This is a genomic window from Methanoregula sp., from assembly GCF_028712425.1.
Classification (GTDB): domain Archaea; phylum Halobacteriota; class Methanomicrobia; order Methanomicrobiales; family Methanospirillaceae; genus Methanoregula.
On record NZ_JAQTQD010000009.1, the window covers coordinates 1 to 99430 of the forward strand.

Consider the following 99430-nt stretch of genomic DNA (forward strand, 5'->3'; position numbering starts at 1 on the left):
CGATCTTTTATTTGTCTCCTTACTAGTTGAGCACACATCTTGGTATGGAGACAATGTACCTTAGATCTTTTGGTCATTCGCCGTTCTCTTTTCTCTCGTTCAAAGCATTTCTACAGAGCAAAATTTTGTAACCAAGCTTGGCAATTATAATTTTTCAAAACAGGATCAGATGAGAATAATTCAAGCTCTCAATAGCAGAAAATCAATCGAATCGCTGGTCTTAAATAAAGAACGAGAGCTACAGCAAAAATCCCTCATTATCAGAGATCAACGAAAAGAAATCCGGATGACAGAAGCATTTTCTCTTAAGGCAAAAGATCCAAACAGCAGGATACCAGAGGGGGGTATTGTGAAATTCTCTTCTGATGGAATTACACGGGTTTTTAACGCCCAAGGCGAACAGATTCTTGACGTGAGGGATAGCAATGCTCAGATGGTGATGACACCCTCTGGAAAAATGATTCCCGCGACTCATGTGTTTTCAGTGCCTGAGGACGTCATCGTGTATAACTCAGGAAATCGTGATTACTATATCCGGGATGAAAAAATCCTGTTCATCAAGGATTTTGGGGACGAAAAGGACGGAGATTTGGTTAATAAAATCCAAGGTTTGCCCGGACCGTTAGGGAATACCTGGGTAGCATATGCAGAAAGCGATTCAATCACGAATCCGGCTATTCTTACATCCCAATTGGTTGTCCCTCATAGTCCGTCAACTTCTGTAAATATCTTATTCAATGGCCTGCAACCAGAGGATGGATCGTATATCGTTCAGCCTGTTGTTGCATTTAATTATAATCAACATAATGGTAATGGATTACGGTGGCAAAACCAATGGACCGGCGCTTCATGGTTATGCGATGAATCTGTTACATGTGATCACGGAGATCCAGTTCTTGCTGTTAATGAGGGGGATACTATTAATGGTGCTGTTGGTCGAGTCCCTCTTCCGGGACCAATTCCTGATTTATGGGTAATTACAACTACCGATATCACGTCAGGACAATCCACAACATATCTGAAATTCTATAAAACTACCAGTCCGAGCCAGGTTGTCACTACTTATGAGATAATTGAGGGTTACTTAGATCGGCTTAAAATATCCGATACACCTTTTACAAATATTGTGGCAAGAGATACCTCATTTAATTCAATCCCACTTACAATGCACGGGCAGTACCATCTCCTTGATCACCCTCATTTGACAGGGCTGTACGTTGATACTTCTCAGTCACCATCAAAAATTACAATTTTTACTGACTATTCATTTTCAATTACCACAACTACTGAAGGAAATGGTGAAATAAAACCAACAGAAGGAGAAATTATTCCTTCTGGGATTTACTCAATAAAAACAAATGAGGATAAAGAATTTACAATAACTCCAAATTCCGGATACATAATCGATAATGTCCTTGTAGACGGACAATCAAAAGGGCCTCTATCCACATACTCATTTAGACTTGTAAATCCTGAAGATATGAAAGACCATACAATCTCCGCTATCTTCAAGGAGAAGACCCTCCCCGCCATCGTCCCGCTCTGCCAGGCCGGCGAAGCATTTGATGCAACCCTCTATCCACAAGGCTGGCCGCAGTCCGATCCAATGACATTCACCTGCGACTGGGACGGCAACGGACGGGTGTACGTATCCGGCAGCAGTTCGGAGCTCATCGGTACGCATGCCGATGACGGGTTCACAGTTGATACACCAAATGGAATCCAGTTCGATGCCGAAGGCCATTACGCACATCAGCATGCGCCGTTGGATATTACCGAGGGCATGAACAGTGGATCAAACACCCTTACCCTCATTGTCAGGAATTATATGGGATTATCCATGAGTTACGGATCTTCAACCGGAATTGGAACCGATCAAGTACCGTATATCGTTGAGATTAATGATCCGTCAATGGCGGCTACAATGCGTTCAATCGTGTCAACGACACCGCAATTCACCCCGAACAGTACCTCACTTGAAGGAGCCGCATTTACGGAAAACGCATGAACGGCATAATGATTGGTGGAGACAAAAATCTTTTTTCGTCATTTTTTATGAACACCCTTGGGGCAATGGTGAAATCGCCCCTCAAGATCTCACGTCCCAAAACTCCCGAGCTTAACCTGGATCGTCGAGTCAACGAAATCGATCCTTCAGTGCAGGCCTTTAACTACCATTATTCAGGATTATCTTCGATTTTTTCAAGATTGTTACAAGTCCAATAGCTGCCGAAAGTGATTACGAAAAGTCACGCCTCATAACTCCCGAGCTTGGTCTGGTACGTAGCGTCCACGAAATCCACGTTGCAGGTCTTCGCCTGCTCGCCTTCGATAGGGAGCGGGTAACAACCGGTCAGGCAGCCAAGGCAGAGGTTCTCGCCGTCGAGCCCGGTCGCCCTGATCAGGCCCTCGAGCGAGATGTGGTGGAGGGTGGTTGCGGTGATGCTCTTCCTCACTTCCTCCTCGGTCCGGTTGTGGGCGATGAGCTCTTCCCGCGTGGGGAAGTCCGTGCCAAGGTAACAGGGAGCCTTGATGGCAGGCGAGCCGACCCGCATATGGATCTCCCGTGCACCGGCATCCCTGACAATGCCGATGATCCGCTTCGATGTCGTGCCCCGGACAATGCTGTCATCGACAAGGACAACCGACTTGTCTTTTAGGTGCGCCCGGATCGGGTTGAGTTTCATCCGCACTGCCCGCTCACGTTCCTTCTGCGTAGGCATGATGAAGGTCCTCCCGATGTACCGGTTCTTCATCATGCACTCGACGAACGGTATCTTCGAGCCCTCGGCATACCCGATCGCGTGTGCGGTCCCGGAGTCGGGGACCGAGGATACCGAGTCCGCTTTCACCGGGTCCTCTTCATACAGGGTTTTTCCGATCCTGCGCCGCACATCGTACACCAGCACACCGTCGATGATCGAGTCGGCCCGGGCAAAGTAGATGTACTCAAAGACGCAGTGCGCACAACGACCGGCCACTGCCACCTGCATGCACCGGATCCCCTCCGGATCGATCCGGATGAGCTCCCCGGGTTTTATATCCCGGAGAAACTTTGCGGAAAGGGCATCCATGGCAACGCTCTCGGAGGCAAGCATGTACCCGTTCTCGGTCTTCCCGATGCCGATGGGCTTGATCCCGAGCGGGTCGCGGAAGCCGTACAGGATCCCGTCGATCATGATGATAGTGGCGTACGACCCCACGAGCTTGTGCATGCAGGTCCTGACCGCGTCCTCGACCGACCCTGAGTTGCTCAGGGCGTTGATTAAGATCTTTGCGATGATCTCCGTGTCTGTGGTGGTGATGAAGATCTGGCCCGAACGTTCATACCCGGCCCGGAGCTCGCTTGTATTGATCAGGTTCCCGTTGTGGGCAATGGAGATGAAATGATCCTGGAACCGGAAGTTCAGGGGCTGGATATTTTCCGGAAGGTTCTGACCTGTTGTCGGGTACCGGACATGACCGATCCCGGTCGTCCCTTTCAGGTCATTTAAAACAGGAGGAGAAAAGATCTCGGCAACCAGACCGTTTCCCTTGAATTTATGGAGGCTGGTGCCGTCAAACGTGGAGATCCCGGCGCTCTCCTGCCCGCGGTGCTGGAGAGCATACAGGGCATAATAGAGCTGGATTGAGACACCGCCAGCATCCACGATGCCAACGATTCCACACATGGTACAACCCTGTTAATGCGTCGGGATTTTTGGTTTTTTCGTATCCCACTTGTGGCTTGTGATCTTCGTGCTCTTGCCAAAGCCGCAGGAAGAGCAGACTTTCTTGTTGGCGTGGAACGAGATCTTCCCGCAGCGCCGGCAGGCGATGTGAGTGAACTTGTTCCGCTTACCCATTGATGGAGTGCCTTTTGACATGTCGTTTCACCTTATTCGAGGGATGGAGAGATATAAATCACGTTGTCTCCGCGGACGATGAGCGTGCCTACTTTCTGGACCTGTCCGTTCTCCACTTCCTCGGCTTTGTCGAGAACGAGGTTCATGTGTACATCATATCCCTGGAGAACGCCCCGGATTTCTCTCCCGCCTTTGAGAGATACAATAACGGGCTGACGGTTCAGCACCTGATCCAAAATATCCAACGGCCTTTTGGTCATAATAATACCCTGTTACCATCGCTCTGGAGTAATATATGTGTGCGAGCGGATCACTTAAACATACCGTAGATCCCAGCATAGCAATAAAATTTCCTGCGCTGGCGTCCCCGGGCAGAGGTACGAAAAACGGCCGGTATGCAAATTTTTTTCATGCCTCCGCTCTGAATGATGTGCAGAACGATGAAAAAAATTGTCGTAAAGAAACGCCACTCGATCCGTAAGAGCCAGGCGCAGGATCTGCTCGCCCGCTTATCGGAGCAGATCGGCCCTTCGGCAAAGCTGTTCAGCGCCGATATGATCGAAGTCCTCGAGACCACGGCGAATGTCTCGCTCTACATGGTGAACAAGAAGCCGGTGCTGATGGCAACGGATGCGTGGGTCTTTCCTACGCTCAAAGGGGCGGTGCAGTACCCGTTCCCCGAGCGCCGTGTTGTTGTGGATGCCGGCGCAATCCCGTACGTGGTGAACGGTGCCGACATCATGCGCCCGGGGATCGTCTCGTGCACGGACGACGTGAAGGAAGGCATGCCGGTCCAGATCGTGGACGAGCGGCACGGTAAGGCGCTGGCCATCGGAATTGCCCTCTTTGATGCGCCCGGGTTGCGTGCAGCAACGACAGGAAAGATGGTGAAAAAGTTCCACCACGTCGGTGACGAGATCTGGAACATGGAAATATGAGCCGGATCAGGATCCGGCGGGCCTGCGGAAAAACGGCCGATTTGCTCTTTTTTTCCCAAAAAATCCCTTACCGGCGGGCTCTGAATAGATACTATTAAATAAATTCCTTCATTAAGTTTTTTTATGGTTAAGATCATAGACACCCTCCTTGGAAAAAGCGCCTCCCACGCGGACGACGAATACATGGAACTGGACCTTGCGTCGTACGAGGAACACGGCAGCGGTCCGGCCCTTCTTGTGAAGATTGCAACGATCAGCGACCTCAAGGACACGCCCCGTGTCAAGGATGAAGTCTACTCCGGTAACATTGTCATCGTGGACATCTCCCGGCTGAAGATGGACAAGATCTCGTACGAGCGTGTCTTAAAAGACTTAAAGGAAGTTGCAAAGGACGTCAACGGGGATATCATCGGCCTTGGCGACCAGCGCTATGTTGTCTTAACGCCCATGTCGGTGAAGATCTCCCGCGACAAGATCGGTGGATAATCGCGTGGAGAGAAAAGTCCCGGGACCGTGTCCAAGCTGCAATACTGAAATCGATTATCTCTACAAGACAGAGAATATTCCCTATTTTTCCGATATCCTCATCATCTCCGCCATCTGCCCGTCCTGCGGGTACAGGTTCGTGGATACCCAGCTCCTGAAGCACGGCGAGCCGGCACGGTACACGCTCGCCGTGGAGAAGGAAGACGACCTCGCAGTCCGCGTTGTGAGGAGCATGAGCGCCAGCATCGAGATCCCCGAGCTTGGCGTCCGCATCGACCCCGGCCCCCAGTGCCAGGGATTTGTCTCGAACGTTGAGGGCGTGCTCGACCGGATCGAGGAGGTTGTCAAGGGCGCTTTGAGATGGGGAACCGATGTGGAGAAGGAGAACGCTGCGGAGCTTCTCGCGGATATTGCCCGGGTGAAGGCCGGGCTGTACCCGATTACGTTGATCATTGAGGACCCGGGCGGGAACAGCGGGATCGAGAGCGAGCGGGTGACAAAGGAGAAGTACGAGCCGGAAGAGGAATAGTCTTTCAACTTTTTTTGATTTTTTTAAATCGCACACTGTATTCTGTGCGTTTTTTCATAGTTTCAGGGCCCTTACTTGACTATAAAAGCGATAATTCAAGGCACCATTAATGTATATTGATACTGGAATAATTCCTATGAAATTGGCTCAACAAGTACTGTACGCAATTGATGATGCAGGGGCGAACAAGTTTGAGTCTGCTTTACTACACGCATGCATAGCAATTGACACAACCTCAAAACGACTTACTCTCGCAAAAACAAAGGTTCGGGATAGATATGTTGCTTGTCTTCGTAACTACTATTGGATTTTGGAGCCAATGCTCGGACCAGGAATTAATTTGGTCGAAACAAAATTTGAAAACATACAATCGAAAAATAATTGTTCGCCCGACTTAGCTGAGATTATTTACGAAATTTTCCGTTGCTCCCATGCTCATGGTGATGAAGTTCCTATTGCGTTTTCTGTTACCCCAACTACAGATTCTGAATGTTCCAGATGGATTTTGGGAAATGGAGAAATACATATGCCGGATCGGATAATATGGGCTCTTCTTTCAGTAGCTGTTTTTTCGAGGGTCAACGCAAGTGAAAAGTCTGACGGAAATTATTATCTCTCGCTTGGCGATCACCGCTTTCTTCTTCGTGAATGGTGGGGGCGAGAAGATGATTTTCGCGTTATTGCCGCCCAATATAATCAGACAAGAGTCACGCTTGACAAACTCGGTAGATTAGAAAAAGGTAATGAAAATCCTGCGCTCGACAAGACTATGAATTTAGAAATAATCCAGCCTTATGCCACACAAAGGCGCACTTAAGCACTATCCTTGGTAATGCAATTCCCACTTGCGATATCTCGTAATACCCTCCTATATTTTTCCTCCGGGTAATACGTCATCATCGCCTCACAGGGGATGCCCACGCGGCGGGGGCAGAGCCCCCAAGAGCGTCAAACCAATTCTAAAAAAATTTCCAGACCGGCGGTTCTCATTATTAATCTAACCTCATCAATCTTGCAAATATAAATAATACTGTATCTTACAATAACAATGGAAATTTTCCGGCACATTCACATCGTCACGCCGCTATTCCCAGAACACCACTCAAAGAGCACCTGCCCATGATCACCAGCACAAATCACCAAACGGATCATTCATGAAACGCGGCCGGCCATCCACAACCGGAATCAACGATGCCGTTGCCATCGCAAAGAAACGCGGCTGCGTGATGAGAGTAACGTACTCTTCCGACAGCGTCTGCGATTTTTTTATCCGGACCGTAACGCACGTGACCTTTGTCCGGCTCATTCGTATTGAAAAGATCATTGCGCCCGCGAGCGAGATCGAGCACAAGTACCGCGAGATCATTGCCGAGCTCCGGCTGTTCCCACAATCACTGCAGATTAAAAGGGAGCTCTGGGTCTACAACAAGTACGGAACGTATCGTTTCTTCCGGCTGACTGATGATGGTCTGGAAGAGAGCCAGCAGAGTGGGGAGCCGGCCAAAAACGGCGAACCAGAACCCGATGCTAAGCCAGAAGGGGGGAACAATAAGGAAACCCCTGCGACGCCTCCGTCGTAGATAGTATTCTCCCCCCTGAAAAAACACCCTATCGGAGATGTTCCCCCGAAGATCCCGTATCGGGGATTCTACGTCGGAGAATTCTGACTCGACAAAACCCCTTAGGACTAAGTACCCCAAAAAGCAGGACTAAATCGCGAAAATACAGGACTAAGTACCCCCTTTTTCCATTTTTTACGTCGATAAAAAAAGACGCAAATAGCGCTAATACAGCCGCGAAAGTCGGGTCCGGACGGACTGGGGGATGTGGTTTTGGAAGAAACAGGGGGTCCGGATCGAGTCTGTCAACGGGAGAGACGCCCCCCCTTGCGCCATCCCGCCCCCATGGGGGCGTGGGCGCCGGTGATATCTCCGTATTACCTTCATGCGATCCACTCTGTTGTTGACAGGTAATGCAGAGGCATCGCCATGCGGGGGATGCCCACGCGGCGGGGGCGGAGCCCCCAAGAGCGTCAAACCTCTGTAAAATTTCAGAAAATTTTTCTTAACGAGTGATCATATTTTTTCTCAATCTTAATCGCAATTTTTTTTTTAAAATTATTTTTGAAATGGAAATAATCTAATTATTCCAACCCGATCAAATCATCAATCTTCATCGTCCGGCAAACAATACAATCACACAAAGGAGTTCCCCATGCCCCACCCCCTCACCTCAACCTGGCGCTGCCGGCTTGTCGGCGCCTTCCTGACCTGGCTCGTACCATTTGTCTGCGCCATCCCGTTCTACGGCCCGGATGGTCTCCTGATCGACCAGCAGCTCTTCAAGTCGCTGATGATCGTGGTCGGATCGATCACGGCAGCGATCCTGATCGTCCGGCTCTTCCGCACAATCGAGCGCAATTACATTCGCGAAGCGATCATTACCGGCATTGTCTGGCTGCTCGCCAACTGGGTGCTGGACCTTATTGTGCTCGTTGGCCTGCTGGGCATGACGCTGCCGGATTATGCTACGCAGATCGGGCTGCGGTATCTGGTGATCCCGGTGATGGTGATTGTGGCCGGGGTTGTGGCGGAGGAGACGGGGAAGGGAAAAACAGGAGATGTGTAAGGTTTTACACATTTTTCGCGGTTTTATCCGACCCTCCCGCACCTTTCCTGCGGTACTCCTCCAGCGACTTCTTCATCTCATTGATGACCGAACCTTTCATCTCTGTCTCAATCTCCGTCTTCCTCAATGCCCCGTAATGCAGGAGGAAGAGGAGCGCGATGAAGAGCACCGATACTGCGATGATCGTCCAGGGATTGATCTCGAGGATACCCAGCAGAATGATCTCGCGTAACACGGAGACAATGCCGACTTCGATCATGATGTCAACAGCTATCCGGTGTTCCCTGAGATAGATGATGAGGAGCCGGTAGATCTCGACCAGTACGAGGACATAGATGAGTTCCGCTGCAATTGCCCTGAACTCAAGGGGTTGCCAGAGGGATAATATCAGGCTTGCAATCACCTTCAGCATCAGGACGAAGAGCACAACGCAAATCCCAATAACGATAACGTCCTGGATATTCTCCAGCAATCGCCGGAAAATATCATGGATCCTTGTGTATAATACTTCCACGGCCATAGCAAAAATTAAGGTTTTTTCAAAAAAATATTTGAATTTTACGGGGGAGAATACCGCAGCCGGTTACAGACAGGACGGAAAGCAAACCAGGGAAAATCACTTAAAATTCAGATCTCTTTCTGGTACATCACCACGTCAAGGACCTTCCCGGACTTCTCCCGATATTTTTCAGGTGCGCACACTTCAAGAAGCCGGCCTTCTCCATCAGCCGGATGCTTATTGTATGAATGCATTACGATCGGGAGAGGCGGTCATATTCCGCCATGGCCACGATCGAAGAAAACAGTGCGAAAAATTATTTCTGGTGGATCTGCCTGATGAACCACGCGATGTTCTCGCCCAGCTGTTTCATCGTGTCGATCCCTTCCTCATCGGACTCGACATCGCCGGGTTGTAAGCCCTTGGCATTGTTCCAGTACCGGGAGCCGGCACTGAACATGCCGCTGATGCCGAAGTAGTGGTTGATGCAGTCCACGGCGCAAACCGCCCCGGACCGGCGCTCGGCCGCGATACCGGCACCGACCTTCTGCCGGAACAGGTCGCCGTTCGCCTTGGCAACGAAAAACGCCCGGTCCATGAAGGCCTTGATCTCCGGTGTCACACCGGAGAAGTACGTGGGCGTCCCGATGATGATGGCATCGGCTTTTACCATCTTCGTGATGCACTCGTTCACCATGTCGTTGTCCTGGATGCACTGCCGGTCAGCGTTCTCGAAGCATTTCCCGCAGGCCGTGCAGGGCCGGACATTCGTCCCGCCGATCTGGACCAGTTCGGTTGTGATACCTTCCTTCTCGATGGCGTCCAGCGTGTGCCGGATCAGCCGGTACGTGTTCCCGTCCCTGTTGGGGCTACCATTGAATGCGATGACGTTCATTCTCGTGTCTCCTTCCTCTTCCGGTATAACATCGGTAGTCTGGATATTAGAGTAACCGGTTACCGTGATGGTACCGGGTTTCCTGAAGGGTATCGTGCCTGTTCGGTGTAACCCTCCGGATCTTCATCCTCTCCGACTGCCTGCTCTCCCCCGGTGTCCCGGCCGCCCTGCTCCCGGTTCTGAACCTCGTCGCCTTCCTTGTTTCCCTTGCCGGGATCTGTCTCGTTATCCGCGAGAAGACTGCGTAAACAAATTAGATCAAAAAATTCCGGGGATTTCAGGTGATTTCCAGCTTCCCGAGCCACGCCCCCGGCTCCTTCACAACCGTACCCACAACCTTCGCCCTTTCGCTATCTTCATGATGCACGTCACGCTTTTCTCAGGCGCAATGTTCACTTATCCCATGCCCATGGTAAATTTAAATCTCCTTCTGGTACATCACTACGTCAAGGACCTTCCCGAACTTCTCGCCAATATTTTTCAGGTGTGCACACTTCGAAAAGCCGGCCTTCTCCATCAGCCGGATGCTTGCCCGGTTATCCCCGCAGATGTTCCCGGGTGAGTCGGGGAACGTGATTGGGTTTCATTTTGATTAACCAATTTGAGTCCAAAATATTAGTTTATGTCACAAAACAAAATAAAAAAATTAATAATAAAAAAGATCCTATTAAATTTGATCAGGACGATACCAAAGACAGTCGCCACCTGATATAACAAAAAAAGCTGAGCTCACCAAGCGACGAAACTGTGTTGAGCCCGCCTTGCCCGTAGGCATGGAACAATTCACTTCTGTACTGAAGAAGATTGTGGTCATGCCTCTAAAATCAAATCAAAGAGAGGAATGGAACACATGATCACCAGACTTTCTCTATTCCGAGGTATCATTGCGTTATTAATTGTGACATGTATTATGTCCGCAGTCAGTGCTGCTAACACAACAAATGCAACGTATTTCAGTGAGATCACTTCGAAGGATAAATTATCAACGACCGGATTTGAAGCGATTCAACAAAATCAAACTGAATGTCCTTCCCCCTCAATTACTGGGAGGCTCCTGATTTGTCGCTCCAATGAAAGCGTTATCGCTGTATATGATAGACACGGGAGAAAAATATTTACTGCCGAGGATTTGAAAAAAGGAGCATCTGAGAATGTCCTATCTCAATTTTCAACACATGTTAACGAGAGAGTATATGGCTCAAATCTTGTTGAACGTGCAATTAATGGCCAATTTGATCAGGTTAAGATAACCTTTGAACAGTACTTATCGTATATCGAAACCGGTTGTTGGGATCCTCCCACCCCTGCTGGATGGGCATTCATTGGAGATGAGGAAGATACTTCCATGTATTGGGAACCTGACGATTGGTCTTCAGAATCTCACTCAGATTACCATGCTGCAGTATTCTTCAGTCATTATGGACATCGAAGTGGAATTCAAACCACCCTTGATGCCTCTGGAGGACAGTATATACGTATAGCAGTTGGGCCCAAGGGAGATAACCCGTTAGAAATATTCCTTGATGACATTCTCATTGGAAATATAACTGATAATTTCTCGATTCAGCAATTTGATATTTCCAGCCAATCCTGGACAACAACAAGTATTTTAAAGATAGTTGCTGCCGGAGGAAGTGAGGAGTGGGGTACTGGTTCTCTGGTAGAGAACATATCCTTGATGGCGAGTGACTCCCTTAGTGACCCGGTATCTTTGTTTGATGGCAATCCCCTTTTTGGGAATGCCCCGCTTAATGTATCATTCACGGATACTTCTACCGGATCACCAACATCGTGGAACTGGTCATTTGGAGATGGCGGGATATCAACACTGCAGAACCCGTCTCATGTATATACAATGGCCGGAACCTACACTGTGAGCCTGACAGCAACGAACGCTGCCGGAAGCAATACAACAGTTCGCTCTGGATATGTGAATGTGACGGCCCCGGCACAAACAGCGTTCTATGTATATGCTGAAGGAGTCGGGATGTATCATAGCACGCAAAACGATCTGAGTCTGGGGAACCAAACCCCGGGACATTTCTATAATCTCATCAATGGTCAATGCGGGTCTGTCGATACTGAAAAATGCTGGTATGGGCGGGGGATATATCTCGATGACAATGCCGGTTCAGTTCATTGGAGTGCCGCCGAACAGGCAAGCAGCTATGCCGATAATGCGGATTTCTCTGTATTTGTCGGGCACGGATGGAATAACGGGATAGTCTTCGGCACACAGAATTCCGCTCTGGAATTATCCCGTTCAAATATGCAGTTTGGGGGCAACCGGGCGAAATGGGTGACGTTCTTTGCCTGCGATGTGCTCAACCAGAGCAGCCAAAGCAACTGGGAATCTGTATTTAACGGCGTGCACATCGTGAACGGGTTCGATACGCATGGGTTGTTGTACGATGGACAGGGAACGAAGTATGCGCAAAAATTGACGGGTGACGGAGCAGAAGATCGAAAACCAATCCGTACTGCTTGGAGAGAGACACTTCAGGAAACTATCAACAAAGAATACATCAAGGGGGCTTACATGTGGGCAAATCCCTGCGGTAGTGATTACCTTCCGGGTTTCGGTGATTATTGTTCCGCTCCAACAAAGGGCGGTCAGGGAGATTACGACATAACGTGGCGGAACTTCAATTGTACAATTTCCTAATGAGGTGAAAGCTATGAAAAAAGAATATGTTATCGGATTATGCCTGATCTTAGTAATTGCAGGAATTAGTGGATTTGTTCTTTGGCTTCAGCCATCAAGTAATCCTCAAAAAGGACTAACCAATGACTCTCTTCAAGAACAATTCCAGAGCATATCCGGGGAAGTGGCGGGAGGATCGTTATCCTATAAAATCGATTTCAACACCAAGAAACCAAATTCACCGGAAAAGATCGAAGTCTATAAGACGGTTCAGCCGAAGGTAACGAAAACCGATGCTATTGCGTTGGCACAAAAATTTAATATTACAGATTTTGCTGATATCAAGGAAGGTGATGAAAAAATATCAGTTTCTTCGAAAGACATGAGGTATTGTTTGCAGCTTTTTAAAACTGGTGGAATGTCCTATAGCGATTATAAACGATCCGACACACCAAATGGAATTGACATTGCGGAAAACCTCCCTTCCGATGAAGAAGCTAAAAAGATTGCCACATTGTTCCTGAAAGAAAGAGGTCTATTACCCGATGGTGCGAAAATGGGGGGAGTTATCCATGAGAAAGCGTATAAATCAAACAAGAGCAGCGAATTAAAAACGGTTGTCTGGGAAGATATCCTCGTCTATTACACCCGCGAGCTCAACGGCATGAAAGTCGAGGGAACCCAGTTCGAAGTGGAAGTTGGGGGGCATGGCGATATCATCCGGTTCTTCTCCAACTGGAAGGAATACGAGTCTGTCGGGGAGTATCCAATCAAAACCCGGGATTCTTCAGTCGAGACCCTGAAACAGAAAGGGATTTCAGCCGCAGCCGGTCCGGATAAACCCGACACCATCACCATCGATGAAATATACCTGGCATATGAGACAAACGCTGTTGCGTACAAAGAGGAGTATCTGGAGCCTGTCTGGGTATTCAAAGGAGAAGCATTGAAGAACGGAACTTCACTCGGGCCGGTAAAGGAATTTGTTCCGGCACTTACTGATGCCTCAAAGAAATCCCTCTCATCATAATTTTTTACACCGATTCTCAGTGTAACAAAGGAATCACCATGAACAACCGGATTCCAGTGTTGGTAATTACAGCGATACTCGTCATTACCGTTGTTTTCGCGTACGTCTGGATTTCCGGACCATCAGAGCAAAAGGGATCAATAACTATTGAAAAATCATTTATGAATAATTCTAATAAATTGGCCTTTGCGAATTCAAGCCTCATTTTTTCCCCCGGAGATAAGAGGTGATATCCAAACCTTTCAGAGAAATATTCAATCGATCTCGAATGGTGGGGATTCGATCCGTATTTTTCTGAAATTGATCTTATTGCAGTTGGTATCCATAATGCAAGTGTGATCAAGGAACTCCAAGGAAAAGAAATCGGGAATTAGAGGATTCATATTTTCAATGATACAGAGATTGAATCTACCCGATCAGAAGTCAGAGCATATTTAATGGAGCTCTATAAAAACCGGAATACCGGATTGGGCCTTTTGGCATGGATAATCACGGTTCAATTGTAAATCCAACAGGGTCCTATGTAGAGTTGTGGGTATACAAAATGACTGAAGAAAATAAAAAAAAGGATAAAACAATGATGAAGGGGTGGAAGATTCTCGTCTATCCGGTCTCTCCGCCGAGACCGGAAAGCAGAAATTCCTCGAGCAATGCCTCTCCGATACCACTCTAATAATTGCACCGACAAAAAGAGAATTGTAAGAAAAAGATACCCTAAGTAATCTCCATCTCCCCAAGCCACGCCCCCGGCTCCTTCACAACCTCGCCGACAACCTTCGCCCCTTTCACCATCTTCAGCACGCACGCAACGCTCTTCTCCGGCACCACGTACGCGAAGCCCATGCCCATGTTGAACGTGCGGTACATCTCCTCGTCCGCAATGTCGCCTTTCTTCTGGATCCAGTCAAAGACCTCGGGAGGCTTGATCGGGTTGTCGAAGACGAAGCCGTAGTTCGAAAGCCGCTTGAAGTTCAGGAGGCCGCCACCGGTCACGTGGCACATGCCGTGCACCGTGCACTTCGCGGTCACCTTCAGCACTTCACTGTAGATCCGGGTCGGGGTAAGGAGCTCGGCGCCGAGCGTCTTTTTGTTCTTCAGCTTCTCATCATAGCTCCCGTACTTCTCGACAACCCGGCGGGCGAGCGAGAGGCCGTTGCTGTGGATGCCGGTCGAGGGAACGCCGACAATCTTGTTGCCGGGCCGGATCTTCTCGCCCGTGATGATCTTCTTCTTGTCCTGCACGCCAAGACAGGCACCGGCAAGGTCGAGGCCGTGGACAAGGCCGCGGAGCGACGCGGTCTCGCCGCCTACGATGTCGATGTTCGCCTGCTTTGCGCCCTCGTTCAAACCCTTGCCGATCTGGGCCATCTTCTCCATCGAGAGTTTGTCGGTCGCGATATAGTCCACGAACGAGACCGGCTCCATGTTCATCACGTAGAGGTCGTTTACGTTCATCGCGATGCAGTCGATGCCGACCGTTGTCCAGTCCTCCTGCTGGTCGGCAACGAGCATTTTTGTGCCCACGCCATCCGTGGTCAGGGCGAGAGCAAGCGGGCCGAAGTCGATGAGGCCGGCAAAGTGGCCGACAGCGCCCATCATCGCGTATTTCCCCTTGCGCCGGTACTTCAGGTTCCTGATGAGGGCCTTGATCGCTGTTGCCTCAAGATCGATGTCCACGCCGGCCTGGGCATAAGCGCTCTTTGCCGGGGCGGTCCTCGCCGGCATTTTCTTCGCAGCCGGCTTTTTTCCTGCCGGTTTCGGCTTCTTTGCTATCGTTTGCTTGACGGTCATCTTCTTTGCCGCAGGCTTCTTTGCCATTGTCTTACTCATCGCTTGCCTCCGAGAGCTGGAACTCGTCGTGGAGCACACGGCAGGCACGCGGCCCGTCACTCTGGCTCACGACAAAGGAGATGTTCGCCTCGCTCGATCCCTGCGAGATCATCATCACGTTCACGCCGGCCTTCCCGAGCGCCGTGAAGATCCGGCCACCGGTGCCGGGCGCCCCGGCCATGCCGGCCCCGACAACGGCAACCGCACAGACATCGTGGTTGTGGGAGACCTGCCGGACAATCCCTTCCTTTGCCAGTTCCGAAAGTGCCTTCACCGCAGCTGAGACATGCGTCTCGTCCACGATGAGCGAGATGTTCGCCTCGCTTGACCCCTGCGAGATCATCATCACGTTCACCTCGTTGTCGGCAAGGATGGAGAAGATCGATTTTGCAACCCCGGGCCTCCCGATCATCTGGGCGCCGCAGATGTTGATGGCCGCAACCTTCTCGATGTATGTCAGGGCCTTGACAACCCGGTGGTCGCGTTTCCCGGTCCGGACAATGACCGTGCCGGGATGGGACGGATTGAAGGTGTTCTTGACCCGCACGAGGATGCCTTTCCTCATCGCCGGCTCGATCGAGCGGGGGTGCATGACCTTGGCCCCGAAGTACGAGAGCTCCATCACCTCGAGGTACGAGAGCGAGAGCATGACCCGGGCATCGTTGATCACGCGGGGATCGCAGGTCATGATCCCGTCCACGTCGGTCCAGATCCAGATCTCGTCTGCGTCGATGCCGGCGCCGATGATGGAAGCCGAGTAGTCCGAGCCGCTCCGGCCGAGCGTGGTCAGGATGCCTTCCCGGGTGCAGCCCATGAACCCCGTAATCACCGGGATCTCCTTGCCAAGGAGCGGGCCGATCCGGCGCTTGATCCGCTCATCGCTCTCCGGGAGGGCGGTGGACTCGCCGTGCTGGGGGGTGGTGAGGATGCCTGCCTCGCAGCCGTCCATCACCGATGAGGAGATGCCCCGCTGCCTGATTGCGGCGGAGAGGATCGGGGCGAGGAGCCGTTCGCCGAACGAGATGATATAGTCCTTTGAGCGGGGAGTGAGTTCCCGCAGGTTGTAGATCGCATTCAGGATGTTCTCGAGCCGGATGAGGTTCTCCTCCATCGCAGCCCCGACCTCAGCGACATGGTCGGGCGCTGCTCCTTCGAGCGTGGCGATGTGGCGTTTAGAGAGCGACTGGATCAGCGAGGCGATCGCACTGTTGTCCTTTGCCGTCGGGAGGGCGGTCGCGACCTCGATGAGCTGGTCGGTCACGCCACGCTGGGCCGATACGACCACGGCAAGTTCGTCTCCCGCTTTATGGTGTTGTTCTAAAATATCGACAACCTGCCCGATACGTTGTGCATCGGCAACGGATGTCCCGCCGAATTTCATTAAGAGTTTCATGCTCTTGCTCACTCGTGCTTTTTGCTATTTATTTATCTAACTATACGATCCACTCTGTAATAAGATGCGTGCAGATGAGGTCACAGACTGCCATGTTCTGGTGATTGGCAGCGGCGGTGCGGGAGTCCGGGCCGCGATTGAGGCATCGCAGTACGGGGAGACGGTCCTCATCTCCAAGACCATCGTGGGAAAAGGCGGGTGCACCACGATGGCGGAAGGCGGGTACAATGCGGTGCTCCGGGACGTGGACACCTGCGGGGGACACCTTGAGGACACGATGAAGGGCGGGGCGTTCTTAAACGATCCGCAGCTTGCCGACATCCTGGCACGCGAAGCCCCGCTCCGTATGGGCGACCTCGTGAAGTGGGGGGCCGTCTTCGATTTCACGGACACGGACGAGGTTGCCCAGCGGCCGTTCGGGGGCCAGCGGTTCCCCCGGACCTGTTATGCGGGCGACCGGACCGGCCACGAGATGATGATGACACTCGTTGACCGGCCCTCGTTTGTGATGGAGCACGCAAAGAATGTCACAGTCCTGCAGGAATACACGGTCATCGACCTGTTGAAAGACGGGGATTCGGTCATCGGGGCACTGGCGCTGGACGAGAAAGGCAACATCGTTGTCATGAAGGCGGACAGCACGGTCCTTGCCACCGGTGGCGGGACGCGGGTGTACGACATCTCCACCAACTCGTCGAGCGGCACGGGCGACGGGTACGCGATGGGGTACCGGACCGGCGCGGAACTGATCGACATGGAGATGGTCCAGTTCCACCCGACCGGCGCAATCATTCCGTACGATGCCCGGGGCCGGCTCGTGACCGAGGCGGTAAGGGGCGAGGGCGGGGTGCTGAAGAACGTATACGGCGAGCGGTTCATGAAGACCTACGACCCGGCACGGATGGAACTCTCCACCCGCGACGTGGTGGCCCGTGCCATTGCAGCCGAGATCCAGAAAGGCCGGGGCACAAAGAATGGAGGAGTGTATCTCGATGTCACGCACCTCTCCCGCGAGCAGATCGAGACCCGCCTTCCCGTGATGCTCGAACAATTCCTCAAATTCGGCGTGGACATCCGGACAACCCCGATGGAGGTCGCCCCGACAGCCCACCACATAATGGGCGGCCTCCGGATCACGCCCGAGTGCCGGACCACCCTCCCCGGCCTCTTTGCCTGCGGCGAGGTCTCCGGGGGAGTGCACGGCGCCAACCGGCTTGGCGGCAATGCCCTTGCCGAGACGCAGGTCTTCGGGAAACGTGCCGGAGAGGCGGCCGGGAAGGCCCCGGTGCGGAAGAAGAGTGTGGACGAGCGACAGGTGGATGCCTGCCGGAAGCGGCTCAATGCATTCCTGTCGGGCAGCACGAACCCGGCACAGGTCCGGACGAAGCTCCAGCTCGCGATGTGGGAAGGGGCCGGGATCTTCCGGACCGCGGTAGCGCTCGAAGAGACGCTGCACACGATCCGTCACCTCCAGACCATGAACCTGAAGGCCGCGTCGGCACAGAACCTTGCCGAGTGCTGCATTGTCCAGAACATGTGCCTGACGGCCTCGCTCATCTGCCGGTCCGCCCTGCTCCGCACGGAGTCCCGGGGGGCCCATGTGAGGACGGACGTTGCAAAGACCCACGAGCCGGAGAACTCACCGTTCGGCCACACCTTCGTCTCGCTCACCCGCGAAGGGATTGAGACAAAGGAGGTGAAGGCATGAAGGAGCTGACGGTCACCATCCGCCGGTTCGATCCGGAGACGGACAAGGAGCCCCGGTACGTGACCTACCGCGTGAAGGTGAACGACGGCGCCCGCGTCCTGAACGTGCTGCACGCGATCCACGACTCCATCGACCCCACGCTCTCATACCGCTACTCCTGCGCCTCAGGGCAGTGCGGCTCGTGCGCCGTGCGGGTGAATGGCGAGCCGGTGCTGGCCTGCATGGAAGAGGCAAAAGACAACATGAAGATCGAGCCGCTAAACCTCGACGTGAAAAAGGACCTCGTGACAGACCTCGTCCCCCGGCTCGAACAGATCGCTTCGCTCATCCCGAAGACGGAGACCGTGATGCCGAAGAAGGCGGACATCGATGCGATGAAGCCCTTGAAGGACTGCATCGAGTGCCTTTGTTGCGTCTCGGTCTGCCCGGCCGTTGACGTCACGAAGTTCGTGGGCCCGACGGCCATGCGCCAGCAGATGCGGCTCGTGCTCGACCCCCGCGACAGTGGCGACCGGATCAGCGACGCGGTCCGGGACGGGCTCTTTACCTGCACTACCTGCCAGGCCTGCTGGAAGGTCTGCCCGAAAGAGATCCAGACACCGGCAAAAGCGATCGAGAAACTCCGGGCCCACGCGAACCGCCGCGGGTTCACGCTGCCCCGGCACAAGGAAGTGGCGGCGATGGTGCAGGAGACCGGGCGGAGCATTCCCCGAACTTCCGAGTCGTTCCTGGAAAAAGTTCCCGATGTCATTGAGCCGGACGGTCCCGTGAAGGCAACGGTCGGGCTCTTCATCGGCTGCGTATACAACCTCCGGCAGCAGCAGTCAGCCCTCGATGCAATGGAGGTTCTGAAGAGAAACGGCATCCGGGTTATCATCCCGAAAGAGCAGGTCTGCTGCGGCTCGCCGCTCATCAGGACCGGCCAGCTTGGATACATCGACGAGCTGAAGCGCCGGAATATTGAGACCTTCACCTCCCGGAAGATCGATACCGTCCTCACCATGTGTGCCGGCTGCGGCAGCACGCTCAAGCACGATTACGAGACGCCCTTTACGGTCATCGACATCAACGAGCTCCTGACAAAATACGGGATCGAGCCACCGGCAAAACTCCCGATCAAAGCAACTTATCACGACCCCTGCCACCTGATGCGGGGACAGGGCGTGAAAGACGAGCCCCGTCAGCTGATCCGGCAGGTCGTCGACCTTGTGGAGATGCCGGCGATCTGCTGTGGTTCCGGTGGTGGCGTCCGGTCCGGGATGCCGGACGAGGCTGCTGCTCTCGGGAAGAAGCGGGGCGAGGAGATTAAAAAGACCGGTGCCGAGATCGTTATCACCTCCTGCCCGTTCTGCGAGTTCCACATTGCCGGCCACACGGACAAACCGGTCAAGAATATTATGACAGTGCTGCTCGAAGGCTACCGCGAGAAGGACCGGAAGAACGCGGAAAACTAATCCTTCCATTGCACCTTTGACCCGGCTCCTCAGCGCTGAGATTCATCGTCACGGTTTTCCGGAAATTTCCGGTACCAAATGCATAAATTTTCAGCCTGCGTTTTTCAGTACATGAAGGTCATTATCCCTCTCGTCATTCTCCATGTCATCGGCTGCATTGCCGCCGGGTGTAGCGCTCCCCCGCACAGCACGGCTCCGGCCACGACGGTTATTCCGCAGGAGACCCGCCCGCACTACGTCATCGGGGTCGATGCAGATCTCCCGCCTTTCTCGGTGCAGGACAGTTCCGGGAACTTCTCCGGCTTCGATATCGATGCCACCCGACGGGTTGCAGAGATCGAAGGGTTCGATGTGACCTTCGTGGCAATCCCCTGGGACAGCGCCATCTCCACCTTTGAGAGCGGGAAGATCGATATGATCTGGTCGGGCATGACGGTCTCACCCGAACGGAGCGCCCTCGTTTACTTCTCGGTCCCGTACTACCGCGTGACACGGAGCATTGCAGTCCGCGAGGGATCCGGGTTGACGATGCAGGATTTTAATCAGGGGAAGATCCGGATCGGGGCACAGATGGGATCGACCGAGCAGGAATGGGTTGAAGTGAACCTTATCGATACCGGCAGGATGCCGGTGGCAAACCTCTCCCTCTACCCGGACATCTCCGGCGTAACGGGTGCTCTCGTCAACGGCACAGTTGACGCCACCCTTGTCCAGGCCCCGACGCAGGCCCGCGCTGTCGAGGGAAAACCGCTGGTCATCATCGGGAACACCATGGACGAAGACACGTACGCAGTTGCAGTCCGGAACAGCGATACCCGCCTGCAGGCGACAATCGACCACGGGCTTGGCATCCTGATGAAGGACCCCGCGTGGCAGGAGATGAAGGCAAAACACGGACTGCAGTAGGAGGTAGAACCCGGGGTACGGGTATTCTCACGATCAGCCCCATTTTTCACCCTGTTTTTTTCAGTCATCCCCGGACAACGGGACTTTTCGCGGGTTCACCCTTTCCCACAGGCCCATGTGCCGCTCGCCGGCAGCGAAAGGGATATACTGCACAGAAGAAATGGATTACTGATGCCGGACAGCATTCGCGTCCTCTATGTTGATGACGAGCGCGACCTGCTTGAGGTAGGAAAACTCTTTCTTGAGGAGAGCGGGGAATTTTCAGTCACGACCATTGTCTCGCCGAATGCAGCCCTGGATCTCCTCCAAAAGGAGCATTTCGACGCGATTGTCTCGGATTACCAGATGGATGAACTGGATGGGATCCGGTTCTTGCAGGCTGCCCGCGAGCGGTTCCCTATCGTCCCCTTCATCCTCTTCACCGGAAGAGGGCGTGAAGAGGTTGTAATCCAGGCCCTCAACAACGGCGCCGATTTCTATCTCCAGAAAGGCGGAGATCCCGACGCGCAGTTCGCGGAGCTCGCCCACAAGATACGGCAGGCTGTCCGGACAAAACAGGCGGAGCAGTCCCTTGCAGAAAACCGGGATTATCTCGAGCGGATCTATACCTCTGTCCAGGGGGGGATCCTCATCATTGATGCAAAAACCCACGAAATCCTGGACCTGAACCCTGCGGCCGAGAAAATGATGGGGAGGACAAAGGACCAGATCATTAGCAGGATCTGCCACCAGTTTATCTGCCCGGCAGAACAGGGCCGGTGCCCGATCACGGACCTGCACCAGCCGGTGGACAACTCCGAGCGTATTCTCCTGACTGCTGACGGTAAGAAACGTGACATCATCAAGTATGTGGTCCCGTTCAATCTCCACGGCCGGGAATGTTTGCTGGAGACCTTCCTTGACAATACCGAGCGGAAACAGGCAACGGATAATCTGAAGGCGGCATACGAGAAGCTGACCATCGCCGAAGAGGAACTCCGGCAGAATTACGAAGCGCTCAGCAAAAAAGAGCAGGCGCTCAGGGAGCGCGAAACGCAGCTGGCAGAGACCAACACCTACCTCTCCAGCGTCATCTCGTATGCGGCAAACCCGATCGTGATTTGGGATGTCAATTCACGCATCACCGGGTTCAACAAGGCGTTTGAGAAGCTGACCGGTTTTGCTGAATCGAACGTGCTGGGGCGCGACTTTGATATCCTGTTCCCCGATGAGTCGCGCAAGAGCTCCCTTGATCTCGTCTGTCGTGCGCTGTTTGGCGAGAAATGGGAGGGCGTCGAGGTCCCGGTCAAGACAATCCATGGCGCGACCCGGACGGTAATCTGGAACTCGGCAAACATCTATGCCGAAGACGGGGTCACCCCGCTCGCCACTGTCGCGATGGGGACCGACATCACGGAACGGAAGATCACAGAGCAGGAACTGCTCGCAAGGAACAAGGAGCTCCATGAGGCGTACGACAGGGTTGCACGGGCAGAGGAAGAACTCCGGCAGAATTATGAACAAGTGAGCGCAACCGAGGAGGAGCTCCGGTCGAATTACGAGATGCTCGCCCACCAGGAACAGGCACTCAGGGAGAGCGAGGAAAAGTTTCGCACACTGGTAGAGACGTCCCCGGACGTCATCTGGGAAGTTGATCTCGAGGGAACGCTCCGGTATGTCAGTCCCACGGTGACAAGCCTGACAGGGTACTCACCGGAGGAGATGGTGGGAAAGACTATCATCGGGATTGTGGAGGAAGAGGCACGGCCCCGCCTTATGAAGGAGATAGAACGGGCCATTTCATCAGACGGGCCTATCCTCCCCATGCAGTTCCCTGCCCGTCATCGCGACGGTGACATCTTCACGGTCGAGATCCGCGTGGCCCGGCTTACCGGCCCCGGGGGAAAAATTGCCGGGTTCCGCGGGGTTGCCGTGGATGTCACGGAGCGCAGGAAAACCGAGGACGCCATAAAAGCGAGCGAAGAAAAGTTCCGCGCACTGGTCGAGAGTTCGCTTGACGGTATTGCGATAACGGACTTTTCGGGAATCCTGCTCTTTTCCAACGCCGCTGCCGGCCGCATTGTCGATGCTGACGATTACCCGGCCCTCATCGGGAAGAAGAACATCCTCGAATATATCGCTCCCGCACACCAGCCTGCGGTGCTCCGCGACTTTAGCCAGGTGATGGAGGGCAGGGATGCCTATCTTGTCACCTACCAGCTTATCACCGAGAAAGGGAGGATGATCTGGGCCGAGTGCATCGGGAGGAAAATTACATTCGGGAAAACCCCGGCAATGCTGGTCTCCTTCCGGGACATCACGGAACGAAAGAACGCTGAGGAGACGCTTAAAGACAGCGAGGAGTTTGTCAACACCATTGTAGAGAATATCCCGGATATGATCTTTGTCAAGGATGCCGTGGACCTCCGGTTTGTGCGGTTCAACAGGGCCGGTGAGGAACTGCTGGGATATTCGCGGGAAAACCTCTACGGGAAGAACGATTACGACTTTTTCCCCAAAGAGGAGGCGGACTTCTTTACGGAAAAAGATCGGGAAGTCCTGCGAAGCGGCACAGTAGTGGATATTCCCGAAGAGGTCATCCAGACAAAGAACAAGGGGGAGCGGATCCTGCACACAAAGAAGATCCCCGTCCTCGATCGGGACGGCAATGTCCGGTATCTCCTGGGGATCTCGGAAGACATCACCGAAAGCCGTCGGGCCGACGAGATACTCCGCGAGTCCGAGAAGAAATTTGCCACGGTCTTTCAGAACAATCCCGTTCCCCTCACCCTTACATCGGCAGATGGCGGAATGATTGCCGATGTCAATGAAGCGTTCTTAAGCAGTACCGGGTACCTGCGGGAAGAAGTGATCGGAAAAACCGCCAGGGAGCTGGGGCTTTTTGTCAACCAGGATGACATTACCAGGCTGGTGACAGAACTCCGTACAAAGCACCAGGTCAGTGGAATGGACATTTCCTGCCGGACGAAGAATGGCGAGATCCGTATCTGCCGGTTCTCCTCCCGTGTCATCATGATGGGCAGCACACCCCATGTTATCTCAACCGTTGAGGACGTTTCAGAGCGCTTGAAAACCGAAGAAGCGCTTCAGCAGGCAAACAAGAAACTCCACCTTCTCTCCAGCATCACCCGGCACGATATCAAGAACCAGCTCATAACCCTTGATGGATACGTCAGCCTCCTGAACAAAAAGAGGCCCGCCGGATGCGAGCTGGAGATTGCCCGGATCCACAAGGTGAGTAAAGAGATCACAGCCATGATCCAGTTCACCAAGGATTACCAGCAGGTGGGGATCGCAAGTCCGGTCTGGACGGATCTCAGGGCCCTGGTGGATGCTGCTGAAAAGGGGATTGCCCCGGGGGGTGTCACGGTGATGAACGATATCCCGGCCGGGACCGAAGTCTATGCCGATCCGCTCATCGCAAAGGTCTTCTTCAACTTAATGGACAATGCCGTGCGCCACGGGGGCAGTGTTAAAAACATCCGGTTCTCCCTCATGACATGCAATGGGGAGACCTGCATCACGTGTGAAGATGATGGCAACGGTGTTAATCCGGATATGAAAAAGAAACTTTTCCGGAAAGGATTTGGGAAGAACCAAGGCTTTGGGCTGTTCCTCTCCCGCGAGGTCCTCGATATCACCGGCATCTCCATCCAGGAGACCGGCGAACCGGGCAGCGGGGCGCGCTTCGAGATGACCGTCCCGAAAGAATCGGTCCGGACTGTTGCTGTGCAGGAGTGACCGTCCGACTTCTGCACCGAAACGAAAAAAGTCAGCGGCTTTGAGGCGACTGCCCCCGTTACTGCCCTGCCAGGTACCCGAAGGCTTCAAGCGCTGCTTTCGCGCCTTCTCCTGCTGCAATGATGATCTGTTTGCTCTTCGCGTTGGTCACATCGCCGGCCGCGAAGATGCCGGGGATGCTCGTCCGGCCGTTGATGTCCACGATGATCTCTTTTCTCTCGTTCAGGTCAAGGAGACCTTCGACCATTTCCGTGTTCGGGACCCAGCCGGTATCGACAAAGAGGCCGTCAATCGCGATCTGCTGCTCAGCACCATTGGCATCGCAGATGGTGATGCCTGACAGGAAGGTGTCGCCATGGAACGCCGTGACCTGAGTATCCGTGTGCACGGTGATGTTTTGTATCCCACCCAGTTTTTCCGAATAGACCGAATCGGCCCGGACAGCGCCCCGGGCAATCAGGCTCACGGACAATGCTATCCTGCTCATCTCGATAGCGGTCTGGACTCCTGCATTGCCACCGCCGACAACCGCGACCTTCTTTCCCTTGTAGAGCGGGCCGTCGCAGGTGGCACAGACCGAGAGACCGCGTCCCAGGAACTTCTCCTCACCCGGCACCCCGAGGTTCCTGTGGTGGTTGCCCTGCGTGAGGATGAGTGCCCGGGCCCGGTGGGTCTTTCCCGCAGCGGTCTTAATAGCAAAGTCCTGCTGCTCCCGCGTAACCGAGGTGACGCGGTCCAGTTCCAGCCGGATGTCGAGCGTTTTCACCTGCTCCTCGAACTTCTTCATCAGGTCCTCGCCCGTGATCATCCGGTAGCCCATGTAATTCTCGATAGCCCACGACTCCAGCGCCTGCCCGCCGATGTTTTCGCTGATGATCAGGGTGCTGAGCATCTTTCTCGCACAATAGACTCCTGCCGTAAGGCCTGCCGGGCCGGCCCCGACGATCAGGACGTCATACCTGTCGGGGGCCTCTTCCTTCCCGAAGAGTTCTGTCAGGCGCTCGGCATCGAACCCGACGATCACTTCGTCATCCACGGTAATGACCGGGACCCCCCGCTGGCCGGAGATCTCGATCATTTTTTGTGCCTGGACGGGATCGGCACCAACATCAATGCTCTCGTACGGTACGCCGTACTTGTCGAGGAACGCCTTGGCCATCCGGCAGTAGGGGCAGTTCTGGGTCGAGTAGACCGTTACGCGGGTCATTATGCCGGAAAGGGTTTCGGAATAATATAAACATATTGACGGCGGCAGGGCGCGGGATCGCGGCCGTCCTTATCGCAACCTTCTTTTTGCACAAGTCCCAATACACCTTTGGATACATCCATGGACTCCGCCTGTTCCGTTCCGGGGATGAGGAGATACGCCCTTTTCTTTCTTGTAACGCTTCTCGTTCTCTCCATCCACGTGACAGGGGCAGATCCCTCCCCTGCGCCAGACCCGGCACTATACCTCAACTTCAACGAGGAGGGAGGGATGATGGCTCTCGATGCCTCGGGCCATTACAACCCCGGCATTATCATGGGGGCCGACCGGACCCGGTCCGGGATGTGCTGGGGAGCGCTCCTCTTCAATGGCACGGGAGAGTATGTCAGCATCCCGTACACGGAGCGGAACCACCCCCAACAGAACATCACGGTCTCGACATGGTTTTACGTTGACTCGCACAATCCGCAGACACTTGTCTCCAGTTACCAGGACGGCGGGTACTGGCTGGGATTCGGTGACGGAAACGACCTGTGGTGGACTGTCAATACCGGTCGCTCGGGACCCGTCTCCGTTCCGGTCCTTCATGAGGGAATTGCACTCCGCCAGTGGCATCACGTGACGGGCACTTATGACGGCACATCCGCGAAGATCTACCTGGACGGCTCCCTCCGTAACCGGGCCAATGCATCCGGTCCCATCCACTACGAGTACCAGAACTCCATTCTCCTCGGGACGGATGCCGGGGAGGGACAGGCACCGGACACCGCCTGCCCGCGTTTCCTGAGAGGCGGGCTCGACGATGTCCGGATCTACGATGCGGCACTGACGTATTCCGAGGTTATGGAAGACCGGTTCCGCTGTTCCGCCGAGCCGGGAAAGATCCCGCGTGCTTTAGAGAACGAAACGTTCGCCCTCCCGTCCTGCCTCTCCAGTTCCGGGTCGCTCGTGCTTACTGAAGGGCAATCTGCTACGAGGACCCTCCTCTTCTCCGATATCGCGGAGAACGGGACCTGGTCCGTGTCCGTGCCGCCGGGTTCGGTCCTGGTCGTCAAGGCACGCGATCTCTATTCCTCGTTGTACCCGGATGCCTGGTATGTTGAGATCGCTGACGGGGACCAGCGCATTGACCGGTCGGTTGCCTTTCCGAGCACCAACAATGCACCGACAGACGGGGTGATTCCCTCCGGGAACGCCGTGGTCACGATCCGGTACTTTGACGGCAAGTACCGCTTCCCGGCCAGTGTCGAGGTGACGTTCGAATCCCGTGCTGCACCTCCCCTTCCCGTCCAGGTCATCCCGAAAAACATCCTTGCAAACACCGGGATCGTGATTTATTCTGCGTCGTGGGCAACCCTGATTGCCGTGCTGGTTGTCGTTGTCTGGCTGCACCGGAGAAAGGTTGCACGAAAGGCAGCCGCTGAAAAAGAGGGACCCTGTAATATGCCGGAAGAAACCGGAGAAAAAGAAGAGTAATCCCTTACAGGGTAATTTCCTTAAACTGCTTACCGAAAACCCCACAGATCGGGCACTTGTCGGGGACTTTACCAAGCTCGATGTTGCCGCAGACCGGGCAGAGGAACACCTTCTCCCGCCCGATGTCATGGCCGGCTTTGATGGCAAGAAGAGCCTTCTTGTAGAGTGCTGCATGGACCTGCTCGGCTTTCATCGCGTGCGTGAACGCCAGGACCGCATCGGTCTTCTTCTCGGCCTCGGCTTCCTTGACGAATCCGGGGTACATGGACTCGTACTCGTGTGTCTCTCCCCCGATTGAACCTTCGAGGTTGGCTGCCGTTGTGCCGACAGCGGACATGACTTTTAACAGCTTCTTTGCATGGATGGCCTCGGCTTCGGAGGCTGCTAAAAAGAGCGTGGCGACACCCTTGAATCCCTCCTCAGCGGCTTTCTCGGAGAATGCCTTGTACTTGCGGTTCGCCTGCGATTCGCCGGCATACGCCTCCTTTGCATTATCGATGGTTGCCATAGGGGAGGATATAGAAACCGGTTCACATAAAGATTCTTTATGCGGCAGGGTGCCACGAAAGAGATTATTCCTGGTGAAATAATTTAAAATGTATAAAATACAATCCTATGGTCATATCATGATCCGGGCGTCCATGAGGGTGATGGCATAAGAAAGATGAAAGATATCCCGGCGCTTGATCGCCCCCGGGAAAAGATTGCCCGGAAGGGTGCAGTAGCCCTCACGGACGCTGAACTCGTGGAGGCTATCCTCGGGAGGGGGACACGGCAGCGGGATGTCAGGGAGATCGCCCGGGACATCTGCGGCCTGCTGAAAGATCGGGAGCCGATCCGGTACGATGAGATCTGTGCAATCGATGGGATCGGGCCGACAAAAGCCTCACAGATCCTGGCCTGCTTTGAGATCGGGAGGCGGTACTATTCAAAGGACCATGATACTGCCCGGGTGACGCGACCTGAAGACATCCTCCCTCTCGTCGCCCACCTGCGGGACAAGCGGCAGGAGCACTTCTGCTGCATCACGCTCAACGGGGCGGGGGAGGTTTTGGGAAACCGCGTCATCACCATCGGCCTCTTAAACCACAGCCTCGTCCACCCGCGGGAGGTCTTTTCTGACGCGATCCTGGACCGGGCAGCCTCGATCATCTGCGTCCACAACCATCCCTCGGGTTCCCTTGAGCCAAGCTCGCAGGACATCGCCATCACTGCCCAGCTGAAGGAGGCGGGAGCTCTTGTGGGCATCCAGCTCATCGACCACCTCATTGTCACGAAAACGGGGCACCTGAGCATGCGGGAACGCGGGCTTGTGTAATGCGGAATGTTCCCTGAAATAAGAGGATAATCAATTCAGGGATTGAACGCTTTTCCAAAGGCCTGGCCTTTATTGTATGCGGCATCCAGCAGTTCCGGGTGCCGGGTGACATCGACGAGGGTGTCCATGTCGTTAATGAGAAGCTCGTCTGCGTAGCGGCAGTCAATGATATCAAAGAACGCCTTTGTCGTGAGCCGGGCGCCGACAAACGTCTCCGGGATCTTCATGCCGGAGATGCAGATGAAGAGCGCCCGCCTTGTCGCCCGTTTCTCAGCGGGAACGAGCGGTTCTTTCCGGAGATACTTGGCCATGTAGAAGACCTGGCACCGGTCCATGAAGGACTTGAGCTTGCCGGGGATGCCCATGCACATGATCGGCATTGCGATGATGATGCCGTCCGCATCCCGGATCTTCGGGTAGAGCTCCTGCATGTCGTCGTCCATGGTGCAGGTCTCATGGTCTTTGCAGAAGAACATCTCCTGGCAGTCCTCGAAACAGAGGGTTGCAAGGCTGACCTTCTCGACTGTGCAGCCTGCGTCTTCTGCCCCCTGGAGCGCCCGGTCGAGCAAACGGGCAGTATTTCCTTCAGTGAGCGGGCTCCCGAGGAACCCGATGATCCGGCCGGCCATACTACAACTGGAGGAAAAGAGGACATATAGTTTTGCAAAAACTCCCTTTCAGCCCCGTCGGAAACCTACGCCCGTGACTGGCATCAACACAACCCATATATATCATTCCGCCTGAGTGAAGTTTGGTGGTCCTTTTGACCGAACAGAAAACCTACAATGCCGGCCAGAAAGTAGGGCCTGGCAAATATGTCTGCATCGACTGCGGAAAAGAGCTGACGCTCGACAAGAGCGAGCAGGACCTCCGGAAGTGTCCGGCCTGTGCCTGCGAAGAGTACCAGTGCTTCCCGATGACGCACATCCGCCCGGACATCAAGTCCGCGGATGATGTCAAGAACCCGCCCAAGCGGGGAAAGAGCAACATTTAATCCCATATTTTCTTTTCGCACCGACCGTGTGAACGCTGGTGCCCTGCCGGGAATCGCCGGCATGAAGATGCGTACCAGGACCAGGCAGGATCATGGAGACAGCATGGTGAATGTTTCAAAGGAAGGACAGGTCTTCAAGTGCGAGATCTGTGGTAACGTTGTTGTGGTGAAAGAGGCAGGCGGTGGAGAACTGATCTGCTGCGGCGAACCCATGGTTTTGGAGGAGTAAACAATGGTAGTGAAGAAAAAAATTGTCAGAAAAACCCCCGCAAAGAAGCCGGTGGCAAAGAAAGTCCCGGTAAAAAAGCCGGCGGTGAAGGCAGCTGCGGGAAGGGGACTGAAGAAGCTTGAGACGAAGATTGGCAAGGTGCCGAAGTTCTTCAAGGAACTGACCACGAACGAGCCCGAGATGTTCAAGATGGTGATGCGGTTTGAGGAGCACATCTGGGACGACGGGGCGATCTCGAAGAAGACCAAGAAGCTGATTGCCATCGCGATCGCTGCGGCCCTCCGGGACCAGCACGCGGTCCGCGCCCAGCTGGCCGGCGCCGCAAACCTTGGCGTCACCAAGAGAGAGATCGAGGAGGCACTCCGCGTCACGTTCCTCCTCTCGGGCATGCCCGCCTACGTGTACGGCAAGGCCCAGCTTGATGAAGTTATGAAGAAGTAACAACCTTTTTTCGGTTTTTTATCCGGCAGATTCCCCCCTCTTCCGGAATCGCGGGGTTCATCTCTTCCCGGGACAATCCGGTACGGAAGACCATGGCAGAGAAGATCCCGGGAACAGATGACGCCGGCAAAAAACCGATCCTGACCGATCCGCCCTTCTATCTCAAGGAGTTCGAACAGTCATACCGCTACATCATCGACGAGTACGCGGTTGCACCAAAAGATATCGCCATCTTCATGCCCTGTGCTGTCAGAAAACCGTACAGTGCAAGCCCGAGCCACCAGTAGATCCGGATGGTCATCTCGCAGGTCTTTTCAGAGCCCCAGTACCATATCGTCATCTTCGGCACCTGCGGGATCGTCCCTGCTGAGCTCGAGGAGATGTACCCATACGCCCACTACAAGTACATGCTCGGGAAATGCAAAGACAAAAAGGTCCTGGACGACTTCCTCCGTATCGAGACCGACCGGGTGGCAGCATACCTGGAAAAGACACGGGACACGTACACGTACCGGATCGCGTACTGTATCGGGCTCTTCCGCGAGGCGCTCATCCGCGGATCGGAAAAGTCCGGCGTGAAGATCGACCTGCTCCTTCCCACCCGGGACATGATCGACAAGATCATTGAGGAGGGGGACTGTGTCTTTGAGGAGGGCAGCCTCTCGATGGGCGAGTACCTGGGTGAGTTCACCGACGAGCTTATCCGGTTCCGGAATGCGCATTGCGGGCAGGCCCGGAAGGACTGAGCACACACGGATGCCTCCCGACAGCATCCAATTGTTTTTGAACACGGATGACCTAGAACACAGTAATGACAATCAAGGTCCTTGCCTTTGCCGGGAGCCCGCGCCGGCACGGGAACTCAGAGACGCTGCTCGACTGGGTGCTTGCCCCGATGGCAATGGACCCGGAGGTAGCAGTAGAGAAAGTCCCGCTCACCGAGGCGAACATCAACATCTGCCGGGGGTGCAATGCCTGCGAGAAGCTGAACAAGTGCGTCCAGCGCGACGGGATGGACACCTATCACGATAAAATCGTCGACGCGGATATTATTCTCCTCTCTTCGCCGATCTTCTGCATGGGGATCGCTTCCCTGCCCAAGGCACTCATCGACCGGATGCAGGTCTTCCGGTCCCGGAAATTCGTGCTCAAACTCCCGGTTGTCCCACCTGAACGGAGAGGAAAGCGCCTCGGGGTGTTCCTCTCAACTGCCGGCCAGGACTGGCCCCATGTCTTCGATGCCGCCATCCCTTCCGTCAAGTGCTTCTACCATGTCATCGACATAAAAGACGCAGACATCAGCTACCTCATGATCAATAACGTGGACGAGAAGGGCGCAATCGAGAAACACCCGACAGCAAAAGGCGATGCCGAGAAGCTCGGGAAAGCCATGCTCGCCGAGATCAAAACACGGCTCGCTGCATAAGGATACCATGACCGTCACTGTTCTCGGGATATCGGGGAGCCCGCGCCGGCACGGAAACACCGAGACGCTGCTCGACAGTTTCCTGGACGGGGCAAAAGCCGCGGGTGCTGCAGTGGAGAAGGTTGTCTTAAAGGACCTCGATTACTCGGCCTGCCGGGGGTGCAATGCCTGCCACAAGGACGGCAACTGCATCGTGAAAGACGATGCCGTCCCGCTCTTCGAGAAGATGATGGCCACCGATATCGTGGCGGTGGCATCGCCGATCTACAGCATGGGGATAACGGCCCAGCTCAAGGGGTTCATCGACCGGGGGCAGTACCTCTGGGCGCGGCGGTTCGTGACGAAAACGCTGGAGTTCTCCCCGGAGCACCTGGCCCGGCACAAGGGGATCTTCATCTCCACGGCGGGGCAGAACTGGGACCATGTCTTTGACGGGGCATACCCTTCCCTCACGGCCCTCTTCCACGATGCGGGGTTCGACTACTATGACAATATCGTGGCCAACAACATGGACGAACACAAGGGGATCAAAAACCACCCGTCGGCCCTGAAAGAGGCATTCGACAAGGGGCAGAACGTCGTTGCCTTGTTAAAAGATATAAACAAAGAGAGAGGAGTGCTCAGATCAGCATCCAGAGATGGTAGTACGCAGCAACGAGCGTACCGAATGCTGCGATAATGAGCACGAAGAAGATGGGAATACTCCACGCAAACACTTTTCTCCCGTCGAGAATGCTGATCGGCAGGAGGTTGAACGCGGCGATCATCGCATTGATCTGCACGCCGGCAATGCCGATCATGGCAAGGAGGCTGCCGCTTAACAGCCCGGCTTTCCCTCCGGCAAGGAAGAAGAGGGCTGCAAAGACGACGCAGAGGAGGAGGTTCACAACCGGCCCGGCTGCCGAGATGATCCCGTTCTCCCGTTTCGTCAGGGGGCGCCCGTCCCGCGAATAGATGACCGTTGCACCCGGTGCCGCAAAGACAAAGCCGGCCAGCGCCGCCATGATAACCGCAACAAGGAGCATGGTGTTGTCCTTGACAAACTCCGTCCAGTAACCGAACCGGATCGCCACGAACTTGTGCGCCATCTCGTGGAGAATGAAACCGATCCCGACTGTCAGAAGAGAGATCCCGAAATATATCAGGGCCGTGACCGGGCTGATGGCATTAAAGGAGCCCATGAGGCCATACGGGGTGATGTTGATGATGGTAAACGATACTGCAATGGCTATCCAGGCAATAAAGAGATCCGCTTCTTCGCGCCGGCTGATACGTTCGAGCATGGTGACACCGGGATTCGTAGTTTTAGTCCCGTACGTTCTTTGGCGTCCCGCTTCGTAAGCATTACGTTTATGCAAAAGAGAAGAAGAGTACATGGTATGTCCCTCGATCATGTCCGTAACGAGATCGCGAAGGTGGACCGGGATATCATCGCACTCATCGCGAAACGGCAGGAGCTGGCCAAAAGCGTTGCGGCCATCAAGATACGTGAAGGGATCGCCATCCATGACGGGAAACGAACCGCCGAAGTCTTACAAACTGTCTTTGAGCAGGCCGTCGAGAACCGGATCGATCCCGTTGCCGTCCAGAAGATATTCGAGATCCTCATCGCCATGAGCGAGGAGCGCCAGCGGGAGTGCTCCGGGGACGGCAACCTGCCGTGACCTCCCGGAGGCCGGGCAGGACTTTTTCATTTACCAAAAAAGAGATGATGATTAGTAATACCGGTAGATCAGCCCGGCAATGCTCCCGAGATCGATCCCTACCGATGTTCCGTTGACTGTATCCGAGATCGGTACGTTGTTGACGTACTCAGCAAAGACAAGCCGCTTCCCGCTTTTAGTATCAACATAACCGGCAAGACCTTTTGATATCAGGATGTTCCGGCCTTCATTCAGGGGGTCCGGGTAGCTGTAGGTACCTGTCTTCGCGTATACGCGTCCGCAGGCCGGATTGCCGGGTGCACAGTGCTGGACAGTCGAGCCATCGACACCGAGGATCGGCTGGGCCCTGATATACTGGTCGGCATACGGCCGCTTGCTCACCAGAGTCAGCAGCTGTGCCACAGCAGACGGTGAGACAAAGTCCACGCGATCTCCTCCGGCGCCGTCGCCAAGCGACAGGGCAGTCGTATCGAGGCCCAAGGACCGGAGGACCCTGCCTTCTTTCAGCATCCCGTCATAATAAGCGGTCTTGTTGTCGGCAAGGGCCAGCAGCATGACGTAGTAGTTGGCATGCATGTTCTGTGAAACCTTGAGTGTCAGCTTCACATCCTCGGAAAGGGGCGGGGAGGTGAGTTCTGCCACTTTCTTTGCACCTGTGTAACTTCCTTCTGCCGGGAGTTTTACTGCCGGGTTGTCACCGGTCACCGGCGCGGTTACTGTGATGCCCTGCCGTTGTAAGGCCTCGATGAAGAGCGAGCGGGAGAATGCGGCAGGGTCCAGGATGGCGGCCGACTTGTTGACCGTACCAGCATCAGCGGCGATCGTCCCGACGAGCGTGATGGTGCCTAGGGGCACTTCCCCGGTATCGAGCAGAGTTTTTGACCCGGCCGGCCCGGTGGTTGCCTGGTTGTCAAATTTGTACAACGATGTCTGCGGGCGCATGACTACGGTCGGTGCGGTCCCGGGCGCACCCGGCGTAATGCTGAGGTCAACGATGTTCTCGTTGATGACGATCGGGGAGAGGAGAGCCATGACATCACCCTGGTAATTCTCAAACAGGCGGTCATCGATGACCACATCGGATACCTTCGTGATGCCGGCAGCCTTCACCTGCCGGGCAAGGTCGTTGAGACCTGATACGGGGTCGGTCTTTGTCAGGAGCGCGCCCGATTCGCTGTGATCGCTGTCTGTGAACTCGATAGTCCCATCGGGAAGCGTTCTCCCGCCCATGGTCGGGTCGCCACTTGCTACGAGGACGAGATTCCCGTCAAGGTTCCCGTTCGTGTCAGCCTTCCCCACAGCATAGACCGGGGTCTTGAACCGGTAGTCCGGGCCAAGGGCTTCAAGCACGGCGGCTGACGAGAAGAGCTTTGTTGTCGATGCCGGGATAAACATCCTGTCGGCATTCTTTGCGTACAGTGTCTGGCCGGTTGATGGGTCGACAACAATGAGCCCCCAGCTCGCGTGGGAATACTGGAGCGCCGAGGTGATCGCGGAAAGGTCTTTTTCGAACCCGGATTGGCTGGTTGTTGCAGGGTTTGCGGTACCGGAGCATCCCGCTGCTGCAATAAGCAGGACAAGCAGGAGGCCCATGGACAAGCCGGTCAGGTACCGGTCGTGCAGTTCTGGAGACATGACATCAGACTGTATCTCTTCTGCAATCTATCATAAATTATATGAAATGATTTTTTGCCATTTCCGATGAGAAAATTCTATTTCTGTCGAGAATTATGTCTTTTTTCAGGGATAAACCGATTATTTTATCATTATTTAATTTAATGATCAGGTGATTTATCATGCCCGGCAAGAGCACATTTCTCTTCATTGTAATCGTCATCGCACTCCTCCTCGCTGCAGGGTGCGCCCAGTCCCAGCAGGCATCCTCAAGACAACCGCCTGCCACGGCGGCTCCGACCGCGACAACTCCTTCTGTCACGATCACCGTCCCGTTCGGGCCCATCCCGGTCGAGAGCATGAACGGTGTCAACATTGCCTACGAACTCGAGTTTTCCGGTATGGAGAACATGTCCTTTGTGCCGGAGAAGGTCGAGGTCATCGACGCAGCCACCGGCAAGGTCCTGTACTCGCCGAACGCTTCGGTACTTGCCAAATTATCCCATCGCGCCTCCGTCCCGCCGCCGACAGCAGCCGAGATGCAGAATGGTACCGCCAGGATTACCAAACCCCGGATCTCCGTCTGGTTCGTAATCAGCCCCGACGCAGTGCCGGAACGGCTCACGCACCGGGTCACGCTGAACAGGACCGCCGACAATCTCACAGCACTCACCCTTACCGGAGGGGACGTCATGGTGCAAAAGAACCTCAAACCGGTTGTTGTCGACTCCCCGGTCCGGGGCCCCGGCTGGGCAGTCCTGGAGACGACCTCCCCTATGGTCCACCACGTTACAAGCCAGATCACCATGTCCGGCGTCACCCGCGTCCCCCAGCGGTACGCACAGGACTTCCTCTATCTCGACCCGGTTACCGGGAAGGCATACCATGACGACATGACCATCGCCCGGAACTTTTACGGCTTCGAAAAAGAACTTTTTGCCGTCAGTAACGGGACCGTTTCCTATGCCCGGGACGGCATCCCGGACATCGAGATCACCACGCAGAAACCGGCTCCCTCCTTTGACACTGCGCTGGGGAACGGGGTTGTCATTGACCTCGGAAACAACAAGTACGCATGTTACGGCCACATGGTCAACGGGTCCGTCCGGGTAAAGACGGGCGATACTGTTACGACAGGACAGGTGATCGGCCTGATGGGCAACACCGGCAACTCCGATGCCCCGCACCTCCACTTCCAGGTCATCACGGGCAGCTCGTCACCCCTGGGTGGCGAGGGTTACCCCATCGTGTACCGTTCATTCGCCATCACCGGTACATTCGACGAAGATGCTATTGTCGGCATGTCCTTTGCCACACCAATCCCCCAGCAGGAACGAATCATGGAGAACGATGTCATTGTGAGTTTTCCATGAACCCGCAGGCTAAACACACTGTTGTTCGTGCGGAGAGAAAATCTAAGGGGGAATCCAGAATGTCAGCGACGTTGCGGTTCCTTCCTGTTTTCCTCGTACTGGCGGCAGTGCTTGCCGCAGGGTGCACACAGCAGGGGTCTGCCCCGCAGCAGGTAACGGCACCGGCCATCACGCCCGCAGGAGCGGGCCAAGCGGCGGACGCAAGCCAGCTCATCCCGCAGTTCGATGCCTATGCAGAGAAGACGTTCAACCAGAGCGGTGTCGTGGGAATGGCGGTTGCCATTGTCAAAGACGACAAGGTCGTCTATCTCCGAACTTTTGGCGTGAAGAATGCAACAACGAAAGAACCGGTTGGCCCGGACACCCGGTTCCAGCTTGCCTCCATCTCCAAATCCGTGACCGGGACCATGATCGCGGAGATGGTCGGGAACGGCGAACTCTCGTGGGACGATACGATCGTGTCGGTGAATCCCGCGTTCCGGCTCTCCGACCCGTACGTCACAGAGCACGTCACGTTCCGGGATCTTATGTCGCACCGCTCGGGCCTGCCGGAGTACGGTGCCGACGATCTCCAGAATGACCTGAAGTACTCCCGGCAGGAGATCATGGACCGGCTCCCGTACCTCGGACTTACCGGCGCGTTCCGCTCATCGTACGCCTATTCCAATATCGGGATTACGATCACGGGAGTGACTGCGGCGATGAAAGCCAAAAAAACCTATGAGGATCTCGTTGCCGAGCGGATCTTCACTCCGGCTGGTATGTACAACACGAGCGCCCGGTTCAGAGACTTTATCGCATCACCAGACCGCGTGGAGCTGTACCCGATGCAAGAGGGGACTCCGGTTGCCGGGCCACCCGTGGACGATGACATCAACTCTCCGGCCGGCGGAGTGAGTTCCACGATCAATGACATGGTACGGTACGCCCGCCTGCAGGCAAATGGTGGTTCCCTTGACGGGAAACAGGTTGTCAATGCCAGCACCCTTAGGGAGTCACACTCGCCCCAGTACATCAAGAGTTATTCCGGGGCCGCGATGACCGGCTCCGGCATGGGCTGGAACACCTTCCTGGACGGCGGCCGCAGTCGTATTGAGAAGGACGGTATGTTCTCCCAGGGCACAGCCACGATCATCACGGTCTGGCCCGAAGAGAAGATGGCGCTTGTTGTCTTAACCAACAAATTCCCGGAAGGCAATGTCGTTGCAGGGAGTCTCAGCAATGCCTGGAACAACCTGTATTACAACGGCAGGATAGGGAAGGACTGGTATGCCGTGGCACAACAGGAACTGCAGGCATTTTTCGACAGCATGGCACACGAAACGCAGCAGAAACCGGTGAACCCGCAGCCACACCGCGACCTGAAGTATTACACCGGGTCCTACACGAAGGACTATTACGGTACGGCGAGGGTCGTGGAAGAGTCAGGTATTCTCCAGGTGTACCCGCCGGGCCACAGCACGACGCCGTTCGCCCTTGAACCATATGACGGCGACGCGTTCCGCGAAGAGATCTCGGGGGTCCTCGTGAAGTTCAGCGCCGGAACCGGTGCAAATGCCACAGGTGTCTGGTTCACGCGCTACGAGGCGCCCGGGCGGAGCGGGGCATTTATCCGGGCCGGCATGTAACCATCTCTCATTTCCCGAACCTTTTTTCCCTGTTCCCACCAGACCATGCCTTCAGGATATCGAGATCACGCTTCTTCGTCGCCCTGCTCAGCGCCTGGGCCCGGGTCAGCATCCGTTCCTGGAGGAAATCATACTCGCAGACGATCCGTGAATTCCGGAGCAGGGTTGCACGGATCGGGTGGTGCCGGAAGATCACGTCCTCTTGCCGGCTGACATACCATTCTACTCTCCGGAACGTGAGCCAGTCGAGCTTCATGGCCAGCGTTGCATGGAACTGGAAATCTTCGGCAGGGACGAGATCGTAATCCCGCAGCGAACAGTACGGTGCAAGGGCCTGCGACATGGCGTAGCGGAACTGCTTCAGGGTTTCGTCAGGGGTGACTGTGACATAGACTACCCGCGTATCGCCAAAAACACCATACCCCCCAAGCTCGTAGTTCGGAACCTTCCGTACTCCCGAGCAGGTCCGGGTGAAATCCGCCACCAGCCGATCTTCGTTGTCCGTTGAAAATGGACCCGCAAGGGTGATGTGGGGTGCGATCAGGTAGTTTTCAAGCCGGAACTGATCCCTGAGGCGGTTGGAGAGATCGCTGATCTGCTGTTTCACCGGCCCCATCAGGCGGATGTCGATAAGGTAGCGGGTCATGCCCCCGGGCTCCCCCTGTCGTGCATTCTTTCAGACGGAACTGCTGTCATGAGAAAAATGGCGGAGGATTACCCGAACCATCCGAGGAATACGACGATGCCAAGTGCAACCAGGACGAGCCCGATGACAAGCCGGAGGGAGCGCTTGTGTCCAGTCCTCCAGCTGTCCGCCTTCTCCATGGACATGCCATATGCCGCAAGGAGTGTCACAAGGACGAGCGGCAGGACGAAGATGATATTGTAGAGGAGGAGATATGGCAGGCCATCATAGAATGTCAGGCTCCGGCTTATCAGGGCAAGAATGCTGATGTAGATGCCTCCGGTACAGGAGAAACCGAGAAGACCGGCAAGGATGCCGAGCACGAACGCTGCGGGAATGGATGCGAGCCGGATATACTGCGCCATCAGGCCCTTGCCAGACTCAGAGACAGAGAGGAAGAACGTCTCCCTGTTCCGGATTACATCCGAGAGGGTGATGACACCAAGGATTACGGCAACCGCTGCACCGAGAAGCGAGAAGGCCTTTGAGAGCCCGGCAAGTGTAACGAAGGAGAAGATCCCGATGCCCATAAGGAGATGGAAGAGGAAGACTGCTGCGATGTACGAGCCGCCGATGAGGAGGATGCGCCGCCGGTTCGCTGCTGCTGCAATGGAGATGAGAAGGAAGACAAGAACGGAGAGGGCACAGGGATTGAGGCTGTCGATGAGGGCCGGGAGAACCACCATCTGGGGTGTCAGTGCAGTGGGCTCCGTGCAGGCCGGTTCCGGAGCCGTCTTAACGGGAGGGGTAGTGCATGAGAGATGCTGCTCCTTTTCAAGAAGGATCCGTTCTTCAAGATGTGCAATGATTTGTGCATCGCCCGCCAGCACCGTGTTGCCGATCACGACGAGCGGGATCCCCGCGTTCTTCAGCCCGTACTGCCGGCTCATCGCCGCAAACGTTTGCAGGTTGGTCTGGTTATGCCAGATCTCCAGTTCCTCGACATCGAGCTCCGGGTATTTCTGCCGGAGGGATGCAAGAACAGGCTTCACATTTTCGCAATGCGGGCATTCCTCGCCAAAGAAATAAATTGCACGGATCGCGCCGCCAGGAGAAGAAAGGGGGGTGCCGGAACCGGCACCGTTACCCGGCGAAGAGGGATTATTCAGGTTTTTTTTTTGAGATATTCCTGGATGAGCCCCTCGAATCTCTCCGGGATCTCCGGTTCACCCGTGAGGACGACTTTGCCGATAATGACCTGCGGGACAGAAGCATACTTTACCCCTGCGGCGATGTTTGCCTTCTGGTACAGGGCATAATTGGTCTGGTTATGCCAGACCTCAAGGATCCGGATATCGGCGTCCGGGTATTTCCTGCTCATATTCTGGACAAACGGGATCACGTTATGGCAGTAGACGCATTCTTCTCCATAGAAAAAGTATATCGTGTCCGTGGCCCTGATGCCGCTGTCGTTCAGTGCGACGGTGCTGGTAAAAATGAGGGCGGCACTGGCCACAACAACAAGGGCCAAGACTGCGATGACGATCTTTATGACCTTATCCATGACTCAAATTCCTTAACCTATTGTACTATTCCACTTGGTAATAATGCCTCTTTTAAAAAAATCAGGAGCGGGAGATCATCGTCCCGACACCGTCATTCGTGAAGAGTTCGAGGACAAGGTTGTGCTCGGTGTTCCCGTTGATGATGTGGGCAAAGCTGACACCATTCTCCACCGCTTTCATCACCGACTGGACCTTCGGGATCATACCCTCGCCAATGGCACCGGACTTCTGGAGATCGTTTGCCTCGCGGATGGTGAGTTTCCGGAAGACCTTTGTCCTGCCCTTGTCCATCACACCGTCCACGTCGGTCATGTTGATGAGCTTGTACGCGTTCAGGGCAATCGCGATGTCTCCGGCCGCGGTATCGGCATTGATGTTCAGGTTGCCCCCGTGCCGGTCAATGGCAATCGGTGAAATCACCGGGATATACCCGGTATCAAGGAGGGTATTCAGGAGCGCCGGGTCGATCTGTTCGATCTCGCCGACATGCCCGAGGTCCACCTCTTTCTGGATGCCACCGATATCGACTTTCTGGAGCTCCATCTTCCTCGCCAGGATGATGTTCCCGTCGCTGCCCGAGAGCCCGACACCGCGGGCACCGCACTTGGCGATCAGGGATACTATGTTGGCATTGATCTTCCCGACCAGCACCATCTGGGCGATCTCCAGCGTCTCGGCATCGGTCACCCGGAGGCCGCCGACAAAGACAGACTCCTTGCCCATCTGCTTCATCTTCTCGCTGATCTCCGGCCCGCCGCCATGGACGAGAACGACACGAATCCCCACGTAATGGAGGAGGACCGCGTCCCGGATCGCGTTCTCCAGCACCACGGGATCCACCATGGCATGGCCGCCGAGCTTGATGACAATCGTCTTGTTATGGAACTGCTGGATGTAGGGCAGCGCCTCCATGAGGACATCTTCGCGCTTCATGTTGTATACTTCCCGTTGATCTCTACGTATTTTTCGGTGAGGTCGCAGCCCCACGCGGTCGCCTCTGATTTTCCGGCCGCAAGGTCGAGGATGAAGACCACTTTTTTTCCGCCCATCGCGTTCTTCGCGGCAGCGAGATCCGCGATGATCTCGCCGGATTTCACCAGCGGGTGCTGCTTTTTACCGCCATCGCTGATCCAGAGCGAGATCGCGTCCGGATCGAACTTCACGTCGGCCCGACCAGCTGCGGCCACCACGCGGCCCCAGTTGGGATCTTCGCCATAGACCGCGGTCTTGACGAGCGGCGACTCGATGACTGTGCGGGCGACTTTCTCTGCTTCATCTTCCTTCCTGGCTCCCGTAACGGTGATCTGGAGCAGCTTGGAGGCACCTTCGCCATCGCGGGCGATCTGTTCGGCCAGTATCCGGCAGCATTCTTCGAGCGCTCCCGAGAACTCCTTTGCGCCGACCTTTCCGGCCTCACCGGTGGCTGTGCAGAGGGCGATATCGTTCGTGCTCGTGTCACCATCGACGACAACACGGTTGAACGACCGCCGGGTTGCCTGCTTCAGGGCGCTTTTGAGCTGCTCTGCATCGACCTTCGCATCGGTGTAGAGGAAGGCGAGCATGGTCCCCATGTTCGGCGCGATCATCCCGCTCCCCTTGCAGATCCCCCCGACCGAGAAACCTTCTTTCTCCACGAGAGCGTACTTGGGGAAGGTGTCAGTGGTCATGATCGCCCGGGCTGCCATAATCTCTGCCTCCTCGGTACGGTTGATCTTCGGCGCAACTTCCTCGCACTGGTGTTGGATAAGGGGGAGATCGAGATACCGCCCGATAACGCCGGTGCTCGCAACGCCGATCCGAGACGGTTTCTTGCCAAGCACTTCCCCGGCATATTCCGTCATGGTCACGGCGTCCGCGTAGCCGCGTTTGCCTGTGTACGCATTGGCACACCCGCTGTTGACAATGACGGCCTCGAGTTTTCCGGCCTTGATCTGCTTCCGCATCAGCTGGATCGGGGCTGCCTTCACCAGGTTCTCAGTGAAGACGCCCGCCGCTGTTCCTTCTGCTTCGATGAGTGCAAGGCCGTACTTTCCTTCCTTCATGCCCCAGGCGTTTACCCCGGGGACTGCGCAGATACTCTGGTATGACATCTCTTGACCTCCCTTACGGAAGCATCCCGGCGCCGGTCAGGCCGTCATTTTCCTTGAATCCGCACATCAGGTTCATGTTCTGGATCGCCTGGCCGCTTGCCCCTTTGACCAGGTTGTCGATTGCGGAGCAGGCAACAACCCGCGTCCCCTCGCTCTCGACCATCACGTCGCAGAAGTTGCTGCCCCGGACTGCGGCAAGGATGGGTTTCTGGTACCGGACAAAGTACTCGTTCTTGTAGAAGTCGCGGTAGAGCTTCTCCACCTCTTTTTGCTCCATTGGCTCGTTTAAGAGAATATGCGCCGTTGTCAGGATACCCCGGTTGACGGGGACAAGATGAGGGGTGAAATACACGTTTGCCTTCGAGCCGAGGAACGCCATCTCCTGCTTCATCTCTGCGAGGTGCCGGTGACTCGTCCACTTGTAGGGCCCGACATTGTCGCCCACGTTGGGATAATGTGTTGTTGCGGAGGGATTGTCGCCCGCCCCGCTCACGCCGGTCTTGGAATCGAAGATTACGGCGTGGGCAAGCTTTGCCAGGGGCGCTGCGGCAAGCGTTGCGCCAGTCGGGAAGCAGCCGGGGTTCGAGACGAACTTTGCGTTGATGCTGTCCTTCCGGTGGATCTCGGGGATGCCATACGGGGCCTTGAAAAAGTCGGTGTGGGGGACACCGTACACCTTCTCGAAGACCTCTTTGGGCAGGCGGTAGTCCGCGCTCAGGTCCACGACTTTTATGCCGCGGGAGAGGAGTTTGCCGGCATAGGTCATCCCCGCCGTATGCGGGACGGCGAGGAATGCCACGTCGGCGTCAATGGCATCGGTCTCGGGATTCGTAAACGTGAGATCGGTGAGCCCTTTCAGCTGGGGATGGATCTGGTCAAGAGGTGTTCCTGCCAGCTTGCGTGACGTGACGCAGGTGACTTCTGCGGCAGAATGGTGGAAAAGGAGCCGGACCAGCTCCCCCCCGGCATACCCGGATGCTCCGACAATCGCAACTTTCATGCCAGTACTATCCGAACGGCAAAACTTAAGGCTTGTTAAAACCGGGGAGGGGGCTGTAAAAAAGATATGCACTGATCGTATCAGGCCGTTTTGTGCATATACAGGTTATAGAGCCGCTGCCCGAGGAGCCCGATCCTGTCGCGATCCTCGAGCCCCTTGACAAGGTCTTCCGGTAAAGCATCCATACCTTTTGCTGCACCGAGATAGGCCCCGCAGATCATGGCGATGGTATCGGTGTTGCCGCCGGTGTTGGCGGAGACAGTCAAAAGGTCGGGGGGATGGGTATACCGGCTGATAAGGAAGAACGCGATAGGGAGAGTCTGGTACACCGAGACATCGTTCCCGATCTTTAAGAGTGCGGTCTCGGTCTCCATCCCGTCCCGCTCCAGGTTGAGGGCGTTGCGGATCTTGCCGCCCAAAACCTCGTCTTCTGCCAAAGCTTTCTGGACGGCACGCTCCACGGGGTCCGGGGATTCATTGAGGGCATGGTAGAGGAGGGTGACGAACGTGGAGATGGCAGCATGGGCTGCCGGGTGGGAGTGGGTAATGTTGCAGGCCCGGACCGCCCGCTCACAGGCCTCGTTCATATCCGGGAAACCGAGGGCAAAGGGTATTCCTGCCGCAAGGCACCCCGAGGTTGTGGACTTGACACCTTTCTGCGGGATATCCTCGTTTGCCATCCGTTCGCAGGCAGCAGAGATGGACCCGTCCGGAAACCGGAGGGCTCCCCTGAGATAGAGTTCCCTCAGGGCATGTGCGTACCGGTCCTCGGTGAATTTCCGGTCGGCAATGAGCGTCCCGACAAGGATCATCAGCTGAGTGTCATCGGTATATTGTCCCGCATTCAGCCCTTCGTTGGGGTGGCCTTTGTACGGGCGGCGGTACCCGTACTGCATTTTGTTCAGGTTGGGGGATGCACTTTCATTGGGCATGCCAAGCGCATCGCCGATTGCCGCGCCCAGTACACATCCCTTGAATTTTTTCAGCATCGATCTTATATTGAAAAATCCGGATAGATAACCCTTCTTATACTCGCGCCAGCGGTCTTCTTTTCGAAATCCGGGATTTCGGTAAATCGGCTTTCGTCGAACAAACATTCGACAAGATATAAATAGGATGTTAGTCATGATTAATAATGTAAAATAGGTGGCACATGACAGAAGATTTCGATGTCAGGCTTGTCGAGGACGTGAAATCATACACTCCCGACCCACAGTACAGGAAAAATGCATGGATGGGAGATTACCAGAAAGTGTACAATGAGTTTCTGGCAAACCCTGATGCGTTCTGGGAGAAGATGGCAAAGGAGCTTGACTGGATTAAGCCGTGGGACAAGGTAAAGGAGTGGAACTACCCCTATGCAAAGTGGTTCACCGGGGCCCGGCTGAATGTATCCGCAAACTGTCTTGACCGCCACGTCCACAACAGCAGGCGCAACAAGGTCGCCCTGATCTGGAAAGGCGAAGGGGGCAGCGAGCAGATATTCACGTACCAGAAACTCCTCTCGCAGGTTGCACGGTTTGCCAATGCATTAAAAAAAATCGGAGTGAAGAAAGGTGACACGGTCTGCATCTACATGCCGCTCGTCCCGGAACAGGTCATTGCCATGCTGGCCTGTGCCCGGATCGGCGCAGTCCACAGCGTCGTGTTCGGAGGATTCGGTGCTGCGGCGCTCAATATGCGCATCAAGGATGCCGACGCAAAGGTTGTCATCACGGCAGACATCACGATCCGCCGCGGCAAGGCGATCCAGCTCAAGGCGATCGTTGACGAGGCGATCATCAATGCACCTACGGTCGAGAACGTTGTCGTCCTCAGGCGCCGTGAGCCCAAGGTCGACCTCCACGAGAAGGAGATGGACTTCTACGAGATGATGGAGGGGATGCCGGATGTCTGCCCGCCCGAGGAGATGGATGCCGAGGACCGGTTCTTCATCCTGTACACGAGCGGTTCGACCGGCAAGCCCAAGGGGATTGTCCACACCTGCGGCGGGTATATGGTCGGCACCTACTACACGAGCAAGTACATCTTCGACATCAAGGACAACGACACCTTCTGGTGCACGGCCGATCCCGGCTGGATCACCGGCCACAGCTATATCGTGTACGGCCCCCTTGCCGTCGGCGCAACCGTGTTCATCACCGAGCTGACACCAGACTACCCGGATGCCGGGAGCTTCTGGAACCTGGTCGAGGAGCAGAAGATCACCATCTTCTACACGGCGCCAACAGCCATCCGGATGTTCATGAAGATGGGGGAGTCCTGGCCGAACAAGTATGACCTGAGCTCACTGCGCATCATCGGTTCTGTCGGAGAACCCCTGAATCCCGAAGCCTTCGAGTGGTACTACCGGGTCATCGGGAAATCACGGACGCCGATCGTAGACACCTGGTGGCAGACGGAGACCGGCATGCATATGATCACGACGATGATCGGTGAGACCATGCACCCGGGATTTGCCGGGAAACCCATCCCGGGGGTGGAAGCGGATGTCGTGGACAAGGATGGCAAGCCCGTCAAACCCGGCACCGGAGGGCTGCTGGTCATCAAATCGCCGTGGCCCGCCATGCTGCGCACGGTCTACAAGGACGACGAACGGTACCGCAAGTACTGGGAGACCATCCCCGGGGTATATGCGGTCGGCGACCTTGCGGTGAAGAGTGACGATGGCTATATCATGATCCTCGGGAGGTCCGACGACATCATCATTGTCTCAGGTCACAACATCGGCACTGCCGAGGTCGAGAGCGCGCTCGTCTCCCACAATGCCGTTGCCGAGGCCGCGGTCATCGGGAAACCCGATGTCGTGAAAGGGAACTCGATCAAGGCATTCGTCATCCTCCGGGTAGGGAACGCGCCCAGCGACCGGCTCAAGCAGGATCTCCTGCACCATGTCCGGACAACGCTCGGGCCGATCGCCATGCCCCACGAGATCGACTTCGTGGACAAGCTGCCCAAGACGCGCAGCGGCAAGATCATGCGCCGCGTCCTGAAGGCACAGGAAATGGGAATGGACCCGGGAGACATCTCGACGCTGGAGGAATAAAAACACGTATGCACTGAAGGTCGGACAACTCGCAATAAAGGAGGTCATCTATGTCAAATGAAGTAGTAACACAGGTCAAAAACCTTGATATCACGGCAAACCCGGCACCCCTCGGGCTCCTGGGTTTTGGCATGACAACCGTGCTTTTGAACCTGCACAATGCCGGGTTCTTCGCGTTGGGATCCATGATCCTCGCGATGGGCATCTTCTACGGGGGGCTGGCACAGATCATCGCGGGTATCGAGGAGTGGAAAAAGAACAACACATTCGGCGCAACAGCCTTCACATCATACGGGCTGTTCTGGATGACACTCGTCGCCCTCCTCATCCTGCCGAAGATGGGGCTTGCCGAGGCCACTTCGAAAAGTGCGATGGCGGCATACCTCTTCATGTGGGGGCTTTTCACTGCCGTCATGTTCATTGGTACGCTCAGGGCCAACCGGGCTTTGCAGGCAGTCTTCGCAACACTTGCGATCCTGTTCTTCCTGCTCGCGCTTGGCGATGCAACGGGGAGCGAGACCATCACAAGGATCGCCGGGTACGAGGGCATCCTCTGCGGGTTCCTGGCAATCTACGCCGGCCTTGCGCAGGTGCTCAACGAGATGTACAAGAAAACCGTTGCCCCGCTCGGGTAACACTGCCCCATTTCTTTTCCCTTTTATTATCCGCTAAAAACCAGTAAGCCACAATTGACCGGGCCGGAATTTGAAAGTTAGTCCTGTCCCTGCTGGCGGACCTTCTTCCGCTGGGCGATACGGTACCCGCAGATCACCTGGATCGAGTCCCCGAACTCCCGGTCAAGCGCCGGGTCACCGGAATCCACCAGCAACTCGGGAATGTCCTGCAGCTTGTGCGGTGTTGCGACAACAATGACATGCCCGACCCCCGCCCGCCGCACGATCGCGGGGCTGATCTGCTGGTTGCCCCTGCCCAGGATGAATCCCTGTGCACCGATGGGGCTGATGATGATCCGCACGTCCTTCTCGCGTTCTGTCAGGCGGAGGAGGACCTGCTCATCAGCATCAGATACAATGAGCCTCCCGTTCCTGACCACATCAACACCAAGCAGGGTCTTTTGATGCCCCAGGTAGCGCACGATCGCATCCGTTGTTGTCCCTGCCCCGATGATGTAGAGAGCCCCCGGCAGCATCACCTCCTGCATGAACTGGGCGATCTCCCTTTTTGTCCGTTCCTCGTCCGGCTGCTCGTACACCTGTTTTGAGACCGCGACCATCCCGCGGATCACGGGAGTCCGGGCAATTCCGAACAGCCGTGTGTCCAGCGTCCCTGCCCGGTACGCCTCTTCGTCAACGTCCATGACCTCGGAATCCCGCAGGGCAGCCTTGTCAAGTCCTGCAACGAGTTCCGCGGCAGCGTCGGGATTTACGGCAAAGACCCCGGAGTACATCTTCACTCCCGCCGGGATGCCGAGCATCGGTACATCCCGACCGGCAACCGAGAAGATATCGCGGGCTGTGCCGTCGCCCCCGCAGAAGAGGATGAGATCGACCCCGGTTTTCAGGAATGCTTTTGCAGCGGCCCGGGTATCATCAGATGTTGTGTCACTCCCCGGCGTGTACACTATTTCGTAATTCTCCAGGCCCGAGGCAGTAAGGACGGCCTCTCCCATAGCCCCGGCACAGGTTAGAAAAGCGAGATCTTTTTTCCCGTGTAATTGTTCAAGTGCCCGCTGTGCCCGCTCCCCGGCATGCGGTACGGCCCCGCGCCGCTTTGCCTCCTCCACGTTCCCGTCGGTGCCCTTCAGCCCCACCGACCCGCCCATCCCGGCAACCGGGTTGACGATGAAGCCGATCCGTTTCATGAAAAAAGGTGATGGTCCCGGGATTATTGAATCTTGGGGATCCGGCCGATAGCCTCTTTGATCAATTCGTCCGGGTACTCGTAGTCTACCAGCTGGCCGGCATAGTATGCATCGTAAGCCGACATATCGAAGTTGCCATGCCCGGAGCAGTTGAAGAGGATGGTCTTCTCCTCACCGGTCTTTTTACACTTGATAGCCTCATCGATGGCACACCTCACTGCATGGGAGGTCTCCGGTGCAACGATGATCCCTTCGGTACGCGAGAATATCTGACCTGCCTCGAACGCCTCGCTCTGGTGGCAGGAGATCGCCCGCATCACGCCATCGTGTACCAGGCGGGATACAATCGGGGAATCTCCATGATAGCGAAGGCCCCCGGCATGGATAGACGGCGGTACGAAGTCATGGCCGAGCGTGAACATCTTCAGGAGCGGTGTTAAACCTGCAACATCACCGAAGTCATACATAAACGCGCCTTTTGTCAGTGTCGGGCATGATGCTGGTTCGACCCCGATGATGTCGACGTCCTTGTGCTTCCCGGTCATCTTGTCGCCCGCGAACGGGAAGCCGATACCGCCGAAGTTCGATCCGCCGCCAACGCAGCCGATAACGACATCGGGATAGTCATCCACCATCGCGAGCTGTTCGCGGCACTCCTGCCCGATGATCGTCTGGTGGAGGCAGACATGGTTCAGCACCGACCCGAGCGCGTAGTTGGTGTTGTCGTGGGTTGCCGCGTCCTCGACCGCCTCGGAGATCGCGATGCCCAGGGCACCGGGAGTCTCGGGATCCTTTTCAAGCACTGCTTTGCCGGAGTTTGTCTTCATGCTCGGGCTCGGGATGCACTCCGCTCCCCAGACCTGCATCATGGACTTGCGGTAAGGCTTCTGGGTGTAGCTCGACCTGACCATGTAGACCGTGCACTCGAGATCGTAGAGCATCGTGGCGAAAGCCAAAGCGGAACCCCATTGCCCTGCACCGGTCTCGGTCGCAATCCGCTCAATCCCGGCCTTCATGTTATAGTAGGCCTGCGGCACCGAGGTGTTGGTCTTGTGGCTCCCGGCCGGGCTGACCCCTTCCCACTTGTAATAGATCTTTGCCGGGGTCTTGAGATACTTCTCCAGCCGGAAGGCCCGGTACAGGGGACTTGGCCTCCAGAGCCGGAGCACGTCCTGCACCTCTCCCGGAATATCGATATACCGGTCTGTACTCACTTCCTGTTTGATCAGTTCCATCGGGAAGATCGCTTTCAGGTCATCGGGTCCAACCGGCTTATGCGTGGCCGGGTGGAGCGGCGGGTCGAGGGGAGTGGGCAGGTCCGCCTGGACATTGTACCACCGTCTGGGCATCTGCTCTTCATCGAGCAGTATCTTTGTCTGCATAGTACAGTGGTTGTCGTGTACAAATATATACATTATGGTACAATTTTGTTTATTGGAGCATTATTAAGTGCGATGGGGTTCGGGAGCTTGAATTGTAACCAGGGAGATTTTTCTTCTTTGTGTTAGAAATATATAACATTGGGAGAAAATGTTAGAAGTGTACAACAATTTCCTCAGAAAACGCGGTCGGGAATTCCATTCACTGACGGAATTAAAAAAAATCCACCGGAAAAGAGTTATGGAGATCACACTAACGGTAATACCACGTTCTTCCTGCTCTTGCAGATCGCCTGTTCAGGCAGGTGCCTGCGAGCGGAATAATTCAGGAGCATCCGGGAAACAGATCAAAAAGCATATCTCTGTCAACATTGAAGTGTTGACGGAAATATTTCAAGGATTATAGTTAAACCATTCTTAGCACAAACAGTACAGGTGAAGCATGACACATTCTATTATTGACATCCTCTTCCGACCCGGCCAGTTCTTTTCGGGTCTTGATATAGAAAAAGAGCGTATGACCCTGCCGCTGCTCATCCTCCTTGCCGGGGGCATTACCGCCGCGGCGTACGGGTACCTGATTGGCGGGGTAACTGCGCAGATGATGGGGGGCGCCATGGCCGGGCTTGACACGATTGTCCTTTTGTCATCCGTAATCGGTGCATTCCTCGGAGTCTTCATCTTCTGGATCATCTGGGCTGCTCTCATGTTTGGCATATCCATGGTATTCAAGGGATCCGGCAGTTTTTCCGGTACCTTAATGGTCATCGGGTACGGCTACCTCCCCCAGGTTATCGGCACCGTCATTACCCTCATAGCAGCAATCGAGTACGTGCCGAAGATCGTTGTCCCGAAGATTACCTCCGCCATGATGCAGGACCCGGCGGCAGTGCAACAGGTAACAGCATCACTCATGAAAGACCCGGCCATGGTGGAGCTGACCCAGATCTCAGCCCTTGTCACCATTGTCTTCCTCCTCTGGAGCGCGAACATCTGGATCTTCGGCATCCAGAACGCACGAAAACTGGCGGTACGGGACGCCGCCATCTGCGTTGGCATTCCGGTCATTGCCTGGATCTTCTACATGATTTATACGCTTGGAGTATCGTAAATGAGAATCAGCCAGATCATCACCTCACTCTTTGTCGCCCTGCTGGTAAGCCTGGCAGTCGGTGTTGCCAGCGGAGCGTACACGAATATCAACGAAGACCCGGTCTCCGGAACCTACTACACCGGAAAGGTCTATGTTGCCGAGACGGTCTTCGAACCCGGGACCTTTTTTACCGGGGATAAAGGGACTGTAACCTACAAGATCACCAACGGCAACGCCAACACCAGCATCAAGCTGAACCACGCGATCTTCCGGGACAGCACCTTCTCCCTGCTGAGCGGCAACTACGATACTACCTCAACACTCGGCCCGCTCCAGACCCGGCCGTTCACCTTCTCCATCGTGGCTAATGGGGCTGCGGGAGATTACTATCCGACCTTTTCCGTCAGCCTGTACGATTCCGACCTCAATCATAAGACGCTGCTCCAGATCGACAACACGCCCCTTGAACTGACGGTTGTCGACAAGCCCGATGCCTTCACGCAGGGGAAGAAGAAGACAATCGATCTGCAGGTGGCAAACCCGCGGAAGAACAATGTGAGAAATGTCATCCTCACTGCAACCGGTGCCGGTATAACGGCAAACCCTGAACGGATATTTATCGGCGACCTTGCAGCTGCGGCAAAAATCCCGGTCAATGTCTCCATCACCCCGGACCAGGAGACCACGCTCATCCTCCACCTGACCTACAACAACGGCGACAACCCCCATGACGTGACCCTGGAGATCCCCATCACGTTCGGGCATGACAAGAAACAGGCAGACCCGGTCATGAGCAACATCCAGGTGACGCCGGAGGGGATGAGCTACCGGGTAACGGGTGACGTGACCAATGCAGGGCTCGAGACGGCAAATGCCGTCATGGTGACTGCCCTCCCACCGGCGATCCCTGAAGACCCGTACAAGACCTATGTTGTCCAGGCGCTCAAGCCGGACGATTTCGGGAGCTTCGAGATCACGTTCTCGACCGATGGCACCGTTGAAAGCGTCCCTGTCCAGATCTCGTTCAAGGACAACGACGGGAACATCTACACCTCGGTCCAGGACATCACTGTTCCCAACGGCAGGCTCGCCGCCGTGAAGGACAACGGCCCGCCGCTCGTCCCCATCATCGCAGCACTTGTCGTCGTCGCAATCTTTGTCGGCGGATGGTACTTCTACCTCAGGAAGAAGAAACAGTGACGACAACAGAAGACGACCAGCCGGTCATGGTCTTCTCGGACGTGGCCAAGGTGTACCCCCTCCCGGCCGGGGACGTCCGGGCACTGGACGGTGTCTCGTTCCAGGTGGACCGGGGCGAGTTCATCTCCATCATGGGCCCCTCCGGGTCCGGCAAGTCCACGCTCCTCAACCTCATGGGGTGCCTTGACACGCCCACGGAAGGGGACATCTGGATCAGCGGCACCCGCATCCGGGACATGGCGGACACGGAACTCACTGCCCTGCGACGGGACCGGATCGGGTTTATCTTCCAGTACTTCAACCTCTTCCCGCTCTTAAATATCATCGAGAACGTCACGTTCCCCATGATGCTGAAGAGCGGGAGGGGTGTGGACCCGGAGCGGGGAAAGGACGTGCTCCGCGCCGTCCAGCTGGATGAGAAACTCTTCACCCACACGCCCACGGAACTCTCCGGCGGCCAGCAGCAGCGCGTGGCCATTGCCCGGGCGCTCATCAACAACCCCGACATCCTCCTCTGCGATGAACCGACTGGCAACCTCGACTCGAAGACCGGTGCCGGCATCATGGAGCTGATGACCGAACTCAACCGGAACGGGACAACCATTATCATGGTCACCCATGACCAGAACATCGCCGATTATTCGCGGCGGACCATCCGGATCTCCGACGGGAGGATCGTCTCATGATCTTCTGGGAGATCGCAAAGAGAAACATTCGGATCCACTTCCTCCGGTCAACCCTTGCCATGCTCGGCATCGTGATCGGGGTTGTTGCCATTGCCTCGATGGGGATCCTCGGCAACAGCATGGTCTCCATGGTCTCCGACAGCCTCTCATCGGTAGGCGACAGCGTCATCGTGTACCCGTATACCGGAGGAGGCGGGGGATTCGGTGGGGGAAGCGGGAGCTCCGAAAACCTGAAGATAACCGACCAGCAGTTCCAGCAGATCAAACGGGTGGTTGCACCGGGCGTTGCGATACCGGTCCACTCTTCTTCGGAACGCATGAAAGTCGGGGTGAGCAAGGACTACATTGTTGCATCCGTGTACGGGGTCGATCCCCAGCACCTCAAGGACCTCAACTTCGAGCTGACAGCAGGAAGCCTCAGCAATGCCAATTCCGGGTGCCTTGTCGGGTCCGCGTTTGCCAAGGACAACAACATCAAGGTGGGATCGCGGATCTCGATGGGGACGGACGGTTCGAAAGGAACGCTCCGCGTCACCGGTATCATCAAGGAACGGGGCATGAGTTTCGATATCAGCACGGACAACGCCGTCATCGCCACCCAGGACTGGTTCGAAGGGACCTACAATACCGGGAAATATTATGACCAGATCGTGGTCAAGGTAAAACGCGACCAGGACACCGCCAATGTCAAGACCATCATCGAGAAACAGATGAACAAGCGGGACAAGGTCGTGATGGTCATTGACAGCAAGGCAACCCTTGCCACCATCTACGAGACGTTTGGTGCGATCACCTCGTTCGTCACAGCAATCGGCGGGATCTCGATGATCGTTGCCGGGGTCTCGATCTTCAACATCATGATGATGTCGGTCAACGAGCGGATCAAGGAGATCGGGATCATGCGGAGCATCGGCACCCAGAAGAAAGAGGTGATGAGCATGTTCGTGTACGAGGCTGCCATCATCGGGGTCATCGGCAGCGTTGTCGGGGGAATCCTCAGCCTCATCGCCGGCTACGGCATCAGCGCCCTGATGCTCCAGTCAACGAAATACCTCTGGACCCTCTCGACCGTGTCGTCAATTGCCGGGGGCGTTGGTTTCGGTATCGTGGTCTGCCTTGCCTGCGGGCTCTACCCGGCATGGCAGGCAGCAAACTTAAACCCCATCGATGCGCTCCGGCACGAGTGAGTGGCATCACCTGAACCTTTTTTTCTTTCGGCACACTACGGTATGCTATGCAACCGGCGGTGTCTGACCCTGACTGGAACGAGATCTGGAAAGAGCGGCAGCGCCTGCAGGAGACCTCGAAAATTGAGGGCGATCCTTCCCATAACTGGGACAAGAAAGAGAACGCGGAACGGTACGATGCAAACGCCCGGAGCGAGTACGATGACCGGGTGCAGAGGACGATCGCCTTCCTCCCGCTCTCCCGAAATGCCCGGGTGCTCGACATCGGTGCCGGCCCGGGGATCCTCGCCCTGCCCCTTGCCCCGCTCGTCCGCGATGTGACGGCGGTAGAGCCCGGCGCCGGGATGGTCGAAGTCTTAAAAAAGCATGCTGAACGGGACGGGATCCGGAATATCGCGTGCGTGCAGAAGACCTGGGAAGAGGTCGATCCTGCCCGCGACCTCGCGCCCCCGTACGACATCGTCATCGCGTCGCTCTCGCTGACCATGCACGACATCCGCGAAGCGCTCGCGAAGATGGATGCCGCTTCCTCGGGCTCGGTCCACCTCTTCTGGTTTGCCGATATGCCCTTCTGGGAACGGATGAACTCCGACCTCTGGATGCCGCTGCACGGCCGGCAGTATTACCCGGGGCCGAAGGCCGACTGCCTCTTTGGCGTCCTGAGCCAGATGGGGATCTTCCCGGACGTGACGATGATGCCGATGGGAAAGGAGTACCGGTTTTTAAGCCGGGACGAGATGATGGCATTTTTTACAAAACGGTTCGGGGCGGCAACACCGGCACAGAAGAAAACGATTGAGGACTATATCGCACCGATGATCCGTGCAGAGGGGCACGAGGTCGTTATTTCCGGGATGTCAACGCTGGCACACGTGCGGTGGAAGAAGCACCAGAGCGGGTAATCACCTCTCGGTTCTGCGAGACCAGCGAATCTTTTTATACCATAATCAGGGTTATGGATCATCATGGCACTATCACTGGTTGTAACCCCGGTTGCCATGCTCCTTGAGCTGGTCATCTGTGTCCTTGGATTGTATGTGGGCTATACAAAGAAGAAGTCCTACGGGTACCTCTTTGGAGTGACGTTCCTCCTGTTTGCCCTGTTCGACTATCTTGGCCAGGCCGGCCTGAACGCTGACAGTCTTGCCATCGTGAACCTGGTGGCCGTCCTCGCCGCTCTGACTGGGATGTATCTTGTGCTTCAGGATACGTGACAGGCGATTTCCTTTTTTCATGCGTTCTCCAACAGGGTGGATCCGTTCAATCGCATTTTTGGAGATCATGAATGCGGTTGGCCGCTCGCAGTGCGATCCTGTTCAGATTTTTTTGATTTTTTTCCGGTTTGAAAAATTTTCAGCGCGAAAATAATCCGGAATGAAAACCTTCCCCTGCCCGACCCCCCTTGGCTTCGCATGGAGGGTTTATTGGGCATCCTTACGTCGCAGATTCCACAGGAAATTATGGTGTTTTTTGCCTACCTGAAAAGGGGGGTCGGGCAGGGTAAAACCGGAAAAAAACGATCGCGTTTGAAAATTTTTTTGAAATTTTTTCCGGTTTTTCCGGCGTACTGAAAGGATTTAGCGACTCAATCGGGTACCAGGGGGCTCCGTTTCAATCCCCTGCTGCATCCCCCTACTCATATACCGGGCACGGTTTTTCCCAGACGGATAATCGAAGGTTCATACAATTTTAGTAATCCTGGTTGTGATCGCCCATGCCTGACACAAGGGGATCATTTTATGGTCCGGAATACGAATCACTCCCTGTCATACCATGTCAGCGAAACTCCAGCTCCTTATCCTCATGCTCGCACTGACTGCAATCCTCGTTGCAGGTTGTACCCAGCCGGCTCCCGCTTCAGGATCCACGGCCACGGCCCTGAACATGACCGTTCCGTTTGCACCGGTCCCGGTCCCTGCCGGGAGCGGGATGCAGCTTGCCTATGAACTCGAACTCGTCCCGGCAGATGGCAGGGTGCCAGTTGTCGAAAAGGTAGAAGTGTTCGATGCTGCTACCAAAACTGTCCTTTTCACTGCAGACGGGGACCTGCTTGCTGCGCTCTACCACCCGGCTGCCGTCCCACCCCCGACACCCGCGGAGCTCCAGGATGGGACGGGAAAAGTTCCCATGCCCCGCGTATCTGTCTGGTTTGTCGTTAAGCCGGATGCCGTACCGGACCGGCTTGTCCACCGGGTCACCCTGAACCGTTCGGCTTCCGGCCTGCCTCCGGAGACAGTCACCGGCGGTGAAGTTGCTGTGCGTAAAGATGCTGCACCGGTTGTCATCGGGGCCCCGATGTCCGGCCCGGGCTGGATGGCCATGGAGACAACATCGCCCTTCACCCACCACTTCTCTGCCCAGATCACGATAGGCGGCGTGACCCGGGTTCCCCAGCGGTACGCCCAGGACTGGATCCTTCTGGACCCGGTAACAGGAGCGGCCGCGAAGGGCAATTTCACGCTTGCCCGTAACTATTTCGGGTTCGGGAAGGAACTCTATGCCGGGGCGGACGGGACGGTTGTCGCAGCCCTGGATGGCCTGCCGGATATCGAGACGATCTACTCGGCCCCGCCGGCAACCCTTGACACTGCTGCCGGAAACTTCGTGATCATCGATGTCGGGAACAAGAAATACGCATGCTATGCCCACATGGTGAACGGGTCCGTCCGGGTGAAACCCGGCGATGTTGTCAAGGAAGGGCAGGTGATCGGTCTCATGGGTAACAGCGGGAACTCCGATATCCCGCACCTCCATTTCCAGGTCGTGACGGACACGCCGTCATTCCTGGGTGCAGAGGGATATCCCCACGTGTTCCGCTCGTTCGATTCCCAGGGCGGGGTCCACATCAACCGGGCCATAGAACGGCAGGCCAGCCCCGGCTATACCATGACACAACTCTGGTCAGAGATGGGAGAATTCGCGGAATATCTGAAAACTCCGGTCCCCCGGCAGAACATGCTGCCGGAGAACAACGAGATCGTCAGGTTCCCCTGACCGGCTTTTCCTTTTTTTCACCAGTGCGATCGGGCTGCGGGAGGGAGTAGGGAGCCCGGGAGTGCGACAACTCCCCCGCATCTATTTCCCGGGTACTATCTCTGTTCCCGCAATGCTGATAATCTAAGAATCCAATAATCTAAGTCGTGAGCATCAATGCCTGACACAACGCTGGTCAAGGTATCATCCAAGGGGCTCGTTACCCTTCCGAAAAAAATCCGGACAGATCTCGGGATCGAAGACGGCGATTACCTGACCATCTCCTCGGATAAGGACAAGATCATCTTCCGGAAAGCCAGGATCGAGATCGATTACGAGAACCCGGACGATGCGTGGAAGGAACACGCACACCGAAGGCTGGCGCATGACTGAGCCGGCATCATACTGCCGGTCCGGGCACCCGCTCTCATGCCTCGGGGATCCGATGCCTGTGTTCTCCGCCCGGATGTCAACAGAACGTTGCTGTACATTACCTCACCAATTCCCGTCGTAAAACCTTGATCTGTTCCGGAACAATTACCGTGTTTTTCCTTTTCATAGCCTCTGCCAAAATGGGGGGGTGAGGCAAAACTCGTACAACGGGGCACGATACGTGCTCCGTTTCATCAGAAACGGTGCTTGAGAAGAACCAACCGGTTCTTCAAGGGGCCGGAATTTTTACCCCGTGGAGAGGGGGGTGGGGAGAGTGGGTTATCGACGGAGGGGGAATATGGGGAGGGAATCCCCCCGCCCCGGTTGTTCGTCTGCTGTACAATTCTTCAGGCTAATGCCGCCACGGTGTCCGCCAAGGCCTCGACTTTGCTCCGGATCCCTTGAGGGAATGAGGGTGCAGGAGAGCCGGAAAATTTAAGGGTCAAACAGATTCTCTTCTTTTCACTTGTTTATGCCGTTTGTTATAGCGGGGTAGCATTTTCAGACATTGGATAACTTCCTGATCAGAAGTTACACCATAAACACGGTCATCAGGAATATCAGGATAGCGGGTCCGAGAGTCAATTTTCTGATCGGCAAGTTTTCCGCTCCATCCATCAACCCGACACGCAATTATCAGCCGATTTAAAGCCCAGGCATTTGCCATCTCTGCCAGAGTACCGGCCCCCCCGCCAATTGCAATGACCGCATCCGCATTCGCGACAATTAGATTTCGTGCGAGATCCAGACCGGTAGGTATACAAATATCGACATAGACATTCGCATCACCAGGATCACTGCCGGGAAGAATTCCGATGATATCACCATGTTTGTAACGAGGGGAGTTTCGTGCTCCTTTTGATGCCGCTTCCATTACACCCCCGAGACCTCCTGTTACCAACCGGTATCCATTATCAATAAGACTCCGCCCAATCTTTTCGGCGAGAAGATACTTTTCTGAATCCTCCCGAATGTTTGCATCCCCGATAACGGCAATTGATTTTTGTTCCTTCATGAAATCCTACGCTCCGTTTTGAATGAATACTCCGCATTTTTAAACTGAATTTCGGCATTGTCAGAATTCACTGATAGAACAATGCCGTTAAGGAATTCTATGGCCTTGACATGTTTCCCAAATATGGTGAACACTAAAGGGAACAATGTTATGTCGTGAGCAACGACAACAAGCAGGTCTCCGGGCTGAACAGCAGGGTACTTCAGTAATTTACCCAATACCTCGTCTGTATACTTCCGGGGATTCCAGATAGTATCCTCCGGCAGCTCGGATCGCAGCCATTGTTGAATTAGTCCCTGCCATCCGAATTCATTTCTCAGTTTAACGAGATTATTCAGGTTCACAACAGGACTTTTTATCTCAGGCTCACACCCGAGAACCCTTGTCTGATTTAAAGAAGAGAACCCTTCCTGTATTGAGCAGGCTGTCATCTCACACCGTTTTGCGACAGTGTGCCCGAGGAGCAACTGTTTTTTGGGAGCAACCTGCCTGATGGATTTACCGAATTCCCGTGCCATCTGGACACCCTCAGGATTAATTCCAATGGTATCACGCAGATGATCGGGAATACCACCGAATGAGTCCCTTTTTGAATGACGTATAAGGACAATCGTTTTTTCATTAAGGGGGGCCTCATCGAGAAGATCAAGAACATAGGCGCCAGCTTTCATACCCAACCTCCATTCGTTACACCGTCGGTTTTCTTAAGCGGGGTTTTTCTTATTATCTGACCGATAATATCCTCGCGCATCAAACGGGTACCGGTATTTTTTTCTCCGGTGGGTTCATAGAAATACAACTTTTTGTCGATAAAGACCGGGTGGTGTGCCATCTCGACCATGGGAATCATGAAGGCCCAGTCTTCTGCATAGGGAATCCAGGTATCCCCGATTTTCATGTATGACTCAGGAATCGAATCAAACAGGAATTTCCTGAACGATCTCAGGTGCTGCCAGACATTCCCGCCGCGGGCTCCCCGGGGATTCGTGAACATTGCTTTGTAATCACACCATTTGTCGGTTCGAATCATGGACCCGACGGTGAGATCGGCTCCATCATCGTACACCTTCCTGAGCTGACCGATAATATCGGTCCCTATCAGCGCGTCATCGGCATCCAAAGTAATGATGACACTTTCCGGGTTCGAACAGATATCCCGAATTGCGATGAGGTTGTTTTCCATAGATGTGAGAGAATTCCCGTTGAAGAATACCCGGGCCCCCTCTCCGAGTGCAGGGGCCAGGATTTCACTGATGTATTCAGGGATGGGATTGGACGATCCAGCATCGATGAAGACAATCCCGAAGCAATGGTCCTGTTGCCGGGCAACCGAATCCATGCAGCGTCGCATCCTGGAGACCGGGACATCCTTTCCACGGATGATGAAAATATACTCGGAATCGAGCGGGATAATCCAGTCAGCAAGTCTGCCCACGAGATCAACAGAATTGTTCTGGATTTCCGGAACGTGATTTCGCTCGATACTCCTGACGACATTATACCAGAAATTAATATCGGATTTTTTATCGTTGGGAACATGGACGAAGAAGGTCCGGCAGTCTCCTCCGCGATAGGATTGCCATGACGATTGTGCCAGTCTGGCATCAAGTGCCCTATGCCAGGGATACTGCAGGGTCCCATCATGTGTCAATCCGTTCGGGAGGGGGAGCACTTCCTCCAGCCGATCTTTGGCGAGAAGCGAGCATCGTACTTCCGTCCTCCACTTTTCCCCGGCCCTACCTGGAGAATACGGTTCATTCCCGTTTTTTGCTATGTTGAATGATATCGTGACTGCCATGGGATCTGACTGGAGAACATCGATCATCTCCCCAAGATAATCATGATCGCGATCCTTGCGTCCGATGAGACAATCGCTGTCCATCTGGAGAATGTAATCGCCTTGGCACTGGTCTACCCCGAACAATGACATGAAGGTTGGCTGTCCGTTTTCACATCGCGGGTTTGTGCAGGCAATACCGAACCAGTTTTGATAAGTCTCTTCAATGGTCGCAGGATCGTCCGGGACTATCACAAAACGATCGATGACACCTTCGGCTGTAAGGCGCTCCAGCCTTACTTTGAGTTCTGCCACATCTGCCGGGGCATACTCCCGGGAGAATGGCCCGGTGAAAGTGTCCGTAATAACGATTTTCTCGAAAAACCTCTGGGGCCCCTCCAGTTGATTGACGATATGGCGGATCTGGAAATCTATGGATTCCCACTCCATTGCACCCGCACGGATGAGGAGCGATACCTTTTCGTCTCTTGGGAGTTGAAGCGGTTTCACCTTAAGGAGGAGGAAATCGCTTGACGGGCAGAGATTCGGGATATCTGTCGTCCTTACCTCCTCGATTGTTTCAATCTCAAATCCCTGACGGTGTATCTGATGCTTGTACCATGAGAATGGCCGGTGGCACTCCGTCCGAATTTTACCGGTCTCCCTCATTTTTTTCTGATAGGTAAAGGTTTCCTGGTAATGAGAGTCATCCGGGATGTCCAGTTTCACATGTGTTTCAGATTCCTTTACAAATGATGAGAAGGGGTTGCAGAGTGCGATAATGGCTTCGCCGTCATCAGAAACCAGCGACCGGATATCCTGCAGCACCTCCTCAGCCTCGGAATCGTTGCTTATGGTACAGAGAACCAGGCTGCAGATCACCCGGTCAAATTTTATTTCCTTCTCCTTCAGAACTGCCAGCTCTTTTGAACCGATGTAGTGTGCCTTGACAGTCTCTTTACAGTTTCTGGCAAGAACAGTCCGGTCCAGATCATACCCGGTAACCGAAAATCCCTTTTCCGCCAGGGCTTCTGCTATGGAACCCCGGCCGCACCCATAGTCGAAAATGCTGGAGGGGTTTGCCTCCGATACAAGGCGCACAATGCGCTCATTGACAAGATTATTCTTGGTTTTTGTCTTTGTCGATTCGTAAAAATACTCAAATCCGCACAGTTCCGGCAGATTCCCATCGAAGAGCGCGATCGACATCACATCAAAGAGGTCTGCCCGGAAATGCCATCGGTACATGAGATATGCCCTCCGGCACATCTGGAGGAACTCGCTGTCATTATACGGGACAATCGAATCACCGATATCCACAAGTTTGAGCGTGCCGTCACTGACAACAAAATTCCGTGGGTGGAAATTCGTGAATGCAATACCGGCATCGCGGCATTCTGCAAGAACGGAGAATATGTCCTGCAGGTACCCTCCCGAATATTCCTCTCCCTTTTCAAAGGAGAGGACAAAAATCAACTCTCCCTCATCCTCGATGATTTCCTTGAGTTGGCACATATGACACAAGGCAGGGTTGTTCAGGACCCTGGCCCTGATAACATCAAGCCGCCCGTCCTGAAAATTTGCCCGGCCAGCGTAGAAATATTTGTAGGCATTCGTGCCATCGGTGAAAACGGCTCCTTCGTGGCCATGCCCGACATAGGACAGAGGTGCCGTGATATCAACAATCTTCTTCTGAACGATTCTTTCAGTGATGATCCTTGCCCGATCAACCTGCGCCGGCAGTACATCCTTTGTAAGGGCTGATCGGTAGGTTTTCACATGCCCTTTGAACTGCATGAGGAATCGTCGAAGGTCCTGCCCATTCCAGGCCATTCCCTCACGATGCAGGCTCCAGATATTCTTATCCGAATACATTTCTTTAAGTGATTTCAGGAATGTGAGGGCATTCTCTGCTCCCTGCCCTTGGGAAAATGAATCAGACTGCAACACCTTTTCAATCGAACCGATGAGTCCCTGAATCCGGTATGCGTTCATGACGAATTGGGTGAGCCGCCCGGTCAGATGGCTATTGAACGAGGTGCAGACCCGGGCGATATCCCCCTCTTCCATTGAAAGTCTGATCCTGCGGGGGATTGAGCCGGTCTCTTCAATTTTTTTCTCATAGTACTCGTCCATGGCACGGACATATGCACTTCCGTAAAAATCAGCAAGCAGGGAATCAAAGTTCATGACACCCACCGCTTCAGCGGTCCGTTCCTGCCTGACCGCAAGAGGGAAAATCCCTACCTTGTTTGCCCGAACCCGATTATTGAGAATACACCAGAAGGTATCCCCGCGACGGGCATTCAGCCTCCCGATCCTGGGAGAGATGTTGGGAAATTCCCGCAGGCATACCGGATTGAGCACAAGGGTATTACCACCTCGCGGGATTATTGATCGGGAACCTGATAGCGATCCGCCACAGGTCGAGTGATGCGGAACGGCGACGGGCCGGGTCAGGTTCCTGCCATAACCGATGGCGGGGATCTTCCGGATACTATCCCTGCCTTTGAACGGAGGGACCGGCAGTTCGAGGTGGGCCGCATGCTCACTGGAATAATCATAGTAATAATCGGGAAATGCTCTGCTGAGCTCAGCGATTGAATTCCGTGTTTGAGAGACGGGATAGGCCGACACTGTAGCATCCGATGCGATCATACGCTCCTGCTCTTTCAGCGCGAAGAAGAGATCGAGCAGTTGAACCCGCATTGTGCTTTGGACCGGGAGCGGTGCATCCCCGGTGATTTTCCCAACGGCAATACTGATCCCCTCACTGCGTAACCGGCCGATGGTATTCTGCAGATCCGCAAGGGAGAGTTTCACAATTTCATTATCCGTTGTCAGATACTCAAGACGGATATCGTCATCGAGGATCCAGACCACAGAACCCGGTATCTGCCGTGCCTCCTTGTAGAGGTAATGGTGAAGGACGGTTCTTCCCGATGAGATCCCTTTTCGCTGCTCTTCATCCTGCAGATAGGATCCGAATGTTCCCTTGTCGCACTCTTCATCAATGGTTCTGCTGCTGATACACACACAGTTCAGCGACCGGTAGTTTTCCGAATCGAGGAGTCGGTCGAGGTCTGGCGTGGATGGCGTGTTATCGCAGACGATCACCCGCCGTTGAGCGGAAGAGTTTTTGAAAAACTCCACAAGATCGTCAAGCAGGTGTTGCGTGGAGCTCATCCGTGTTGCAATGAACCCGATGACAACAGGGATTTGCGATACGACAGGCGCATCTGGGGATTTATGAATGCAATCCGGCAGACTACCTCCAAACCGTCGTTGGGATTCCTCGATAGTACATCCAAAAAGGTCCCGGGCCCGCTGCCGGAATGCCTCACGCTCCGGTTCGGTCATTCTCGGGGCGTATTTATTGTAGAATCCCGCAAGGCCCTGTTTTTTCCGGGGGGATCCGGGCTCCGATAACCGGTTTGTATCGGGAATCGCCCAGTGATGCACCAGATGTTTTCTCACAAATCCGATGCGGCAGGTATCGAGATCGAGCAGCCGTATGCAGACATCCCGGTCTGTTGTGCTTTCCAGCGCTTCATCAAATCCCCCGGCATGAAGAAGGGTCGAGAACCTCACGAAGAGATTGGAGCCCTGGACATGGGGATTCCGGATGAGAAAATCGTGCGCTAACAGTGTATCAGGGATCGTAAGAGGGATTCCGCTGTCTCCGGTTCTTTCGTGGCGGATGAGACCGGAGACAACAACATCACAGCCTTGTGATTCGGCTGTTTTCAGGCATTCCGCGAGATACCCGGGAGACCACTCATCATCATCGTCAAGAATCGCAATCCAGGTCGATTCCGGAACAACACCTGCCTGTATGCAGGAATACAGACCGGTGTTTATTGCCCCGGAGAGATTGTCCGTCCTCTTGTTCTTAATAAAATGAATCTCGGGAAGGATACTGGATGCTTCATGAACCACATCCCGTGTCTGGTTCTCGTGATTGCTATCACAATCGCTAACAACAAGGATGGTATCCGGTTGCTTTGTCTGCTTGGCGATCGAACCGAGAGCCCGTCTCAGCAATTCAGGCCGGTTCTTCGTTGGAATAAGTACGGCAAGGTGCGGCATTGTATCTCACACCGGCTTAATGCGACCTGTTTTCAATTGACTGCGGAACGGGGGGTTTTGTATTAACAACCAATCGGGAATTCTGATGGTTCTCGTTCACCGTTTCCACGGCCCTGAGCAAGGGTGTATTATGGGAGGCATTGATCAGTTCGCGGGTGTCTTTCGGCACACACTTTCCCCCGTATGCACCGAGACCGGGCCTGAGATGTTCCCGGGATTTGACCCGACGGTCAGCATGGATCACACTCATGACGCTCGCGGGATCCGCCCCGTGTTCACGGGAGATCCGCTCCATCTCATTTGTGAAACTGACCTTTGTGGCGATGTAGGCGTTATGTGCAAGTTTGCCGATCTCCGCGTCCCGGAATGACATTCGTAACACCGGGACAATCTCCTCCAGTCCGTCAACCCATGAGAAGAGCTTCAATACTTCATCAACCGCCGTTTCGTCGCCGCTGATGACAATCCGGTCAGGATTGACCGCCCACTGGAAATTCCTCTTTTCCCGTAAGAATTCCGGCATATAGACAAGATGGAGACGGGGAAACCGTGCTTTCGCTGAGTCCATATATCCGACTCTCACGGTACTCTTGACTACACAAATTCCCTGAAAACGGCTCTCCGTCAACCGTGACAGGACATCATCGACTGCTGAACAATCAAGCCGGTCATCAAAACCCCCGGGAGTCTGGACGCAGATGAAGACAACCTGCGTTTTCACGATCTCATTCCAGGAACCCTTGCCCTTGATGTCGTAACCGACACAGGAGGGATGGAAAAAACTCATTGCATGTGCAAATGCAGAACCGACTGCACCAAGGCCAATAATACCGACCCGTGCCTTAACTTCACTCTCGTAGTTCATTCTATTGACTCCGTTCATCTGGAGCCAATAACAAAATGGATTGGCAAACATTGTCGTTTGCTTTGTATCTTTCGATGGGTTTAGCATCCAGGATACCGTGAAACATTGGGGTGCTTCACGCATAACATCCATCGATGTTATCGGCAAATTCCGTTTGAGAGTATTATTATTAAAGATTGTTGTAGGAAAATAGGAGGGGATAAACCAAATATCCGACTCATCTATTCCAATAGGTACGGATGCCGTCGATAATACTCTCTTACCCAACCCACTTGATCCTCGCCATCGCCTCTTTCAGCTTCTCCATCGAAGCCGCGTACGACAGCCGGATCCATCCCGGTGCATAGAACGCACTGCCCGGTGTAGCAGCCACGTACCCCTTGTCAAGCCACCGGGACGCCACTTCCATTTCAGCTCCGGCAACCTTCACGAACGAATAGAGCGCACCCTCGGCCGGGGCAGTCTCGTAACCCATCGCTTTCAGTTCGCCTATGACGTACTTGCGCCACTTGTCGAACTCCTGCCGCATGTTCTCGACACACTGCTGGTCACCCCTGAGTGCCGCAACCCCGCCCCACATGGCAAAGGTCGTGACCTGGCTGATCGAGTGCTGCTGGACCTTGGACATCTCCGTGATGATCTCTTTCGGACCCACGACGTACCCGAGCCGCCAGCCGGTCATGGCGTAGGCCTCCGAGAAGCCGTTGACATATTCCCAAACAGGGAACATGGATGCATGAAACCGGCATGAATACCCGCAGCCTGATCATCCATCATCTTTTTTTCGATTCATACACAGAGCAGGGGGATTGAAGCAACCTCCTGTTCATGAATTTTTTTTCTTACGTTCCTTCAACGTTAATGCAATGCCAATGAATGCAAGTGCAATGACTGCGCCCGCAAAATTTAAAGACAGGACATTGCGGGTTTGAGCCGGTTGCACAAGAGCCCGTGAAATCCCCCCGCCAGGATATACTGTCTCAATTGAGCTTGACCACGTCTCGTTGGCGCCGATGATCCAGATGTCAGTGATTCTTGTGGGGTCATTGCGTTCCCCGGTCATTCTCATCGAGAATACTAGCTGTTTCCCGCAGTTGTTGGCCGGGGGGATGTGAACTGATTTATAATCTATATCCATCTGCTCCTCGTACCAATATCCGACACCACACTCATTGAAAAATTCCATAATGGTGGCGTTGCCCTTCACGGTCGGATGCCTGCCGGTAAGCTGATCGAGGGGTATGCCCATACCGGGATATACCGGTGTGATTTCTGCTGCAGATACTATCCCCAGTAGTGTCGTGATACCAAGCAGGAAACTGAAAACAAGTGCAATCGTTCTCATAAAAAAAGGGTTAATTGTATGCCGGCAGTTCTCCAAACGGCTCGGCAATCATATCTTCATATCTCAGCAAGCCGTCACCTGAGGGATCTGTAGTATACCGGCTGTCATCAGCATCGGTATACTTTGTCAGGCTCATATGTGTGTTGTTGGCCATTTCATATACCTGTGGGTTGTTGAACGATTTCCATGTTGGATCGGAATGCACCCAGGCACCCGCCATCCGGTTTTCCAGGATTGCATGCCCCTGGGCAACACCGTTCTCGTCAATCCAGGTGATGCCGAGGAACCGTGAAGGTATCCCAAGCGAGCGGCTGAAAGTTACATCCATTGTGGAAAATTCATCGCATACTCCCCGGTAGTTATCGTTTACAATATAGAGATCTGATGCAGCATAGAGTAAATACGTAGTAGTTGTCGAATAATTCATTTTAGTTCCAACGTAGTCGTTTAGTCTGCCTGCCGTATCATACGGTGAATTGGTATTATCGGCTGCGGTTGCCGCTTCAGATATGATTGCATACCCTTCACTGAATGGGAAATGGTACAGGTCGCTTGTCTCAAGGTTGTCCCCGCCATCCGGGTCCGGCAGGTGCGAGGCATCATTGTTGTATTTTTCAATCCCGTTTAAGGACAATTGCCCGGACCATGTCACGGTGCCAGGATTTACGGTGATGAAAAAACCCATCGGTTTTATTCCTACGGAACTCTGACTTGCAACGACAGGGAACGGGATTGAAACCGAACAGTTGGCACCCGGGGCGAGGTTTGTAAATGCTGCTGATGCACCATAACCGTCTTCAATGGAAACGAATGTTACCTGACCGCTTGCGGCGGTTGTCCCGTAATTATGGATGACAATTGTCTGGGTGACTGTGGTATCCTGGGTCCAGTACCAGTTGAAATATCCGTATTCAGGGGCCACGAAGGGGATTGCAGCTGCTGCTTTCACCGCACCGGTTTTTCCTGCAGGGCTGATGAAGTTGATCCTTGCAACCTTCATTGAGGATTTCTGTGAATCCACGATGTCATTGCCGGGAGGGAACCGGGTATCAGGACTGATGATCGTAACGCCCGGGTATGCCTTTGCGGTCTTTTCATCCATCTTCCTGACTGCAACCGGTGTCACGATCGGGTTATATGCCGACATATCCTTTTGTCCGGCCCATTCATCGAATTCACCGACCCATCCCGGGGGTGTCGGGTTCGTATCGTTCGTCGCGCTTACCAGCGGAACAAATACCGCTCCCAGCATCAGTGCTGCGAGCAGCAAAGTCCATTCTCTTTTTTGTTTCATGCGATTTCTACCTCCATTTTTCGGAAGCATGATCCAAAATCTTCATTAGGACAGACGATAATTGGTTCATGCCTACGGGCAGGGTCGGGTTCGTCAAGTGTGCAAACTTATGTGAACCCGTCCTTTCCACTTTTCAGATCCACATGTATACTATAAATGCCATTTGATTCAAAATTTAAAATATAATTCGTTGCTCCTCCGGTATCAACAACGCGGAATAATCGCCTCGGTATAGTATCAGATTTCCCGGTCACTGATCACCACACGGAGGCCCGTGTCAGGATATGTGACAATGATTTGGAGATGGACGGGTACGGTTTCATTTCCTGACACATCTCTCCCCTGAAGTGTTACGGATGCTTTTTTCTGGAACTGGAGCCCATCTGAAGGTGTAATTTTCGCGTTAAAACCAGATCCCTGAATTATCGACTGGTTACTGACATCCTTTTCATCCAAATATATTTTCACGGTGGGGGCCGAATCATGTTTTATCCTTGCATCCGGAATCATAACAATACGAATGGAATCAGGGCTGGTACGGGTTACATCCACACTATCGGAAATAATTGGGGCGCAACACGAGAGCTCTTCTGCAACAACTCCCGTACTCATACCAAGGTATAACAGACTTGGCGGGATGATCAGGACTGCGAGGAATAATAACCGGTAATTGCAGAGTCTTTTCACAACGGTTGATGGACTTCGGGTATTTTTCTCATCCGGTGGGGCCAGGTACCTGGGTTGATGAAACCATGCACCTGCCAACTGCAGGGCAACCGATCCTAAGAGGATCACCGCGAACAGGACGACCGGCAGATCGGAAAGATCCCCTGCGTCCAACATGATCGTCTGGAACGCGATGATCGCCGTGAACATAAGTGCTGTACCAATCCCGGATACCAATCCGATAATGCTCTCCCATGTATTATTTCCGGTACTGAACAGGTCCCCCGCAATATACCCAAGGATGGCAAAAAGCAGTGTAAAGAGTACGATTGCCTGGGCATCATGATACGGAAAAAACTCTATCGCATTCGGAAAAAACCGGTCCCATATCTCTTGCAGAAGATAATACGCTGCGGCTGAACAGACACCGCCGAGGCTGCCCCACAGGAAGATTGCCGGTAATGACAGATCTTTTAACGAGGGTTTCATTTTTCATCAGTGGTTAATATACTGCTCCGTCACCGCCGATGCGCTTCTGTTTATTGGTTTTACCGATATGGCATTGCGGATCCAACTTTAATATTGCCGGTGTTTGTACTGACATAGTTTATGTCATCCGGATCCATCGTAACCTGAGTTTATTATATACTATCGTCATAAAGGATAACCGGTTGTTCCGATCCATTGTAACTGATTACCTTCAGACGTATCGGAGTACTATTACAATTGGCAACACCCTTCCCTGAGATAATTACAACGGAATCCTCATCATAGGTCAATCCTCCAGCGGGGTTAACAGTTACAGGAAAACCGTTTTTCTCAGATACGGTCTGGTTGCTGACATCTATATCATGAATAAGGATCCGCGGAGGATTGTATCGACCGATCCATGATACTGCAGGCATTTTTGCTGAGTACAGTATCCTGATTGTCAGATTGTCAAGACGTTCAACTCTGATTTCCTGATGGAGCCGGCATTCTAGGCAGTCATTGGCAATAAGGCCGGAAGTTGTTCCGATTAAAGCCAGCATCGGAGGGATCGAAGCTGATAACAGGATAAGGATGAACAAGGCGGTTAACGTAAACGCACATTGCGCCCCTCTCTTTTTAGCAACTCTGCTTGCTTCCCCAAATGATAATCCATGATAATATCCCACGGCGCCGGTCATCGTTCCGAGAGACGCAAGAATAATCGACAGTATTATCAGACATAAGACGGGGAAATACACGGAACCCTCAGGAAGATTTCTGGTTAATGCTATGCAGAATGCGATGCCGGTACCTGTTATACATCCCGACAGGAGACCGATAACCAGGGCATCTTTTTGATTATTGATGGATAACCGGCATTGAGAGACTGCCCATGCACCAGTAAAAAACAGAATGAGCAAACCGGTCAAGAGCATCTGCGTTATCTGGATAATTATCAGATAAAAATTGTAATCAACAAATGGTCTCCAAATCCACTGGTTCAAGAAAAAAAATAAAACCAGTGCAAAGACTCCGGTCAACCCTGTAATAGATAAAAATATAAGGATCTTCCTTCTTGGATTTTTTTTTCCAATTTCTAGGGATGACATGCTATCAAAAATTAATTGAATGGATTAAAGAGAATTATTTTTCCGTTCTGGGCATCAACAACAACCTGCCCTCCCTGGACAAGGCCATCAACAGGTGCTGCATTAACTTTTACGATCCATACCAGTTGCTGAACATCCGGTTCAGGACAAGCAAGTGAAAGATAGGCATCAGTCCTAGAATCTTTGAGATTCCCAAACTGTTCAAGAGCGGCCCTGACAGCATCAGACTGTCTGACATTGGGCTCAAGGTTGATCTTGGTTTCCCGCTCTTTAGCCAGATATGAGATAATCTTACCATTATCCGAATCTACAGTGATGTATATCTTGTTCAATGTGGAAACCCCATTGATTTTTTCTGACCACACAAACGCATATTCCTGTCCTCCGGCACCATGATCAATAAGCGTAGATTCCGTCAACTCCATATTTCGTGTAATGAATGTTTTGTATTTTTCTTTCGCAAAGATTTCGGCATTGTTTTTTGCCTGCTGCTTATCAATATGGACACGATGTGAACTGGAGCGAGCATCCGAGAAATATGCGAATTCAATATCCCCGTTTTCCTTATTTACGTAATACCGGTTCTTTCCTTCCGAAAAGTCATATACTTCTCCGTATGGAAATTTGATAGACCCATGGTATTTGAAATCCAAGGAATTCAGATTCTTTGAATTGCCGTCGAAGTCCACAATTCTGTTTTTCGCCTCATCAATTCCGATGCCGGTTGAAGATGGCGATAAATCCTGTCCTCCTTCTTTTGTTAATGCTGCCGCGGGAAAGGAAGCGATCACCAGCGATGCAATAATCACCGATATTATTGAAATTTTCGTAAACTGTTTCATCATTTTCCCTCCTTGATTATGATCCTGCTCTTGCCGGTTTTATCGTGTTTGACACTCCCGGTCCCTGCCAGGTTACTGTGTCTATCCCTCCACTACCTAGGTACCAGTATGTATTCAGGGTATCCACTTTTGCATAATATGCCGCATCCTGTATGGTGGAATATTGGTTAAGACGATACCAGAAACGCTGGGTCCAGTAATCGGCTTGAAACTTTGTAATTTCTCCGGTAAACCCTACGGCAGCATCTCCGCCGCGGTTTACAGTCGTTGAGAGAAGGTTGGAACCACCGGACCCGGAATTACAATTAACAAATACTGCAAGTGCAAGATCATTGATCTGACCGCTGGTTAATTTTGATATGCTTTTTTGGTCAGATGGATTGTTGGCATAAATCCTGGAATTGTCATAAAAAACAATTCCTCCGCTGTTACCATGACCGTTAAAGGAAAATACCTGATCACTTGGCAGGTTACTCCATGCAGAAGATGCAGGAACATTGGAATCATAATAAGCACCGTAACCCATGTTGCTTTGCTGAACTGCGGCATTATATGCATCATTACTGAAGTCATTTGCATAACCATAGTTCGGACCCCAGTCATCAGCCCTATACGCACTCGCTATCGGTACCACCGCCATCGCTGCGAGCAATAATGCAGACAGGATAACGCATAATCTGTTTTTTCTCATGTAATTCAATACCTCCATTTTTCTCTACTAACAGAGGCACGATCCAAACATTCTATGAAGAGAAGTCTTTCATCTCATGCCTACGGGCAGGATCGGGTTCGTCAAGTGTGCATACTTATGTGAACCCCGTCCTCCACTGATTGGGACGCCCTCCGGCTGTCCGCAATGAGCGGTTTGCCCCGGGATTATAAACGATTTGTCGGTCAAAACTTTACATGTCCGGAAATAATGAACATCGGATTCCTCATTACTTTTTAATCGTGAATGAAGAAGTATCACAATCTGCTATTGGTTCTTTTTGAATAATCAAAAACAACCCGGAGAGAGAATTAGGTTGTGATACCATGATCTCTCCGGATCGGCGGATATCAATCGGATAACCGCATCACTGATAACCAATCCTCCTATAAACGATCTCTCATCCAAAACTTTACACTTCGACTACGTGTAAAGTTTTGACCGACAAAAGGTATTAACTCAACAATTAGACGCTTTCTTTGTGATACCATGAAGGTTCACTGGATAGCACTGTTGTTAGTTATCGGTGCGGCACTGACCGTACCGGTTGTATCGGCAAAGATTGTTGAAGAAAAAGACGGGTATGTCGTAACACTTGGGGATAGCACGCTCATGCTACCGGAGATATCCCAAATGAGTTCGGCCTCGATTTCCCAGGGACAGACCCAATGGTATTCAACATATGTACCATCGGGAAAAACCTCGTTCTTTGCCGATCTGTACTGGGGTAATCCGGCGAATTCCCTCTCGCTCACAATCGCTGCCCCTGATACCGCACAATAACAGTCCGGCAATGACAGCAAGGTTTTTTTTATCAGTTTGCATTACCATTCCCCGGATTGTGCTAAATCACGGAAATGAGATCACGTAAATGAACCCGATGGGATCTCGTGCTGAACAAATATCACAACCTGGCTTTTTTCATCGACTAGGAAATCCCAGGCAGTACCATTATGCAACACCCGAAGCGCCGGTGCACATGCAGCGTCGGAATAATCCTTTGGTGTCGGGTGACACTGGTACAGGACACCTTCGATCATACCCCCTCCGGCAAGAAGGGTGCGAGCACGATCATCAGCAATAGCAGCTTTAGCGATAGCATTTTTCCGGGCCTCGTTCATCGGGTGAGCCGGATCATCTCTGCCAATGAACCGTATTGCCGTGTAATTCACAACAAAGACCGGGACGCCAGTCGTTCCTGTTAGTGTCGGGACAGCCGAATAGACAGGTGTTGGAGTTGTAACAGATGGACCCGAAGAAGATTCCGGGATTTTTCCATTAGTCTCCCGGCCAACGCAACCTGAAAAACCACTGGTGATCATCAACAGGAGAAAAATAAGAGAGAGTATCTGGTTCTTCATCGTGGATCTTCCGGGTGTATCAGTTCGCTGTATGTAATTTCACGGATGAAGGATTTGAAATAATCTGCACGCGGAGCTGGGTCAGGGGTGCGTTCGGGTTGATATTCTGTCCCCAGACAATCGGAACTGTACTTCCGCCAAGGCCGGACAGGAACTGCATGCTGCTGAATGTTGTGTCCCCAGGAACATCCGTATTATCATCAATTTTTGTTCCTTCGAGAGCAACAAATGTTGCTAAGTTGCGATTAGTACTGATATCCGTTGTGTATTTTGAAACAGTTTGGCCGGCCCCGTTGGTGAACATAATGAGCCATGCATTCATTGACGGTCTCCAGACCATCTGGCCACGTACGGTTTCCCCGTCATTCACCCGGACTCGGGAACTCGGATATCCGACACCATTCCTGAGGGACCATGCTGCACCGGTCCAGTATAATCCTGTGCTTGGCTGGTTCCACTCAAGGACCGGCTGAATAATTGCATTCCCGGCAGAGGGCTGGATTGCATTGAACAGGAATATTGCTTCCTGACTTTCCGATGAGGGCGGGTGAGATGGAGCTACCCAGTATGCAGAGAAATAACCGATCTGCGGGACATTGTTGTCAAAAGCATCCTCGATCCAGCCGGTAAAATCCGGGTTTACAAGTACTGCGTTAGTATCAGCAAGTGTTTTTTCATCGGACATGTCCCCCGCGCGGTCATTAATGACCGTAAAGAGGACTTCTCCGCCCGAAATGACATAGGTCTCCGTTCCGACTGTTTTCAGGAATGCACCGGAGGGGACTTGGTGGATTCGGGATGCGGGTAGCATCTTGCCTGAGGGTGTTGGAACGAGTGCGGCTTCATCATCGTTTGCGTACAAGACCTGTTTTCCCGATCCATCGAAAACCCGCGTAATGTTATCCTTGGAATGGCGAATTATTGAACCGGGGGAAATCGTGGAAATCCCGTCTCCCTTCTCGGATGTGAGACTTTGTTTCACGGTCACTTTTTCAACGTTATCATTGATTGTTAAATCACGAACAGGTATTTTCGTAACATCTACAGACATCATCCGGGATTCTTCGGCCAGTTGTGCGGAACTAATATGTATCGTCGCATCGTTCGCCGCACTCACAATCGGTACCATCGCCATCGCCGCCAGCAGCAGTGCCAGCAGGACGACGTTTAGATTGCATAAGTGCATTCTTTTTTCATCTCCTTTCCTTTTTTGCGACAGCATCCGCTCGGCATATCTGCTCAACTCCGTTATGAACAAACCAAAACTGATGATTACCAGCGGATGTGCGGGGGTCCTGACAGTGTGCAATGCAGCTGAACCCCCGGCTTTTTGTGTTTACAGGACAACCTCCGGCTGTCCACGTTGAGCGGTTTGACTTGGGATTATAAACGATTTGTCGGTCAAAACTTTACATGTCAAAAATGATCCTGTGGATCTCCCGTAACAGGTATTTCATTCAGGAGGGATGTGTGAAAATCGATGGATAACCTGCATTTGTGCTTTCATCTCATTACCCGTTTTTTATCCGGAACAGTATCATCCCCATGATTCCCAGTGCAACAACCGGAACGAGGACGGTTACCGGTGCAGGTTGTCTCGCCGTGGCATTCGCTGGACCGGTTATTGCAGGTTGTGACTGGGTCAAATTCCCGGACCCGGGTTTACGCAGGTCAGGCTTGTCCGGGATCGATGCAGATTCGGATTGGTTGAACAGGTAGATAGTCTCATCATCGTTAACTGTAACAAATTGATAATCCCCGACATTAATATCATACGCCCATCTGTTCCCGTCGTTGTCAACTGTCCAGAACCCGGTGGTATTCAATTGATAACTCCAGGTGTTCATGCCCGAGCTCCCGTTGACAACAACCGTGTAGCCCAAATGTTCTGACATGATACAGTAACCCACCCTGCAGCCCCCCAGATGCATACCAACCATAAGTTTTCGCCCGGCAGGAAGGGATGTGACGCCACGAATCGTGAAAACATCTCCTGCGGTGTGGTTCCCCACGGGATCAAGCGTGATCACCCTGTCAGACAGGTCTTCATCGTACGGCGTATCCGGCAGGATGTGTGACGATACTGCACTGACCGAGATGAAAAGGGACAGACAGAAAAGACCCGTAACTACAATGAAACCAAACCGGTTTTTCATTGGAAAAAAAGGGGTCATAGGATTTCCCTCAATTGGCGGTATTCAGGATAATCCGGCTTGGCCATGAGTTTCCGACACTCAGTCCAGGAAGATTTGTCCATACCGAATTGACTCCGCTCCCGACGGTACCGGGCATAACATTCTGCCCATTGGTATTCACCAGATAGAAATTCCTGAACGTAGAATCTCCGCACATGTAATTATTGTTTGGGATCGAGGCGCGGTTTGCCGTTTCAAGATAGATCTGGATTTTGACATTCGTGTTTGGCATAGCATTCTGGCTCGTCATATAGGTAGTCTGGATGTTCCGGGTAGTGTCTCTGAATGTAATCGTCCAGTAGTTGTAGAGTGCCATAATTACTGTCCGTTTTGTTGACAGAGTTTATGTCCGCTGGATAGACATTTTCTGTTTTTATTGAAATTGGTTTTGTTGTTGTAAACGGAAGAAGGCGTCATCCAGTTCAGGATCTCCTGTTTACGCCAGTTGTTGTAGAGCTGGTCAAACCTCCAGAGTTCTTTCCTGAAATGGCCCAGCGAACGGAATTGCTTTAAAGCGATGAGTTCCCGGTAGAGAGTCTTGTGGTACCGTTCGATCTTCCCACGGCCACGGGGGTGATAAGGTCTGCCGAAGATCAGTTTGATGTTATGTTTTTGGGCTTCCGCTTTGAACAGTTTTGAGACGAATTGTTTCCCGTTATCGAGATAGATCTCCCAGGGAATCCTGCCGGCCCGAAGTGCCCATTGAAGGGCATTAACCGCTGAGGCAGCATCCTTGTGCAGGTATACTTTGCTTTTCACACGATAGCGAGAACAATCATCAGTGAATCCGGTGACGTAGACTTTACCAACGCCACGGATCCGGAACTGGAAGGTATCCCCCTGCCACATACTGTCGACATGACGACGCTGGAACCGTTTCCCGGACGGTTGGGGTTTAGCTTTGATCCGGATGAGGAGACCATGTTTCTTGAGGATCCGGTGAACCGTTCTCCAGGAACACGAGAGTTCGAACTGGTGTTTGATCCGTCGGGCTCCCCAAGCCGGATACTTTCCCTTGAGCCGGATGATCCGTTGTTCCAACGATTTCGGAATTGCCCAACGGGTCCGTCTCCGCGGTCCGGTCTTCTTCGGTTTCAACCCGTTCTCGGGATCGTTGCGATGGTTTTGTGCCCATCGTCTCACGGTTCTTTCGGAGATGTTGTACGTCTCTCCAATCTCTTTGGCACTGTGTATCTTCTCTTCGTAAAATACTACTGCCTTTGTCCTGATCTCCATTGTCGCTTTCACCCGCAAGCACCTGCACGGTGCTCTTGAAAGCGGACATAAATTATGTCACTATTTTAGGACAGAAACTCTGGCACGCTACACCTATGTTCCGGATTTGAAGTCAGGGTAATCCGTATATTACCGACATCAACAATACTTGATGTGTGTGTTTTCCACAACAATAATCCGTGGTGAATCGACAAATACAACCTTATGTGCGTCAGGGTCTGGCAACCTGTTGGCATCTGCCTGTGCACTAACTGCGGGCATAAATGTAACCGCTACCAGCAGGAATGCCAAAGACGATAAACCAGAATATAATGGCGAGGAGAAGAGTTGCCGCAATAACAATCCATACAATATAGTTGAGGAGATTTTTCCGGGGGGCCGGATCCGGAAATGTGCTGTCAGCCATGGATATTTTCTGTGGGTTGCCGGGTCTGTTGACATTTCCTGTCCCGGTGAATGATTAGGGGGAGAGGGAGGGATAGCACTCCCACTTGCGATGAGGATGGGGTGAGCCTGTTTTTTCCTTGGGCTTTTCTCCCTTATCATATACCGGTGCGATGAAGGAGGATTTGCTCCGTCTCCAAGCCCTGGATGGTGTATTCGAGTTTTTCCCGGAACGTGGCATCATTGACTTCGGTATCTGGTTTCTCCGGCATCAATTGAATACCCCCGTCAGAATACCGGCTGCTGTCGATCCACTGAAGGGTTGTTTTTGCGTTTCCCGGATACCGGTGAAGGTAGTTCAACGAAGAAACGGACATGTATGTTGGTGTGATATAGGAAAAATTGGTTGACTGATCCCCCCGCCGGTAGTAGTACCCCCCGTCACCGGCATATCCCTGCTCTATCCATGATATACATGCCTCAGGATTATCAGGAGAAGCTGAAAGTGTATCCAGTGACCCTAAAGCATAATATGTTGAGGCCAAATCCGATCCCCCGTAACCATAACCTCCGTCACTATTCTGGAACTGGTTGATTTTCCGGATTATACTATCTCTTTGAGCTGAGTCCAGGGGGTGATCCGTGGCCTTTACCATCTTCAGCAGGTAAAAGACCTGTTCGAGATCTCCCAGCTGGTCCGGGGATATAGAATACGTTGTAATCTGCTGTTCCGGTATATTCCGGAGGGTGGCTGCCTGTGGGACGGACTCCCCCAGTTCGTGATATGTCATTACAAGGTAATACTGGTCTTCGGGAGAAAGTGAGGGATCAGCCATCCTTGCATCAAGCCAGGGTTTGACTGCCGGAATCGCAGGGTTGTGCGGGTCCAACCTGGTCAGAACCTGGGTTGCATAAAATGTATCTTTCAGGGAAGGGGTAATCTTGAACGCAGGGCGGAATCCCCCGTACCGGCTCTCATGCCTCCGGATGAACTCGATTGTCGTGTCGTGAACTGGAGATCCGATATCGGACAACAGCTTCATTGCAAGATATGTTCCCTGGGACTCACCATAATCACCCAGGATCGCATTATATCCTCCGTCTGGTAACTCCAGGGAGTACACGTAATCCTGGATTTTTTGGGAAATTTCCGGTGTGAGCTTTCCGGAGAAACGTACTTCGGTTTCGAGAGCTTTGAGCGTAAACAGATCTGGTTTTTTCCCGGGCAGAGCCTCCAACTCGGATTTCCATTTCCCTGCATATCGTTCCTCAATGCTTTTTTGTAAACGGGTGCTTCCTTCCAGGTCCGGGTCGATACCGGTCAGGTGGGATACGGGGAGCAGGACCTGTGTTTCAGTAAGTAAATAGTCTTCATCCTCAGAAATCTGATCGTATTGATATTGCCGGGCTAGCCACTCGCGGGTGATATCCATATTCCCGGTATTGTTTCCGATAAAATCCAGGATTTCCAGGGCCCGTATGGTATCCAAAGATGATCCTTCAAGTCCGGGCCTGTCCGCATACGATCCATCCGGCTGGCTGTACTGTTCAACAAGGGACATGATCCCTGAACGGTTTTCCGGGAGGATATCGTAATTTTTCATGCAGCCGGTCAGGTAGTACAGGTCCTTTAGAGTGACCTGGGAAGGATTTGCGATTAATTCCCGTTCCCGGGAATACAACCACAGGTCTGTCTGTTCTTTCTGCATCAGGTCAATATGATTATTTTTCAATGCCAGAGAAAAGTAATAGGTTGAATACAAATCAGGATCGTTGGGAGCAAAATCCGCGTAGCCCCCTTCGGGGGCATGGGAGTACCCGATTTTCTCTGTGGTTTTTTTATTCCAGGATTCATGAGGTGAGGGTATGCCCGTGTTAAGGACAAAAAAAGCACAAACGCCAGCAAGGCTGGCGATGAGAAGCAGGATTCCAATACGCCATTTTATTGACATGATGCACCGAAAAAAAATTGAAATTATCAGACTGACACGTATGTGTTTACCGTGTAATCTGAATAACTGAACCGGAAGGTACCCGAATCACTTTCCGCAACTGAGGGAACTGTGGCCCAGCTCTGTGCCAGGAAGTTTGAGTAGCTGTGGGACACTGCATATGCGGTGGTCCAGTAGTCTGAATAACTAAGCCGGTTACCTCCGATATCCTGGTATCCCATACTGCCACCCGGCATACTAATTGAGACGCCGACACCAGAAGCAGAAATCAGGGACGATAAGGTAATCTTATCAGCATAATATGGGCTGCTTCCCTGCCAGTTGGATACGAGATTTCCGTTTATGGTCTTGGTGTAAGGTGAGATCCATCCCCCGTCCTTTGTTCCGGATACCTGGGTTCTCTGCCAGATGGAGCTGCCAAAAAGCGGCATGGTGGCAGTGTTCGAACCAGATATCGGGGTTCCAGATTTCACAGCAGCATTCATCGTCTTCTTGTTCAGGTTTTCAATCAAGTGGTTGACGCTTGCTGTCTTGTCATCGGTTTTTCCGGTAAAGACATACGTGTAAGGGTCCGGCTGTGTGACAATTCCTTTAAGGGAAGCATCAATTACCCCATCGTTTGATACCTTCAGGGCATCGTCAGCCTGCGCCTCCGCAGCACTCACGATTGGTACCATCGCCGCCAGCAGCAGTGCCAGCAGGACAACGCTGATTTTCATATGTTTCATGGTTTTTACCTCGTTTTATTTTTCTCATTTGTCGATGCGCTCCGCTAACAGATGAAAGATGTGGCCATAAATGTCACGTGCGTGTGAGTTATGCCAGCGGAAAGGAGAGGGTGGATATGATAGCGATAGTGCTTCCTCTCCGTTTGAGTTATCCGGGACAACCTCCGGCTGTCCACACTGAGCGGTTTATTTCCGGGTTATAAACGATTTGTCGGTCAAAACTTTACCTGAGAATAACGTGTAAAGTTTTGACCGACAAAAGGTATTAACTCAACAACTGGACGCTTTCCCGTGATACCATGAAGGTTCACTGGTTAGCACTATTGTTAGTTATCGGTGCGGCACTGACCGTACCGGTTGTATCGGCAAAGATTGTTGAAGAAAAAGACGGGTATGTCGTGACCCCGGGTGATAACACCCTCATGCTGCCGGAGATATCCCGTTTGAGTTCGGCCACAATATCTCAGGGACAGACCCAGTGGTATTCAACCTCCGTCTCGCCGGGAAAAACGTCGTTCTTTACTGATCTGTACTGGGGCAACCCTTCGAATTCCCTCTCGCTCACGATTGCTGCCCCTGATACCACACTCGGTCCCTATTATGATTCATCAGACGGGCGGATTGATGGCCGGGTTAACCTGAGAATTTCCAAATCCGGCGGTCTTGCATCCGGTACCTGGTGGTCGAAGGTTTATGGATACCGGGTGAGTGGCGTGCAAAGCTACACATATTCTGCATCCGCGAGTTAGACCATAACCCTTTTTTTATCGTACCCTGAATATTCATGGATGAAGAAAATGATCAGGTACGGAATCTTCCTGATTCTTGTGCTTTGTTCATTTTCGTTAGTACCATCCGGTTCCTGCGGGTTTCATAATGGATACACAGTCGAACCGGTAACACCGGATATGGATACTGGTACGCCACTGGAAACCGTGCCGGTCGATTTCTGGGAGCTTCCCCCGGGAATGATGCTGCTCGCACTGGCTCTTTCTGTATCCTCCTTTATCGGATTCCCCGTTGAACTCTTCTTATTCATCAAACTATACGCATATCTGGGATACCGGAATGTCACCCGGTCAATTGTTTTCCATAACAACACCCGGAATCTTGCCTATCGTTATATACAGGATTATCCCGGTATCTACTTCAATTCCTTAGTGCGAATGTCCGGCATTAAACCAGGAACTCTCCGGTATCATCTCATCATACTCATGACGACAGGAAAGATCTCCGCTATGAATACAAACGGCCATACACGGTATTTTGAAAATTCCGGGAAATTTTCAGAGGTAGAGAGAACGGTGCTCAAGCATATCCGGAATGAGACTGATAACCGCATTCTCATATTACTGCTTGATAATCCCGATACGAACAGGAAGAATCTGGAAGTGATGATGGGAATATCAGGACCGTTGGTTACATGGTACATGAGAAGACTTAGTGATGATGGAATTGTCTCCATACAAAAAAACAGGAAAAATGTCCGGTATGAGATCTATCCTGAAGTGCGGCAATATCTGGAAAAATATCTTGTCCCAAACAGGGGGGCGATGCCGGTGTTATCCTTGGAACCTTCTCCCGAATCTTCATAATGCAGAATTCCAAGAGTTTATTTCAAGCCTGAAAAAACCGGCCCTTTATCCTGAATGGAGAAAAAAAGGTGGGCGATGGTATACGACCTTCGGTTTTCACCCACACATCCCCGTAATCAACCCGACATCTGCTGAGCTGTCACCGGGTCCAGCACCTGTGCTAGGATCAGCCCGGCCATCGAGATGAAGAAGGTCCAGAAGACTTTCTTCACCTGCTCTTCTACCCAACCCGCTTGATCCTCGCCATCGCCTCTTTCAGCTTCTCCATCGAAGCCGCGTACGACAGCCGGATCCATCCCGGGGGCATAGAACTGATCCGTTGATTCTTTGATTGCAGGGATGAGTACCTGTTCGTCCCTTACACAAACGTCACGATACCAATCAGCAGCACGCCCGCAACAGCATAGATGAACGGGGTGTCCCAGGTATGCGGGGAATATGCCTCGGCAAGGGTCGTGGCAAGGGGAACCGTCAGCATTGCGGCGATGAACTGCGGGAACGTGAAGAGATGACTGAAAGCAGCGATACTCAGGATACCGGCAAGCAGAACACACATGCTCCCTTCCAGCGAACGCTGGTAGATGGTATCGGAGAAGAGGGCCCGGACATTGTATTTGTGGCGGCCGAACCTCACCCCCACGGGTTCGGCAAGCCCGTCACCCAGCCCGTTGATCAGGAGCGGGATCATCGCAAGCGCCTCCAGGTGGACCGACGCCAAGTACATCACCAGGGGAACGATAACAAAGGCAGCTGCGATATACTGCGACACCAGCCAGCGCAGGGTGTGGGGCCGGTCCTCGGGCCGGTCAAAGCTGAGGAACATGGTCCGGATGATTCCGCTCCGCTCCCGCAGCGGCTGGATAAAGATAACCAGCGTGCTGATGGCGATAATGAGACCGAGTACTTTTGTTGCCGGCGACTTCTCGTACACAAAGACGATGTCCAGGAAAATGGGGAGGAAGAAAATGGCGAAATGGTTGATCTTTCGGGTGTAATTTACTTTGATGCCCTTGTTGAGCACCAGCTCGCCGGTGATATAGTAGAGACTAAAACAGATTGCCAGAAGAACGAACTGGTGCAGGAAAAATACCGGGTCTATTTCCATGGTGTGACAGCCTGAAGATGGAGAATATATATAAAAAAGAACTTCTTACCCCACCCTCTTGATCCTCGCCATCGCCTCTTTCAGCTTCTCCATCGACGCCGTGTACAACAGCCGGATCCACCCCGGTGCATAAAACGCACTGCCCGGTGTCGCAGCCACATGCCCCTTCTCCAGCCATCGTGATGCAACCTCCATATCGTCACCGGAAATCTGTCAATCTCGAGTAATTCAGCGGTAATTCGAAATTCTCGAAAATTAATATCAGATAGTTCTTATTGAAAAAATTATCAATTAATATCAAGGGCCTGTTCCTGCGGGATATCGTTGATATAATGACCGATTTCAAGAGAAAAACCGTATTAGTGTTCGTTGCATTTTTCCTGGTCATATCCTCCCTGGGTCCTGCGGGTGCAATGCCCACGCATGTCAACGTAATCCCGGACGGCTCCGGTGGCGCTCTTTTGAACAGCCCGATTAAGGTGTTCGTTTCAGGAAACTATGCCTATGTCGTAAGCCAGGGGAGCGATTCACTGGAGATCATTGATATTTCCAACCCGGGATGGCCCCGGCATGCCGGAAGCATAACGAACGGGGCCGGGGGAGCTCTCCTGAAGAGGCCGCTGGACGTGTTCGTTTCAGGAAAGTATGCCTACATCGCAAGTCACGAAAGCGATGCACTTGAAATCGTGGATGTTTCCGACCCGGCATCCCCAAAACACAAAGGAAGTATCATCATCGGAGCAATAGACAACTGGTTCAACCCGGGCCCGGTTGGTCCGATCAGCGTGTATGTGTCGGGAAATTATGCCTATGTCCCCTGCGCGTATAGCGGGATGATGGAGATCGTCGATATATCCGACCCGGCAAACCCGGTCCGTAAAAGCGCTGTCGGAGACGGATCCTACCAAGCGAAGCTGGCCGGCCCGACCAGTGTCTGGGTTTCGGGGAACTATGCCTACGTCACCAGCTTTAGCTGGGGAGCGCTGGAGATTGTGAATGTCTCCAGGCCGGCCGGCCCGCTCCCTGAAGGCCGCATATCCGACGGGGAAGGCGGCGCTCTCCTGAATACTCCGGCCGAGGTCGTTGTTGCCGGCAATTATGCCTATGTCGCAAGCCAGAGAAGCAATGCCCTGGAAATCGTTGATGTGTCCGATCCGGCATCCCCAAAACACAAAGGGAGCATAACCGATGGAGAGGGCGGAGCCCGGCTGCGGGCCCCGACCGGCGTCGCTGTTTCGGGTAATTATGCCTATATCGCAAGCAAGGAGAGTAATGCCCTTGAGGTCGTGAACATATCCGACCCGGCAGCTCCCCGGCATGCCGGGAGCATGGTACATATGGAGGGTCTGGGCCTGGACTTCCCGACCGGCGTCGCTGTTTCAGGTAACTACGCGTATGTTGCGAGCAAGAACAGCAATGCCCTCCAGATCGTGGATATTTCCCAGCCTGAAGGGGACCCGCGACAACCGGATTTTGTTACCAGTCTGATCGCTTTTGGTGTTTTGGTTATCGTAGGTTATGTTGTTCTTCCGTTTGCGGCAAACAGGGTTATCAGGGTGTTTGCCCTGCGAAGTGTGAAAAAGAACCCGCCGGTCGACCTCGATCCGGTCCTCATGAACGAGTTTGCCTGTTCGGTTATGCTGCAGCATAGAGAGGAGATTAAAGTGATAAAACGGAGTCAGATCTTTGTACGTTTCTGGTATGCCGCCGGTATTGTTGCCCTGACCAACAAACGCATAATCTTCACGATTGCCCCTGGGATATTCCGTGCAGGAGCGGTCTACGAGATCCCTCTCCCAGCAATCACGCGGATAGAGCTCTCCACCCGGGAAGGTGGTACGTTTTCCCGGGAAATTACCCTTGATTATGATACTACCCGGATCAGATTTGCCATCGATGCGCCATTCTGGGAGCAGCTCTCTGATGAAACCGATGTGACGGGAGCCTTCTTTGCCCGTCTGAAAGAAAAATTGCCCTGTTGTATTGCGGATCAGAAGGATGTCGTGATCTAAACCGGGTTAATAGCTGTTCTCAGAAAGTACTGTTCCCTGAAAGAGGAGGACTAAAAAAATATTTTACCCAACCTTCCTAATCCTCGCCATCGCTTCCCTCAGCTTCTCCATCGAAGCCGCGTACGACAGCCGGATCCACCCCGGCGCATAGAACGCACTACCGGGTGTAGCGGCAACATGCCCCTTGTCGAGCCACCGGGAGGCAACCTCCATATCGTCCCCGGCAACCCGGACAAACGCATAGAACGCACCATCGGCCGGTGCCATCTCATACCCCATGTTCGCAAGCTCGTCCATCACGTACTTCCGCCGCTTGTCGAACTCCCGGCGCATGTCCTCGACGCACTGCTGGTCGCCTTTGAGCGCCGCAACCCCGCCCCACATGGCAAAGGTCGTGACCTGGCTGATCGAGTGCTGCTGGACCTTGGACATCTCGGTGATTATCTGCTTTGGTCCAACTGCGTACCCGAGCCGCCAGCCGGTCATGGCGTACGCCTTCGAGAACCCGTTGATGGTGATGGTCCGCTGGTGCATGTCGCCGATGGCCGCGAGCGAGAGGTGCTCCCTGCCGTAGATCATCTTCTCGTAGATCTCGTCCGACATCGCGTACAGGTCTTTGTCCTCGCAGAGATCAGCCACGAGCTTCATGGACTTCTTGTCAAAAACAGCGCCCGTTGGATTTGAGGGGGAGTTGACCATGATCATCTTGGTCTTCCCATTGACCTTCTCCAGCAGGGAATCGTCGAGCTGGAAGGTCTTTTCGTTGATCTCGTGGAAGACCGGTTTCCCGCCGGCGATCTGGATGCAGGGCTCGTAACTGACCCAGGCCGGCGTGAGGATGATCGCCTCGTCGCCCGGGTTCAGCACGGCCTCACAGGCCTCATAGATCGAGTTCTTCGCGCCGCAGGCAACGATCACCTGCTGCGGGGTGCAGGGGAACCTGTTCTCCCGCTCGATCTTCTCCGCGATTGCGGTTGTCAGCTCGGGTATGCCGCTGCTCGGGGCATAGTGTGTCTCACCCCGCTTCAGCGCATCGATGCAGGCATCCGTGATGTGCTGCGGGGTGGCGAAGTCGGGCTCCCCGATCGAGAGGCTGATGACATCGATCCCCTGCCGCTGCATAGCTTTGGCCTTGTTGGAGATCGCAATCGTCGCTGATTCGGAAACGCCGGCGATCTTCGCCGACAGCGGCTTCATTTCAACCTTTTAACCATCTTGATGGCAGACTCAACGGCCCGCTTTGCGTAATCGATCCGCTCGTTGGCCTCGAGCCGGGTCATGCCGGGCCCGGAGATGCCGAGCGATACGGGCTTGCCGAACTCTAAGGAGAGGTCGATGATCTTCCGGGCCGCGTGCTGCACCACGATCTCGTCGTGCTGGGTTGCGCCCTCGATGACGCAGCCGATGGTAACGACCGCGTCGACCTTTCCTGCGGTCAGCAGTTTCTTGATCGCAAGCGGCATGTCGTAGGCGCCGGGCACATACATGCACTCGGTCACTTCTGCGCCGAGGAACGCCGCATGCTCGCGGCCCTCGATCTCCATCATATACGTGATGTCGCGGTTGAACTCCGCAACAACGAATCCCAGTTTTATCGGGTTGGTATCACACATAGCAGATCATCTCGTCTGGTTGGTCATAAACTTGTTTGGTTGCATCACCGGCGGGCCGGCCCGGCGTCCTCGAATCCCTGGCGCTGGCCGGTGCCGGCCTGGCGTTCGAGTTCTTTTGGATGGAGGACGAGCTTCACGGCATTCACCGCGTGCTCGCGGGTCCGCTGCTCCATGAGCCACGCAAGCTCGCGGTCATCCTTTGCCTCGTCCTCGTGGACGAAAACCTCGATGATGTGCGTATTCGTCATGAGCTGGCACTGGATGAGGCCGGTCGATGCCTCGTGGGCGCACATCTTGTCCTTGTCCTTGCCCCCGGGCATGCCCAGCGCCATGACGATGTCGCACCGGCGCTCTTCGATCAGTTTCTTGCAGGCAACGGGCAGGTCTTTTATCCCCGGCACCGTCACCCGCTCGATTGCTACACTGGCGTGTTTTTTGAGCTCGTCGACAGCGACAGCTCCCATGTTGATGCGGGCGAAGGTGGTGTCTGCGACACCGACTCTCATCCCAGCACCTCGGCGGCTGCACCCACGCCGCACCCGGCCGGCTTGTACCCGCACTTCTTCAGCGCGTGCTGGGTTGCCGCAAGGGTTGCAAGGATCTCCGGTGCGCTGACCGCGCCCATGTTGCCGATCCGGAAGATCTTCCCCTTCAGGTGGTCCTGGCCGCCGGCGATCTGGATGCCTATCTTCTTAACCAATCCCCGCATGTCGTCGTCCCTGACGCCCGCCGGGTACTCGATTGCGGTGACGGTCGAGGACGGGCTGTGGAGCTTGTCCGTCTTCGGGAAGAGGGAGAGCCCCCATTCCTTTGCCGCTGCCTGGACGGCTTTGCTCATCTTCTGGTGCCGGGCAATCCGTGCAGGAAGGCCTTCCTCTTCGATCATCAGGCAGGCCTCGCGGAGGGCGAGGAAGAGCGGGACGGCGGGGGTGTACGGCGTCTCCATGGGCTTACCGCCCGCGCTCTTCCTGTACGCCGCAAGGTCGAGGTAGTACGGCGGATTCTTCGTCATGCGTTCCCAGGCCTTCGGGCTCACCGAGACCATGGCAAGGCCGGCAGGTGCGGCAAAGCACTTCTGCGAGCCGGTGATGGCTATGTCAACGCCCCACGTATCGGCCTCGACAACATCGCCGCCGATCGAGGTGATGCCGTCCATGATGAAGAGGGCGTCATGCTTTTTGCAGAGCCTGCCGATCTCCTCTGCCGGGTTTTTAATACCGGCGGAGGTCTCGTTGTGGACCAGCGTGACGACCTGTGCGCCGGCCTCGAGCTGCGCCTTGAGCGCTTCGAGGTTTACAGGGGTGCCCCACTCGGACTTGATCTCGTGGGCCTTGCCGTAGCGCTGGCTGATCTTATAGAGCCGCTCGCCGAATTTGCCGTTGACGATGCAGGCGATCTCCTTGTCGCGTCCGACATTCGAGATCGCGGCTTCCATGCCGGCAGTGCCGGAGCCGCTGATCACAACAAGGTCGTTCTTTGTAGCAAAGCAGGTCTTAAGGACCCGTACACAGTCGGCATACGCGGCACCGAACTCGGCACTGCGGTGGTTTATTGCCTGACGCGACATCGCGAACCTGACCCGCTCCGGTATCGGGACCGGGCCTGGCATCATCAGGAGAAGTTCTTTTTCCATATGGATCTGCTCATAGTATTTTAAGAAAGACGCAATATAAGTTTGGATAGCGATTATGGCAGACATTGCGATTGTATCCGGGTCCGCTTCTGATGCGGCGATCACCGACAAGGTGAAAAAAGTCCTTGATGCGAATGGGATTTCCTACGATGCACAGATCCTCTCGGCGCACCGCGATCCCGATAAGCTGGATGCCTACATCAAAACCTGCGATGCAAAGATCTACATCGCGATTGCCGGGCTCTCGGCAGCCCTCCCGGGCGTGATTGCATCAAAGACCGACAAGCCGGTCATCGGTGTGCCAGTTGCCGGGACGCTGAACGGTATGGACGCCCTCCTCTCCATTGCACAGATGCCAAAAGGGGTCCCGGTTGCAACAGTCGGCGTGGACAACGGCGACAATGCCGCGTGGCTCGCGATCCGGATCCTGAAACTGGTGAAGAGCTGATCCGGAATTATTCCACTTTTTCTCGTTCTTTCGTTCCGCATCCCTCCCGCAAGTCCGCCGGGCTCCCGGCTAGGAAACGGAATTCGCCAGGCTGAAAGGGTAAAAATAAGGATCCTCAATAATATCCCGGCAGCCAGGTCATTTTTTTAACCTGTCCAAGACAAGGCCGGCAGCATGTTCACCGGAGAGCAGCATGCCGCCAAACACCGCACCCATCCGGTTCTCGCCGGCGATTGCATTGGCGGCCATCCCGGCAACCACCAGTCCCGGGAAGACCTCTTTTGTGTGCCGGAGGATCCGGGATTCGGCACGATCCGCCCACATGAAGCTCTCTCCTCTGACTTTAAGATCGCCGCCCTTCTTCTCGACAAGCCGGGCCACAACGGCATCATGGCCGGTTGCGTCAACCGTATACCTGCACCGCATGACAAGCGGATCCACATGGAGCCTTCCCATCTCAACAGCAGTCCAGTTGATCACGAGCCCGCTGATCCTCCCGTCACCCTTGATCATGACATCCTCGACAGAGGTGAGGTTGAAGAACTCTGCGCCCGCATCACAGGCTGCTGCGGTAAGCCTGGAGACGGCCTCGACCGATTTTGCAACATAGTATCCGTCCTGGTAAGGTGTGGACCGGATACCGAACCGGTCCAGCAGGCGCCTGCCCTCCTCCTGTACGACGATGCGGGGGAACATCATCCCGCCACCCCACATCCCGCCGCCGACCGACAGTTTCTTTTCGATGACTCCGACCCGAATGCCCTGTTCCGCAATCAGTGCCGCACAGGCCAGCCCTGACGGGCCTGCGCCCACGACTGCGACATCCAGTTCCATGCAATCGATCAGCGTATTCATCTGGGACGAGAGGATCGCCCTGCTTATGGTAATTTCGTCCAGTTCCATGGTTGTCATCCTTAATTATGCATAGTACTATTAAGAAAATTGGAAACCTGACAGGATCGCCCCTTTCCCGGTGTCTGCATATTCTCGGGCAATGCCGCAGAGATCCTGCGCAATACCGAGGGGTTCTTTCCCGATGATGACACAGACCGGTTCCTTCCCCGGCCCCCCGGCATCGCAGATGATATCCGGTACAACTCCTCCGGCAGCGAGGACGGCTTCGAATGCCTTCCATGACATCGAGGCGCCTTCCCGCATCCGGGTCTCTCCGGGCTCGTCCTTCCGGTCAATCGTCACAAGGATCCACTCCCGCGATTGGCAATACCTGCGCAACCATGGCAGAAAACCGGGCGGATTGGCAAAATCGATTGCTGCCCTGGCAGAGGGGCTCGTTTTACGGAGACTGATGACAAGGCGTGCCAGGTGGCCGGAGACGCCGAACCGGATCCTGCCTGCGGCCTGCGGCATGCCGCTGACAAGGGTTATCCTCCCGTCCACGGCAAGTACCTCTGCGGGGATCTCTGCCTCCGGGGCAGCGTACACTATATTGGTCCTGACTTCAGGAATAAGCAGGGAGAACTCACGGCATGATTCCAGCTCGGAAAGGGCAAGCGCCATCCGTCCGAACATCTCGATCTGTTCATCGGTACCAGGGAGGGTCATGGTTTTCTCCGGTTTTTTTTATCATAGTATTTGCAGGGAACGGTATAATGACCCGCGTGCTGATCCGGCAGTGGTCTGCATCCTGGCAACCGACCGGCTGCCAGTGCATCTTACAAAAGAACCGCCGGGATACCGGTGAGGGGCCGGTTGCGGCAGGATTCACAGGGGATTTCCGGTCCTCTTCTTCCCCTTCTTCCTTCCGTGCGGGCACACCCACAGACAGAGCCCGCAGACGCCGTCCACGCCCAGTTCCTTCCCGAGCTGTTTGTAGTACCGGTCGCAGGCAGCTGCATCAAACCGGGCCTCGCGGGGCTCATCGGGTGAGAACACCCGGTCGGTGAACGCATGGACCGGGCAGATGTCCACGCATTCCGTGCACTCCCCGCACCGGGGCTTCATGGGCGAACCGGTCGGCTTGAGCGGGGCATCGGTCAGGACATTGACCCACCGGACCCGCGGGCCGTGGTCCGGGGTCACGAGGAGGCAGCTCTTTCCGATCCAGCCAAGGCCAGCCAGGTGCGCCCCGAGCTTCTGCGAGAAGGGCCCGGCGATCTTCTCGTCGCTTGTCCGTTTCGACGCGGGAACGGGAAATGCTGAGTGGCCTTCCTCCTGCAGCAGGCCGGCGACTCGCAGAGCGATCTGATCGAGCGTCGCGTTGACAACATCGTAGGTTGTGTGCCGGTACAGGATCGCCCCCGCTTTGTCCTTCTCCGGCAGGAGGTCGACAATGCTGTCCTGCAGGCGTATTCCTGCGACCACGGAGCGGGGGTACCGTGCCAAACGTTCCCCGCCCTGCGCCCGGATGGCGTCCTCTGCCGGGGTAAGGTCCGCGATCCCGAAATAGTCGGCGCCGAGCGAGAGGGCGAGCGTGCGGATTTTTGCCGCGAAGTCCGGAGTCATACTGGTTCAACCGTGAGATTCGATGCATATTCAGGATGGCGGTTGGAGAGGATCTTCAGAAATGAGACTTTTCCCGAGTATTACCAATGATTTATGAAATCTTAAAGATAATTTATTTACATCGAACAATTTTCTCTTGTACTCAGGAGCTGTATCATGATTCCAAAATCCTGCATCATCATCGGTCTTGCAGTGTTTCTCCTGTTCCTGGCACTTCCTGTATCGGCGACGCCCATCCCCATTGCCTTCAAAGGGATCGTTACCGGGTTGAATGAGATGAACCAGACCCTTACGGTTCGCGCCGAATGCGAAAATTACCCCTGCCAGTATACCCTGACTGGCCACTTCTCAGCAAGAGTCCCGAACGCTGAAGTCTTTTCTCGCGTGAAGGAAGGGGATCTCGTCGAGGTGGTCTTCAAGGACTGGACCTTCCATGTCACGGATCCCTCCACGGGATATACCCTCCCGTCGGCTGAAACTCGCGATCTCCGCAGGTGGTACACGATTCAGCGCCTCGCCACCCTGCCCGGCACGGACACCCTCATCGCAACGGAACTCTTCGGAGATACCGCGGTCAACCGTGTACCGTTCCCGGAGGAATATACCCTCCAGTACCGTCTCGATGGACCGAGTCCCGCAGTATACGATTTCCAGTCGTTTCCCCCAGAAACGATCGTGAATATTTCCGTCAAGCGGGGGTCCGGACCGGAGCGGACGGTAACCCTCGCGACTGATGAATCCTGCGATATATCCGATCATCAGAACGGATCCGCGATGCTGGTGAAATTTATCGGGGGCTACGATCCGAGCTATTATGCGTCAAAGGCCTGCCCCTGCGCCAATTATCATATCCGCGTGCTATCCAGTGAAGAGCTCTCTTATGTCACCCTTATGAAAAGGACACCGGCCCGGCAAGCCGGCAGTCCCCTGCCATTTATGGTCGTCCTGGCGATAGCAACAATCCTTTTGAGTGTGGGTGCAACCCGGCGCCAGTAACAGCGCAAAAAATGAGGAAATAGTGAGAGGGGGTGGTCTCGGCAGGAAGTGTGCCGATCCGTATCACGAGTGTCTATGGTTCCGCAGTTCAGACTTTCTGCATCACAAAGAACGTGTACCCGTACCACCGCTTGTACTGCCGGTACATGTACGCCTCATGCTCCAGTGCATCGAGAAGGGCGGCATCTTCGGGAATCGATCCGTGCGTCTTCCTGAGCTCCGCAACCCGGGCCTGCAGCGGGACAAGGTAATTCTCCCACCACCCTTCTTCCGGCAGCCGGTAGGTTGCAACAAGCCGGAGTCCGGTCCGCTTCACCCGTTCCTTCATCTCTTCTTCGGGCACAGGCACGTATCCCTCGTTCTCCCACCATTCCCTGAGCTCTTTGGGAGGGTTTGTCTCGAACCAGTCGGTATCGGACACGACCATGTACCCGCCCTTTTTCAGGAGCGGCTTCCAGAGGTTGAGGCCCTGCTCGAATCCGACAATGAAGATGGCGCCTTCAGACCAGATAAGGTCAAACGATCTCTTGTCGAACGGCAGGGCATCCATGGAGGCACAGACCGTTTTGACCCGGTGTGCCATGCCGGCTTTTCTGACCCATGCATCGACCTTATCCAAAAACGGCTGGTGGTTGTCAACAGCCGTGATCGTGCCTGTCGTGAGGGCGGCAAGGTCGCGTGTCTGCGTCCCGCTCCCGCATCCTACATCAAGGATTTTTGCGTCCCGGGGAACGGAGGGGATAAGCGACCACACCTTCCGGGTCGCTTCACGGGTGCCCGGCCCCTGCCGCGGAAGAGATTCGAAAATCCGGTAAAAAAACGGCGGTAATTGGGGTAATGACATGATGCATAGCTGTTACACAGGGTGTAATGAGTGCCTTGTGGTCGGAGGGTTTGTCACCCTTCAAAAGAGGGCGGGGGGTGTTTCCCCGGCCGTCGGTCTGCTGCTGGTGCCAATGCAATGATACAAAGGTGAATCGGGCGAGGCTGCCTGTGTATGATGGTTTCATCCGTACTACTGGAGGAGGGGCTCCGTCACGGCCGGAACGGGCAGTGAAGGAGCGTGATGAAAGATCTCCCACAACACGGACAGCGGCGTGTCCCTCCGTTCGTTTCCGGTATGGCTGCGGAAACGCTCATTGCTTCCGGCACAGTTCCTGCGGATCATCTGTCTGGTCATGGTTGTTCTCTCCTGCCCGGTTGTTCCGGGCCTGATACAGTGGTTGGATGCGGGGGTATATAGCGGGCAGGATGTTGGAACAATTCGCAGGTTTTTTTTCCAGCCTGCCGACGGTGATCTCCTTACCGTTCCACGGGTGCGGGAGCGGCAGTCTTCAGCTCCACTGGGCGGCTCCTCCCGACGGCCAGGAGGACCGGGACGGCGATGAGCGTGACCGCAGCGGTCGCGAAGAAGACTGCATGGATCCCCGCGGTGTCCATCACGATCCCGAAGATGACGGGGACAACCATCAGGCCGATGCCCTGAGCCATGCTGGCGATGCCCGCGGCAGCGCCCTGGCCGGTCTCCCGGCCGGCAATGGTCACCAGTGCTGCAATGGTGGTGAGCGAGAGGCCAAAGCCGCAGCCGAGCACGATGACGGCGCCCAGGTATTCGGCGAAGGTCGCGGAAAGCCCGATGCCGAACGAGGCTGTGGCGATCACCGCTATGCCAATAGCCAGGAGGAAGTACTTGTTGGACCGGTCCACGATCCTGCCGGAGAGCTTCTGGACCCCGGCCATGATGACGGTCCCGACAAAGATCAGGACGCCTACTTCCGTTCCGGTGAAGTGCTGCACCGTCCCGGTAATAACGGGGAGGTACACGAGATACGTTGCGTACGCTACCGAGTACACGAGGTAGAAGAACACCGGTATCCGGAGGGCCGGGTGGCAGGCTGCCGTAAGGAATGGGACGGGGTCGCGGGGCTTTGCCCGGTGATCGGGAAGGAACCGGAAACAGACAACCGCAGTGACGGCCGTGATGAGGGAGAGGCAGAGAAACGCCGCGGAGATGTCCAGGTAGTCCATCAGGACCCCGCTGATAAGGGGGCCAAAGCTCATCCCGAGGAACGCCGCGCTGTGGAAGCCGCCCATCATCCGCCCCTCTTCCCCGACATCCGCAATGTCCCCCATGTACGCGATGGCAATGGGGAAGACCATCGCTGCCGCGATGCCATGGAGGAACCGGATGAGCGTCAGCAGGTAGACCGAGTCCGCGAGCACGTACAAGGCGGAGAAGAGGGAGTACCCGGCAAGGCCGATGAGGAGGAGATTCCTCCGGCCACAGGAATCCGACATCGCGCCAAAGACCGGCAAAAAGACCGTCCTCGACAGGGCAAAGGAGGAGAAGATGACACCTATCCAGAAGCCGGTTGCCCCCATCAGCTGTGCGTAGATTGGCAGGGCGGGAGTGATGATCCCGATCCCGAGCATGGTGGCAAAGGCGGTAAAGCAGAGGAGGAATGCCGCGAGGCGCTTCCGTTCCGGGTCCATCCTTCCTGATTCCGCTCCGCTGGTCTCTGCCACCGCCATGGTTGATCACGACCGGATAAGGTACTACCTTCCTCAGATGCTGAAGAGTTCGTTCTCCTGGTAGGTTTCGAAGTCACGGATGCGACGGTAATCTTCGAGGATGACCCGGGGGTCCTTGTGGATCAGGAAGACCTTTGCCGGGCTTGTCATCATGTCGACGGTCCGGTTCACGTGCCAGTCGCTGATGAGGTTGACGAAATCGCCCCGTGCACAGCTCTTGAGCCGGGCCAGCATCTCGATGGCCGCGATCTCGCCTTCGGGTGTCCCCTCGTGCTGTGCAATCAGGTGCTTTCTGATCATGTGACGCTTCAGGTGGTACGGCTTGTCGATGGTCTCCAGGAATCTCTCCGGATCGCTGTATGCCGCAACCATCAGGTCGACCTGGCACTGGCCGGAGCAGCTGACGATGAGATCGGGAGGGATCGTCCCGCCCATGATACGGGCTCCGGACTCGATTAAGAGCGGGCCCTTCTCCGTGAGCATGATCTCCGTGTGGGCAGCCCCGTACCGGATCCCGAGGGCATCGAGGACAGAGAAGGCATACCGGACCAGCTCCATCAGCTGTCCCTCAGGCCAGTCGTGGAGGCGGGTGCAGTCGTACACATTTCCTACGCCCTCGACCTTGACCTTCCTGTACTGCCAGAGCTCGGCAAGGCGGTGCTTCCCGTTCCAGGAGACGGTATTGACCCCGAACTCCGTCCCGCAGAGGCGCTCCTCGATAAGAACCTCGGTGTTCTTGTCCCCCAGGTGGTTGGTCGTCCCGATGAGGTTCCGGAACGCGGAAAGGACCTCCTCCTCGGTCGAGCAGAACGTGACTCCTTCCGTGGAGGCGCTGCTCATGGGCTTGATTACGACCTCTGCAAACGACCCGGCCCGGAACCAGGCGATCAGTTCGTTCTCGTCTTGTGTGCAGATGAACTGCTTTGTCCTGACTCCCTTATCCTGGAGCGCACACTGCATCCGGAACTTGTTGCGCCGGGCAACCGACTGCGCCGTCCCGTTCGAGAAAAGCCCCATCCGCCCGCTCAGCGCGTCTGCAAACGGGACGCCCATCTCGCTGCCCGGGATGATCCCGATGACCGCATACCGGTCCAGCTGCCGGACAACGGCGTCCAGGTCCCCGCGGAACACGATCTTGTCGGTGAACAGGGGGTCCTCCAGGTAGTCTTCCGCATTGTTCTTTTTTAAGTATTTCTCGGGAAAGGTCTCGTGGCTGAGCACCTCGATGCAGGGGATCCCCTGCATCAGGAACCGGGACGCCAGCACCCTGCCGGATGTTGCAAACCCGTCCACCAGGACAACGGCTTTCTGTCTCCTGTCTTTTGTGACCATGATTATTTCTCCGATGGTTTTTCAGGAGCCTGATCCGGCCCCATCTTCATGTTCCTTCATCTGTGCACCGATATAGGAGAGGAGCCGCTCGCTGCAGGCGTTTCCTCCCGTCTGGATCTTCCGGAGATCGATGGTGATGTCCTGCAGGTGCTGCAGGATGAGGATGTATCCCTCTTCCCCGGGCAGGATGCCGGCGAAGATGAACCCGGCCTCTTCTGCCGCTGCTACAACGGCATTCGCTCCCGGGTCGTTCAGGTCAACGTGCATCCGCATCACCTGTGCGCCGCGGGCGCGGAGCTGCCGGGCGGTGTCAGCAACGGCCTCCCGGTAATCGGGCCCGGCCCTCCGGATCCAGATCAGGCCGGCACCGGTATCGGGATTGATGGTCTTCTCGATCACTGTCCGTGCCCGGCCGGGTTTTCCGGATCCGTCCGCATTGATCCGGATGCCCAGTTTCCCGCTGATCTCGCGGATAGTCTTCCGGTGGTCCTCGGGGAGGTACTGGAAGGCGAACTCCTCTTCGTGAAGCGCCTTGGTATAGAACACCACGCTCTCCCGCTGGCTTAAGGCCCCGGTGAGTTCCCGGAACGAGATTTCCTGCGGCTGCGACCCGAGGAGGAGAGCGCTGGGGGAGAATCCCTCATGTTCCATGGCCCGCTGGGAGTGGGGGTGGGCCGTGAACGCCCCGCCCGTCAGGGCCCGGAACTCCGTGCCATCGCTGCAGGCAATCAGGTGCCGGAGGATCGTTCCTGCAAGACCCCGGCCGCGGCAGGAGGGGGTTACAGCCATCGATCCGAGCAGCCCGATCTCCGGGTAGCCATAATAGGCAGAGAGTGCGGCATAGCCGATGACCGCTCCCTCTGGGCCTGCTGCTACAACCGATAAGACCTCGCCTTTCGCGTTCTTCACCCGCAGTTGTACCGGGTCGTAGACATATTTCTTGGGATAGGTGTTCCCGTACACGTCCTGCATCAGGCGTGCAACACCGGGTGCATCCTCCGGCTGAATGCGGCGGATCTCTGCCTCCGCCACGACCAGGACGGGATTCGTCTGCTGTGCACAGGCCTGCACGATCAGCCCCCCCCGCGGGTCATGACCCTGACCGCCTCATCAACCGAGGGGAACAGGACAAAAATCTGCTCGAATCCGCTCACCCGCAGGACCTTGTCGACAAGCCCGTCGCTGCCGGCAATGACGACCGGCACACCCTGCTTTGAGAATTCCCGCTTCATCTGCAGGAGCGCCCGGAGTGCCGAGCTGCTCATGTACTCCAGCCGGGACAGGTCAAGGACTGTCGGCATCACCGGCAGGTCAGCACTGCTCTTCTGGAAGTCGGCAATGGTGTTGGCATCGAGCTTGCCGATGATTGTAACAATCGTCAGGTCCGGTGTCTTTGTAACGTGAATCTCCATGATGATGCTCCAATTTTGTTTGTCATGTTCCCGTTTCCCATGGGACTATAAAGAGCACAGGAAGTTGGAAAAAACCGGAAGAATTTTTTCCAGCCGGCCGAATGTCCCGGTGATCTTGTCCCCTTCCGGCAGGGAAAGAACCGGAATCATTAAAGACGCGGTTTTCCTTGTATTGTACGAATGTATCCGGACCGGGCAACCTTCCAGCGGATGGTGCAGGACGACACCACCCTTTCTACTCCCGGCAGGGAGACCCTGCTCGCCCTGTACGATGGCCCGCTCCATCTTGCGCAGATCCTGGAGATTGTCAATTCCTCCAAGGGGGGTAAGGATCACACTATCACCAAGTCCGCGATGCGGAAACGCCTGGATCTCTTAATGGAACGCGGGATCCTTGCGAAGGCAGGCAGCGAGTGCACGAACCCCTACTATTACATCCGCCGGCCGTGGATCTTCAACCAGTACATCCTGGTCAAGTGCCGGGACAGCCCGAAGACCGGGCTCCTCAACCTGACGATCCTCCTCCACGAGCTCTCGCAGATGTCCGCACATGGGGACGCCGCCCTGCCCCACCCGAAGTTCATCTCGGCTGTTGGCGAGCGGACCGAACGGAGCCACCAGATCGGTTCCGCGTACGAGGCCTTCCAGAAAATTCTCGGCGACAAGACCGCAATCGGCGATTACCTGGAGGCGATCTACGAGGATATTTACGAGGGCAGGGTCCCGTCAAGCGACTTCGACGGCCTCATTGCCCGCGACTTTTTGCGGTCGGTGGCAACCGCCCCGGACGAAGAACGCGAGGTACGGTTCTTCTTCTGGTTCTCTGACTTTTTCCATATCCTCGACCAGTACGAAATCGCGCTCGAGGCTTTCGACACAGGAGTGGCACGGGCACAGCATCTGGGCCTCAGACTCTCTGCAATCCTTGAAGAGGCCCCGATCTCGAAGGGTCATATCCTGCTCCATACCAACGACCTTGCCGGGGCAAAAGAGGCATTCCTCACTGCCTATCAGGACCGGGAATCCGGTCCCGTCACGAAGGCCCGGAGCCTCTTTGGCGCCGGTGAAGTGGAGCTTGTCTGCGGGGACATTGCCTCACCCTATGCACCGGCACGGTTCAGAAAAGCGCTCGAGCTCTGCCATACGGCCGACCCTTCCGGGAAGGACGCGGACATCCGTGAACTGGAGGCCGATATCCTGAGGAGGACTGGTTCCGTTCACCGTATCCTTGGAGAACTGGTCAAGGCAGAGACCTGCTATATGAAGGCCGGTGAGATCTATGGCGAGACCATGCCCCGGGGCCATGTCTGGCTGCTGCCCGAGCAGGCGGAGCTTGCCCGGGCGCGGGCATTCCTCTCCCCACCAGAGGCTGCCAGCAGGTTCGTGGACGAGGCCGCCCGGCTGTACGGGGAGGCCAAGGAGGCTGCCCAGCGGATCCGGAACATCAACTGGTTTGCCCACGGGCTCATCGGGGAGTGCGAACTGGCGCGGGTTGCCCTCCTGAAGCTGAACAAACCCCTGCCGAAAAATTTGGACAACAAGTATGCCAATGCATTCGAGATCTACTGCCAGATCTCGTCCGACCATGGGATTGTCCAGACTTTCATTGCCGAAGCCCTGCTCTATCATGCCGCAGCGGCCGAGCGCCCGGAGAAATACGCCGTCACTGCAGACAAGCTCGAGCAGGCCGAGCGGCTCAGCCGGGACCTCGGGCTGAAGTCCGAACTGGCGCTGATTAAAAGGATCAAATCCGGAAAGGGAGCGGAAGCGGAACTCCACCCGCTCACGTTCCTGTAAGCCCGGTCCTGTTTTTCACTTTCACATCACGGAACCCGTGTCTTTATGCTGGTGCGGTATTGACACGTGGGTATGGCAAAAAAGAAGATCCAGACCGTCTGCGGGTATTCGTGCAGCGACTGCGACCATCACGGGAAGGAGTGCAGGGACTGCCCGGAGACAAAAGGTATCCCCTTCTGGACGGCATTCATCGGCATTGATCACTGTGCGATCTACGATTGCTGCAACAATGACCGGAAGTTCCCACACTGCGGGAAGTGCCCTGATCTGATGTGCAACCGGTTCGACCGGATCCGGGATACTCCGGGAATAACTGAGGCAGAGGCCAACGCCACCCTTGCTGCAATGGAAAACGAACTCCGGAGCCGGAAATAGCGGAACAGATGAACAGGATTTTAACCGGCTCGGGACAACGTTCTTACGATGCCCTTCCTGCACGAACCGGAAGTCAGCCTTGAAGAGGTGCGGCTCCGCTCCCTGTCGATCTCGTCCCTTGAACTCGACGTGGCGATCCGGGTGAAGAACAAAAACCCGCTTGGTGTGACCGTGCAGGAAGTCCCCTTCAAAGTGCTGTGCCGGGACTGCGCTACCGTCCGGCAGATCGCGACAGGAAATACCGGCCGGGTGACGATCAAGGCAAACGACAGTACGCTCATCACGGTCCCGGTCAGGTCTGACAATGCGATCCTCCTTGCGGCGCTTGCCGCCCTGGCAGCGCAGGGATCTGTTCAGGTCACTATCAAAGGCAAGGCAGTCATCGATGCCCTCCTGTTCCACTGGTCTGTGCCGTTCGAGAAGATCCTGCCCGTGACAATGGACCAAGTCGTGAAGGCGGCGACTGGAGAGGGGAAGAAGTAAGGGGAGGGAAAACGCCGGAATTCTTACCTGGCCGGATGAGGTGTCTTTCCTTAATACTTACCCGAAAGATGTGAGATGTTCCCGGCTCATTCCCGTTTACCCGGTTTAACCCGTTCCAGTGCCTGTGCCAGCTGGCTGGCAAATGCCATCAGGATCCGCTCCTGCCCGTGGGTAATAATGCCGTCAGGTTCCCGCGGCCGCACCCCAAGAATCCCCAGGCTCCGGCCCGAGCTTGCAAGCGGGATGTACCGGAGCCGCGACCCGTGGAGCGTATCGGTGTCGTAACCAGCCACCGCCCCGTGCTGGAACGCCCACGTTGCCACGGCGATGTCATCGGCGCCGAGGATAAGCCCGGTTGTGTCCAGCGGCTGGACACCAAGCCGGTCCCCATCGGGAAGGAGGACAACACTCTCCCACTGGAATACTTCGCGAATATGCTTCCGGATCGCATCGATAACGGAATTCTCATCCGCGGCAGCCGCCAGGTCCTGCGACAGGGCATACAGGGTCCCGGTCTCCTTCTCCCGTTCCTGTGCAGCAACCGCATGATCGCGGGACCGGGCAACGAGCAGGCTGATGAGGGCCCCGACAATGATCATCCC

Annotated in this window: 102 protein-coding genes; 45 read left to right on the top strand and 57 right to left on the bottom strand. The window is 54.5% G+C overall.

From position 1 onward, the window contains the following. Positions 1 to 286 precede the first annotated feature (286 nt). Entirely contained in the window at positions 287 to 2008 is a 1722-nt protein-coding gene (locus PHF39_RS06340; RefSeq protein WP_300221775.1) for a hypothetical protein, read from the top strand. A 241-nt stretch (positions 2009 to 2249) separates the two neighbouring features. Here PHF39_RS06340 and purF read toward each other — a convergent pair whose 3' ends face one another. Genes purF through PHF39_RS06355 form a run of 3 tightly spaced genes read right to left on the bottom strand, consistent with a single transcriptional unit; the run spans position 2250 to position 4105 of the window. Beyond that, on the bottom strand, positions 2250 to 3671 hold the full coding sequence (purF, locus tag PHF39_RS06345; protein WP_300221778.1) for an amidophosphoribosyltransferase: 1422 nt from the start codon (positions 3669 to 3671) through the stop codon (positions 2250 to 2252). A 12-nt stretch (positions 3672 to 3683) separates the two neighbouring features. Further along, positions 3684 to 3866: a 50S ribosomal protein L37e gene (locus PHF39_RS06350; protein WP_300221780.1), complete on the bottom strand. Its 183-nt coding sequence runs from the start codon at positions 3864 to 3866 to the stop codon at positions 3684 to 3686. Between the two features lie 11 nt (positions 3867 to 3877). After that, entirely contained in the window at positions 3878 to 4105 is a 228-nt protein-coding gene (locus PHF39_RS06355; RefSeq protein ID WP_015284099.1) for an LSM domain-containing protein, read from the bottom strand. Between the two features lie 180 nt (positions 4106 to 4285). Here PHF39_RS06355 and PHF39_RS06360 point away from each other — a divergent pair, with 180 nt between their 5' ends. From PHF39_RS06360 to PHF39_RS06385, 6 genes are all read left to right on the top strand, one after another. Further along, positions 4286 to 4783, top strand: a complete 498-nt coding sequence (locus PHF39_RS06360; protein ID WP_300221785.1) for an RNA-binding protein — start codon at positions 4286 to 4288, stop codon at positions 4781 to 4783. A 123-nt stretch (positions 4784 to 4906) separates the two neighbouring features. Beyond that, positions 4907 to 5269, top strand: a complete 363-nt coding sequence (gene sepF, locus PHF39_RS06365; protein WP_300221787.1) for a cell division protein SepF — start codon at positions 4907 to 4909, stop codon at positions 5267 to 5269. Positions 5270 to 5273: 4 nt separating this feature from the next. Beyond that, positions 5274 to 5798 (top strand): ZPR1 zinc finger domain-containing protein, encoded by a 525-nt coding sequence (locus PHF39_RS06370; protein ID WP_300221790.1) that lies wholly within the window; start codon positions 5274 to 5276, stop codon positions 5796 to 5798. A gap of 136 nt (positions 5799 to 5934) precedes the next feature. Further along, on the top strand, positions 5935 to 6615 hold the full coding sequence (locus PHF39_RS06375; RefSeq protein WP_300221792.1) for a hypothetical protein: 681 nt from the start codon (positions 5935 to 5937) through the stop codon (positions 6613 to 6615). Positions 6616 to 6952: 337 nt separating this feature from the next. After that, a complete protein-coding gene (locus tag PHF39_RS06380) occupies positions 6953 to 7378 on the top strand; it encodes a hypothetical protein (RefSeq protein WP_300221795.1) in 426 nt (141 codons plus the stop codon). Between the two features lie 634 nt (positions 7379 to 8012). Further along, on the top strand, positions 8013 to 8426 hold the full coding sequence (locus PHF39_RS06385; protein WP_300221798.1) for a hypothetical protein: 414 nt from the start codon (positions 8013 to 8015) through the stop codon (positions 8424 to 8426). Positions 8427 to 8430: 4 nt separating this feature from the next. On the opposite strand, the gene PHF39_RS06390 is transcribed toward PHF39_RS06385, so the two are convergent. The 3 genes from PHF39_RS06390 to PHF39_RS06400 form a co-directional block, all read right to left on the bottom strand. Then, on the bottom strand, positions 8431 to 8946 hold the full coding sequence (locus tag PHF39_RS06390; protein WP_300221801.1) for a phosphate-starvation-inducible PsiE family protein: 516 nt from the start codon (positions 8944 to 8946) through the stop codon (positions 8431 to 8433). 107 nt (positions 8947 to 9053) lie between these two features. Beyond that, the gene (locus PHF39_RS06395; RefSeq protein WP_300221803.1) at positions 9054 to 9179 is read right to left on the bottom strand and encodes a hypothetical protein; all 126 of its coding nucleotides are present in this window, start codon (positions 9177 to 9179) and stop codon (positions 9054 to 9056) included. A 62-nt stretch (positions 9180 to 9241) separates the two neighbouring features. Next, positions 9242 to 9820, bottom strand: a complete 579-nt coding sequence (locus PHF39_RS06400; RefSeq protein WP_300221806.1) for a flavodoxin family protein — start codon at positions 9818 to 9820, stop codon at positions 9242 to 9244. An 850-nt stretch (positions 9821 to 10670) separates the two neighbouring features. Between PHF39_RS06400 and PHF39_RS06405 the strand changes: the two genes are divergently transcribed. Both PHF39_RS06405 and PHF39_RS06410 read left to right on the top strand, forming a co-directional pair. Beyond that, positions 10671 to 12485, top strand: coding sequence for a DUF6345 domain-containing protein (locus tag PHF39_RS06405; RefSeq protein WP_300221809.1), 1815 nt, complete (start codon positions 10671 to 10673; stop codon positions 12483 to 12485). Between the two features lie 13 nt (positions 12486 to 12498). Next, on the top strand, positions 12499 to 13494 hold the full coding sequence (locus PHF39_RS06410; RefSeq protein WP_300221812.1) for a hypothetical protein: 996 nt from the start codon (positions 12499 to 12501) through the stop codon (positions 13492 to 13494). A gap of 16 nt (positions 13495 to 13510) precedes the next feature. Here the strand turns inward: PHF39_RS06410 and PHF39_RS06415 are convergent, their stop codons facing one another. The 3 genes from PHF39_RS06415 to PHF39_RS06425 all read right to left on the bottom strand — a co-directional run bounded on the left by PHF39_RS06415 (position 13511) and on the right by PHF39_RS06425 (position 16717). After that, a complete protein-coding gene (locus PHF39_RS06415; RefSeq protein ID WP_300221815.1) occupies positions 13511 to 13837 on the bottom strand; it encodes a hypothetical protein in 327 nt (108 codons plus the stop codon). 371 nt (positions 13838 to 14208) lie between these two features. Further along, positions 14209 to 15324 (bottom strand): phosphoribosylformylglycinamidine cyclo-ligase, encoded by a 1116-nt coding sequence (purM, locus tag PHF39_RS06420; protein ID WP_300221818.1) that lies wholly within the window; start codon positions 15322 to 15324, stop codon positions 14209 to 14211. Continuing rightward, entirely contained in the window at positions 15317 to 16717 is a 1401-nt protein-coding gene (locus tag PHF39_RS06425) for an aspartate kinase (RefSeq protein ID WP_300221821.1), read from the bottom strand. Before PHF39_RS06425 ends, purM begins: the two co-directional genes overlap by 8 nt. A 64-nt stretch (positions 16718 to 16781) precedes the next feature. On the opposite strand from PHF39_RS06425, the gene tfrA reads away from it, so the two are divergent. The 4 genes from tfrA to PHF39_RS06445 all read left to right on the top strand — a co-directional run bounded on the left by tfrA (position 16782) and on the right by PHF39_RS06445 (position 24526). Further along, positions 16782 to 18425 carry a fumarate reductase (CoM/CoB) subunit TfrA gene (gene tfrA, locus PHF39_RS06430; RefSeq protein WP_300221824.1) on the top strand — a complete coding sequence of 548 codons (1644 nt, stop codon included), beginning with the start codon at positions 16782 to 16784 and terminating at the stop codon, positions 18423 to 18425. Beyond that, a complete protein-coding gene (gene tfrB / locus PHF39_RS06435; protein WP_300221828.1) occupies positions 18422 to 19879 on the top strand; it encodes a fumarate reductase (CoM/CoB) subunit TfrB in 1458 nt (485 codons plus the stop codon). The genes tfrA and tfrB overlap by 4 nt, the downstream gene beginning before the upstream one ends. Before the next feature lie 111 nt (positions 19880 to 19990). Beyond that, entirely contained in the window at positions 19991 to 20785 is a 795-nt protein-coding gene (locus PHF39_RS06440) for an ABC transporter substrate-binding protein (protein WP_300221831.1), read from the top strand. A gap of 171 nt (positions 20786 to 20956) precedes the next feature. Further along, entirely contained in the window at positions 20957 to 24526 is a 3570-nt protein-coding gene (locus PHF39_RS06445) for a PAS domain S-box protein (RefSeq protein WP_300221834.1), read from the top strand. Positions 24527 to 24584: 58 nt separating this feature from the next. On the opposite strand, the gene PHF39_RS06450 is transcribed toward PHF39_RS06445, so the two are convergent. Next, complete coding sequence (locus PHF39_RS06450; RefSeq protein ID WP_300221837.1) at positions 24585 to 25733, bottom strand: FAD-dependent oxidoreductase; 1149 nt, start codon at positions 25731 to 25733, stop codon at positions 24585 to 24587. Positions 25734 to 25853: 120 nt separating this feature from the next. Here PHF39_RS06450 and PHF39_RS06455 point away from each other — a divergent pair, with 120 nt between their 5' ends. After that, positions 25854 to 27209 (top strand): LamG domain-containing protein, encoded by a 1356-nt coding sequence (locus PHF39_RS06455; protein ID WP_300221842.1) that lies wholly within the window; start codon positions 25854 to 25856, stop codon positions 27207 to 27209. Between the two features lie 4 nt (positions 27210 to 27213). On the opposite strand, the gene PHF39_RS06460 is transcribed toward PHF39_RS06455, so the two are convergent. Beyond that, entirely contained in the window at positions 27214 to 27717 is a 504-nt protein-coding gene (locus PHF39_RS06460; protein WP_300221845.1) for a ferritin family protein, read from the bottom strand. A 156-nt stretch (positions 27718 to 27873) separates the two neighbouring features. On the opposite strand from PHF39_RS06460, the gene radC reads away from it, so the two are divergent. After that, positions 27874 to 28527 (top strand): DNA repair protein RadC, encoded by a 654-nt coding sequence (gene radC / locus PHF39_RS06465; RefSeq protein ID WP_300221848.1) that lies wholly within the window; start codon positions 27874 to 27876, stop codon positions 28525 to 28527. A gap of 35 nt (positions 28528 to 28562) precedes the next feature. Here the strand turns inward: radC and PHF39_RS06470 are convergent, their stop codons facing one another. Further along, a complete protein-coding gene (locus tag PHF39_RS06470) occupies positions 28563 to 29156 on the bottom strand; it encodes a flavodoxin family protein (protein WP_300221851.1) in 594 nt (197 codons plus the stop codon). Positions 29157 to 29281: 125 nt separating this feature from the next. Between PHF39_RS06470 and PHF39_RS06475 the strand changes: the two genes are divergently transcribed. The 7 genes from PHF39_RS06475 to PHF39_RS06500 all read left to right on the top strand — a co-directional run bounded on the left by PHF39_RS06475 (position 29282) and on the right by PHF39_RS06500 (position 32296). Continuing rightward, positions 29282 to 29521, top strand: coding sequence for a DUF1451 domain-containing protein (locus tag PHF39_RS06475; RefSeq protein WP_015284118.1), 240 nt, complete (start codon positions 29282 to 29284; stop codon positions 29519 to 29521). Positions 29522 to 29624: 103 nt separating this feature from the next. Then, a complete protein-coding gene (locus PHF39_RS06480; protein WP_015284119.1) occupies positions 29625 to 29750 on the top strand; it encodes a desulfoferrodoxin FeS4 iron-binding domain-containing protein in 126 nt (41 codons plus the stop codon). A gap of 3 nt (positions 29751 to 29753) precedes the next feature. After that, positions 29754 to 30191 (top strand): carboxymuconolactone decarboxylase family protein, encoded by a 438-nt coding sequence (locus tag PHF39_RS06485; protein WP_366144190.1) that lies wholly within the window; start codon positions 29754 to 29756, stop codon positions 30189 to 30191. 92 nt (positions 30192 to 30283) lie between these two features. After that, positions 30284 to 30478: a DUF5591 domain-containing protein gene (locus tag PHF39_RS13945; RefSeq protein WP_366144191.1), complete on the top strand. Its 195-nt coding sequence runs from the start codon at positions 30284 to 30286 to the stop codon at positions 30476 to 30478. A gap of 6 nt (positions 30479 to 30484) precedes the next feature. Beyond that, on the top strand, positions 30485 to 30937 hold the full coding sequence (locus PHF39_RS06490; RefSeq protein ID WP_366144192.1) for a hypothetical protein: 453 nt from the start codon (positions 30485 to 30487) through the stop codon (positions 30935 to 30937). A gap of 65 nt (positions 30938 to 31002) precedes the next feature. Next, complete coding sequence (locus tag PHF39_RS06495; RefSeq protein ID WP_300221856.1) at positions 31003 to 31617, top strand: flavodoxin family protein; 615 nt, start codon at positions 31003 to 31005, stop codon at positions 31615 to 31617. Positions 31618 to 31624: 7 nt separating this feature from the next. Beyond that, positions 31625 to 32296 carry a flavodoxin family protein gene (locus PHF39_RS06500; RefSeq protein WP_300221859.1) on the top strand — a complete coding sequence of 224 codons (672 nt, stop codon included), beginning with the start codon at positions 31625 to 31627 and terminating at the stop codon, positions 32294 to 32296. Here PHF39_RS06500 and PHF39_RS06505 read toward each other — a convergent pair. Then, a complete protein-coding gene (locus tag PHF39_RS06505) occupies positions 32238 to 32900 on the bottom strand; it encodes a peptidase M50 (protein ID WP_300221862.1) in 663 nt (220 codons plus the stop codon). The genes PHF39_RS06500 and PHF39_RS06505 overlap by 59 nt on opposite strands. A 96-nt stretch (positions 32901 to 32996) precedes the next feature. Between PHF39_RS06505 and PHF39_RS06510 the strand changes: the two genes are divergently transcribed. Then, positions 32997 to 33281, top strand: a complete 285-nt coding sequence (locus PHF39_RS06510; protein ID WP_300221865.1) for a chorismate mutase — start codon at positions 32997 to 32999, stop codon at positions 33279 to 33281. A 51-nt stretch (positions 33282 to 33332) separates the two neighbouring features. On the opposite strand, the gene dacB is transcribed toward PHF39_RS06510, so the two are convergent. Continuing rightward, positions 33333 to 34916: a D-alanyl-D-alanine carboxypeptidase/D-alanyl-D-alanine-endopeptidase gene (gene dacB, locus PHF39_RS06515; RefSeq protein ID WP_300221868.1), complete on the bottom strand. Its 1584-nt coding sequence runs from the start codon at positions 34914 to 34916 to the stop codon at positions 33333 to 33335. 161 nt (positions 34917 to 35077) lie between these two features. Between dacB and PHF39_RS06520 the strand changes: the two genes are divergently transcribed. After that, positions 35078 to 36268 (top strand): M23 family metallopeptidase, encoded by a 1191-nt coding sequence (locus PHF39_RS06520; protein WP_300221870.1) that lies wholly within the window; start codon positions 35078 to 35080, stop codon positions 36266 to 36268. Between the two features lie 59 nt (positions 36269 to 36327). Further along, the gene (locus PHF39_RS06525; protein WP_300221873.1) at positions 36328 to 37896 is read left to right on the top strand and encodes a serine hydrolase; all 1569 of its coding nucleotides are present in this window, start codon (positions 36328 to 36330) and stop codon (positions 37894 to 37896) included. A gap of 7 nt (positions 37897 to 37903) precedes the next feature. On the opposite strand, the gene PHF39_RS06530 is transcribed toward PHF39_RS06525, so the two are convergent. From PHF39_RS06530 to PHF39_RS06560, 7 genes are all read right to left on the bottom strand, one after another. Then, on the bottom strand, positions 37904 to 38542 hold the full coding sequence (locus PHF39_RS06530) for a 2'-5' RNA ligase family protein (RefSeq protein WP_300221876.1): 639 nt from the start codon (positions 38540 to 38542) through the stop codon (positions 37904 to 37906). A gap of 68 nt (positions 38543 to 38610) precedes the next feature. Then, positions 38611 to 39573 carry a cytochrome c biogenesis protein CcdA gene (locus PHF39_RS06535; protein ID WP_300221879.1) on the bottom strand — a complete coding sequence of 321 codons (963 nt, stop codon included), beginning with the start codon at positions 39571 to 39573 and terminating at the stop codon, positions 38611 to 38613. A gap of 113 nt (positions 39574 to 39686) precedes the next feature. Then, a complete protein-coding gene (locus PHF39_RS06540; RefSeq protein WP_300221882.1) occupies positions 39687 to 40085 on the bottom strand; it encodes a hypothetical protein in 399 nt (132 codons plus the stop codon). Between the two features lie 61 nt (positions 40086 to 40146). Then, a complete protein-coding gene (gene argB, locus PHF39_RS06545) occupies positions 40147 to 41019 on the bottom strand; it encodes an acetylglutamate kinase (RefSeq protein WP_300221885.1) in 873 nt (290 codons plus the stop codon). Continuing rightward, positions 41016 to 42176 (bottom strand): bifunctional glutamate N-acetyltransferase/amino-acid acetyltransferase ArgJ, encoded by a 1161-nt coding sequence (gene argJ, locus PHF39_RS06550; RefSeq protein WP_300221888.1) that lies wholly within the window; start codon positions 42174 to 42176, stop codon positions 41016 to 41018. The genes argB and argJ overlap by 4 nt, the downstream gene beginning before the upstream one ends. A 13-nt stretch (positions 42177 to 42189) precedes the next feature. Continuing rightward, positions 42190 to 43176 (bottom strand): N-acetyl-gamma-glutamyl-phosphate reductase, encoded by a 987-nt coding sequence (argC, locus tag PHF39_RS06555; RefSeq protein WP_300221891.1) that lies wholly within the window; start codon positions 43174 to 43176, stop codon positions 42190 to 42192. Positions 43177 to 43256: 80 nt separating this feature from the next. Beyond that, a complete protein-coding gene (locus PHF39_RS06560) occupies positions 43257 to 44165 on the bottom strand; it encodes an ADP-ribosylglycohydrolase family protein (protein ID WP_300221894.1) in 909 nt (302 codons plus the stop codon). A gap of 164 nt (positions 44166 to 44329) precedes the next feature. Here PHF39_RS06560 and acs point away from each other — a divergent pair, with 164 nt between their 5' ends. Together acs and PHF39_RS06570 are read left to right on the top strand one after the other, a co-directional pair. After that, positions 44330 to 46222, top strand: a complete 1893-nt coding sequence (gene acs / locus PHF39_RS06565) for an acetate--CoA ligase (protein ID WP_300221896.1) — start codon at positions 44330 to 44332, stop codon at positions 46220 to 46222. Between the two features lie 50 nt (positions 46223 to 46272). Then, a complete protein-coding gene (locus tag PHF39_RS06570) occupies positions 46273 to 46857 on the top strand; it encodes an acetate uptake transporter (RefSeq protein ID WP_300221899.1) in 585 nt (194 codons plus the stop codon). A 77-nt stretch (positions 46858 to 46934) separates the two neighbouring features. Here PHF39_RS06570 and PHF39_RS06575 read toward each other — a convergent pair whose 3' ends face one another. Together PHF39_RS06575 and PHF39_RS06580 are read right to left on the bottom strand one after the other, a co-directional pair. Further along, on the bottom strand, positions 46935 to 48044 hold the full coding sequence (locus PHF39_RS06575; RefSeq protein ID WP_300221902.1) for an ATP-NAD kinase family protein: 1110 nt from the start codon (positions 48042 to 48044) through the stop codon (positions 46935 to 46937). 23 nt (positions 48045 to 48067) lie between these two features. Beyond that, a complete protein-coding gene (locus PHF39_RS06580; RefSeq protein ID WP_300221905.1) occupies positions 48068 to 49426 on the bottom strand; it encodes a TrpB-like pyridoxal phosphate-dependent enzyme in 1359 nt (452 codons plus the stop codon). Positions 49427 to 49865: 439 nt separating this feature from the next. On the opposite strand from PHF39_RS06580, the gene PHF39_RS06585 reads away from it, so the two are divergent. The 8 genes from PHF39_RS06585 to PHF39_RS06620 all read left to right on the top strand — a co-directional run bounded on the left by PHF39_RS06585 (position 49866) and on the right by PHF39_RS06620 (position 56955). Continuing rightward, entirely contained in the window at positions 49866 to 50534 is a 669-nt protein-coding gene (locus tag PHF39_RS06585; protein WP_300221907.1) for a Yip1 family protein, read from the top strand. Next, positions 50535 to 51716 carry a hypothetical protein gene (locus PHF39_RS06590; RefSeq protein WP_300221910.1) on the top strand — a complete coding sequence of 394 codons (1182 nt, stop codon included), beginning with the start codon at positions 50535 to 50537 and terminating at the stop codon, positions 51714 to 51716. A 26-nt stretch (positions 51717 to 51742) separates the two neighbouring features. Next, positions 51743 to 52402 carry an ABC transporter ATP-binding protein gene (locus PHF39_RS06595; RefSeq protein ID WP_300222060.1) on the top strand — a complete coding sequence of 220 codons (660 nt, stop codon included), beginning with the start codon at positions 51743 to 51745 and terminating at the stop codon, positions 52400 to 52402. Continuing rightward, on the top strand, positions 52399 to 53589 hold the full coding sequence (locus PHF39_RS06600; RefSeq protein ID WP_300221913.1) for an ABC transporter permease: 1191 nt from the start codon (positions 52399 to 52401) through the stop codon (positions 53587 to 53589). The genes PHF39_RS06595 and PHF39_RS06600 overlap by 4 nt, the downstream gene beginning before the upstream one ends. Before the next feature lie 47 nt (positions 53590 to 53636). Continuing rightward, positions 53637 to 54491, top strand: coding sequence for a class I SAM-dependent methyltransferase (locus PHF39_RS06605; RefSeq protein ID WP_300221916.1), 855 nt, complete (start codon positions 53637 to 53639; stop codon positions 54489 to 54491). A gap of 63 nt (positions 54492 to 54554) precedes the next feature. Further along, entirely contained in the window at positions 54555 to 54803 is a 249-nt protein-coding gene (locus PHF39_RS06610; RefSeq protein WP_300221919.1) for a hypothetical protein, read from the top strand. Between the two features lie 559 nt (positions 54804 to 55362). Next, positions 55363 to 56583, top strand: a complete 1221-nt coding sequence (locus tag PHF39_RS06615) for a M23 family metallopeptidase (RefSeq protein ID WP_300221921.1) — start codon at positions 55363 to 55365, stop codon at positions 56581 to 56583. A 156-nt stretch (positions 56584 to 56739) separates the two neighbouring features. After that, complete coding sequence (locus PHF39_RS06620; protein ID WP_300221924.1) at positions 56740 to 56955, top strand: AbrB/MazE/SpoVT family DNA-binding domain-containing protein; 216 nt, start codon at positions 56740 to 56742, stop codon at positions 56953 to 56955. A gap of 481 nt (positions 56956 to 57436) precedes the next feature. Here PHF39_RS06620 and PHF39_RS06625 read toward each other — a convergent pair whose 3' ends face one another. The 11 genes from PHF39_RS06625 to PHF39_RS06675 form a co-directional block, all read right to left on the bottom strand. After that, positions 57437 to 58009, bottom strand: a complete 573-nt coding sequence (locus tag PHF39_RS06625) for a TIGR00725 family protein (RefSeq protein ID WP_300221927.1) — start codon at positions 58007 to 58009, stop codon at positions 57437 to 57439. Next, positions 58006 to 58680, bottom strand: coding sequence for a hypothetical protein (locus PHF39_RS06630; RefSeq protein WP_300221930.1), 675 nt, complete (start codon positions 58678 to 58680; stop codon positions 58006 to 58008). The genes PHF39_RS06625 and PHF39_RS06630 overlap by 4 nt, the downstream gene beginning before the upstream one ends. Further along, the gene (locus tag PHF39_RS06635) at positions 58677 to 63875 is read right to left on the bottom strand and encodes a glycosyltransferase (protein WP_300221933.1); all 5199 of its coding nucleotides are present in this window, start codon (positions 63873 to 63875) and stop codon (positions 58677 to 58679) included. Before PHF39_RS06635 ends, PHF39_RS06630 begins: the two co-directional genes overlap by 4 nt. 16 nt (positions 63876 to 63891) lie before the next feature. Next, positions 63892 to 64740 carry a hypothetical protein gene (locus PHF39_RS06640; protein ID WP_300221936.1) on the bottom strand — a complete coding sequence of 283 codons (849 nt, stop codon included), beginning with the start codon at positions 64738 to 64740 and terminating at the stop codon, positions 63892 to 63894. A gap of 259 nt (positions 64741 to 64999) precedes the next feature. After that, positions 65000 to 65470, bottom strand: a complete 471-nt coding sequence (locus tag PHF39_RS06645; protein WP_366144193.1) for an aminotransferase class I/II-fold pyridoxal phosphate-dependent enzyme — start codon at positions 65468 to 65470, stop codon at positions 65000 to 65002. Between the two features lie 96 nt (positions 65471 to 65566). After that, complete coding sequence (locus PHF39_RS06650) at positions 65567 to 66085, bottom strand: hypothetical protein (protein WP_300221939.1); 519 nt, start codon at positions 66083 to 66085, stop codon at positions 65567 to 65569. 10 nt (positions 66086 to 66095) lie between these two features. After that, positions 66096 to 67379, bottom strand: a complete 1284-nt coding sequence (locus PHF39_RS06655; RefSeq protein WP_300221942.1) for a transglutaminase family protein — start codon at positions 67377 to 67379, stop codon at positions 66096 to 66098. 237 nt (positions 67380 to 67616) lie between these two features. Next, on the bottom strand, positions 67617 to 68534 hold the full coding sequence (locus PHF39_RS06660; RefSeq protein WP_300221945.1) for a hypothetical protein: 918 nt from the start codon (positions 68532 to 68534) through the stop codon (positions 67617 to 67619). Positions 68535 to 68686: 152 nt separating this feature from the next. Continuing rightward, positions 68687 to 69625 carry a hypothetical protein gene (locus tag PHF39_RS06665; protein WP_300221947.1) on the bottom strand — a complete coding sequence of 313 codons (939 nt, stop codon included), beginning with the start codon at positions 69623 to 69625 and terminating at the stop codon, positions 68687 to 68689. 11 nt (positions 69626 to 69636) lie between these two features. Beyond that, on the bottom strand, positions 69637 to 70470 hold the full coding sequence (locus PHF39_RS06670; RefSeq protein ID WP_300221950.1) for a hypothetical protein: 834 nt from the start codon (positions 70468 to 70470) through the stop codon (positions 69637 to 69639). A 13-nt stretch (positions 70471 to 70483) separates the two neighbouring features. Further along, positions 70484 to 71107, bottom strand: a complete 624-nt coding sequence (locus PHF39_RS06675; RefSeq protein WP_300221953.1) for a hypothetical protein — start codon at positions 71105 to 71107, stop codon at positions 70484 to 70486. Between the two features lie 558 nt (positions 71108 to 71665). Here PHF39_RS06675 and PHF39_RS06680 point away from each other — a divergent pair. Then, entirely contained in the window at positions 71666 to 71959 is a 294-nt protein-coding gene (locus tag PHF39_RS06680; RefSeq protein WP_300221956.1) for a hypothetical protein, read from the top strand. An 80-nt stretch (positions 71960 to 72039) separates the two neighbouring features. On the opposite strand, the gene PHF39_RS06685 is transcribed toward PHF39_RS06680, so the two are convergent. The 3 genes from PHF39_RS06685 to PHF39_RS06695 all read right to left on the bottom strand — a co-directional run bounded on the left by PHF39_RS06685 (position 72040) and on the right by PHF39_RS06695 (position 74432). Then, positions 72040 to 72537: a hypothetical protein gene (locus PHF39_RS06685; protein WP_300221958.1), complete on the bottom strand. Its 498-nt coding sequence runs from the start codon at positions 72535 to 72537 to the stop codon at positions 72040 to 72042. A gap of 19 nt (positions 72538 to 72556) precedes the next feature. Further along, positions 72557 to 73759, bottom strand: a complete 1203-nt coding sequence (locus tag PHF39_RS06690) for a hypothetical protein (RefSeq protein ID WP_300221961.1) — start codon at positions 73757 to 73759, stop codon at positions 72557 to 72559. Between the two features lie 289 nt (positions 73760 to 74048). Beyond that, complete coding sequence (locus PHF39_RS06695) at positions 74049 to 74432, bottom strand: hypothetical protein (protein ID WP_300221964.1); 384 nt, start codon at positions 74430 to 74432, stop codon at positions 74049 to 74051. 70 nt (positions 74433 to 74502) lie between these two features. Between PHF39_RS06695 and PHF39_RS06700 the strand changes: the two genes are divergently transcribed. Beyond that, on the top strand, positions 74503 to 74760 hold the full coding sequence (locus PHF39_RS06700; protein ID WP_300221967.1) for a hypothetical protein: 258 nt from the start codon (positions 74503 to 74505) through the stop codon (positions 74758 to 74760). Between the two features lie 290 nt (positions 74761 to 75050). Here the strand turns inward: PHF39_RS06700 and PHF39_RS06705 are convergent, their stop codons facing one another. The 3 genes from PHF39_RS06705 to PHF39_RS06715 all read right to left on the bottom strand — a co-directional run bounded on the left by PHF39_RS06705 (position 75051) and on the right by PHF39_RS06715 (position 79032). Then, positions 75051 to 75980 carry a DDE-type integrase/transposase/recombinase gene (locus PHF39_RS06705; protein ID WP_148277609.1) on the bottom strand — a complete coding sequence of 310 codons (930 nt, stop codon included), beginning with the start codon at positions 75978 to 75980 and terminating at the stop codon, positions 75051 to 75053. A 530-nt stretch (positions 75981 to 76510) separates the two neighbouring features. Beyond that, positions 76511 to 77785, bottom strand: coding sequence for a hypothetical protein (locus PHF39_RS06710; RefSeq protein ID WP_300221976.1), 1275 nt, complete (start codon positions 77783 to 77785; stop codon positions 76511 to 76513). Positions 77786 to 78330: 545 nt separating this feature from the next. After that, positions 78331 to 79032: a hypothetical protein gene (locus PHF39_RS06715; protein ID WP_300221979.1), complete on the bottom strand. Its 702-nt coding sequence runs from the start codon at positions 79030 to 79032 to the stop codon at positions 78331 to 78333. A gap of 299 nt (positions 79033 to 79331) precedes the next feature. On the opposite strand from PHF39_RS06715, the gene PHF39_RS06720 reads away from it, so the two are divergent. Then, entirely contained in the window at positions 79332 to 79781 is a 450-nt protein-coding gene (locus PHF39_RS06720; RefSeq protein ID WP_300221982.1) for a peptidase domain-containing protein, read from the top strand. A 39-nt stretch (positions 79782 to 79820) separates the two neighbouring features. After that, complete coding sequence (locus PHF39_RS06725) at positions 79821 to 80627, top strand: winged helix-turn-helix transcriptional regulator (protein WP_300221985.1); 807 nt, start codon at positions 79821 to 79823, stop codon at positions 80625 to 80627. Between the two features lie 116 nt (positions 80628 to 80743). Here PHF39_RS06725 and PHF39_RS06730 read toward each other — a convergent pair whose 3' ends face one another. The 3 genes from PHF39_RS06730 to PHF39_RS06740 all read right to left on the bottom strand — a co-directional run bounded on the left by PHF39_RS06730 (position 80744) and on the right by PHF39_RS06740 (position 81927). Further along, positions 80744 to 80923, bottom strand: a complete 180-nt coding sequence (locus tag PHF39_RS06730; protein ID WP_300221988.1) for a hypothetical protein — start codon at positions 80921 to 80923, stop codon at positions 80744 to 80746. Between the two features lie 62 nt (positions 80924 to 80985). Next, a complete protein-coding gene (locus PHF39_RS06735) occupies positions 80986 to 81732 on the bottom strand; it encodes a hypothetical protein (RefSeq protein WP_300221991.1) in 747 nt (248 codons plus the stop codon). Positions 81733 to 81777: 45 nt separating this feature from the next. Further along, on the bottom strand, positions 81778 to 81927 hold the full coding sequence (locus PHF39_RS06740; protein ID WP_366144198.1) for an aminotransferase class I/II-fold pyridoxal phosphate-dependent enzyme: 150 nt from the start codon (positions 81925 to 81927) through the stop codon (positions 81778 to 81780). A gap of 137 nt (positions 81928 to 82064) precedes the next feature. Between PHF39_RS06740 and PHF39_RS06745 the strand changes: the two genes are divergently transcribed. Then, positions 82065 to 83744 (top strand): hypothetical protein, encoded by a 1680-nt coding sequence (locus PHF39_RS06745; RefSeq protein ID WP_300221994.1) that lies wholly within the window; start codon positions 82065 to 82067, stop codon positions 83742 to 83744. Between the two features lie 63 nt (positions 83745 to 83807). Here the strand turns inward: PHF39_RS06745 and PHF39_RS06750 are convergent, their stop codons facing one another. The 4 genes from PHF39_RS06750 to PHF39_RS06765 are packed head-to-tail and all read right to left on the bottom strand — an operon-like array spanning position 83808 to position 86990. Next, positions 83808 to 84941, bottom strand: a complete 1134-nt coding sequence (locus PHF39_RS06750) for a pyridoxal phosphate-dependent aminotransferase (protein WP_300221997.1) — start codon at positions 84939 to 84941, stop codon at positions 83808 to 83810. Further along, complete coding sequence (gene ribH, locus PHF39_RS06755) at positions 84938 to 85357, bottom strand: 6,7-dimethyl-8-ribityllumazine synthase (protein WP_300222000.1); 420 nt, start codon at positions 85355 to 85357, stop codon at positions 84938 to 84940. Before ribH ends, PHF39_RS06750 begins: the two co-directional genes overlap by 4 nt. Positions 85358 to 85401: 44 nt before the next feature. After that, positions 85402 to 85863: a riboflavin synthase gene (ribC, locus tag PHF39_RS06760; protein ID WP_300222003.1), complete on the bottom strand. Its 462-nt coding sequence runs from the start codon at positions 85861 to 85863 to the stop codon at positions 85402 to 85404. Continuing rightward, complete coding sequence (locus tag PHF39_RS06765; protein ID WP_300222005.1) at positions 85860 to 86990, bottom strand: alanine--glyoxylate aminotransferase family protein; 1131 nt, start codon at positions 86988 to 86990, stop codon at positions 85860 to 85862. Before PHF39_RS06765 ends, ribC begins: the two co-directional genes overlap by 4 nt. A gap of 55 nt (positions 86991 to 87045) precedes the next feature. On the opposite strand from PHF39_RS06765, the gene PHF39_RS06770 reads away from it, so the two are divergent. Beyond that, entirely contained in the window at positions 87046 to 87438 is a 393-nt protein-coding gene (locus tag PHF39_RS06770; protein ID WP_300222008.1) for an AIR carboxylase family protein, read from the top strand. 138 nt (positions 87439 to 87576) lie between these two features. On the opposite strand, the gene PHF39_RS06775 is transcribed toward PHF39_RS06770, so the two are convergent. From PHF39_RS06775 to PHF39_RS06785, 3 genes are all read right to left on the bottom strand, one after another. Further along, positions 87577 to 88341: a sulfide-dependent adenosine diphosphate thiazole synthase gene (locus PHF39_RS06775; RefSeq protein ID WP_300222063.1), complete on the bottom strand. Its 765-nt coding sequence runs from the start codon at positions 88339 to 88341 to the stop codon at positions 87577 to 87579. 30 nt (positions 88342 to 88371) lie between these two features. Beyond that, positions 88372 to 89001, bottom strand: coding sequence for a thiamine-phosphate synthase family protein (locus PHF39_RS06780; RefSeq protein WP_300222011.1), 630 nt, complete (start codon positions 88999 to 89001; stop codon positions 88372 to 88374). Between the two features lie 159 nt (positions 89002 to 89160). Continuing rightward, a complete protein-coding gene (locus PHF39_RS06785) occupies positions 89161 to 89901 on the bottom strand; it encodes a 4Fe-4S double cluster binding domain-containing protein (RefSeq protein WP_300222014.1) in 741 nt (246 codons plus the stop codon). A 156-nt stretch (positions 89902 to 90057) separates the two neighbouring features. Here PHF39_RS06785 and PHF39_RS06790 point away from each other — a divergent pair, with 156 nt between their 5' ends. Beyond that, complete coding sequence (locus PHF39_RS06790) at positions 90058 to 90897, top strand: hypothetical protein (RefSeq protein WP_300222017.1); 840 nt, start codon at positions 90058 to 90060, stop codon at positions 90895 to 90897. A gap of 88 nt (positions 90898 to 90985) precedes the next feature. Here the strand turns inward: PHF39_RS06790 and PHF39_RS06795 are convergent, their stop codons facing one another. The 6 genes from PHF39_RS06795 to PHF39_RS06820 form a co-directional block, all read right to left on the bottom strand. Beyond that, a complete protein-coding gene (locus tag PHF39_RS06795; RefSeq protein WP_300222020.1) occupies positions 90986 to 91741 on the bottom strand; it encodes a class I SAM-dependent methyltransferase in 756 nt (251 codons plus the stop codon). Positions 91742 to 91912: 171 nt separating this feature from the next. Then, complete coding sequence (locus PHF39_RS06800) at positions 91913 to 92077, bottom strand: hypothetical protein (protein ID WP_300222024.1); 165 nt, start codon at positions 92075 to 92077, stop codon at positions 91913 to 91915. A 122-nt stretch (positions 92078 to 92199) separates the two neighbouring features. After that, complete coding sequence (locus PHF39_RS06805) at positions 92200 to 93429, bottom strand: MFS transporter (protein WP_300222028.1); 1230 nt, start codon at positions 93427 to 93429, stop codon at positions 92200 to 92202. Positions 93430 to 93462: 33 nt separating this feature from the next. Further along, positions 93463 to 94761: an ATP-grasp domain-containing protein gene (locus tag PHF39_RS06810; protein WP_300222031.1), complete on the bottom strand. Its 1299-nt coding sequence runs from the start codon at positions 94759 to 94761 to the stop codon at positions 93463 to 93465. A 21-nt stretch (positions 94762 to 94782) separates the two neighbouring features. Beyond that, positions 94783 to 95832: a GNAT family N-acetyltransferase gene (locus PHF39_RS06815; protein WP_300222034.1), complete on the bottom strand. Its 1050-nt coding sequence runs from the start codon at positions 95830 to 95832 to the stop codon at positions 94783 to 94785. 2 nt (positions 95833 to 95834) lie between these two features. After that, positions 95835 to 96173: an STAS domain-containing protein gene (locus PHF39_RS06820; protein WP_300222039.1), complete on the bottom strand. Its 339-nt coding sequence runs from the start codon at positions 96171 to 96173 to the stop codon at positions 95835 to 95837. A 180-nt stretch (positions 96174 to 96353) separates the two neighbouring features. Between PHF39_RS06820 and PHF39_RS06825 the strand changes: the two genes are divergently transcribed. The 3 genes from PHF39_RS06825 (at position 96354) to PHF39_RS06835 (ending at position 98828) form a co-directional block, all read left to right on the top strand. Beyond that, positions 96354 to 97970, top strand: a complete 1617-nt coding sequence (locus PHF39_RS06825) for a hypothetical protein (protein WP_300222041.1) — start codon at positions 96354 to 96356, stop codon at positions 97968 to 97970. 72 nt (positions 97971 to 98042) lie between these two features. Continuing rightward, a complete protein-coding gene (locus PHF39_RS06830) occupies positions 98043 to 98345 on the top strand; it encodes a DUF3795 domain-containing protein (RefSeq protein WP_300222044.1) in 303 nt (100 codons plus the stop codon). 48 nt (positions 98346 to 98393) lie between these two features. Then, complete coding sequence (locus PHF39_RS06835; RefSeq protein ID WP_300222047.1) at positions 98394 to 98828, top strand: LEA type 2 family protein; 435 nt, start codon at positions 98394 to 98396, stop codon at positions 98826 to 98828. Between the two features lie 86 nt (positions 98829 to 98914). On the opposite strand, the gene PHF39_RS06840 is transcribed toward PHF39_RS06835, so the two are convergent. Then, the coding region (locus PHF39_RS06840) for a GAF domain-containing protein (RefSeq protein WP_300222050.1) at positions 98915 to 99430 on the bottom strand (516 nt) is incomplete at its 5' end.

Bases quoted from the DNA above. Each gene is read 5' to 3' on its own strand.
- PHF39_RS06340 (WP_300221775.1), top strand. From the start codon at position 287: ATGACAGAAGCATTTTCTCTTAAGGCAAAAGATCCAAACAGCAGGATA.
- purF (WP_300221778.1), bottom strand. From the start codon at position 3,671: ATGTGTGGAATCGTTGGCATCGTGGATGCTGGCGGTGTCTCAATCCAG.
- PHF39_RS06350 (WP_300221780.1), bottom strand. From the start codon at position 3,866: ATGTCAAAAGGCACTCCATCAATGGGTAAGCGGAACAAGTTCACTCAC.
- PHF39_RS06355 (WP_015284099.1), bottom strand. From the start codon at position 4,105: ATGACCAAAAGGCCGTTGGATATTTTGGATCAGGTGCTGAACCGTCAG.
- PHF39_RS06360 (WP_300221785.1), top strand. From the start codon at position 4,286: ATGAAAAAAATTGTCGTAAAGAAACGCCACTCGATCCGTAAGAGCCAG.
- sepF (WP_300221787.1), top strand. From the start codon at position 4,907: ATGGTTAAGATCATAGACACCCTCCTTGGAAAAAGCGCCTCCCACGCG.
- PHF39_RS06375 (WP_300221792.1), top strand. From the start codon at position 5,935: ATGAAATTGGCTCAACAAGTACTGTACGCAATTGATGATGCAGGGGCG.
- PHF39_RS06380 (WP_300221795.1), top strand. From the start codon at position 6,953: ATGAAACGCGGCCGGCCATCCACAACCGGAATCAACGATGCCGTTGCC.
- PHF39_RS06385 (WP_300221798.1), top strand. From the start codon at position 8,013: ATGCCCCACCCCCTCACCTCAACCTGGCGCTGCCGGCTTGTCGGCGCC.
- PHF39_RS06390 (WP_300221801.1), bottom strand. From the start codon at position 8,946: ATGGCCGTGGAAGTATTATACACAAGGATCCATGATATTTTCCGGCGA.
- PHF39_RS06395 (WP_300221803.1), bottom strand. From the start codon at position 9,179: ATGCATTCATACAATAAGCATCCGGCTGATGGAGAAGGCCGGCTTCTT.
- PHF39_RS06400 (WP_300221806.1), bottom strand. From the start codon at position 9,820: ATGAACGTCATCGCATTCAATGGTAGCCCCAACAGGGACGGGAACACG.
- PHF39_RS06405 (WP_300221809.1), top strand. From the start codon at position 10,671: ATGATCACCAGACTTTCTCTATTCCGAGGTATCATTGCGTTATTAATT.
- PHF39_RS06410 (WP_300221812.1), top strand. From the start codon at position 12,499: ATGAAAAAAGAATATGTTATCGGATTATGCCTGATCTTAGTAATTGCA.
- purM (WP_300221818.1), bottom strand. From the start codon at position 15,324: ATGAGTAAGACAATGGCAAAGAAGCCTGCGGCAAAGAAGATGACCGTC.
- PHF39_RS06425 (WP_300221821.1), bottom strand. From the start codon at position 16,717: ATGAAACTCTTAATGAAATTCGGCGGGACATCCGTTGCCGATGCACAA.
- tfrA (WP_300221824.1), top strand. From the start codon at position 16,782: ATGCGTGCAGATGAGGTCACAGACTGCCATGTTCTGGTGATTGGCAGC.
- tfrB (WP_300221828.1), top strand. From the start codon at position 18,422: ATGAAGGAGCTGACGGTCACCATCCGCCGGTTCGATCCGGAGACGGAC.
- PHF39_RS06440 (WP_300221831.1), top strand. From the start codon at position 19,991: ATGAAGGTCATTATCCCTCTCGTCATTCTCCATGTCATCGGCTGCATT.
- PHF39_RS06445 (WP_300221834.1), top strand. From the start codon at position 20,957: ATGCCGGACAGCATTCGCGTCCTCTATGTTGATGACGAGCGCGACCTG.
- PHF39_RS06450 (WP_300221837.1), bottom strand. From the start codon at position 25,733: ATGACCCGCGTAACGGTCTACTCGACCCAGAACTGCCCCTACTGCCGG.
- PHF39_RS06455 (WP_300221842.1), top strand. From the start codon at position 25,854: ATGGACTCCGCCTGTTCCGTTCCGGGGATGAGGAGATACGCCCTTTTC.
- PHF39_RS06460 (WP_300221845.1), bottom strand. From the start codon at position 27,717: ATGGCAACCATCGATAATGCAAAGGAGGCGTATGCCGGCGAATCGCAG.
- radC (WP_300221848.1), top strand. From the start codon at position 27,874: ATGAAAGATATCCCGGCGCTTGATCGCCCCCGGGAAAAGATTGCCCGG.
- PHF39_RS06470 (WP_300221851.1), bottom strand. From the start codon at position 29,156: ATGGCCGGCCGGATCATCGGGTTCCTCGGGAGCCCGCTCACTGAAGGA.
- PHF39_RS06480 (WP_015284119.1), top strand. From the start codon at position 29,625: ATGGTGAATGTTTCAAAGGAAGGACAGGTCTTCAAGTGCGAGATCTGT.
- PHF39_RS06485 (WP_366144190.1), top strand. From the start codon at position 29,754: ATGGTAGTGAAGAAAAAAATTGTCAGAAAAACCCCCGCAAAGAAGCCG.
- PHF39_RS13945 (WP_366144191.1), top strand. From the start codon at position 30,284: ATGGCAGAGAAGATCCCGGGAACAGATGACGCCGGCAAAAAACCGATC.
- PHF39_RS06490 (WP_366144192.1), top strand. From the start codon at position 30,485: ATGGTCATCTCGCAGGTCTTTTCAGAGCCCCAGTACCATATCGTCATC.
- PHF39_RS06495 (WP_300221856.1), top strand. From the start codon at position 31,003: ATGACAATCAAGGTCCTTGCCTTTGCCGGGAGCCCGCGCCGGCACGGG.
- PHF39_RS06500 (WP_300221859.1), top strand. From the start codon at position 31,625: ATGACCGTCACTGTTCTCGGGATATCGGGGAGCCCGCGCCGGCACGGA.
- PHF39_RS06505 (WP_300221862.1), bottom strand. From the start codon at position 32,900: ATGCTCGAACGTATCAGCCGGCGCGAAGAAGCGGATCTCTTTATTGCC.
- PHF39_RS06510 (WP_300221865.1), top strand. From the start codon at position 32,997: ATGTCCCTCGATCATGTCCGTAACGAGATCGCGAAGGTGGACCGGGAT.
- dacB (WP_300221868.1), bottom strand. From the start codon at position 34,916: ATGTCTCCAGAACTGCACGACCGGTACCTGACCGGCTTGTCCATGGGC.
- PHF39_RS06520 (WP_300221870.1), top strand. From the start codon at position 35,078: ATGCCCGGCAAGAGCACATTTCTCTTCATTGTAATCGTCATCGCACTC.
- PHF39_RS06525 (WP_300221873.1), top strand. From the start codon at position 36,328: ATGTCAGCGACGTTGCGGTTCCTTCCTGTTTTCCTCGTACTGGCGGCA.
- PHF39_RS06530 (WP_300221876.1), bottom strand. From the start codon at position 38,542: ATGACCCGCTACCTTATCGACATCCGCCTGATGGGGCCGGTGAAACAG.
- PHF39_RS06540 (WP_300221882.1), bottom strand. From the start codon at position 40,085: ATGGATAAGGTCATAAAGATCGTCATCGCAGTCTTGGCCCTTGTTGTT.
- argB (WP_300221885.1), bottom strand. From the start codon at position 41,019: ATGAAGCGCGAAGATGTCCTCATGGAGGCGCTGCCCTACATCCAGCAG.
- argJ (WP_300221888.1), bottom strand. From the start codon at position 42,176: ATGTCATACCAGAGTATCTGCGCAGTCCCCGGGGTAAACGCCTGGGGC.
- argC (WP_300221891.1), bottom strand. From the start codon at position 43,176: ATGAAAGTTGCGATTGTCGGAGCATCCGGGTATGCCGGGGGGGAGCTG.
- PHF39_RS06560 (WP_300221894.1), bottom strand. From the start codon at position 44,165: ATGCTGAAAAAATTCAAGGGATGTGTACTGGGCGCGGCAATCGGCGAT.
- acs (WP_300221896.1), top strand. From the start codon at position 44,330: ATGACAGAAGATTTCGATGTCAGGCTTGTCGAGGACGTGAAATCATAC.
- PHF39_RS06570 (WP_300221899.1), top strand. From the start codon at position 46,273: ATGTCAAATGAAGTAGTAACACAGGTCAAAAACCTTGATATCACGGCA.
- PHF39_RS06575 (WP_300221902.1), bottom strand. From the start codon at position 48,044: ATGAAACGGATCGGCTTCATCGTCAACCCGGTTGCCGGGATGGGCGGG.
- PHF39_RS06580 (WP_300221905.1), bottom strand. From the start codon at position 49,426: ATGCAGACAAAGATACTGCTCGATGAAGAGCAGATGCCCAGACGGTGG.
- PHF39_RS06585 (WP_300221907.1), top strand. From the start codon at position 49,866: ATGACACATTCTATTATTGACATCCTCTTCCGACCCGGCCAGTTCTTT.
- PHF39_RS06590 (WP_300221910.1), top strand. From the start codon at position 50,535: ATGAGAATCAGCCAGATCATCACCTCACTCTTTGTCGCCCTGCTGGTA.
- PHF39_RS06595 (WP_300222060.1), top strand. From the start codon at position 51,743: ATGGTCTTCTCGGACGTGGCCAAGGTGTACCCCCTCCCGGCCGGGGAC.
- PHF39_RS06600 (WP_300221913.1), top strand. From the start codon at position 52,399: ATGATCTTCTGGGAGATCGCAAAGAGAAACATTCGGATCCACTTCCTC.
- PHF39_RS06605 (WP_300221916.1), top strand. From the start codon at position 53,637: ATGCAACCGGCGGTGTCTGACCCTGACTGGAACGAGATCTGGAAAGAG.
- PHF39_RS06610 (WP_300221919.1), top strand. From the start codon at position 54,555: ATGGCACTATCACTGGTTGTAACCCCGGTTGCCATGCTCCTTGAGCTG.
- PHF39_RS06615 (WP_300221921.1), top strand. From the start codon at position 55,363: ATGTCAGCGAAACTCCAGCTCCTTATCCTCATGCTCGCACTGACTGCA.
- PHF39_RS06620 (WP_300221924.1), top strand. From the start codon at position 56,740: ATGCCTGACACAACGCTGGTCAAGGTATCATCCAAGGGGCTCGTTACC.
- PHF39_RS06625 (WP_300221927.1), bottom strand. From the start codon at position 58,009: ATGAAGGAACAAAAATCAATTGCCGTTATCGGGGATGCAAACATTCGG.
- PHF39_RS06630 (WP_300221930.1), bottom strand. From the start codon at position 58,680: ATGAAAGCTGGCGCCTATGTTCTTGATCTTCTCGATGAGGCCCCCCTT.
- PHF39_RS06635 (WP_300221933.1), bottom strand. From the start codon at position 63,875: ATGCCGCACCTTGCCGTACTTATTCCAACGAAGAACCGGCCTGAATTG.
- PHF39_RS06640 (WP_300221936.1), bottom strand. From the start codon at position 64,740: ATGAACTACGAGAGTGAAGTTAAGGCACGGGTCGGTATTATTGGCCTT.
- PHF39_RS06645 (WP_366144193.1), bottom strand. From the start codon at position 65,470: ATGTTCCCTGTTTGGGAATATGTCAACGGCTTCTCGGAGGCCTACGCC.
- PHF39_RS06650 (WP_300221939.1), bottom strand. From the start codon at position 66,085: ATGAGAACGATTGCACTTGTTTTCAGTTTCCTGCTTGGTATCACGACA.
- PHF39_RS06655 (WP_300221942.1), bottom strand. From the start codon at position 67,379: ATGAAACAAAAAAGAGAATGGACTTTGCTGCTCGCAGCACTGATGCTG.
- PHF39_RS06660 (WP_300221945.1), bottom strand. From the start codon at position 68,534: ATGAAACCCTCGTTAAAAGATCTGTCATTACCGGCAATCTTCCTGTGG.
- PHF39_RS06665 (WP_300221947.1), bottom strand. From the start codon at position 69,625: ATGTCATCCCTAGAAATTGGAAAAAAAAATCCAAGAAGGAAGATCCTT.
- PHF39_RS06670 (WP_300221950.1), bottom strand. From the start codon at position 70,470: ATGATGAAACAGTTTACGAAAATTTCAATAATATCGGTGATTATTGCA.
- PHF39_RS06675 (WP_300221953.1), bottom strand. From the start codon at position 71,107: ATGGCGGTGGTACCGATAGCGAGTGCGTATAGGGCTGATGACTGGGGT.
- PHF39_RS06680 (WP_300221956.1), top strand. From the start codon at position 71,666: ATGAAGGTTCACTGGATAGCACTGTTGTTAGTTATCGGTGCGGCACTG.
- PHF39_RS06685 (WP_300221958.1), bottom strand. From the start codon at position 72,537: ATGAAGAACCAGATACTCTCTCTTATTTTTCTCCTGTTGATGATCACC.
- PHF39_RS06690 (WP_300221961.1), bottom strand. From the start codon at position 73,759: ATGCTGTCGCAAAAAAGGAAAGGAGATGAAAAAAGAATGCACTTATGC.
- PHF39_RS06695 (WP_300221964.1), bottom strand. From the start codon at position 74,432: ATGTCAGAACATTTGGGCTACACGGTTGTTGTCAACGGGAGCTCGGGC.
- PHF39_RS06710 (WP_300221976.1), bottom strand. From the start codon at position 77,785: ATGGATATCACCCGCGAGTGGCTAGCCCGGCAATATCAATACGATCAG.
- PHF39_RS06715 (WP_300221979.1), bottom strand. From the start codon at position 79,032: ATGAAACATATGAAAATCAGCGTTGTCCTGCTGGCACTGCTGCTGGCG.
- PHF39_RS06720 (WP_300221982.1), top strand. From the start codon at position 79,332: ATGAAGGTTCACTGGTTAGCACTATTGTTAGTTATCGGTGCGGCACTG.
- PHF39_RS06725 (WP_300221985.1), top strand. From the start codon at position 79,821: ATGAAGAAAATGATCAGGTACGGAATCTTCCTGATTCTTGTGCTTTGT.
- PHF39_RS06730 (WP_300221988.1), bottom strand. From the start codon at position 80,923: ATGGATCCGGCTGTCGTACGCGGCTTCGATGGAGAAGCTGAAAGAGGC.
- PHF39_RS06735 (WP_300221991.1), bottom strand. From the start codon at position 81,732: ATGGAAATAGACCCGGTATTTTTCCTGCACCAGTTCGTTCTTCTGGCA.
- PHF39_RS06740 (WP_366144198.1), bottom strand. From the start codon at position 81,927: ATGGAGGTTGCATCACGATGGCTGGAGAAGGGGCATGTGGCTGCGACA.
- PHF39_RS06745 (WP_300221994.1), top strand. From the start codon at position 82,065: ATGACCGATTTCAAGAGAAAAACCGTATTAGTGTTCGTTGCATTTTTC.
- PHF39_RS06750 (WP_300221997.1), bottom strand. From the start codon at position 84,941: ATGAAGCCGCTGTCGGCGAAGATCGCCGGCGTTTCCGAATCAGCGACG.
- ribH (WP_300222000.1), bottom strand. From the start codon at position 85,357: ATGTGTGATACCAACCCGATAAAACTGGGATTCGTTGTTGCGGAGTTC.
- ribC (WP_300222003.1), bottom strand. From the start codon at position 85,863: ATGAGAGTCGGTGTCGCAGACACCACCTTCGCCCGCATCAACATGGGA.
- PHF39_RS06765 (WP_300222005.1), bottom strand. From the start codon at position 86,990: ATGGAAAAAGAACTTCTCCTGATGATGCCAGGCCCGGTCCCGATACCG.
- PHF39_RS06770 (WP_300222008.1), top strand. From the start codon at position 87,046: ATGGCAGACATTGCGATTGTATCCGGGTCCGCTTCTGATGCGGCGATC.
- PHF39_RS06775 (WP_300222063.1), bottom strand. From the start codon at position 88,341: ATGGAACTGGACGAAATTACCATAAGCAGGGCGATCCTCTCGTCCCAG.
- PHF39_RS06780 (WP_300222011.1), bottom strand. From the start codon at position 89,001: ATGACCCTCCCTGGTACCGATGAACAGATCGAGATGTTCGGACGGATG.
- PHF39_RS06785 (WP_300222014.1), bottom strand. From the start codon at position 89,901: ATGACTCCGGACTTCGCGGCAAAAATCCGCACGCTCGCCCTCTCGCTC.
- PHF39_RS06790 (WP_300222017.1), top strand. From the start codon at position 90,058: ATGATTCCAAAATCCTGCATCATCATCGGTCTTGCAGTGTTTCTCCTG.
- PHF39_RS06795 (WP_300222020.1), bottom strand. From the start codon at position 91,741: ATGTCATTACCCCAATTACCGCCGTTTTTTTACCGGATTTTCGAATCT.
- PHF39_RS06800 (WP_300222024.1), bottom strand. From the start codon at position 92,077: ATGACCAGACAGATGATCCGCAGGAACTGTGCCGGAAGCAATGAGCGT.
- PHF39_RS06805 (WP_300222028.1), bottom strand. From the start codon at position 93,429: ATGGCGGTGGCAGAGACCAGCGGAGCGGAATCAGGAAGGATGGACCCG.
- PHF39_RS06810 (WP_300222031.1), bottom strand. From the start codon at position 94,761: ATGGTCACAAAAGACAGGAGACAGAAAGCCGTTGTCCTGGTGGACGGG.
- PHF39_RS06820 (WP_300222039.1), bottom strand. From the start codon at position 96,173: ATGGAGATTCACGTTACAAAGACACCGGACCTGACGATTGTTACAATC.
- PHF39_RS06825 (WP_300222041.1), top strand. From the start codon at position 96,354: ATGTATCCGGACCGGGCAACCTTCCAGCGGATGGTGCAGGACGACACC.
- PHF39_RS06830 (WP_300222044.1), top strand. From the start codon at position 98,043: ATGGCAAAAAAGAAGATCCAGACCGTCTGCGGGTATTCGTGCAGCGAC.
- PHF39_RS06835 (WP_300222047.1), top strand. From the start codon at position 98,394: ATGCCCTTCCTGCACGAACCGGAAGTCAGCCTTGAAGAGGTGCGGCTC.